Origin of the sequence: Kitasatospora aureofaciens (genome assembly GCF_001188955.3) — a bacterium.
GTDB lineage: Bacteria > Actinomycetota > Actinomycetes > Streptomycetales > Streptomycetaceae > Kitasatospora > Kitasatospora aureofaciens.
The window spans coordinates 1-115343 of record NZ_JPRF03000018.1; the positions used below are offsets into that span (position 1 = coordinate 1).

The window sequence follows — 115343 nt, forward strand, 5'->3', positions numbered from 1 at the left end:
GAGGAGCAGACCGCCGCCGGGCGCGCCCGCCCGCGCGGCCGTGCGCCGCGCCGTCCGAGCGGGCGCGAGCGGCACGACGAGAAGATCACCGTGTACGTGTCCGCCGAGGAGCTCATGGACCTGGAGCACACCCGGCTGGTGCTGCGCGGCGAGCACGGCCTGGCCGTGGACCGCGGGCGGATCGTCCGGGAGGCCATCGCGGTCGTCCTGGCGGACCTGGAGCAGCGCGGCGAGGCCTCGATCCTGGTCCGGCGGCTGCGCGGCCGGTAGGGCGCCCTCGCCGGGCGCCGACGGCGGCGGGCCGGTCGGCGTGTCGCTGGACCGGCGGGTCGGGGGGTCGGCGTGTCGGCGGGACCCGGGGCGGGCCGAGCCGTGCGGACGGGCGAAGATGGACCGTCATGCCGAGCACCGTCGAACCAGCCGCCAGCGCCGTGAACGCCACCGAGGAGGAGTCGCGGGGCGGCTTCCGGGTACGGCTGGACAACTTCGAGGGCCCCTTCGACCTGCTGCTCAGCCTGATCGCCAAGCACAAGCTGGACGTCACCGAGGTGGCGCTGGCCACCGTGACGGACGAGTTCCTGGCGCACATCCGGGCGATGGGCCCGGAATGGGACCTGGACGCGGCGACCGAGTTCCTGGTGGTGGCCGCCACCCTGCTCGACCTCAAGGCCGCCCGGCTGCTGCCGGTGGCCGAGGTCGAGGACGAGGCGGACCTCGCCCTGCTGGAGGCGCGTGACCTGCTGTTCGCGCGGCTGCTGCAGTACCGGGCGTACAAGCGGGCGGCGGCGCTGTTCGGCGAGCGCTGGGCGGCCGAGCTGCTGCGGCGCCCGCGGACCGTCGGGCTGGAGCCCCGGCACGCGGAGCTGCTGCCCGAGGTGGTGATCACCGTCGGGCCGGAGCGGCTCGCCCAGATGGCGGCCAAGGCGATGGAGCCCAAGCCGAAGCCGGTGGTGTACGTGGACCACATCCACACCCCGCCGGTCAGCGTGCGCGAGCAGGCCTCCCTGGTGGTGGACCTGCTGACCGGCCTCGGCGAGGCCTCCTTCCAGCAGCTGGTCGCGGACGCACCGGACACCATGGTGGTGGTCGCCCGCTTCCTGGCACTGCTGGAGCTGTACCGGGAGCGGGTGCTGGCCTTCGAGCAGCCGGAGGCGCTCGGCGAGCTGCGGGTGCGCTGGGTGGCCGAGGAGGGCCGGGGCGCGGTCGAGGTGACCGACGAGTTCGACCGTCCGGCGGGCGAGCCGGAGCGGTCCCGGGAGGAGGACGGGCGGCGATGAGCGGCGGGAACGACGGCGGGCGGCCGGTGCGGCGCCCGCTCGGGCTGCCGGGGCGGCCCCGGGCCGAGGAGTGGCTGGAGCCGGCCTTCGCGCTGCTGCCGGAGCCGGCGGCGGTGCCGGAGCCGGTGGCCGGGCCGGCGGTGGTGCCGCAGCAGGTGGAGGGCGAGCCCGGGGTGGTGCGCCAGAAGTCGGCTCCGTCGACTTCCGATGCGCCCGAGGAGCCCGTCGGTGCTGCCGGGAAGCCCCTCGGGCCGGGGCTGAGGGCCGAGCTGGAGGCGGTCCTGATGGTCGTCGACGAGCCGGTCGGGGAGGAACGGCTGGCCGGGGTGCTGGAGCGGCCGCGGGCCGAGGTGGCGCAGGCCCTGCGCGAGCTGGCCGCCGAGTACGCCGCCCAGGGGCGCGGTTTCGACCTGCGGCTGGTGGCCGGCGGCTGGCGGTTCTACAGCCGGGACACCTGCGCCGCGGCCGTCGACCGCTTCCTGCTGGACGGCCAGCAGGCCCGGCTGACCCAGGCCGCGCTGGAGACCCTGGCGGTGGTCGCCTACCGGCAGCCGGTGTCCAGATCACGGGTTTCCGCCGTCCGCGGTGTGAACTGTGACGGCGTGATGCGTACCCTGGTACAGCGAGGACTGGTGGAAGAGGCCGGATCCGAGCCCGAAACAGGTGCGATCCTGTATCGGACGACGAACTACTTCCTGGAACGGATGGGGCTCCGCGGCTTGGACGAGCTGCCGGAGCTCGCTCCCTTCCTGCCCGAGGTCGACGACGTGGAAGCGGAGTCCCTGGAGGGCACGATGATCGCGGAGGCGGTCGCCGCCGCTGCCGTGCAGGCCGCGGACGGCAGTGGCGAGGCCGGTCGGGCAACGCACGATCGGTAGGGGGAGGTGAGGTCGGCCGAGACGACCGCACATCCCAGACGGAACGACGTACGGACACTTTGATGCGTAGCAGTGGCAACGGCAGGAACGGCAGCGGCGGCGGCAGCGGTCGCGGCGGACAGGGCGGGGGCCGGGGCGGCGGCTCCTACGGCGGCAGCGGCAGCGGTCGCGGCGGCTCGGGGTCGAGTTCGCGCGGCGGTTCGTACGGCGGCGGCAGCGGTCGTGGCGGGTCGTACGGCGGCGGTTCGGGCTCGGGTTCGGGTTCGCGCGGCGGGTCGTACGGGCGGGACGGCGGCCGCCGGGACGACCGGCGCGACGACCGCCGCTACCCGGACCGCCCGCTGCGGCCCGAGGAGCGCAAGTACGACCGCCCCGAGTACGGCGGCGGCCCGAACGCCACCCCGGCGCGCGGCGGCTTCGCCGGCCGTCGCCCGGTCCGGCCCGCGTCCGCGCCGGGAGGGCCAGGGCGCCCCGGGCGACCCGCGTCGCCAGCCGCAGCGCTCGCGCGAGCTGCAGGCCAAGATCGAGGACGCCGTCCTCGCCCGGCACGACAAGCCGGCCGTCAAGCTGCCCAAGACCTTCGGCGAGCCCGAGGGCGAGCGCCTGCAGAAGGTGCTGGCCCGGGCCGGCGTCGGCAGTCGCCGCGCCTGCGAGGAGCTGATCGAGCAGGGCCGGGTCGAGGTCAACGGCAAGCGGGTCACCGAGCAGGGCAAGCGGGTCGACCCGCAGAACGACGAGATCAAGGTGGACGGCCTGACCGTCGCCACCCAGTCCTACCTGTTCTTCGCGCTCAACAAGCCGGCCGGCGTGGTCTCCACCATGGAGGACCCGGACGGGCGCCAGTGCCTGGGCGACTACGTGACCAACCGGGAGACCCGGCTGTTCCACGTCGGCCGGCTGGACACCGAGACCGAGGGCATCATCCTGCTCACCAACCACGGCGAGCTGGCCCACCGCCTCACCCACCCCAAGTACGGCGTGACCAAGACCTACCTGGCCGCCATCCAGGGCCCGATCCCGCGCGACCTGGGCAAGCAGCTGGCCCAGGGCGTGGAGCTGGAGGACGGCTACGCCCGCGCCGACAGCTTCAAGGTCGTCTCCAACGTCGGCAAGAACTACCTGGTCGAGGTGACCCTGCACGAGGGTCGCAAGCACATCGTGCGCCGGATGCTGTCCGAGGTCGGCTTCCCGGTCGAGAAGCTGGTGCGCACCCACTTCGGTCCGATCGCGCTCGGCGACCAGAAGTCGGGCTGGCTGCGCCGCCTGACCAACCCGGAGGTCGGCCAGCTGATGCGCGAGGTCGGCCTGTAACCGGCAGGTTCACCCGGAGTTCTTCGGAGGGTCCCCCGCCCGTGGTGGCGGGGGACCCTCCGGCGTTGTCTGTGAGCCGGGACGCAAGCGCTGGTCACGGCCTTGTCAGCGTCATGATCCGTGGCCGAGGATGGCCACCGGAGCACCGGCCCGCCGAGTGGCGGGACTGCGCCAGCACGGCGTCGGAGGGGGTGTTCCGGGGCGAACAGGGGGAGACGGCGTCGTGTCCGATGCAGCACTGGGGCGGTCCGCCGGGCGAGCGCTCGGCCCGTTGGGACTGGCCGAGCCGGACGGGCAGGTGTACGCGGCGCTGGTGGCCAATCCGCAGTCCACCGCGGAGGAACTGGCCGAGAGCTGCGCCCTGACGTTCCAGCAGTGCGTGCGCGCGCTGGACCGCCTGGCGCAGCAGGGGATGGCCACCCGGGCGCCGGTGGACCGGGAGCGCTACCTGCCGGTCGCCCCGGACGTGGCGATAGGGACCCTGATCGGCCACCGGGAGTCCGAACTTCGGCACGCCCGGGCCGAGATGCACCGGCTGATGGACGCCTTCCGGGAGGCCTCCCGCTACACCGACCCGGCGCACTCGGTGGAGGTGCTGACCGGCGGCGAGGCGATCGCCCAGCGGTTGGAGCACATCACCGGGACCAGCCAGTACCAGGTGCGCGGCTTCGACCGGCCGCCGTACATCCAGGACCCGGTGGCGGCGATGCCGCTGCAGCGGCGGCGGCTGCGGGAGGGGCTGAGGTTCCGGACGATCTACGACCGGGACGCGGTGGCCTGGCCGGGCCGGCTGGAGAAGAACATCATGGTCGGCGTCGCGGACGGCGAGGAGGCGCGGGTACGGCCGACGCTGCCGATGAAGATGATCATCTCGGACGACCGGATGGCGGTCATTCCGATCAGTGTCGGCGACAGCGTGCTGGACGCGGCCTACGTCATCCACCCCTCGGCGCTGCTCCAGGCGCTGGACACGCTGTTCGAGGCGGAGTGGGAGCGGGCCGTGCAGCTCCAGGCCGCGATCGGCACCGGGGAGGCGTCGCCGGAGCCGGACGCCGACCACCGCAAGCTGCTCGGACTGCTCGCCGCCGGACTGACCGACGAGTCGATCGCCCGCTCGCTGGGCTGGAGCGCCCGGACCACCCAGCGGCGGTTGCAGGCCCTGATGCGCTCGCTGGGCGCCACCACCCGCTTCCAGGCCGGGATGGCGGCCCGGGAGCGGGGGTGGCTGTGAGGGGGGTGGCGGTGAGCGGCCGGGGGTTCCTCGGCTCGGGGTTCTTCAGCTGGGGGTTGCTCGGCCGGGGGTTCTTCAGCTCCAGGGGATGAGGGCGGACCAGCTGCCGTCCGGGCCGCGTTCGACCTTCTCCAGGCCGACCACGGCGGTGCGGTTCAGCCGGCCGTAGATGTGCGGGAACAGGACCCCGGGGGTGGCGCCGGGCGGCGGGGCGCCGTGCGGGGCCTCCCACTTGACCATCGGTTCCACCAGTGCCTCCTCGATCAGCAGCACCATCAGCGGGTCCGGGGTGTCGGCGTAGAAGGCGTTGGCCACCGCGAGCGCCGTCTGCTCGTCGGCCGAGCAGTGGATGAACCCGTCGGTGAGCAGCGACGCGGTGGCGTACGGGCGGCCGGGGTCGGCCAGCCAGTCGTCCAGGGGTGCGAGGTGGAGGATCATGTTCCTTTTGTACCCGCTTTCCGGTTTCGATTCCGCTCCTGAGCGGTCGTCACGGGCGGCCCGCCCTCACAGTCCGGCGACCTTGGCCGAGGCGGAGACCTCGTACACCAGGGTGAGGCTGCGGCGGGCGCCCGGGCCGAGCGGGACGTCCCAGCGGACGATGCCCTCGGCGTCGAAGGAGTCCGGTGCCGGTGAGCACTCCTCCTTGCGCAGCCGCACCTCGACGGCGGCCACCTCGGAGACCGGGACCCGTTCGCGCACCGTGACCAGCTGCTCGTCGCGCTCCTCCGGGCCGGAGAAGCGCGACAGGTGCAGCTGGACGGTGCGGGTGGTGGTCTGGCGGCCGCTCAGGGCGGCGGTGGCCTGGCGCTCGTCGGTCTCGCGGACCACCCGGTAGCCGTCCGTGCTGCCGAAGGACAGCTCGGCGTCGGCGCCGGCGGCGGTGAAGCGCAGCTCGCCGCGGCCGGTGAAGCCGCTGCCGCGCACCAGCTCGACCGGGCCGGCCAGCAGCGGGTGCCCGGCCGCGTTGCGGAACCGGACCACCTGGGTCACCAGCGGGGACAGCTCGGGGGCGCAGGCGTACTCGGTCTTCGCCGGGGCGGTGAAGGCGCCCAGCGGGACCCGGTGCGCCCGGCCGTCGGAGGGGACGGTGGCCGGGGCGGGGGCGGGCAGCACCCGTACCTCGCCGCCGTCGTCCAGGCCGGGGACGGCCGCGCCCGGGCCGAGGGTGCTGACCTCCTCCTCGCGCAGCTCGACCTCGACCGTGCGGCGCTCCTCGTCGGTGCGCTCGCGCAGGGTCAGCCGGTCCTCGGTGATCGCGGGCGGATCGGTGGCGAGGGCGGACCGGGCGGTGGAGAAGGTCAGCCGGGCGCCGGTCCAGTCCTCGCCGGTGCGCTGCCAGACCACCGCCTCCGACTCCAGGCGCAGGTCGCCGCCGTCCAGGGTGGCGCGGTAGGACGGGCGCCACAGGGCACAGGGCACCAGGTGGTGGACCGTGAGCCCGGCCGGGCCGGGCCGCTCGGCCTCGACGGTCAGCTCCAGGTGGGCGAGCAGCTCGGCCGGCTCCTCCTCGGCCCGGTCCAGGGCCAGCAGGGCCTCGGAGCGTTCCCGGTCCAGCCGGCGCAGCCGGGAGTGGGTGGCGCGCAGCTCCTCGCCGTAGCGTTCGCGCTCGGCGTCCACCCGGTCCAGCTCGCGGGCCCAGCGGGTGCGCTCGATCTCGCCGACGCCGGCGCCCTCGCCGACCTCGCGCAGCAGGTCCGCGGAGAGCTGGGCGAGCAGGGCCAGGCGGGCCTCCAGCCGGGCGCGGGTCTGTTCCGCGACCCGGTACTCGGCCTCCAGCGCGTGCAGCCGGTGGCGCAGCGCGGAGTCCTCCGGACCGGGCGGCAGCGGGGCGCGCGGGAGCCAGGTGCGCACCAGCCTGGCCTCCAGCACCCGGGTGCCGGGGGCGGCGGACTCGGCCCGCAGGGTGCGGTCGACGGCGAGGGCGGTGAGCGGGCCCAGCCGCAGTCGCTGGACGCCCTCGACGAGCTCGACGGTCACCGCGCGTTCGACCTGGGCGCGGTCCTCCAGGCAGGTGACGGCGGTGACGGGGAGGGGGACGGTCTCTTCGGTCATCTGGTCAGTTCCTCCGGTTTCCGCCGGCGATGGCCTTTCCGGCCGGGATCTTGATCTGGTAGCCGCCGTCCAACTCGGTGCGGCCGCCCGGCGGCAGTTCGATCCGCCAGACCCGGGTGCCGGGTGGGCACTCCGGGGTGGGGACGGCCGGGGCGCGCCAGTCGGCGCGCTCCTCGATCCGGATCTCGGCGTCGGAGGCGAGCGGCACGCGCTCGCGGACCTCGACCGTGACGGCACGGCCGAGCCGGTTCGCCAGCTGGATGTGCACCCGGTGGTCGAGCAGGGTGCTGTTGCCCTTCAGCATGCCCGTGGCGGACTCGTGCAGCTCGGTGCGGCGCGCCACCTCGATGCTCTCGGTGACGCCGATGCCCAGGTGGCGGGTCTCGCCGGGGGCGAGGGTGGGCAGGGCGGCGGTGAGCAGGAACTCGTCGTCCACGGTGACCTCGACCGGGCCCGCCAGCACGGCGCGGTCGGTGCGGTTGGCGAGCATCAGGGTCGCGTACACCTTCTGCTCGACGGCGGGGACGGTGACGTACTCGGGGCTGACGGAGAGCGGGATCTCGTCGACCGTGACGGAGTGCCAGGTGCCGTCGGAGGGGATGTCGGCGGGGGCGGCGGCGTCGAAGCGGTGGTCGAAGGAGCCGGCCGACCGGCGGGGCGGGACGGCGTGGCGGGGGAGCGGGAGGTCGCGCAGCCGGGCGCCGCCGGGGCCGCCGGGGAAGAAGCGTTCCAGCTCGGCGCGCTCGACCCGGGCGGGGTCGGGGCGCAGGGTGCCGCGGCGGTCGGTGGGGTCGTCCGGGCCGGCCAGCCGGAGGCCGGGGTAGTCGAGCAGGACGGTGTCGGGGGCGAGGCCGGTGACCGGGGGCGGGGTGGCGCCGAGGCGGCGGGCCCTTCGCGCCGCCGGGGCGCCGCCGAAGGCCTGGGGCATCGGGGGGCTGCCCGGAGCCGTGGGCATCGGGGGGCCGCCCGCGGCCTGGGGCATCGGGGCGCCGCCGGGGGCCTGGGGCATCGGGGCGGGGGCGGTCGGTGCGGGCGGGGCGCTCGTCGTGGGCGGGGTGCTCGCCGCGGGTGGGGCGCCGTAGCCGGCGAAGCCGGGCGGCGGGGGCATGGGGACCGGCTCCTGGACGCCGAGGGAGCCGCCGCCGTACGGGCCGGTGGGCGCCGCCTGGTCCGGGTACTCGGCGCGGGCGGCGGCAGGGCGGGCGCCACCCGCGCGGGACCTGCGGCGGAGCTCGGCGGGCTCGGGTGCGGCGAGGGCCGCGGCCGGGACCGGGGCGCCGGGGTGGGAGGGGGCGGGGCTGTCGGCGGCGGCCGCGTCGTAGCCGGTGAACAGGTCGGACAGGCCGGCCGGGGGTTCGCGCCAGCCGGAGGGCGGCGGGGCGGGCTGGCTGCGGCCGATCCGCAGCGAGGCCAGCCGGGGCAGGTCGGTGCGGCGCTCCAGGTCGGCGGTGGACAGGGCTAGCCGTACGCCCGTCCAGTCCTCGCCGGTGTGCTGGGCGACGGCGGCGCGCAGGACCAGGTGGGCGGTGGCGGCGCCGGTGCGGTGGCTGAGGCGGTAGGCGGGCACCCAGCGGGCGGCGGGGACGCCGTACTCCAGCTCCAGCTCCACCTGGGGGGCCTGCTCGGTTTGTTCGGCCTGTTCCTCCTGCTCGGTCTGTTCGGGAGCGGTGAGGGTGAGCACGACGGTTTCGGTGGCCTCGACCTGGTCGGTCCGTCCGGCGGTGGACGCGCGCTCCAGTCGGTCGGCGGCCAACTGGCGCTCGTGGTCGGCGAGTTCGATCTCCCGGGTGAGCCGCTCGGCACGCTCCTGGAGGTGGGCAAGCCGCTCGTCGACGAAGTCGGCGAGCTCCAGCCAGGCGTCGGCGGGGGTGCGGCGCAGCGGTTCGTCGCGACGGCGCTGCGGCGGAACGGCGCGCAGTGCGGCGGTCTCGGCGATCGCGTTCCGGATCAGCCGGTGGCGCTCGTTCAGTGCGCCCTGGCGCTCCATGGCCTCGTCCAACTCGCGGCGCAGCTGCGGGAGTTCGTCGACCTCGTGGAGCTCGGCGACGGTCTCCAGGCGGGCCTCGACGACCGCCGTGCCGGCCGGGCCGGCGAGCACCCGGGCGCGCAGCGAGTCGGCGTCCAGCGAGCCGGGCAGGCCGGTCAGCCGGAGTCGTCCGCCGGGCGGAACCGGGACGGTGGCCCGGCGGCGACAGACCGCGCCCTCGGCGTACACCACGACGGAGTCCAGGACCGACGGGTGGGCCGGTACGGCCGGCGGCTTCGACGGCCCGGTGTGACTGCTGTGCTGATCGTCCTGATCGTCCATGCGCAACCCCTTCGTTCGCGTCCGGTGTGCCGCGGCTCGCCCCGCCGTCCCCGGCGGCCAGTGTGCCCCGCTCGGGGCCGGGCGCCGCCGGATTTCCCGGGGCACGGCGTGTGCACCGGGTGAGACGGGGGGCGGGGCGCGGTGGTTGCCCGGGGTTGCCGGAAGTTGGTCGGGGCTGCCGGGGATTGACCGGGTTGCGGGGGCGCTGCCCGGGGCCGCCCGCGGTTGCCGGGGTGGGACGGGACCCGAGGTCGGTGGGGTTGCCGGGGTCCGGGATCGGTGGGGTTGCCGGGGTCCGGGGTTTTCGGGGGCCGTCGGATGGGAGGATGGGCGCGGGTGCTCCCGGCCGACTCCGGCGGTACCGCACCCGTTGGGACCGTGGCACCTGTTGGGACCGTGGCACCTGTTGAGCGCCGCCAGTGAGAACCGTCCAGTCGAGAACCGTGATCGAGGAGAGCCACCCGCCATGCGCACTGCCGTCGTCGTCGGCACCGGACTGATCGGCACCTCCGCAGCCCTGGCCCTGGCCGCACGCGGGCTGACCGTCCATCTGGAGGACGCCGACCCGGACGCCGCCCGCACCGCCGAGTCGCTCGGCGCCGGCACCACCGAACCGGCCGAGGGCCCGGTCGACCTGGCGATCATCGCCGTCCCGCCGGCGCTGGTCGGCAAGGTGCTCGCGGACTGCCAGCGCCGCAACCTGGCGCACTGGTACACCGACGTGGCCAGCGTGAAGTCCGGCCCGGGCAGCGAGATCGCCGCCCTCGGCCTGGACACCGTCCACTACATCGGTAGTCACCCGATGGCCGGCCGCGAGCGCTCCGGGCCGCTGGCCGCCCGCGCCGACCTGTTCGAGGGCCGCCCCTGGGTGCTCACCCCGACCGCCGACACCGACACCGACACGCTCAACGCCGCCCTGGAGCTGGTCGCGCTGTGCGGCGCGATGCCGATCGTGATGGACGCGGACGCGCACGACCGGGCCGTTGCCCTGGTCTCGCACGCCCCGCAGCTGGTCTCCTCGCTGGTCGCGGCCCGGCTCGAGAACGCCGACGAGACGGCCATAAGGCTCTCCGGTCAGGGCGTGCGCGACGTGACCCGGATCGCCGCCTCCAACCCGGCGCTGTGGGTCGACATCCTGTCCGCCAACGCGGGCGCGGTCGCCGACGTGCTGGAGGAGGTCGCCGGTGACCTCGGCGAGACCGTCGTCGCGCTGCGCGCCCTGGCGGCGGAGGAGGAGGGCGAGCGCCGGGCCGGTGCGTTGGGCATCGAGGCGGTCATGCGGCGCGGCAACACCGGGCAGGCCCGCATCCCCGGCAAGCACGGCGCCCCGCCCACCCGGTACGAGACCGTCGCGGTGGTGCTCGGCGACCAGCCGGGCGAGCTGGGCCGGCTGTTCGGCGAGGTCGGCGAGGCCGGGGTCAACATCGAGGACGTCCTCATCGAGCACTCGGACGGCCAGCAGGTCGGCTTCGTTCAGCTGTCGGTGGCGCCGACGTCGGTCAAGCGGCTGACGGCGGCGCTGCGCGCGGGCGGTTGGAGCGTTCGGGACTGACGGCCGTCGGGCGGCGGGCAGCGGGCGCGGGGCGGCGGGCAGCGGGCGCGGAGGGGAGCGGGCGTGATCATCGAATTGCCGCTGGAGGGGACCGGACACGGCTCGGCCGGTGAGCCGGTGGACCTCGGGAACGAGCGGTTCCTGCGGGCGGTGGTGGGCGGGGAGTTCCTGGTCCGCCACCGCAGTGTGACGGCGATGGTCGAGCGGCCCCGGCCCGTCCTGACGGAGGTCCCTGGCCGGGAGCCCGCCGAGCCGGAGCCGACCTGCAGTCTGCTGCTGCGCGCCGCCCACGTGGCCTTCGCGGACCACTTGCCGCTGAGCCTGTCGCCCGATGTGCTCTGGTACGCCGTGGTGCACGAGGTCGCGGTGCACGTACGGATGTATCCGCCGCGTTACCGGGCGCTGTTCGGCGCTGCGAACGGGGCGCGGGTGCTCAGCGTGCGGGACGACACGTTGATCGGCCGGGACGCCGACTGGGCGCGGTCGCTGCGGCTGGTCCGGGAGCCGCTGACGGCGGCGCTGGGAGCGGACGTGGTCCGGCTGTTCCGGCCGGAGTTCTCCACCACGACGCCGGACGACGAGGCCTCGGCGCTGGTGGCGCTGATGGACGTGGTCAGCCCGTACTACGACTTCCGCTGGGAGACCCGCTGCGGCATCCCCAAAGTCCGGCTGGAGGGCACCGCCGAGGACTGGGCGCTGCTGTCGGCGCGGGCGGGCGAGCTGGCGGAACGTTTCGACTGGCTGGCGCCGTGGTTCGCCGAGCTGCGCCCGGTACTGGCGCAGATCGCGGCGACGGCGGCGGGCGGCCCGGTGGACGAGGCCTTCTGGCGCTCGCTGTACAAGTGGCAGTCGGTGTCCGGCGGGCCGCGGGTGACCGGCTGGCTCACCGCCTTCTTCGCCCACACCCAGACCCCCGACGGGCCCCGGTTGCGGCAGACCTTCGGCTGGCGGGAGGCGGCGGAGTGGCCCTATCACCGCGACGCCTTCGCGGTGAACGACTTCCCCTCGCACCTGTCGACGGTGCCGTTCGTGTGGGAGTGCCTGGGTGTCGAGCGGCCGATGGCCTTCGTGGGCGGGGTGCTCGGGATCGAGCGGGACGGCGAGTTCCTGCGGCCCCGGCTCGGGCACGCGGTGCTGGAACGGGCGAGCGGGGCCGGAGGTCAGTGGACCGACGGCCCTGGGGTGATGTCCGCCGGAGGATGTCCCTGAGGTGATGCCCCTGCGGTGACCGGCCCGGGACGGGGTGCGGCGGCGGTCCATTAACCTTGAGGGAGACAATCCCCGGCCGTCCGCCCACGCAGGCGCCGGCCTCCATGCTCAGAGAGAGGTTCGCCCCCGTGGACACTGCCGACCGAGCGCACGCCCCGGTCGTCGTCGCCATCGACGGACCCTCCGGCTCCGGCAAGTCGACCGTCTCGCGGGCGGTCGCTGCCCGGCTGGGCCTGAGCTTCCTGGACACCGGCGCCATGTACCGGGCGATGACCTGGTGGATGCTGGCCAACGACGTCGACGTGACCGACGCGGAGGCGGTGGCCGTCGCGTGCGGCAAGCCCGTCATCGTGTCCGGTACGGACGCCGACGGTCCGACCATCACCGTGGACGGTCAGGACGTCTCCGGCCCGATCCGGGGCCCCGAGGTGACGGCGCAAGTCAGCGCCGTGGCGGCGGTGCCGGCGGTGCGGGCCCGGCTGGTCGAGCTGCAGCGCGGCTGCGCCGAGGTCGCCGAGCGCGGCATCGTCGCCGAGGGCCGGGACATGGGGACCGTGGTGTTCCCGCAGGCCACCGTCAAGGTGTTCCTGACCGCTTCCGAGGCGGCCCGGGCCGAGCGCCGGGCGGCCGAGCTGCGCGCCAAGGGCGTGGACGAGGCGACCATCGTCGCGATGGCCGCCGATCTCGCCCGCCGCGACGCCGCCGACTCCTCGCGCGAGACGGCCCCGCTGGCCCAGGCCGCGGACGCCGTGCTGGTCGACACCAGCGAGCTCACCCTGGAGCAGGTGATCGACCGGATCGCCGCGCTGGTGGAGGAGCGGGCCGGGCTGTCGTCCGTCTGACCAGCCGACTCGGCTGGTCAGACGACCATTGAACGAACCGCGGGCCGTCGAGGCGCCGCGGCGGAAACCATCGCGCTGCCCCCTCGGGGCAGGTACGCACGGCGCGCCCCTGGGAAGGGCCGGGCCGGGAAACGGAACAGACGAACATGACCGCAGAGCACTCCGCCACCGGCCCCGGTGAGCTGGACGCCGCCGACTACGCCGAGTTCATGGCCCTCGCCGCCGAAGAGGGCTTCGACCTCGACGGCTTCGACGGCGCGGACGGCGCCGAGCACGTCCGGCTGCCGGTGCTGGCCGTTGTCGGCCGCCCGAACGTCGGCAAGTCGACCCTGGTGAACCGCATCATCGGCCGCCGCGAGGCCGTCGTCGAGGACAAGCCGGGCGTCACCCGCGACCGGGTCACCTACGAGGCCAGCTGGAACGGCCGGCGCTTCAAGGTGGTCGACACCGGCGGCTGGGAGATCGACGTCCTCGGCATCGACGCCATGGTCGCCGCGCAGGCCGAGCTGGGCATCGAGCAGGCCGACGCGGTCCTGTTCGTCGTGGACGCCACCGTCGGCGCCACCGACACCGACGAGGCCCTGATCAAGATCATCCGCCGGGCGGGCAAGCCGACCGTCCTGTGCGCCAACAAGGTCGACGGCCCGTCCACCGAGGCCGAGGCCGCCTACCTGTGGTCGCTCGGCCTGGGCGAGCCGTACCCCGTCTCCGCCCTGCACGGCCGCGGCTCCGGCGACCTGCTGGACGCCGTCATGGACGCGCTGCCCGAGGCCCCGCCGCAGACCTTCGGCGACGCCGCCCCCGGCGGCCCGCGCCGGATCGCGCTGATCGGTCGGCCCAACGTCGGCAAGTCCAGCCTGCTGAACAAGGTCGCCGGCGAGGAGCGGGTGGTCGTCAACGAGCTGGCCGGCACCACCCGTGACCCGGTCGACGAGATGATCGAACTCGGCGGCAAGACCTGGAAGTTCGTGGACACCGCCGGTATCCGCCGCCGGGTCCACCTGACCGCTGGCGCCGACTTCTACGCGTCGCTGCGCACCTCCGCCGCGCTGGAGAAGGCCGAGGTCGCGGTCGTCCTGATCGACGCCAGCGAGACCCTCGCCGAGCAGGACACCCGGATCATCTCGATGGCCGTCGAGGCCGGGCGCGCCGTCGTCGTCGCCTACAACAAGTGGGACCAGCTCGACGAGGAGCGCCGCTACTACCTGGAGCGCGAGATCGAGCGCGACCTCGTCCAGGTGCAGTGGGCCCCGCGCGTCAACGTCTCGGCCAAGACCGGCCGGCACATGGAGAAGCTCGTCCCGGCGATCGAGACCGCGCTGGAGGGCTGGGAGACCCGCATCCCGACCGCGCGCCTGAACGCCTTCCTCGGCGAGCTGGTGGCCGCCCACCCGCACCCGATCCGGGGCGGCAAGCAGCCGCGCATCCTGTTCGGCACCCAGGCGGGCATCCGGCCGCCGCGCTTCGTGCTGTTCGCCTCGGGCTTCCTGGAGGCGGGCTACCGGCGCTTCATCGAGCGCCGGCTGCGTGAGGAGTTCGGGTTCGTGGGGACGCCGATCTCGATCTCGGTGCGGGTTCGGGAGAAGCGCAAGAAGAAGTAGTGGTCAGTTGGTTGCTGACAGTGGGTAGTTGGTAGCTCGTAGTACGGCTGAGGGCCTCGTCGCCGGTGGTGGCGAGGCCCTCGGGCTCTTCCGGCTCTGTTGTCGGGGACGGTGGCGCGGTCGCCTGCCCCGGGCGTTGCCTGCCTGGGCTGTTGCCCGGTCGGGGCTGTTGCCGCTCGAGGCGGTTGGCGGGCGCGTGGTGGTGGGGCGTGGTCGGCTGCCACTGTCAGTGGTGGTCGCCGGCGCGGCCCGGGGGGAGCGAGAGTAGCTGACGGTGGCGGCCGCCGGGGGACTGGGCGGCGGCGAGGCCGGTGGCCGTGCCCAGCACCGGGGCGGGGGTCGGGGGCGGGGCGGGGGTCGCGTGCGGGAGCGGGCCGAGGTAGCCGGCGGCGACCCAGCCCTGGCCGTTGGTGAACTGGGGCGAGGGGGGCGGGGCGTGGCCGTGGCTCTGGCCGTCGCCGTCGCTGGTAGTGGCGGCGGGCGCCGGTGCGGGCGCCGGTGCGGGGATGTGGCCGGGGTGGCTGGTGGGGTGGGTGGGCTGTGACTGCGCCGGCACGAACTGGGGGAGGCCGGACGGCTGGCCCGCGTAGGTGTGGAAGGCCTGCTGCTGCGGCTGGTGCGGGCGCTGCTCGCCGCGGAGCGGGTAGCCGTCGCGGATCGCGAAGCCGGTGAACCTCAGGTCCTCCTCGCCCGACCGGTCGCCGGGCAGGGCGCGGAACAGCCGTCGGTACTCGGAGTACAGCTCGTCGTAGATCGGGGTCGTCGAGTGCGGGTGCTCCGCGTCGTACGACGGGCGCATGCCCGGGATCGAGCGGGTGGGGGTGGTGGGCCGTCCGGCGGGTGCGGAGACGTCGTAGCTGTACACGTAGGGGCCAACGAGTGAGAGGCGGTGGGGGATGCGGGGGCGTTTGGCCGACGGGGCCGGGGAAGGCCTTTGGCGGCGTGGGATCGGGGGAGGCCTTAGGCGGGGCGGACCGGGGACCGGGCGGCGGGCGTGCGCCGGCCCCTTCGGGCGGTGGCCGCTGACCGGGGTCGGTCAGCGGCCACCGCCCGAAGCGCCGGAGCGGATCAGGTGCCGGCCAGCGGGAGGGAGGCGGCGACCACCTGACCCAGCGCCACCGCCCTTTCCAGCGCCTGGCGCAGCAGGTCCTCGCGGGGCTGGCGACCGACCATGCCGGCCGGGACGGCGTACATGGTCACCTCGGAGAGCTGGCTGGCGGCCATCCGCCAGGCGTCGGTGACCTGGAGCGGCTGGTGCGCCTGCCACCAGCCGGTACTGCCGCCCGCCGCGGCGGGCTGGAGGATCGCGTGCAGCTTGCCCATGGCGACCAGGACCGACCAGCCGGGCAGCTGCTCCGGAGTCTCGTCGAGGTCGCTGACCCGCTGGAAGCCCGCGTCCTGGAGCAGGTCGAGGAACTCGTCCTCGCCGGAGGTGCTGCCGGGGCGGCCGACCGGGCCGGTGGGTTCGACCACCAGTGAGGCGTGGCCCACCTTGCCGTGCAGGACGAGTCCGCAGGTAATGCCGAGGATGGCGGCCTGACCGGGGGCGATCGGCTGGGACGGGGTGCCGGCGGCGTCCTGGGCCGGGAGGGCGAAGTCGTGGTCGGGGACCGTGAAGTCCGGGGCGGGGAGCGTCAGGTTCGGCGCGGGGACCGTCAGGTTCGGCGCGGCGGGCTGGGACTGACTGATGCTGCGGACGGCTCCGGCCAGTTGCTCCTCGGCGACCGGTACGACCTGGGAGGGGATGCAGCGGGCGTGGGCGAAGGCCAGGACGGCGGTTTCGTCACCGATGAACAGCACGGTGCTGGTGGGCTCCGCGTGGGTGTCGCCGGGGGTGCGGCAGGAGGTGCATTCGTAGCTGTCCGGGGCGCGGTCGCCGCCGAGCAGGCGGTCGGCCTCGTCGTCGCCGATCTCGGACCGGACCTCGTCGCTGACGTCGAGCATGCGCGGCACAGGGTCTCCTCGGATGGGGTGCGGTTGGGGTCATTGGGTCGGACTCGGGGAGGTCGCCATGCCCAACGGGCCCCTGTGTCAGGCGTCACGGGTCTCCGGCGAGGCTGACGGGAATTGCCCCGGATCCGATCGCGACACGTGTTCTCGTGGTCGCAATCTGTCGATGTCGGGGGCAGGACTGCCGGAATGAAGCCGTGAGGTGGGTCACGCGATCTCGACCTTTGATCTAGGAATCGATGGCTAAATCCGACATTTCGGACGGAAATGTGAGGTCATTACCGCCGGTAACCCGTTGCTGAGCTGGGCGAACCGTCGGGGTTTTGGTTTCCCCGGTGACCGGCTCGTAGCTTCTTTGGCGGCGCAACGAGCGCCACCCGGGCTCACCCCCGACGCACCGCCCCCCGGTCCCGGCCGGGCGCGGCAGGTGCCGGCCGACGCGATCGCTCGAACAGGTCGCCGGCGAGTGGCTGGGTGGCCGGGGCGGCAGCGGCACGTCCGACACGTGCACGGCCGTCCGACGGACGCGGCAAGCGAATCGCGGCCCTCTCCAGGGTCTGGTTCCGCATGCCCGCCCGGGGCTGTCGAGAGGAACCCCATGACCTTCCGTAACGAGAACGCCGCTGCCACCACCACCGCCGCCACCAAGCGCAACCGCGTTCGGATGGCCGTCGTGGCGGGTGCCGCTGTCGCGGCCCTGCCGGTGGCCGGCCTCGTCACGGCCACCTCGGCCTCCGCCGCGCCCGTCTCCACCTGGGACGCCGTCGCCCAGTGCGAGAGCGGCGGCAACTGGGCCATCAACACCGGCAACGGTTTCTTCGGCGGTCTGCAGTTCACCTCCAGCACCTGGGCCGCGTACGGCGGCACCGCCTACGCCGCGCAGGCCAACCAGGCCACCAAGGCGCAGCAGATCTCCGTCGCCGAGAAGGTCCTCGCCTCGCAGGGCCCCGGCGCCTGGCCGGTCTGCTCCGTCAAGGCGGGCCTGAGCAAGGGCGGCGCCCCGGCCGCCGTCGACACCACGGCCGGCTCCTCCGCCGCCAAGCCGGCGCAGGCCCCCGCGCCGAAGGCCGCCACCCCGAAGGCCGCTGCCGCCCCCAAGGCCGCTGCCGCGCCGAAGGCTGACGCCCCGAAGGCCGCTGCGCCGAAGGCCGACGCCGCGCCGAAGGCCGATGCTGCCAAGTCCTGGACCGGCTCCAACGACGCCAAGCCGGCCAAGGGCAGCTACACCGTCAAGTCCGGTGACACCCTGAGCTCGATCGCCGCCGCGCAGGGCCTGGACTGGCACGACCTGTACAAGAACAACGCCAAGGTCATCGGTGGCAACCCCGACCTGATCTTCCCGGGTCAGACCCTGAGCATCTGAGACCCGATGAGCTGACCGTGGGTCGGCTCGGGCGGTGCCATGGCCGCTCCTCCGCCACGCGGGGGAGCGGCCGTCGGCGTTCCCGGCGTGGCGTGGTGTGGCGTGTCTTGGTCGGGTGGCGGCCCGGCGGGGGTCGGGCTGCCCGGGGTCGGCTGTCGTGCCCTGTGCGAGGACTGGCGGGCGGACATCGGCAACGGCCACTACGGCGGCCTGCGGATCCGGCCGCCCACCTGGGCGCAGTACGGTGTTCGGCACTTCGCCGATCGAGGGGCCGGTGTTTCCCCCGCCCTCGGCTCCTAGGCTTCGATCCCTGACTGGCGGATCGTGACGTTGAGCCGCCCCACCAGCCCGAGCGCCGGGTCCGCCGTTCCCGGCAGCGTCCGCACCACCCCGTGGTAGGCGAACCGGGCCGGGCCACCGAAGACCAGCAGGTCCCCGCTGTGCAGCTCCAGGTCGGTCCACGGGCGGTTCCTGGTCCGGGTGTTCCCGAGCCGGAAGAGGCAGTCGTCGCCCAGCGAGAGCGAGACCACCGGGGCGTTCGCGCGCTCGTCACGGTCCTGGTGCAGGCCCATCTTCGCGCCGTGCGGATAGTGGTTGACGATCGCGGTGTCCGGTTCGTACGCCGCTGCGCCCGCGATCTCCCCGATCCTCTCCCCGTACGCGTCCGCGACCGCCCGCCGGGCCAGCTCACCGAGCAGAGCCGGGAACGGCTTGACGGGGGCGCCGTCCTCGGCGACGCGTGCGTACCCGTACGGGTACCAGTGCCAGCCGAGGCTGACCATCCGCACCGACATGACCCCGCCGGTGGGCATCCGCACACTGTGCAGGCCGGCGGGTGGGCGGGCCCATTCCCGGCAGGCGGCGACCAGCCGGAGCTTCGCGGCCAGGTCCAGCCAGTCGGGCAGCAGGACGGCCCCGGGGGCGGGCTCGGACCGTACCCGCGCGGCCGGGCCCGCGCCGGGCGGGTCGTCGGGTCGGTCGTCGAACAGGTCACCCTGGATCACCTCACCATCTTCCTGCGTCCCGTACCGCCCTGCCCAGCCCCGCCCCGCCTTGCCCTGCCCTGCCCTGCCGTGTGGGGTGGGGGGCTGGGCGCTTCGAGGGTGCGCGGCCGTTCGTCGACCTGTCCACTCGTTTACACGTTCGAGTGAATCGGACGCCCGGGGCCAGTGGGCGGGAATGGCCCGGGTCGCCGGAGAATTCATTCGAGTGAGCTGGAGAGCTCGATCGGAATCTCGAGAACCACGAGAGGGAGCGCGCGCATGGGTACCCCCGTCGACGACCTCGTCGATCTGCTGGACCTGGAGCAGATCGAACTGAACATCTTCCGCGGGCGCAGTCCCGAGGAGGCGCTGCAGCGCACCTTCGGCGGGCAGGTCGCGGGGCAGGCGCTGGTCGCGGCGGGGCGCACGGTCGAGGGCGAGCGCCCCGTCCACTCGCTGCACGCGTACTTCCTGCGCCCCGGGGTGCCCGGGGTGCCGATCGTCTACCAGGTCGACCGGATCCGCGACGGCCGCACCTTCACCACCCGCCGGGTGCTCGCCATCCAGGGCGGCCGGTCGATCTTCTCGCTGACCGCCGACTTCCACAGACCGGAGGAGGGCAGCATCGAGCACCAGTACCCGATGCCGTCGGTCCCGGCGCCCGAGGACCTGCCCAGCGCCCTGGACGAGGTCGGCTCCCGGCTCGGCGAACTGCCCCCGTTCATCAGTCGCCGCCAGCCCTTCGACATCCGCTACGTCGAGCGGTTGCGCTGGAGCAAGGAGGAGCTGGTGGACGTGGAGGCGCGCAGCGGCGTCTGGCTGCGCACCAACGGCCCGCTGCCGGACGATCCGCTGATCCACGTCTGCGCCCTCACCTACGCCAGCGACATGACGTTGCTGGACGCCGTCCGTGCCCCCGTCGAGCCGCTCTGGGGCACCCGGCACTTCGACATGGCCTCGCTGGACCACGCGATGTGGTTCCACCGGCCGTTCCGGACCGACGACTGGCTGCTCTACCAGCAGGAGTCCCCGATCGCCCACGGCGCACGTGGCCTGGCGCGCGGGCAGATCTTCGACCGGAACGGGCAGCTGGTGGTGTCGGTGGTGCAGGAGGGCCTGTTCCGGCCGCTGAAGGGCTGAGGGCGGTGTCCCGGCCGCCGGGTGGACGCCGTGTTGCCGCCGCGTCGCGTCTGCTCGCGGGCGCCTTGCACTGCCGTGCGCTGCCTTTCGGGCGCCTTGCGTCACCTTGCGGTCTCATTGCGAGTCGGCGGCTTGCCGAGGCCGGGGAATGATCCGTACCCGCGCACGGTGTTGTGCAGGATGACCGAGACGGACGGCTCGAACGGCGGGCCGTCCGCGGACCGGACCGGGAGGGTTGACCGATGACGGCGACGGCCGCGGAGGACTGGAAGCACTGGAGTGACCGGCGGGCGGCGTCGGTGAGCGCGCCGCACGGCCAGCTCGCACTCACCGGCACGCACTGGCTGGAGCCCGAACCGGTCGAGATCCCGGGCCTGCCCGGGCGCTGGTGGGCCGACGCCGAGGGCGTCCGGGTACGCGCCGCGGCGGCCGACGGCATCACCGTCGGCGGCGCCGACGGTCCGGTGGACGGCGAGGTGCTGCTGCGCCCCGACACCGACCCGGCCGCCGACACCGCCACCGTGGGCGAGCTGCTGCTCGTCCCCATCGAGCGGGAGGGCGAACTCGCCCTCCGGGTCTTTGACCCGGCCTCGCCCGGCCGGACGGGCTTCGCGGGCATTTCCGCCTACCCGTACGCGCCCGAGTGGGCCGTACCCGCCGTCTACACCCCCTTCGAGGAGGAGGGGCAGTCGGTGCTGGTCCCGAACGCGGACGGAAAGGACCGCCCGCTGGCGGTCACCGGGACGATCGAGTTCACCGTGGCCGGTGAGCACCGCACGCTGACCGTCAGCCGCGCCGGCCAGCGCCTCACCGGCGTCATCGCGGATGCCACCAGCGGGATCGACACCTACCGCTTCCGCTTCATCACCCTGCCGGCGCCCGACGGGGACGGCCGGACCGTCCTCGACTTCAACCGGGCGTACCTGCCGCCCTGCGCCTTCGCGGACCACTTCATCTGCCCGTTCCCGCCGCCCGGCAACCGGCTGGACTTCGCGGTGGAGGCGGGGGAGAAGCAGGTGCTGAGCAGGTAGGGCGCATGAACTGCGTCGTCGGCCGACCGGGCGCGGGGCCCGGTCGGCGACGACGGGTGAACGGGTCAAGCGGACCCGGTGTCGCGTTCGGCGCAGGCCGGAGCAACTATGGACCGTTGTGACGACGAACCAACCCTCTGACGCCCCGCCCGCCGAACCCCTTGCCCCTGCCGCTCCTCCCGTGCCTGCCGCTCCTCTCGTGCCTTCCGCCCCGCAGGAGGCGCCCTGGTACCGGCGGGCCTTCGCCGACCTCAGCCCGCTGCGCGAGCACCCCGATTACCGCCGGGTCTGGTCCGGGCAGGCAGTGTCCTCCGTAGGCCAGCAGATGACCGCCGTGGCCGTCTCCGTCCAGGTCTACGACCTGACCGGCTCCGCCTTCGCGACCGGCCTGGTTGGCCTGTTCTCCCTCGTCCCGCTGGTCGCCTTCGGCCTTTACGGCGGTGCCGTCGCCGACACCGTCGACCGGCGCAAGCTCGGCCTGATCGGCTCGGCCGGCCTCGCCGCCGTCTCCGCCCTGCTCGCCGCCCAGGCCATGGCCGGCCTCGGCATGGTGGCCGTCCTCTACGCGGCCGTCGCTGTCCAGGCCGGGTTCTTCGCACTCAGCTCGCCCGCCCGCTCGGCGATGATCCCCCGGCTGGTCCCCGCCCACCAGCTCCCGGCGGCGAACGCCCTCAACACCGTCAGCATGAACCTCGGCCTCACCGTCGGCCCGATGCTCGGCGGCGTCCTGATCGGCGCCTTCGGCGCCCAGTCCGCCTACCTCGTCGACACCGTCGCCTTCACCGGCACCCTCTACGCCATGTGGCGCCTGCCCGCCATGCGCCCCCAGGGCGACCGCAAGGGCCGCGCCTCCGTCCTCGACGGCCTGCGCTTCCTGCGCGAGCAGCCCAACCTGCGCACCAGCTTCCTCGCCGACCTGGCCGCGATGATCTTCGGCATGCCGCGCGCCCTCTTTCCGGCCATCGCCGTCACCTTCTACGCCGGCGACGCCCGCACCGTGGGCCTGCTCGTCTCCGCCCCGGCCGTCGGCGCCCTGATCGGCGCCCTCTTCTCCGGCTGGGTCGGCCGGATCCACCGCCAGGGCATCGCGATCCTCGCCGCCGTCTCCGCCTGGGGCCTCGCCATCGCCGCCTTCGGCGCCCTCCACAACCTCTGGCTCGGCCTCCTCCTGCTCGCGGTGGCCGGCTGCGCCGACACCGTCAGCATGATCTTCCGCAACACGATGATGCAGGTCGCCGCCCCCGACGAGATGCGCGGCCGCCTCCAGGGCATCTTCATCGTCGTCGTGGCCGGCGGCCCCCGCCTCGGCGACTTCGAGTCCGGCGCCGTCGCCGCCCTCACCAACCCCGCCACCTCCGTCATCACCGGCGGCCTCGCCTGCGTCGCCTGCGTCCTCCTCCTCGCCGCCCGCCGCCCCGCCTTCCTCACCTACGACGCCCGCCACCCCACCCCCTGACCGATCCCACCCCCGAAACCTGGCAGCGAGCACCCCCCGACGTGCTGTATTGTTTTCCACGTCGCCGGGACAACCGGAGACAAGGTCGAGAAGCCGCCCGGCAGAGCCCCCCAGGCCCCGCCGCACGGCACCGAGACCACGGGACGTGGCGCAGCTTGGTAGCGCACTTGACTGGGGGTCAAGGGGTCGCAGGTTCAAATCCTGTCGTCCCGACTGGAGTTCGCTCCATTGTCGCAGGTCAGAGGCCGTTTTCTCGTTCGCGAGGAAGCGGCCTTCGGCGTTCTCCGGGGCCTGCCTCTCACATTCGTCTCAGGGTTTCACGGTCCTGCGCCGGGACCTTATGCTGCTCGGCGTTGTGCGCTGGTAACCATATGCGCGCATTCTTCCTGCATGTCCGATCTGTCTATCACCAAAATGAGATTTATGGTTGCTCATTGTGATCGCCGATTCGGGCTAAGGCGTTTGCACTTGACGCTTCATTCCGTCGATCAAGTACGCGCCGAAGGGCCCAGCGGCTGCCCAAGCGTTGGATTAGGGCAAGGAGATGTGACTGTGGGCGCCTTTGCCGAAGGCGTGGCGCGATCTTCCTCCGGAGTTCCCGCTTGATCCCCGACAGCGGATTTCTGTGCGCGGGGTGAAGTCGCGCTTCAGTCTGACCCGAGTCTCGAGCGGGGGCGTGAGTTGCGCAGGCCACCTTGGACAGGACCGTTGCAAAGTCCCGTGATCTTGGAATAGTGCTGGTCACATGATGCCCAGCAGGTCGAGCGGGCGGATGAATGGCTCGTAGGAGGCGTGCCGGATGCCGGTGGTGATGTTGCGGCGCCTGGCGGCGCGGAGGGTGTTGATCGCCAGGTTGCGCAAGGTCGCCATGTTGTCGGGGCCGTGACCGGTGCGGGTCTTTGAGGCGTCCTCGGCGGAGTGGTGTCGCGGACGAAGTGGAGTCTGTTCTCGATGGTCCACTGCGACCTGGCAAGTTGGCCCAGGTGCTGAGGCGATGCCTGATGTAAAGACAGATCGTTCATCGCGTAGATCGTCTGGCGGCTGACGGTGCCGGTTTTGAGGTCGGTGCAGTGGCGCAGGATGCGGACGGCCTGGGCGACGTGGGGGAAGTCCAAGCCGAGATCGGTGACGGTGAGGGCCCTGGTCGCGCGGGTCTCCCCCTGCGGCCGTGGCCCCTCTCGCGGTCGTAGCGGCGTGCGGTGACGTCCTTCCACGGCAGCGACCTCAGTCGGCGGTGGAGTGCGGGCTGGTTGGCCTTGACCACCAGCAGGTAGTGGGAATTCTTCGCCTCGACCAGAATGTGCGCGTGGGTGCGCTGGGTGTGCAGGGCGTCGGCGGTGATGGTGACCCCGGTCAGGTTGAAGGGCTCCAACAGCGCGGCGAAACACGTGATCTCGTTGGTCTTGTCGGGAACCCTCAGCTGGGTGACGGTCAGGGCGTCGCTGGTCATCGCGGCCAGCAGATGGGCGGTGGGCAATTCGCCGCGCCGGGAGCAGCGGGCGGCCTTGCCGTCCACGGCGATTGAGTCCGAGCCGGAGGGATCAGCGCCGGTCAGGTCGGCCAGGCCACCTGGGCAGACCTGGCTGACGACCTGCCGGATCGTGGCGGCGCTTGGCCAGCCACCACGCCAGCTCGGGCCAGGCCCTGCTCTGGCTCGGCCGGCTGCTGCGCGCCGGGGGCGTCCCGCTGGACCAGCGCTTGCCAGGGCCGCGCCCTGGCAGCGCTGACTGACAACGCCAGCTTCCACCCGGCGTGCTTCCAGCTCAACCACGGCACGCCCCTGCGCGCTCAGCAGCGGACCGGACCCCGCATCACCAGCGCGGCCGTGGCCCGCACCGCTCGCTGGCCGGTCTTGCCCGGGAGCCCGCGGCCGGGAGCCGAACCGTGCAGGGCGGTGCTGGTCCGGAGCCGAATGCCCGCTGACCGACGGGTGCCGCCCCTGGTGACCAGCTCCTTCTACAAGGAGTGGAACAGTCGCCCGCTCCAGGCTCCGACATACTGCGGCAAGGGCGTTGACCACTGTTGGCGAACGCGGGGCATGGCCCGAAGCGACCGAGGCAGCCGTGCGGCCACCAGTGAGATAATGACGGCGTGATCGATCCCGCAAGCATTGAACTGGCTGACTTCCTGGCTACCTGGTACGGCCCCCCGGCCAGGAACGCAGAAGATCTTCCCGATTCCTGCAACTGGCTGCCCACTCCTCTGAAGAAGTGGCACATGCTGACCTCGCGCTGGGACAAACGCATCAATTTCACGACAAAGATGCTCGCGCCTGAGCGGATCCGTCTCGCTGGCGACGGAACGGCCATCTTCATGATCGACAGCACGGGCGACTGGCGCTGGTGCTTCGACCCGGTCAACCCGGACACTGTATTCGAGGCCGGACTACATGAGCCATGGGAGAAGATGACGGAACGAATGTCGCAGTTCCTTGTCCATGGCACGGTAAGAGAAGCCGTCTACGGTGCAGGTTTTGGAATGCACGCACTGTCTGTGCCTGATGATATTCTGCGCGCAATTATTGCCCCTATGGAGCAGGTTGGATTTGATGAATGGAACTGGCCAGAGCCGGGCTATCGAATCCTCATGGGGGAAGGCACTCTTGCCATCGTGGCCGAATCGGTGCCTGGTCAGCCCGGATGGGATGTCGAGATAGGCGCTTTTGAGCCTTCCGCCCTATCGAAGTTCGAAGATGTTTCTGGGGTTGATTGGCGAAGATAGCAATGTCGCCCAGAAAATGGTAGGGCCGGACCCGCAGTTAAGCGGGTCCGGCCCTGCTGTGTTTAGCACTAACGAGCGTTGCCCTTATATGGCTCCGTTCGCTCGATGCTCCCGTCTTCCCGCCTGAAAACCACCGTCAATTCGGAATCCTTCGGAAGCATATCGCTCAAGGTTGTGTCACAAGCCCAGCAGACCTCCCGTGCAGCCTCCTCGTTCCAGAAATGAATGTACAGGGTTGCCTTTTTGATGCTCAAATCTTGCCGCATGAGCGCCGCAACCTGAGCTTCGAGGTGATGCCTGTAGGCCCGCTTGGTTCCGGGCGCAAAGTTTCCATCCACCTCGGGGTGAATGTTGTCGAAGCCGGAGGAAAGTGGAGTGTCATACCATCCGCGCCCCTCTACATACATGGCCCCAGTCACACCGCCAGGCTTCTTGCCAGGCCCCTGAAAGTGGCCAGCTGCTCGCTTAGCCAGTTCCAGCCCCGTCTCGTCCTTGCACGCGTTGTGCACGAGCACCGGTGTGGCGCCGGCGAGCACGTAGTACGTGTGGAGGTCGGCGACGGTGAGGTTGTACATGGCCTGCTGGCCGGCCACCTCGTGGACGGACACAATAGTGGTGTCCTGTCCGTCTTCCGTCTTGAGGGTGTGGCCCGGTCGCAGGTCGGCCGCGGGGATCCACTTCTGGGCGGTGGTGTCCCAGAAGGGGTGCTCGGCGGTGGTGTGGATGGTCTCTTCGTCGTCGCCTGTCTTGATGGTGACGTCGATGAGGTCGCTGTCGTCGTGCTTCCAGGTGTCGGTGACGGTATGGCCGTCGTTCTCCCCGGTTTGCGGGTCGGCCGCCTGGACTTGGTCGCCCGGTTTGACGTCGCTGATTTCCCGGGTGCTTCCGTCGGCCATGAGGACCGGCGTCGATGCCGCGAAGCTGCACGGGCCGGCCTTCGGCCGGACCTTCGACGCAATTTTGCTGAAGAGCTTCCGCACCATGCCGGGGTGCTTCGCGACGAACTCCTCGCCGTGGATTGCGGCCCCGGCCGCCCAGCCGCCTGGGGAGACGATGGGCAGGGGCGGGCCGAATATCTGGACGAGTTTCCGGCCCCATTGGTACCAACTGCTGTGGGTTTGCGGTCCGTCCAGTGGGCCGCCGGCTTCGGAGATGATCGTGGTGAGGTTGAGCGGGGAGTCGGGGTTCTCCCGCTGGTTGCGGAAGTTGTCGGCCGTCTTGTCGTCGCCGATGAGCCTGGCTGCGCCCTCGGCTATCTCGTTGTACTCCTTGACCGTTTCGTGCCAGGCGCCGCTTGCCAGCGACTTGCCCTTGTCGACTATGTCGTCGCAGGTCTTGCAGTCGAACCCGAGGAACAGCCCGCTCGGGTCGCTGGCGTTGATGGGGTCGTTGTTGCTGTAGGCGTAGGCGTTCCACTGCTGCGGATTGGCCTGGTCGAGGATGGGGTCGGGACTGATGAAGCGTCCGCGGACGGGGTCGTACTGGCGTGCTCCAAGGTTGGTGAGGCCGGTGGCGTCGTCCTTGCTGCCGCCGACGAATCCCTTGCTGCCAGCCCACTGGCCGGCAGTGGGCTGGTTGCCGCGGGGATTGCCGAACGGATCGGTGGGGCGGCGGGCGACGGTCATGTTGGCGTCGGTGCTGATCTGGACGCCGTTGGTGCCGTGCGGATCGGCGGCCTGGATGACGACGTTGCCGCCGCCGATGGCCGAGGTGACCCGGGTGTAGGTGAGTCCGCCTCCCGCGGTTATGGACCGGACGTTGCTCAGGGTGCCGGTGGTGGTGTCGAGGGTGAGCTCGTCGGTGGGCAGGTTGAGCGTGGTCTTGCCGGGGTTGCGGCGGATGAGCTGGTTGCCGTCCGCGTCGTAGAGGTAGCTCGTGGTCCCGGCCGCTCCGGTCGAGCTGAGGGAGTTGAGCTTGCCCTCTCCGTTCCAGGCGAGCGTTGTGGTACCGCTGGTGTCGGTGATGGCGGTGGGATTGCCCGCGGCGTCGTACTGGTAGCCGACGGTTTTGGTGCCTGCGGATCCACTGGTAGTGGACGTGAGCAGGGCGTGGGGCCCACCGGTTCCGCCGCCGGTGTTGGGAGCGCTGGTGGGGGTGTTGCGGGTCTTGGCCGCTCCGAAGGTCTGGGTGGTGGTGGTGTCCTTGAGGCTGTTGCCGGTGATGTCGTGCTGGACGAGGCCGGTGCGGTTGCCGGTGGTGTCGTAGGTGTAGGTGTTCCAGTACGGTGTCGGGCCGCCCACCGTTCGGCCACCGGGGCTCACGGCGGCGGGGCCGCTCGTGTTGTTGCAGCCGCCGGTGCCGGGGACGGTGGTGGAGCTTCCCGTGCCGTGCTTCGTCCCGCTGGAGTCGGTCCAGTCCGCGATGGTGGAGGTGCCACCGGTATCGGTCCAGGCGCCTGTCAGCCGGCCCAGGTAGTCATAGGTGAAGCACTGGGTGTCGGTTGCCGCGGCGTCCTGGATGTCGGTGACCGAGGTGATCCGTCCGGACGGTGCGTAGGTGTAGCTCGTCTGGCTGGCGGAGACCGTGTTGACCTGCCGGTCGATGAAGGAGTTGATGACCCTTCCGGTGGCCGGGTCGTACTGCTGGGTCGAGACGACCTGGGTGCCGTAGTCGCCGACGGTTGTCCGTATGGGCCGCGCGAGGGCGTCGTAGTCAACCTGCTGGACGATGGCCTGGTCGAGGCTGGCGGCGGCGAACAGCAGGCCCGTGATGGTGTGGGCGTAGGTGATCGACTCGGCCGGGAGCCCGCCTGCGGCGGGGATGTCGCTCCTGGTCAGAGCACCGAGTACCGGGCTGTAGGTGTTGGTGGTGGTGTAGGTGCCGGCGAGTTCCTTCTCCACCGCCGGGATGGTGATGGAGGTGCCGAGCGGCCGATAGGCGGTGTCATAGCCGGTCACGGCCGTGGTGTAGGCCGCACCCCCGCTGCCTCCGACGTAGCGCGTGGACGAGGTGGGCAGGCCCTTGGCGAGGCTGTCGTACGTCCATGCCGCCAGCTGGTTCGCCGGCGTCACGCTGCCGCTGTACGTGCCGGTCTTCCGGCCGAGCAGGTCGTAGGTGTAGGCAATGGTGGTGCCCTTGGCGTCGACGGTGTGGTCAACACGCGAGTTGACGTCGTAGAACGTCTGGGTCACACCGGTGTCTGGGTCGGACGCCGAGACTTGCCGTCCGCGCAGGTCGTAGGTGTAGTTCCAGGTGTTGCCGCTGCTGTCGGTGTGGGAAGCGGTCTGACCGGTCGGAGTGTAGGCGTAGGTGGTGACGTCCGCGTCGGTGCTGTTGCCCGTCGCGGTCGGCGTGCGGTACTGCCAGACGGCGGCGGTGCGTCCTCGTGCGTCGGTCACGGTCGAGCTCGGCATGCCACCACTGGGTGGGGTGACGTCGATTCGGTCCGCGCCCGGGTAGGCCGTGGTGGTTGCCCATTGCAGGTTGCCGTTCGAGCGGAACTCCGCGCGCACCACGCGGCCGCTGCCGTCGTAGGTGTTCCAGGTCTGGCCCGGAACCTGACCATCGGCCGTGGGAATGAAGATCGATTCGGTGGGGAAGGAACTCTTCTCGTAATACGAGGAAGAGGTCTTGATCACCCAGCCGTGCGTGTCGTAGAGCCGGTCGGTGATCAGGCGACCGTTCGGGCGGGCGTCGCTGGTGCGCTGGCTCTGACGGGCACGGCCCAGACCGTCGTAGATGTCGATGTTGACCGCGTACGTGGTCGCGTCGTCGTTGAGCGACTCCGTCTTGACGGTGGACGGCCCTGCGGTTCCCTTGAGCCCGTAGGTGAACTTCCGGCTCGGCAGCTGCGTTGTCGGACGGTCGGGTGCCCAGACGGCGGTGAGCCGGCCGAGAGCGTCGTACTGCCCGGTGATGACGCGGCCGTTGGCATCGGTGCTGGTCAGTGCCGAGCCACGGGCCGGGTCCAGCGTGCCCGTTGTGGTCCAGCCGGTGCCCATGGGACCTGTGGTCCGAACCTGGGTCGGGAGGGCGCCGGAAGCCGGAGTGAGATCGACCTTGGTGACTGCGGGAGTGACCGACGGGCCGCTGACTTGTGCACCAGCGCCGTTGTAGGTGGAGCCGTCGGTGGTCGCCGTCGTCAGACTTCGCCCGTAGGCGTCGAAGGTCGCACTGCCGGCGTGGGCGTAGACGGCGTTGCCGCCCTGGTCGAAGTGGTCGAGGACATGGTTGCCGGTCGGATCGCCGGTCGTGCCTGCCCGTCCGAACGCCTTGCCGTCGTAGAGCGTGCGACCACTGGACAGGGTGTTGGCGGCAGTGGCCGTGCCAGTACAGGACCCCTGGAAACTGGTCTGCTCCGCGACGAGCGTGAGCAACTGCGGGTTGTCACTGGCTGCATAGCCGGTCGTGGTGCAGATCTCCGGGGTGGCAGCGGTGCCGTCGCCCTTGTCGTCGACCTTGATGACGCGGTTGCCGTTGGCAGGCTCCGTAATCGTGGTCGAGGTCGTGGTGCGCCAGGTTCCGTCGGCGAGCAGCGCCTTCGTTATCGCAGTGGTCTCGGAGTCGGGCCTCCACGCGTAGACCTGCGGTGCGCCGGCGCTCTGGGCGTGCGTCGCGGACTTCTGCTGTCCGTTGTAGGCGGTTCCGGAGATCGTTGTGACCGTACCGTCCTTGCCGGCCTGGTCGAACGTCTCGGCGGCAACGACGCGACCGCTCAGCTGTGCGTTGTCGGGGACGGTGCCCCCGAGGGGATTGGGAACCTCCGGGACGGTGCGCAAGGTCTTGCCGTCGGCGAGGTAGTCGCCGACCATGCCGCGCAGGTAGGTGACGCGCTGCTGGGTCTTGGGTGCCTCGCCGGGATTGGCGTTTCCCGTGGTTGTGGTCACCGTCTGGTAGCCGCGGAAGTCGTCCCAGGTGCGGGTCCTGGCGTCGATGAGCTCGGCGTCGTTGCGGTGCCAGGCGGCGCCACCGCCGTAGCTGTACTCGGTGGTTTTGGCGATGGCGGGGGTGCTGACGAGGTCCTGCTCGACGACGGTCTTGACCAGGGGTTTGTCGAACCAGTCGTTGACCGGGTCCTTAGAGGACTGGCCGGGCAGATACCACTTGACGGGTATGCAGGCCATCGAGTTGTTGTCCTCGGAGGCAGGCATGCGGTTGTTGAGCCGGGAGCACTCTGGGTCGCTGTAGATGACGTCGATGCGCCCGCCCATTTCGGTGGTGATGCTCTGAATGCGCGGGCGCATGAACATCGGCGAGGCCGGGACAAGTCCATCGACGCGGTTGGCCCGCATCTTGTACTGGAACTGCACCGGCGGCAGGTTCTTGATCTCCGCCTGTCCATTGCTCGGGACGCGCTGAATGGAGTCGAGCTGCAGGAGACGCTTGGTGCCGTCTCCGGGGTCGGCGAGCTGCTGGTTGAGGTTCCAGGTGTCGACGGTGCGGTACGCGCTGTTCACCCAGACCTGGGTACTGATCGCGGTCAGACGCTTGGTCGTGAAGAACGTCGGCGCGGAGTTGAGACAGGTGCTGTCGGTGCAGATCTGATCGACCGGCGTATCCGGCCACGCGTTGGCGTTGCCCGCGCGCTTGCCCTCGGAGCAGTCGTTCGTGGCGTCGGGTATGCAGCGTTCGGCCACGGTGAAGAGGACCTTGGCAGCGGGGTTGGCACCGCCCTTGGCCGCCTTCTGGTCGTCCAGACGCTGACCGTAGCCGATCTCCTTGAGGAAGCCGGAGCGCTGATAGTCGGTGAGGGTGCCATTTCCACCGCTCTGAACGGCGCCGCGCTGGTACTTGTTGCCCTCGGCTGCGTACTTGTAGGTGACCAGGTTGCCGTGCGAGTCGACTACATAGTCGAGCTGCCACCGCCAGGCCATCTGACACCACGAGCTGTTCCCGCTGGTCTGGTTGTAACAGGGATCCCCGCTCTTAGGCGAATACACCGGCATGGTGAGGACGGACCCCGCAGCCGGATCCGAACCGTCGCCGCCGGGCAGATGGTTGCGACCGAAGTAGTACTGGACCCCGTCCGGGGTGCTGATGCGCCAGTACTCCATGTCCCGGTAGTCGATGTCACCTGCGGCCTTCGGCGCGCCGGTGAGCTGTTCGACCTTGGCGCCGTCATCGCTCGAAAGGTGCCAGGTTCCGGTGGCGTCGTCGCGCACGATCGCGCCGGAGCGACCACCCAGGGAAAGGGTGGCGTTCTGCCCGCCCCAGCACTTGTCGGGCGAGCCGGTGATGCCGGCCTGGTCGCAGCTCTTGTAGGAGCGCTCGATGAAGCCGGGCTCGTATCCCCAGCCGTCGCCGATCCACGAGGGCTGGGCGTTGGTCGAGGACGTTTTCCCGTCCACCGCGGCCGAGTTGTAGCCGAGCGCCACGGTCGGAGCCGCGCCCCCTAGCGCGGGCGGCACCTGGATCGGGTAACTGTACGTGAAGTTCCCCGCGTTGGATCCCGCAGTCCAGGCCGCCGACGGCGACAGGGACGACGCCGTGTAGTTGCCCATGGCGCCGGACGGCGAAGGTGAAGCGGAGAGCACCACAGAGCCGCCACTGCCACCCGTGTCAGCGACAGCCTCAGTCCGTACGGGTGCTGTGGTCGTGCTGAAAGAGGCCTTCACAGCGCCGTTCTGCCGCTGCTGGGCAGGCACTGAGGGGGGAAGGACGACGTCGGCGGTGATTTTGCCGTGCCCGTCGACCTTCGCCGCAACCGGAGTCTGGGTACGGCACTCAGACAGGCCCGGTGTGGTCAGCGCGCAGGATGGCAGTGCGACAAGGGAGGCCCGGTCGGACCACCCGGCCGCCTGCAGTGCCTTCAGGTCCAGGGTGACGCTCGCCGCACGTCCGTTACTGCTCGTGGGAGCCTCGGCATCGGTCAGGGCGATGAGCGGCCCAGTGACGCCGACGGCTTTCCCTTGGTCCTGCCCAGTCACCTGAACCGTGACCGTATGCGCGCTCTCGCCCTTGCCGGTGCCCGGGGCGACCTGGACGGCCAGAGGCCCAGCCTGGGAACCGGTCGCGCCGCCGGAGGCTGGCGATGCGCCACCGGTCGCGGCACGCGCGGCCTGCGCCTCCGGACTGTCGGGCCCCACCGTCACTGTCGCGGTACCCGTCACCAGTGGCTGCGCAGGCTCGGGCTTCCAGGCAGGCGCCGGGGCCACGGGCTTCGGCGTCGACGTCTGTACGTCCTGACCCGGCACCGAGACGGTCTCGTCCCCCAGCGGCGTGTGCGGGGGTGTCCAGATCTTCCCCTTCGGCGTGGGGTACGTCCATGCCGCCGCAGGGGGAACGGACACCCCGGTCAGTGTCAGGGCGACCATCGCCGCCACCGCAGGCGACCGCCATCGGCCCCCTGCTGGTCTCCCGGCCCGTTTACGGGCAGGCCAAACCATCGTCACATCTCCTCATTGATTGTCAACTTGGCACCACATGGACACAGCTATGCCATGATCAACATGACGATATGTGCGAGCTCCGACACATCACAGGAAGATCGATCCCGGCGTATGAGATGTTTATAAAGTCTTGACATTGCGGCCTGTGCGTATCGGGACATGTCCACGCAAGGCGGCAACGGGTTTGACCGATCTGCAGGTCAGGCCACATCGTTCCCATCCGAACGCAGATGCACCAGCGTCTGCCTAGCGGGAGGGGACTCACAGAAGAGCCATGTCCACCACGCCACGGACAACTACGAACACGCAACCACCATCGATACGCACGCGCCCCAGCCGCATGACCGCGCTCGGAACGGGGTGCCTCGTGAGCCTAGGCCTGCTCACCGCGCCCTCAGCAGTGGCTGCCGATTCCCCGCCCGCACCCACCCACGGGCCAGTCGGCGGAGTCGCGCCCCTGGTTTCGTCCACACCTGCCCCGGCCCGCACGCCTCTGCAGCAGGCCATGCTGGACGCGATCGCCAAGGCGAAGTCCACCGGCAAGCCGGTCGTCATCGACGCTCTGACCGACGTCGCGTCCAAGACCGTCGCCAACCCGAACGGCACGCTGACCACCACGGCCAATGCCCAGCCCGTCCGCGTGAAGCAGGGCAGCGGCTGGGCCGATCTCGACCCCACGCTCCGCCAGAACCCCGACGGCACCGTCAGTCCCGCCGTCGCAAGCACGGCGCTGGCCCTGTCCGGCGGGGGGAGCGGCCCGATGGCCACCCTCAAGACCACCGACGGCAAACAGCTGTCTGTCGGTGCCCCCTTCTCGCTGCCCAAGCCGGCTCTGAACGGCGATACGGCCACGTACGCAAACGTGCTGCCCGACGTCGACCTCCAGGTCACCGCCCTGCCAGTCGGCGGCTGGCGCGACGTCATCGTCGTACGGACGGCGAAGGCAGCGGCGAACCCGGCGCTGAAGACCCTGCGCTTCCCGATCACTTCCCAAGGGCTGACCGTCTCCTCCGACGCCAACGGTAGTATCAACGTCAAGGACGACAAGGGCAGCCTGCGCTTCCGGTCCCCGGCCCCACTGCAGTGGGACTCCTCCAATCCCTCAGCGGTTCCGGCCAGCGCCAGCGCCGGGGTCAAGCTGGCGTCCTTCTCCGCGGCGGCACCGGCCTCCGACGCAACTCCGTCGCCGCCTGCGGCTGGGACCCCGTCAACAGCTGAGGCACCCGGTGACGGCGCGAACGTCGCCAGGATCGGCAGCACCATCACGGCAGGGGCGATCGAGCTGACACCCGATCCCCAGGCCCTTGGTTCCGGAACCGGCCCGTGGTACCTCGACCCGTCCCTGGTCGCCGCCACCAGCTCAACCCAGGGCTCGGTGGAGGTCCAGGAGAACTACAAGACGGCGGAGAACTTCAACAAGAAGAACAACCTGGCCACCGGCTACTGCGGCTACCACAGCAGCGACCCCAACCTCGACTGTGGCAGTGAGGGCCGCCAGCGCGCCTACTTCCAGTTCGGCATCAACCCGGCGCTCTACACCAAGCCCAGTGGCGCCGAAAGCCCGCCAACCATCTTCAACTCCACCCTCAACGCCCAGGTTACCGGTGCCTCCAGCCCCGGAACGGACACGCCGTTCGAGGTGTACTCGGCTCCCAAGCCCATCTACGAGCACACCAGCTGGAACGACCAGCCCTGCGGCACTGACGGCAGAGTTGCCATGCAGAACTGCCCGGAGGTCAACGGTCAGAGACTCACGGGTACCGGCCCGCTGGCCATCGACGTCACCGACATCATGAAGCAGGCGATCGCCGGCCAGTGGCCGTGGTGGACGGCCGCCATCGCCCCGCAGGGCAACGAATGGGACAAGACGTACCGGCACCAGATCGCCAACAACCCGTACATCACCACCACCTACGACATCACACCGACCGTCTGGTGGGCTCGCACCACGCCCACCCCGGGATTCGCGGGCAACAACAGCACGGCCGCGTGCACCAGCGGCGGCGCCCACCCGTGGGACAACCCCGGCTGGGTCGGCAACAACCAAGAGATCTACCTCACCGCCAACAGCTGGTCACCGGCCGGACAGCCGCTCTACACCGGCTACCACATGTGGGACGACAACGACCCCAACTTCAGCGCCGTCCCGGGAGCATGGGGCGGAAGCTACAACGACCCCGGCCCGACCGTGAGTGTGGGATCGCTGTCGGACGGCCACCAGTACGGCTGGACCGCCCGCGCCACCGACAACACCCTCACCTCACCCATGACTGGGTGGTGCTACTTCCGCGTCGACAAGACCAACCCCCGCGTCAGCATCAGCTCCACCGACTTCCCGCCCTCGGGAACCCCCAACCCCAGCCCGGCCAAGTACATGAACGACCAGGGCACCTTCACCATCAACGCCGACGACCCGTCCCCGGGTTCGGGCCTGCAGGCCTCCGGCGTCGCGTGTGTGCGGGTGAGCACCGACCCGACTCCGGTCGTCGGCTGGAAGTGCGGCCAGGACGGCACACAGGCACCGGGCACGCCGTACACCTACCAGCCACGCCGTTGGGGCACCAACGCCCTCTACGCCTGGGCCATGGACAACGCCGGCAACTACAGCCAACCTGCCATCTACAACTTCTACGTCCCCTGGAAGCCTGGCACCCAGCCGCTGTTCGGAGACGTCACCAACGACCAACAGCCGGACATCGTCATCGCCGACAAGAACGGCGACCTGAGGATCACCGGCGGCACCACCGATCCCGCCACCTCCTTGGTCGCTCCCGCGTCTGCCGCGCCCGGCAATGGCCAGTACGGGGCCACCTGGGCCGACTACCAGATCAGCCACCACGGCTCCCTCACAGCCGGGCAGCCGGTCGACCAACTCGTCGTCCACTACATCGGTACCGCAGCGGAGCTGAAGAAGGTCCTCTACGTCATTCCCAATGACGGAACCGGACGCTTCGACCAGAACACCCCCATGGCCCCGAGCCGCCCCACCAGCTGCAAGGTCTACGGCACCGGCGCAGCGTGCGACGGGTACAACAGCGCCGACTGGAGCAACGTCACCCAGGTCATCGCCTTCGGCACACCCAAGGGCGAGGCCGTGGGCCCCAAGCCGGGCGACCCGACGAAAACGGTCTTCACCACCCAGACGTCCATCATGACGCTGGAGAACAACAACCTCTACCTTTTCACCCCTGTCGGTAACCTCCTGGGCAGCGCAACGCTCATCCCCACCGCCTCCGGCAGCTGGAACGATTACGAACTCATCAACCCCGGTGCGGCAAACGGACCCACGACCAACCCCATCACCAAGGCGACCACGAACCAGCCCACGCTCTGGGCACGCAACCGCACCAACGGAAACATCTACGCCTACCCCCTCGGCTGGAACGCCGACGGCACCGTCGACTACTCCGCCCTCACCAAGCCCGACACGGGCACAGCCATCCTGACCGGTGCCAACTGGACCACGGCGGCACAACCGAAGATTGGCGCCGCAGACCTGAACAACGACGGCTACCCTGACCTGTGGGCCATCAACACCAGCAACGCCATCACCGTCTTCCTCGGCAAGAGCAGCACCGGCACCAAGAACAAGGTCGACGGTTTCGACAACTGGCAGTTCCTCGGCTACGCCGACGCCAGTACCTCGATCCACCCCAACCTGGTCTCCTGGCAATGCATTGATGCCGAGGGAGGCCCCCGGGACGGCGCCCCGCTGGCTATCTACTCGTGCTGGAACACGCGTAACCAGCGGTTCAACCTCAGCACAGACGGCACCATTCGGGCCGGCGCCTACTGTCTCTCCACCGCTGGCGACGCCAACACCAACGGCACCCAACTCACCCTCACCAACTGCGACGGCAGGCCCACCCAGAAGTGGTCCGTCCGACCGGACGGCCGCATCATCAACCAGACCACCATCACCGGGGCCGACCCCAACACCGGCCGCTGCATCGAGCTGAACAACTCGCACACCGAACAGGGCACCCGGCTCGATATCTGGGACTGCCCAGGCCTTTTCGACAACAGCCGATGGACCCTCCAGCCCGAACGGACTCCGTGACCTGTCGGCCGTCCCACGACGTGAACTGACATGACCTTCGCAGGGCGAGGCTCCGGAATATCCCGGAGCCTCGCCTCTTCGTTCTCCACGGTGAGTAATCGGCCGGGTACCAGCGGGCGGCAGGTGGCGAGCGTCGTTCCGCCACCTGCCGACCGGGTGAGGGACTGTTCAGCCACTGCCACTGAGCCACTACGTCGAGGAACGGAGTGTGGCCCGGCGTGGTGGACCTTGTTCCCGAAGACTTCCGGTCGTTGAGGAACCCGCGCTCAACATCGATGCCGTACCGAGGATGGCAGTTGGCCGGAGGAGGGCTGATGAGAGTTGACAGGCGGGGAAGATCAAGTTACCAGAGGGCCATGCCGACCCCGACGGGACCGACTGGCTGGAGGCGTACGCGAGATTCGCCGTCAATTACTCCGAGCTGCCAGTCGACCTGGGCGCCGTCCGGCATATCTGTGATCTGAGGCCGTTGACCGATGACGTGGTCCCAAGGCCGAGCGCGCCCTCGCGGACCTTACTGAGGACATTGCCGAGATCGGTTACCCCACGACGGGGTGTGTCCAGCCAACGGTGTAACTCAGGTTGATTTGTACTACCGGCGGCCGATGGAGAGTCGGCCGTCGAAGGTGATCTCGAAGGCGTTCAGTGCGGCCTTCCAGCGGGTGGTCCAGCGTTTGCGGCCGGCTCCGGTCGGGTCGAGCGCCATGATGGCCATGTAGACGCACTTCAACGCGGCCTGCTCGTTGGGGAAGTGGCCGCGGGCTCGGACGGCCTTGCGGATGCGGGCGTTGACCGACTCGATCGCGTTGGTGGTGCAGACGACCCGGCGGATCTCGGTGTCGAACTGGAGGAAGGGGACGAACTCGGCCCAGGCGTCCGACCACATCTTCACGATCGCCGGATACTTGTCGCCCCAGGCCTCCTGGAACTCCAGGAACCGGTCCTCGGCCGCTTTCGCGGTCGGGGCGGTGTAGACGGGCTTGAGTGCCTTCGAGATCTTGTCCCAGTCCTGGCGAGCTGCGTATCGAAAGGACGCGCGCATCAGGTGGACCACGCAGGTCTGGGTGATGGCCTGCGGCCAGACGGTCTCGATGGCGTCGGGCAGGCCCTTGAGGCCGTCGCAGACGACCATGCACACATCGCCGACGCCGCGATTCTTGATCTCGGTGAGGACGTGGAGCCAGTACTTGGCGCCCTCGCCGCCGTCGCCGGCCCACAGACCGAGGATCTCGCGGGTGCCCTCGACGGTGACCGCGAGCGCGACGTAGATCGGGCGGTTCGCCACCTGACCATCGCGGATCTTCACGTGGACGCAGTCGATGAAGATCACTGGGTAGACCGGGTCCAGGGGCCGGTTCTGCCACTCGGCCATCCCGTCGATCACCTTGTCGGTGATGGTGGAGATGGTCTGCTTGGACACGTTCGCGCCGTAGACCTCGGCCAGGTGGGCGGAGATCTCACCGTGTGTCAGGCCCCGGGCGGACAGGGACAGGACCATGTCGTCCACGCCGGTCAGCCGGCGCTGGCGCTTGCGCACGATCTGCGGCTCGAAGCTGCCCTCCCGATCGCGGGGCACGTCGATCTCGACCGGCCCTACGTCGGTGACCACGGTCTTCGAGCGGGTGCCGTTGCGGGAGTTCCCCGAGCCGGCGCCGGCCGGGTCGTGCTTCTCGTAGCCGAGGTGGTCGGTGATCTCGCCCTCCAGGGCGGCCTCCAGGACGCGTTTGGTGAGCTGCTGCAGGAGCCCGCCCTCGCCGGTCAGTTTGACGCCTCCGGCGCGGGCCCGGTCGACCAACTGCCCGATCAACTGCTCGTCCAGTACGTCCGGCGCGAGCTCGACCGGCCGGACTTCCTCAACCGCCTCCGCGGAGACGATCACGTCGCTCATCAGGTGTTCTCTCTTGATCGGGAGTTACACCGAAGACCGTACAGACCCACTGCTGAAGGCGGGAATCGAGCCGAGCATGGGAAGCGTGGGGGACTCGTTCGACAACGCCCTCGCCGAGAACTTCTGGAGCGTGCTGAAGACCGAGTGCGTGCGTCGCACGACCTTCGAGACCCGCACTGACGCCGACCTGGCCCTGTTCGCCTACATCGACGGCTGGTACAACACCCGCCGCATCCAGAAGCGCCTGGGCTGGCTCAGCCCCGACGAGTACGAGGCGAAGTTCTACGCCGACCAGGCGACGGCCGAACCGGTGACCGTCGAACCACCCACACCCGTCCTGACCAGGTAATCAACGCCTCCCGTGCAGCGGGGGAAGCTCAGCCGTCAGCAGACGGTGAACCCCCGCCCTCACGCCGTACCCACATGCACATGAAAAGTGCCTCTGACCTGGGACGATCCCTTGTCGTGGCGACAAGGGTGGGCGCGGGCTCGTGGTTCGCACAGACGTCGTCGTGGCCGATACCGCGTTTGCTTGCGGAAGTGGTTCGGGACGCGCTCGGCGCGGTGGTGCGTGATGGGGACGCGAGGAATCGCAAGCGTGACCGCATCAGGCGCGCTCATTTGCGGCGGGAAAATGCGCTGGGGCATCCGGGAGCCGGACGGTAGCGTGCGGGGACGATCTCTGGGGGTGGGCTGGTGGGGCCGATGCTGTTGGTGGACGTGGACGGGCCGCTGAATCCGTACGCGGCGAAGCCGTACCGGCGTCCCGAGGGCTATGGGACGCACCGGCTGATGACACCGCGCTGGCGGGCGGCCGAACGCGGCCGGCTCAAGGAGTGGGGCCTTCCCCACAAGGCGGTGAAGCCGCTGCGGGTCTGGCTCAACCCGGCTCACGGGCCTGCGCTCGCCGTTCTGCCCTATGACCTGGTGTGGGCAACGACGTGGGAGGAAGAGGCCAATACCTTCCTCTCGCCTCTCCTGGGGCTGCCTGAGCTGCCGTTCATCGCTTGGCCCAATCCGCGGACCGAGCCCGAGGGCGGAGTGTTCTGGAAGACACCGGAGATCGTGGCCTGGGCGCACAGCCGCCCGTTCGCCTGGGCCGACGACCAGATCACCGACGCGGACCGCGCCTGGGTCCGCGCCCACTACCGCGGTCCGGCGCTCCTCCACCACGTCGATCCGAAAACCGGCCTGACAGCAGACGACTTCGCACGTCTGACGCATTTCGCGACCCTGATTGCCTGACAGGCCGTCCCGGCGGCGGCGAAACTGCTGACATGCTCGTGAGGGCCGCTTCGTCAGCCCTGCGGGAGGCTGGTCTCGCCTAGCATCCAGCCGTAGAAGCTGCGAGCGTCGGGGAAGTCGGTGTCTGGGGTGAGGTCGACCAACCAGACGGCTGCCATGTCCATCTCGCCGAATGAGCCGAATTCCTCGCCCTGGGCCACGATCAGGGCTCGGGTTCCGATACGCCAGCCCGCGAAGTTCCACGGCCGGGGTCCGGGGGAGCAACTCAGTGTGGTCTCGGGCGCGCCGAGCTCGGTGGCGACGGTTGCGCAGGCCGCGGACCAGGCGTGATCGAAGGCGGCTGGTTCGCCGTCGAGGCTGTCCCAGTCGTCGGACTCGAACTCTTCGCCGAGCGGGCCGGCCTCGGCGTCTTCGCTCGGGTCGAAGAAGCGGAAGGGCAGGTGGAAGCGCGACTGGCCGGCGGCGCCGGTGCGTCCGTCCCGGCCCTGGCCGGCCGATGAGCGCCTCGGGCAGTACTTCCCCGGCGGTAGCGCCGGAGCCCCTGGTGCCGGGGCGGACAGCGCAGGTCACCCCGAGGCTCGGGGTCAGATGATGTGGACGCGTTCCAGGTTGCCGTCCTTGTCGCGGAGCATCAGGGCCTTGCCGTCCTTGAGCTCTTCGGCGAGGAAGGCGTAGGCCTGGAGCGCTCGGTTCACGGCGTCGGGGCGTGGGAGATTGTCGGTGGCCATGATCTTGGTCAGGGCCTGCTGGCCAAGGGGGGTCAGGGTGAGACTGAAGCGCTCACTGGCGGGTCGCTCCTCGGGCACGTCGAACCCTCCTTCCTGCGTGGTTGTGGACTGTCCAGGAAATAGTTTATACCAAATCTGCTGCATCGGCGCATCACATGCGATGCAGATCTGATGCATCTGTCGCTCCCGGGCTATATGCTGGCGATCGATTCGGCCACCAGAGAGGTCGCATCGCCCACGGGCCGCACCAGCGCAGCCCACCGTTTCAGAAGGAGCCCTTGTGTTCGATACGTCCCACCACCTCGCGATTGGCAGGCCTTGTCCAAGTTCGGTGCGCAGGGCTTCCGCGCCCTAGCGGCGCCCTGACGCACCGGGCTTGGCCTGACCGATCGACATCACCTCGGGTGGGTCGGATCGCTCGCCAAGCCGCCAGAGGACGGTCCTCTGGCGGCTCCGACAAGGAGCACCATGAACCACACCCAGCAGATCAGCACCGACATCAAGTCGGACACCACGACCATCCCGACGCAGGAACAGGAGTCCGAGGCCGAACCCCTCGAGGTCGCCACCAAGGACACCTTCTTCGTCAAGACCCCGGAGAGCGCGGAGGCATCGTTCACGCTCAGTCACACTGGGGCCGAAGGTAAGGTCAAGGTGCCCGAAGCCAGCGCCGACAAGCTGATCAACGGCATGGGTGAGCTCGCCACGCTGGCCGCAACCCCGGTCGGCATCCTCGCCATCATCAAGTACGCGAAGGGAAGCGGTATGCCGGCCGGCATCCTCTCGGCCGCCGTGCTCGTCCTCGCGAGTGCGCTGGCCACCATCGTCGTCGCCCGCACGCTGCGCCGCACGACGCGCTAACCGCCGACTCATCCGTATCTTCTAGGAACAGCGCAACAAGAGCGCGAGCCCGCAGATCCGAACAGTCTGCGGGCTCCCGCTCGTGGTTGGGCCAGCTCCACGGGGACGTCCCCAAGGAGCTCAGTGCCTTACGGCAGTTTCGAACGACGCCCACCGGGCCGGCCGGAACGCCTGGTCCTCGCCGGCCGGGGTCAGCCGGCGTGCTGCCGGACGGGGCGTCAGTCAAAGGCACTGCTGCGCTGGACGTCGGGGAGGGTCGGCGTGGCCTCGCTCAGCGTCGCTGCCACGGCCTCTCTGGACAGCTGGCGCAAGTCCTCTGTGGCGGTGGGCAGCTCCCGCAGCAGGATGGTTCCGGCCGTGAGGGATGCGCGCGCCGTGGCGGACTGGCCGGCTTGCGCTGCCGCACCTGCGATGTGGAAGTGCTCCCCGGTGACTCGCAGGCCGAGGCCCAGTGCGCGCCACCTGAAGGTGGGATGCTCGGGTTTCGGGAGGCCGAGGTCGAGCGCCGGCTGGTCCGTGGCCGGCGGAGGGGGAGGGCCATCGAGGACGCTGACGGCGCGCTGCAGGGAGCGCCAGGCCGCTTCGATGGCGCCTGCGCGCCGCTGCAGCGAGGCGAGATCGGCCAGGGCCAAACCCTGATGCAACGGGTCGTCCTGGAGAGATGCATACAGGTGCCGGGCCCGGGCGGCCTGGGCGAAGTCCCCGAGCTGCGTGAGCTCATGGGCGAGGAGTCCCAGCAGGCCCGCGTCACGCGGTCCGGCGTCGTCGAGTAGGCGCAGCAGTATGCATCGGGCGAGTTCGGCGCGGCCCTGACGGCGGGCCAGGCCGGCCCAGGTGAGTTCGTCCTCGTGCTCTGGGTTCTCACCATGGTTGGACTCGTCGAGCTCTGTCGCCCAACGGCTCATCTCCCTTGCCGAATCGGGGAATCCCCCGAGCAGGTAGTGAGCATCGACGTTCTCCTGGCGCACCGACTTCAGCAACCGGTGGTCCTCGGCCTGGCCGTGCAGGCCTACCAACGCTGCGGCCAGGCGCAGTTCCTCCGTGGCACCGCCGTACCGGGCCTCGTGCTGGAGCAGGACACGCAGGAACGGCAGATCCGCCCCTCGCCGGTCGTACTGGGCTGCGCGCAGCGCGGTCACCCGCCGCGCCGGATCTTTAGCCACCGCAGGCCAGTTGGCGCGATCGGTGCGCAGCAGTACAAGGTCGGCCTGCCCTGGAGCGAGGACGGTCTGCCACAGCGGAGGGCGCGGCAGCCGGTCCAGCAGTGTGTGGGCGCAGCCCTCGTCGGCGTTTAGGAGTAGATAGTCAGGCTCGGTGCGCAGCAGGGTCTGGTGCAGGCGTCGGAGCAACTCCGGCTGTGGGATAAGACGCAGTTCGAGCTCGGTTATCAGCGTGCTGCGTTCGGCATCCAGTTCAGGTGCGTAGGAGTCGCGGATGTCGGCTTCGGTCCCGGCGACGGCCGCCGCCAACGCGGTGTCGTCGGCGTGCGGGTCGAGGCCGGTGTAGTTCCGCCAGCCCGGTAGACCGATCAGCATTTCCAGTGCCTCGTCCACGCTGCCGGCGATCAGCCCAGCTTCGCCCTCGGAGCTGGCGTACAGCACCGCGCCGTCCGCGCACACGAAGTACGTCCCGCCAGTGTCGTCCCCCGCCACCGCTTCGAGCGCCGCTCCAGATGCCAGGCGTACCGCTTCGCCGTGCTCGTCCCGTTCCAGGTCGAAGTCGAAAGGGAACGCCGCAAGCCGAGCCAGGTCGGAGCGTCCGCGTAGAAGACGAAGGGCACGATCGGAGCGGGTCATGGCGGGACGTTAGCAGCCGGCCCTGTCTCGTGCCGCGCTCCCCTCGATTCGTGCGGCGGAGGCTTCGCGGCCAGATTCGACGACTGCCTGACAGCTCACTGGGTCGCGGGTCGACGCCTGCAGAACCTGGAGAACCAAGCCCGCCGGTCCCGGGGGAGACGAGGGAGAGTGCCATGGCCAAGTGACCATGCGTCAGGCAGGAGCGTCGTCCTTGCCGTGCATGTCGTCAGCGACGCCGCAGCCATGTATCGCGCCGTGCGGCGGTGGGCCGATGCCGGTCAGGGCAGGCTCGTGGCTCGAGGCCTCGATGACCTGCCGCATGGAGAGGCAGATGCGGCGGCGTGCGAAGTCGGCCTCATCGATGAGCATGACGAGGACATCGTCGCCCTCGCGGACGACCTCCTCGGGCGCGCCCACAGCGTGCATGCTGAGCTCCGAGAGGTGGACCAAGCCCTCGATGCCCGGCTCGATGCGGACGAACGCGCCGAACGGCACCAGTTTGGTGACCGTGCCGGGAACGGTGTCACCGACCCGGTGGGTGTCGAAGTAGCGCCGCCACGGGTCTTCTTGGGTGGCCTTGAGCGACAGCGCGACCTGTTCGCGCTCCAGGTCCACGGCCAGGACCTCGAAGCGGATCTCCTGCCCGACCTGCACGACGTCGGTGATGGCGTCGAAATGCGTCCAGGACAGTTCGGGGATGTTGATGAAGCCGGTTGCTCGCCCCAGGTCATCGTCCAGGTCGACGAAGACACCGAACCGAGGCGTCGCGGCCACCCTTCCGGTGCGGATCTCGCCCTTCCGTATCGTGCGGAGGAAGTTGCGACGCCGGTCTGCCCGGGTGGGGTTGGTCCGCCAGCGGGCACGCAGGACACCGTCCTCGTCGGGAAGGACGGCAGCCATCAGCGGGTTGCGCTCGGCCGGTAGTAGCGGGACCAGCGCGAGTAGGTCGGACCTGCGGGAATAGCCGTAGGCATCCGTACGGGATGCCATCCACGGGTCTGCGATCCGCGTGTAGATCCGGCCGTCCGGCTGCTGCACGACAAGGAGTTCGAGTCTGCCGGGCCGGCTCATCGCGTCGAGGACCGGATCGATGTCGTCGGTGAGGTCCGGCCAGACGGCCAGCCGGGCGCGCGGCGTCAGCGCGGCGCGTACGGCGTCGAGGCCGGCGGGCGTCAGGCGGTGCCAGTGCGATCCGTTGCGGACGTAGGTCTCCTCAAGGAGCACGCCGCCGCGCTCGGCGACCAGTGCCGCGAGTCCGGCCCAGAACGCGTCGTTGGCCGGAGGCAGCACCTCTGTCCGGTCGGACGCCGGGTCGAAAGGGGAGGTCGCGATCTGCTCGGCGAGCAGCCCGAGTTCGCGGCAGCGGGCGATCGCGCCGTCGCAGCGGGTCCTGCTGCCGACGTACAGCTGGTGGTCCTCGCCGACGTGGACGAAGAACCGTTCTCCGTCCTGCAGCCGGCACCAGATGCCGTCGCGGCGGAGCGTGGCCCGCACCAGGCCGAGGCCGGTGGATCGGGGAATGCGTGCGCCGTCGTGGTAGCCGTTGTGGTCGGGCGGGAAGAGCCCGGTGAGCCCAAAGTCCGCCGTCCCCCGGTGGCCCGAGTAGTGGAAGAACCCGTCGAGCATCGGGTTGTCGATCGTCAGGCGCTCTACGCCGCTGTCGCGGGCGAACGCGTCAACCGCGGCTACGAGGGCGGCCACGACGCGGTTCGGGTCGTCGGAGTGCGCCTCAGGCCGGCAGCCGTCCTGGGGGCGGTCCGTGGAGTTATGAGGGGTGATGAGGTGGATGAAAGGCGGCATGTCAGCGCCCCGCAGGGCTCGACGTTGCCCTGGCGGCCGGTCGTGGACGGGCAGGGGAGGTGATCACATGCCGAGGGTACGGGCCCGACGCTCGGAAGCCAACGCGCCGTTGGGGGTGCCGGTGGGCGTTGTGAGTGCCGCTGTGGCCGTAGAAGACCTGGAAGCCGACACCGTCATGAATCTGTTGCGCCGAGCAGCCGGATCCCGTAGGCCTCAAATGTCTGACCCTGCTGCAAGGGTGGCTGGTCATGGACATCGACGGGTTCTGGAATGTGATCGGGGCAGCGCGGGCCGAAAGTAGCGGTCCGCACGGCAAGGCGTTCGCTGAGGCGCTGGTGGACCAGTTGGCGAGGCTCTCGCAGGAGGAGATCGTCGCCTATCAGGAGCGTTTCGACGAGGTGCACGGCGCCGTGTACCGCTGGGACGTGTGGGCCGCCGCGTATCTCATCGGGGGAGGCTGCTCGGATGACAGCTTCATGGACTTCCGGGCCGGCCTGATCGCCCTCGGGCGGGACTGGTACGAGCTGGCAGCCGCTCACCCGGACGTTCTGGCGGACCACCCCGCAGTGATCGAGGCCGCCGCCCGGGGCGACGACTACGTGATCTTCGACGAGGACGTCAACTACGCGGCCAACCGCGCGTTCGAACGCCTCACGGGGGACCCTGATGCCTTGCACGAGGCGTGGAAGCGCCATCGGGCCGGGCAGGACCTGGATACGGCGATTGAGTCCGATATGGGCGAGGACTTCGACTTCGACGACGCTGACGAGATGCACCGTCGCCTTCCCTGCCTGGCTGCCCTCTACCTCGGGGCACCCGCTGGCTGAGACGTGCCACTGCGTCGAAGGGCGTCGCTACCTGAGGTTCCCCCGACGTGCGGAAGGTTGCCGGAGATGGCCTGATTGGCCATGAGAAGGGAGCCTCTGCCATGGCCGCACCGATGAAGTACCCGCCCGAGTTGCGACGGCGTGCGGTGGAGATGTACCGCACCGCCGACCCGAAGCCCGTGATCCGCAAGATGGCCCGCGACCTGGGCGTGCACCACGAAGCGCTGCGCAACTGGATCCGCCAGGACGAGGCGGACCGGGGCGAGCGGGACGACCGGCTGACCACCGCGGAGAAGGAGGAGCTGGCCGCTCTGCGGAAGGAGAACGCCGAGCTCCGCCGGTCCTGCGAGATCCTCAAGGCCGCCTCGGCTTTTTTCGCCCAGGAGCTCGACCCGACCCGGCGACGGTCCTGAAGCTCATCGACGAGCACCAGGACCGCTTCGGGGCCGAGCCCGTCCTCCGGGAACTGCACATCCCCGCCTCCACCTACTACCGCTGGCGCCGCGACGTGGCGGAGCCGTGCGAGCGCAAGCGCCACGACGCCGAGCTCACCGAGCACATCCGCCGCATCCACGCGGACTCCGGCGAAACCTACGGCTCCCCGCGCGTCCACGCCGTGCTGCGGCGCGAGGGCACCCGGGTCGGCCGAAAGCGGGTCGAACGCCTCATGCGCCAGGCCGGCATCCAGGGCGTCAGCCCGCGCCGGCCCCGCTCCTTCACCCGCCGCGACCCGGCGGCGGATCTCGCCCCGGACCTGGTCCAGCGCGACTTCACCGCCGTCGCGCCGAACCGGCTGTGGGTCGCCGACATCTCGCTGATCCCGACCCGCGAGGGACCGTGGTGGCTGGCCACGATCCGCGACGCCTTCTCCCGCCGGATCGTGGGCTGGCACACCTCCGAGCGGGCGGACGCCGACCTCGTGCTCACCGCGCTGGAGTACGCCCTGCACGGTCGGCCCGTCGAACCCGGCCAACTGGTCCACCACAGCGACCACGGGTGTCAACCCAGTCTCAACCGGTCGTCGCAACACCAGCTTCTTGGAGCAACAGTAGACGCTCGTTGAGTGCTTCGGCGGGGGTCTTCCAGCCGAGCGTCTTGCGTGGCCTGCCGTTGAGTGTGCGGGCGACGGCTTCGAGTTCGTCGGCGTTCCACCGGGAGAGGTCGGTGCCCTTCGGGAAGTACTGCCGCAGCAGGCCGTTCGTGTTCTCATTGGTGCCCCGCTGCCAGGGACTGTGCGGATCGGCGAAGTAGACGGCCATGCCGGTGTCGATCTTCAACTGGGCGTGTTGGGCGAGTTCCTTGCCGCGGTCCCAGGTGAGCGACCTGCGCAGCTGCTCGGGCAGGGTGGTGATCGTGGCTGCGATCGCGTCCTTGACAGCCTCGGCTCCAAGGCCGGCTAGGGCAGGGCCGTTCTTCGTCCTCGCTTCGACGCCGAAGCCTTCCATCCGAGGTAGGTGCAGCAACATCGTGAACCTGGTCGTGCGCTCGACGAGCGTGCCGATCGCGGACTTGCCGGTGCCGATGATGAGGTCGCCCTCCCAGTGACCGGGGATTGCCCGGTCTTCTGCGTCGGCAGGCCGTTGGCTGATCATCACCTCGGGGGTGACATGCCCGGCGGCCCGTTGACGGGAACGAGTCCGCGGGACCCTGAGCGCCCGCCCGGTGCGCAGGCAGGTGACCAGGTCGCGCTTCAGGGCGCCGCGGCCCTGGATGAACAGGGCCTGGTAGATCGCCTCGTGGGAGATGCGCATGGAGTCATCATCGGGGAAGTCGACCGGCAGCCGGTTCGCGATCTGCTGCGGGCTCCAGCATGTCGCCCACCTGCGGTCCTGCCGTCGCGGCTTGTTGCGCCCCTTCCACTCCTGTGTCCGCGGCCCCTCGACCGGTCGGCCGTCGCGTGCGTGGATCACTCCCGCCAGCCGGTCCTGAACGTAGTTGCGCAGTCGCTCGTGTTCCGCCAGCTTCGCCGGCTTCGGGCGCTTGGCCGCCAGCTCGGCCTTCCACTGGGCGTTCGAGGCCCGGTAGTCCAGCTGGCCGCAGCGTGTGGCGGCGTTGCGCCGCAGCTCCCGCGAGATGGTCGACGGCGCCCGGCCGAGCAGGCGGGCGATCTCACGCACTCCGGTGTCCCGGGCCTTTAGCAACGCGATCTCCTCCCGCTCGGCGAAGGACAGGTACCGGCCCGAGAGCGGGCTGAGCTGGATCGAAGGCATGCCGCCACGCTGGCGGAACCACCGCGAGCCGACCGGTCCCGACACACCACAGGCGATGGCCGCGTCCTCGCTGGTCAGCCCCTCGGCAATCTTCCTCCAGAACGCGCGCTCCACATCCCGCCGGACCGGCGGCCTGCCCGGCGACCGCATCGCCGGACGTCCCGTCACCGTCGTTGTCCACCCCACCGGCCGACCCATCCCACACCTCCACCATCGAGGTGTTGCGACCACCGGTTGAATCCACCCAATACACGTCCATCAAGCTCACAACTCGACTGCTGAAGGCGGGAATCGAGCCGAGCATGGGAAGCGTGGGGGACTCGTTCGACAACGCCCTCGCCGAGAACTTCTGGAGCGTGCTGAAGACCGAGTGCGTGCGTCGCACGACCTTCGAGACCCGCACTGACGCCGACCTGGCCCTGTTCGCCTACATCGACGGCTGGTACAACACCCGCCGCATCCAGAAGCGCCTGGGCTGGCTCAGCCCCGACGAGTACGAGGCGAAGTTCTACGCCGACCAGGCGACGGCCGAACCGGTGACCGTCGAACCACCCACACCCGTCCTGACCAGGTAATCAACGCCTCCCGTGCAGCGGGGGAAGCTCAACCCGGGATAGGGCCGCTGTCCTGCTTGGTTGCGACATCACCTGTGCGGCAGCCTGGCGGGCGACCGCGCTGGTTGTCACTGGGGTCCGCTTGGATGGTTGGCATGACCGTCAACGATGTCGCCCGTTCTCTGCCCGATCCCGAGACCTTGCGGGACCACTGCAGGGCGTTGGCGATGATGGATGCGATCCTCAGTCCCGATTGGTCCTCGCGCTACTACTCCTTCGACGCGCGGTGGTCGCCGACGGAGGAGTTGGCGTCGATGCGCAACGGTTCGGGGGATGAGTACTCGGTCATCTTCGCTCCGGCCGGTGTGTACGTCCGGGGCTTCGACCATGAGTCGCCGATGAGCCCCTACGCGGAGGACGGGGTGTGGCCAGGGGTGGTGGACTCTGTTCCCGCGGAGTTCCGGCCGTGCGTTGAGGAACCCGCGTTCAGAGACGAAGGCATTCCGAGGGTGACCGCCTGCCTGTGGCGCAGAACGACGGACGAGCAATGGCAGACGGGGGAGATCGACTTCCCGGGGGGCCATGTCGACCCCGACGGGGCCGACTGGTTGTTCCGGCTTCTCGTCGACCGATCTCCGGAGGCGTACGCGAGCTTCGCCGGCGACTACTACGAGGTCCCAGTTGGCCTGGATGCCGTCCGGCACGTCTGTGCTCTGCGGCCGCTCACCGATGAGGTGGTCCGTGCCCTCAACGCCGAGCTGAGCCTCGCGGACCTTGCCGAGGACATCGCCGAGATCGGCTACCCCCCGACGTAGGAACCGGGGGCAGCCGCAGGTGGGCTGTCGGTGCCCACCCGCGGCCAACTGTCCTCGCGTCGGCACTTCGGCATCAGAATGCTTTGATCCGTGGGTGCTCGTATGGACTGGTGCGGGCTACTTACGATCGTCGGCCGGTGATCGGATCAGGGCTCAGTGTGTGCGTGGTCAGCCGCTGATGAGGGAGAAGCCGATGACCACTCCTGCTGAGACGCTGATCTTGCCGGGGGTGAGGTCACCGTCCCCGTTGCCGTCGCCGCTGGAACGGTGACTGCGGTAGCTGTTCTGCAGATGGTCGGAGTCGATGTCCTTGATGTGGATGACAGGGCCGAGTCGGGCTCCGGCTGCCTCCGCGTAGAGCGCTGCCTTCTCCCGTGCGGCTGCGACGGCGGCCGCGCGGGCCATGGCTCGCAGCTCCTTCTTGGCCTGAACGTCGAAGGTGACCCCGTCGACCTGGTTGGCTCCGGCGTCGACCACGTCCACCAGGACCGTCTCCAGCCTGTCCAGCTCCCGGAGCTCGATCACGAACGAGGCAGTGCACTCGTAGCCGAGGAACTTGCGCTCGCCGCCGTACGTCCAGGAGGACTTCAGGTCCAACTGGGACGTGGAGACCGCGGAGTCGGGGACGTTGTGGTTCCGCAGGGCCTCGCGGACCTGGTTGACCGCTGCCCGGGTGACCTCGAAGGCCTCACCGGGCTTCTGCCGTGTCTGGTTGATTGCGACCCGCAGCCGAGCGAGGTCCGGTGCGGCGTCCACGCTTGCCGCGCCGAAGACGGACATGCCCCAGGGGTTCTCTATGGATTGAGTGCCGTTCATGGCATGAATCCAACCAGCCGGGTGTGCCTTTCGGCAGGTGGATTTCCGTGGCAAGAGGGCTGGGCTGCCGGCGCTGGCTGGAGGACGACGCAGATGAGTGGGTCGCTTGCGGGGAGGCCCTGACCTCAGCGGCCTGCCGGTCGATAGCGTGTCCGACATGGTGACCTTGCTGAGCGATGATGAGCTGGAGCGCTCGCCGGTGGTGGCGAATCGGGCGATGAACCGCGAACGGGCCCTGACCGGCGTCAACAGCTACGCGCGTGAACTCGGCCTCGACCCGGCCCAATGGCTGCTCGACCGGCCCGAGCTCGGGTCGTGGCTGGACCTGTGCAGCGGTGAGGGACTGGCCTTGACGGCGGCGGCAGGTCGACTGCCGGCCGCCACGGTTCTCACCGGGGTCGACCTGGTGGGCCCAATTGGCCTGCGGCGTGTTGCACCAAACGTCCGGCTGATCGTGGCCTCGCTCGCTGACTGGGCGCCCCGGCAACCGTATGACCTGATCACCTGTGTGCACGGGCTGCACTACATCGGCGACAAGCTTGGTCTGCTCGGCCGAGCTGCCGGTTGGCTCAGCCCCGACGGACTGTTTCTCGCCCAGCTCGACCCGGCCTCACTACGCCGTGTCGACGGTCGGAGTCTGGCGAGGCCGGGGCTCGCGGCGCTGCGGGCGGCCGGGTTCGAGTATCAGCCGCGGCGGCATTTGCTGACGCTGCGAGGTCGGCGGAGCGTCAGGCTCCCGTTCGACTATCTCGGTGCAGATACGACTGCCGGACCCACCTACACGGGTCAGCCCGCAGTGGCGTCCTACTACGGCTGAGCCAACTTCACTGCCGCGCGCATCTCCTCCGCCCAGATACGCCGTGGATCGAGGTGCAGTTCGTTCTGCATGAGGCAGTCCGCCACGAGAGTGCCTACCGGATTGCCGCACGCGCACAGCTGGTTCGGGCCGTACATGCCGCTCGGTCCGCAGCAGCCGATCCACCGCTCCCGCCCTGTGTGATAGTGGAGCCCGATGGCGTCGTCGGGGTGGAGGACCACGGTGTCCTTCGGACCCGCCGACTTGAGGAAGGCACCGTCCCGGTGCACGGTCATTCCTGCCATCGCGGCGACGGGCTCCTGCGGGTCGTCGTTCGGGACGAACGGAGCACCGAACGGCTCCGGGTCGATGGCAAAGCAGCCGCGCGACACCGTGGACGGCGCGATCTCCTGCTCCACTGGCTTGGGCCGCTCGGGGAACGCTGTGAGGCGCTTCAGCGGTGCGGTGAGCGGCTGGTTGCATCGGACGCAGCGGAAGACTGTCATGAGTTTGTTTCCATCTTCGACTGCCGTTCGCAGGCGGGCGGCGTGGGCCAACCCCGGTCACAGGCACAGTCGAGGCCAGGAAATCCGCACCACACCCCGTCGGCGATCTCCTGGTCGAGGACTGCGTTCTTCGCTTCCCGAGCGGAGTGAAGCACCTCATGCCAGTGACTCGGGTCTCGGTCCGGAGGTGAGACGACCCGGCCGTCCTCTGCGATGTCGAGGCTTAGCGGGAGGCCGAGGGGCTCGAACTCGTCGATCTGCGCCGTCAGGCCGCAGATCTGGCAGAAGTAGGAGTGCGATACGAACACACGCGCGCGCTCAGTGTCATCGTAGTGCTGGGGAAGGTTGTGGCCGAGGAGCATTCCGCTGTGTCCCTTGGCCGGGCAGGGCGCACTTCGCCCGGACGTGCCAGGACCGAGTAACCCCTGCTGGCTCCAAAGGAGCGGCAGCATCGCGACTGTGACAGGTTCTCCGAAGCGTGGGTCCTGGCCTCCGAACTGCTCCTGGAAGCGTGCCCGTGCTCGCGCGAGGCGTGCCTGCAAACGGCGGGTGGCCTCGTCCAAGTACGCCTTGCCGAGGGTGTCGCGCATGCTGATCCATGTGCCCCAGTACTCCTCACGCGAACGCCCGAGTGAGTCGAGGAGGGCGTCGACGATGTCGAAGCACGTCACCATGTGCTCTTCGGCCGTGGTCGGGTCGGCGAGGCCGACGTGCGCCACACCGTTGCGGGCGCTGACGGCGGCCGTCCACCGCTGGTTGCTGACGCGGTCGAGTAGCTTGGTGAATTCGCGAGCCGTATCGAAGGCCTCGCGCGCGGTGATCGACGCACCTGCCTCCAGTGGCCGCTGGGCGGCGTGCTCGGTGCGGTCTCGGAGGGCTCCGGTCGCGTGCATGAGCATGGTGGCATTGGCTGCGATCAGCGCCGGATGCTTGTCGGCGATGAAGCCCTTGAGCAGATGCTCGGCCGCGACCTGGGCGTGATGGACGGCCAGGTCCTGCGCGGGCGGTTCGGCGGCAGCGTGCCTCATCGCCTCGTGCATCCAGCGCCGCGACGAGGCAAGCAACTTGGCGAGCGTGAAGTGCTTCGTGGTGTCGTCCACGGGCTGATGGTAGTGGGCGGCGCGTAGGGTAATCGCACCATTTTCCGCGTAACAGTCGCGGACATTCCGTTGCGCCCCTGACGGTGACGGGGCCTTACCCGGAGTACCGCAGGCGCGCATGCCGGCAATCCCCTGCCGAGGGCGACCCGACGATAGTAGTGTGTCGGTGGTGTCGATTCTCAGGGCATTGAGCGATGCCCGCGTCCGCCTCGCCGCGGAGTGTGAGCGCTGTGGCGCGGTCTAGGTTCGGGTCGGCCAGGGGAGTTACTCCAGCGCGAGCTGCGCGAGTGCCGCTGTAGCGGCCTCGGTAAGGCGCTCGTCGGCGCGCAGTTCTTCGTCCTCGTCGCCGATGTACATTCCGATCCTGGTCCGGCGGTGGACGATGGCTTCCAGGGCAGCGACGGCGGGCTGGGCCAGTGTCCCCATCTCGGTGAGCAGTGTGCAGGCTGGCGGGCCGTACAGATCGTCCGTTAGGTAGGCGGGGAGCGTTTCGAGGAGGAGGTCGGCGGCATCCGAGCCCTGATGCCGCCACAGCAGGCGCAGGGCACGTGGATGGATACGGCGTCGGCGTTGCAGCATGGCGTTCAGTCGTGCTGCGTGGCGGTCGGCGAGTCCGCCGTGGTCGGTGAGCCACTCCATCAGGTCCAGGTCCGCCCCTGCGGTTCGTACGGTGTTGGGGAACTGGTCGAGATAGCTCTCGGCGTGCGCGCGGTCGCCGGTGATCGCTGCGAGTGCCAGGACGGCGGCGCCGGGGAACTCCGTCCCGGACGCGTGGCGTTCCAGGCCCGGCACAGCCGCGGCTGCAGCAGGACCGATCGCGGCAAGCGCCGTAACCGCGCGGCGCCGTGCCCAGCTGCGGCAGCTGGTGGGGAGCGGGGCCGGCTTCGAGAGCAGGTCCAGCAGGTCCGGCACGATAGGGGCGGCGGCCGGGCCCAGGGAGATGACGACGTTGAATGCCCCGGCCAGGGGGCACGCGCGTCGGGCGAGGGAGTCCGTCGGGCAGCTGTCGGGGGCCGTGGCGAGCGCCTCGGAGGCGGCCGCAATCCACGGGCTGGGGTCCGGGCAGTGACGGGCGAGTGACTCCGCGGCTTCGGTGACGCCCGGGGAAGTGCAGGCCTCGCGGACCAGGCCGAACATGGTTTCAGCGGCCCGCTGGTCACCGATCCGGCCGAGCGCGAGTGCGGCGTCGGTCCGTAGATTCGGGTCGTCCACCAGCGAGGCCAGGCGGTCCGCGCATCGGCGGGTGGTTTCCAGGCTGGCGGCGATCACCTGGACCGCTAACGCACGAATGGCCATGTGGGCGTCGTCGAGTGCGGCCTCAAGTACCCCGGCCAGGTGGCCGGGCGAGGACCGCCACTGCCGCAGTGCGCCCCGGGCCACGTCGAGACCGGCGAGCCGGACGACGGGGGGAGTGATGCGCCAGGAGCCGGGCCGCCCAGGCGTACGCCGGGTGCTCGCGCTCCTGGCGCACCATCGCGACGGACCATAGCCAGCCCGCGCGCGCTCTCAGCCAGTTGCCGGAGCGTCCCAGTCGTGTGCCCGCGATCGGCAGGTACCGCAGGGCCAGCGACTCCCACCCAGGCCACTGTTCCTCGGGCGCGATACGCAGCGCGGCCAATGCCGCACGCAGCCGGACCGCCGGGTCCGGGTCGTCGCGAAGGCGCTCGGCCAGTGCCAACCACCCGGCCGCCGTGATCGGTCTCGTCCAACTGAACACGGCTTCCACCACCGCGAGTCGAGCCTGGTGTGGGCTCCGGGCCAGGCGGCTTCGACCGCGCGCCGCAGCAGGATCTGCGGCACTGAGGCCGGTGCCCAGAGGCGGATGCGCAGTCCGTCGGCGGTGAACCGGTATTCGAAGGCGAGGTGTGGCTGGCCCTTGCCGACCCTCCGCCACCACGGCCGCAGCAGGCCGACGAGGTGGCTCCACAGCGCCTCGGCCGCAGTCGGCTCGACGGTCGGCGGGACCAGGATCGCCAGCACGGTGCCCCCGGCGGTCAGCCGGCTCTGCCGCGCACGGTGGGCCCGCACTCTGGTCGTCTGCCAGGTCACGGCTGCCGCTGCCGCCGTCACGGCGAGCAACGGCCAGCTGGTGGCGATGGTGGACCAGACCGCCTCGGTGGCGTCGTGCCACCAGCTGGACGGATCGATGAGAAACGGGGCCAGTGGGCCGCCCGGTTGCTGGCCGCTCATCGCTGTTCCTGAGGGCCGTGGGCCTGGTGAGGGTCGGGGATTTCGGCGGGGTTGGTGGTGATCAGCCTGTGCTCGGTTGAGGAGGCCGTGGTGGTGAAGGCGGCGCGCTGGCCGGGGCCGGCGCAGAGCAGGGCTTGGCCTTGGAGTGCGGCGAGGAGGTAGGCGGCCTCGCCGGCGGACAGGCGGAAGGCTTCGGCGACCGCGTCGATGGCCTGCGGGGCTTGGCGGAGCAGGATCTGTGTGGCGGCGTTCGCCACGATCGCCTTTCCCAGGTCGGTGGCCAGCAGATCGGCGGTGTCCTGGGTGATGACGGACAGGCCTGCCCAGCGCTTGCGCGAGGATTTGGCCATGCGGTAGAGGAACTGGGCGCCGTGCTCGTCGCGCATCAGCAGCCAGGCCTCGTCGACGATGATCAGCCTCGGCCGTCGATCGCCCGGATCTGTGACGACCCGCCAGATGGCGTCGAGCGTGAGCATGGTGGCTGCGGCTTTCAGCTCGTCGGGAACGTCCCGCAGCGAGTACACGGTCAGATGGCTGCGACCGGTGTGCGTGGTGGGGCCGTCGAAGAGCTGGCGGTGGCTGCCCGTCGCGTACGGCGCGAGGCGCTCGGCGAGCCGCTTCGCCGCCGGATCGGCCGTGTCGGCGAGGGCCTGGGCGAGGTCGGACAGCAGCGGTGCCAGGCGCGTGTGCGTTCGCGGATCCGACGTGATCCCAGCGCGGCGATATGTCGTGAGGATCGCCGTGTCCATCAGCGCTTTGTCTGCGCTGTCGAGTGCCTCGCCGAGCAGGACGGCGAGGAAGCTGTGCAGGAACAGTGCTCGGCGCGTCAGGCCGTCACCCGTGCCGGGATCCCCGTCTGCGAGCTCGAGTGGGTTGATCCGCACGCTGTCGGCACCGAGGCGGACTGTCGTGCCGCCGACGGCTTCGGCGAGGCGCGTGTACTCGTCCTCCGGGTCGATGACGAAGACCTGTACGCCTTGGTAGAGCAGCCGCAGTGCTTCGAGCTTGGCGAGATAGGACTTGCCGGCCCCGGACCGCGCGAGCGTCACCGAGTTGTGGTTGTCCTGCGCGAACCGGTCCCACAGCACCAGACCGGACGCGGCGGCGTTCAGCCCGAACAGAACCGGTCCGACCTCCGACCCCGCAGCCGAGCTGGTCCCGCCGGAGGGAAGATCGGGTGAGGTGAAGGGGAAGCACGCAGCGAGGGCCGCCGTGTCGAACGTCCGCTTCACATTGAGCTGGTCCACGCAGAGCGGCAGGCAGGTCGTCCAGCCCTCAAGCGCTCGCCAGGTCGCGGTGTGGCAGCGCAGCAGCATCGACTCGGCGATCGCCCGCACCGCGGACAACTCGTCCGCGAGCTGCTCCCGGGTGGCGGCGTAGATCGTGAGGTAGAGGCCGAGGCGGAAGAGCTTGCCTTCGCCCCGCGCAACGCGCCAGGCGAGCTCGGCGGCATCCTGCGCAGCGGCCTCCGTCTCCGGGTCCTCCAGGCGTCCCCGCTGGTAGCCGGTCCGGCGCTCGGCCTCCAGCCGGGCGCGCTGCTTGCGCAGCCGCTGGCCCGCGATCGCCGGAGGCAAGGGCTCGATGTGCAGGCTGACGTCGAGTCGGCCCGGGTAGGCCAGCAGGGGTTCCAGCCAGCCCGGTCCGACCTCGGCCGGGTAGCCGGTGACGATGAGCGTGCTGGCGAGCAGGTCGCCGACCGCCAGGACGCGGGGCTCGATCTGGATGCTGTCCGGTCCCAGGCCGAGTCCGGTCGGCTCGTCGGCGCGGAGGTCATGTCGGCGCTTCACCAGGCACCCCCTTCTTCGGCATAGGTGATGGGCCTGTCAGGGAGTGCGGGGTTCGGGTGGAGCGGGGTGTCCGGCGCAGCGGCGGCGGCCAGCTGCGCGAACGCCTCGTTCCCGGTCAGCACCCGTACCGGGATCTCCGCTGCGGCCAGCAGGCCGGCTGTCTCCTCGGCGCGGCGCAAGGACCGCAGGGCTGCCGCGCGGTCGAGGCCCGTCTCGCGATGTGCGAGCAGCACCTGACGGGACAGCAGTTCTTGCTCGGTGGCCAGGTCTGCGAGGAATGCAGCGTGCTCAAGGCACGCAAGCTCCAGGAGTGGGTGCGGAAGTTCCGGGGCGGAACGTTCCAGAGCCGCCACAGCTGCTCCGGTCTCCAGCCGCTGGGTACGGACCAGGATCTGAGCTGGCCCGGTGAGCGCGTTCAGCCAGTGGGCGAACGCGGACAAGAGGACCTGCTGCTCGCCGCCCGTCCGCAGAGCGAAGTTGACGGTGCCTGCCCGGCTGAGCGCAACACGCCCGGCGCTGGAAACGTCCAGCACCCCGTTCTCGCCGACCGCAGCGACCGGCAGGGCGAGTTTGGCGGCGCGTGCCGGAGCCTGCTCGCTCAATACGAGGTCCTGCCAGGGCATCGACGCGGCCTCTGGAGCGGCGTGAGGGGCGAGCAGGTGAGGCGATCGGCGGTGGCGCCACGCTGCCAGCAGCCACCGGTCCAGCGGAAGGTGGTCGCGCCGCATGAGGACGGCGAGCGTTGCAGCTGTCGCGACGGGCAGGGCGCCGGCGAGGTAGAAGACGGGTGGCAGCACGTGCCTGAACGCTCGGTAGCCGAGCCACAGCACGATCGCGACTACGGCCAGCTGAAGGGCCTGGCGCGCGGTGAGCGGGCCGAGGACGGTGTCCTCTCTGTCTACGTCGGCGGGGATCTTGACGAGCGAGGGCCAATCGTCTTCGTCGCGGGAGTACTTGCTCACTCTTGGGGTTCAGCTCCTTCCCGGGCGGCGGCTGTTGCCGCTGTTGTCGTCGAGCGGTGGGCGAAGCGGTGCCGGGCGGGGGATCGGCGGCGGGAGATTGGCTCGGGCGGGGCGCAGGTTGGCCGCCGACCGGGACCGGTGAGTGGGCGGAGGGGTGCTGGGGCCCGGAGGACTGGGTGAGGCGCCGGACGGTTTGCCGTGTGGGCCGCCGGATCCCTTTGGCGCGTTGCCTCCACCCGTTCTGCCGGTCCCGCCGCTGAGCGCCTGGGGTGCCTGAGCCGGCCCGTTCGCGGCCCCTATGGTGCCGGACTGCGCGGTGTTCGGCGGGCGGGTCGCCGTCTTGTAGGGGGTGCCCCACTGGTACTGCGGGACCGAGCCCGAGCTGCCGCTGGCTCCGCCGGTCGGCGAGGAGCCGGGAGTAGAGGGCCCAGGGCCTGACCCTGGCGACGAAGGGCCGCCCCCGCCCGGGGTACGTCCGGCGGTGCGACTGCCGGGTCCTGCCCCGGGGCGTCCACCGCTCGGTCCGCCGGGGCGACGAGGACCGGTGGGTCCCGTCGGACCGCTGGGTGGCCGGCCTCCTGCCGGGCCGCCGCCTGCGCCTCCTGCCCGGGAGCGGCCCGTGCGGGGGACGCTGCGGGCCGTGGAAGAGCCTGCCCTGGTGGCGCTTCGAGCAGTGCGGAGCTTGCCGGCGAGCTGGGCGCCGAACGCGTACGGACCCATGGGCATCCCGAGGGCGCCAAGAGCGATCTTGCGCACCGTACGCAGGCCCCCGATCCTCATGCCGCCTCCACCCGTGACCGTTCGCGCCGGTGTGGTGACGATGCGACGGATCCAACTGGGGACCTTGATCAGGAGGTAGAGCGTGCAGCACAGCAGCATCAGGTTGATCAGCGCGGCTGAATCCGGGACGGGGATGAGCCCGTAGTTGCCCGGGTCCAGGAGGGCCTTGACACAGACGAGGAAGACGATCGCCTGCGCGATCTCGGTGCCGAGGCAGCCGAGGTAGGCACGCCACCACAGCCGGGCGATGCCGTCGCTGAGCGGGTGAGCGTGGCAGGCGAGCATCAGCGGGGCCGCGACCGTCAGCACGATCGTGGCGGCGGTGCGCACCAGTGCGGTGATCAGCAGCGCCGAGCCGAGTACGGCGACGGCGAGTGTGAACACCAGCAGGTACAGCGGCGCGGCCGGAGAAGAGATCTGGGCGAGGAGCAGCCCGATGAGGGTGCCTGCGACGTCCTCGGCTGTGATGCCTTCGCCGAAGATGGCCGCCGCGACCGCGTTCGCCACGCTGAGGGTGGTGGAGCAGATCGTCAGTGACAGGTTCGAGGCAGCGATGCCCAGCAGCAGTCGCGGGATGACGTCCTGCGCTCCCCAGCGCTGCTGGACACTGCCGTGGGTCATGGTGGTGATCCCGGTGGCGAGGACGAACAGCCCGTACACGCCGAGTGAGATCAGTCGCATGGTCTCCCACAGCTCGCGCACCCGTGGTTGCTCGGCCGGGTTGGGCGTGGTGAGCAGGGCTCGGACCAGGGAATTGATCAGCGGGGTGACGAACGGCCGGATCAGGTCGGCCAACCAGTGCGTGATCGCCTGGCGGATCTGGCCAGGGATGTCCCAGAACGACACTGATTCCCCGCCTCCGCTGCCGTGCTCGGGCGGAGGCGTGGGCGAGGGCCCTGGCGACGGAGCCGGTGTCGGCATCGGCCGCGGCGGCACCTTGGCCGGGGGAGAAGGCATGAGACCGGCGTCCTGGCCCGACGTCCCCGGGTCCGCCTTCGGCGGCGAGGGGGAAGGCGCGGACGGCCCGGCGCCGGGAGCTGGACTCGGGTCGGCGTGCGCCCGCGGCGACATGACCAGGACGACGGAGAGCATCCCGATCGTGGCGACGGACATCCCGATCCATGGCCACCACCGCCAGCCCGGCGTCTGAAGCGATGTCACGTCGCTCCGACCAGACCCTTGAGGATGTCGAGGATCACCGGGGCCAGGATGGCGATCATGTAGCCGATCCCGGCGGACTGCAGGGCAGTCTTCGCCTTTTGGACCTCACCCGGATCGCCTCCGGCCAGCAGATATCGCAGGCCCCCGATGGTCAGGAAGGTGGTGGCGACCGCCGCGATGATCCCGGTGATCCACGTGGTGATGTTGCCGAGTACCTGGTCGAGCGTTGGTGGCTTGGCCGGCGGTTCGGCGAAGGCTGATCCGGCGACCAGGATCACCAGCAGCGCGGCGAGGGCGAGCACGGCGGGCAGAGCGTAGGGCGAGGCGGGTGGACGGTGCGGTTGGGGCGGACGAGCGGACACGGGGACTCCCGAATGGGTGCGAACATCGGGCAGAAAGGCGAACTGGCTGGGCTGCGGAGAGAGGGGATGCGGTCGGTCGGGCACCTGGCCGGGGGGCTCCATCAGGCCGTCACCTCCCCTCGCGGGTCGGGTGGCGGGTGGCAGCGGTGTCAGCGTCTGCGGCGGAGTCCTCGGGACTGACGGATGCCGGCCCCGCCTGTGGACTGCCGGGGCCGCATCCCCTTCTCACCTGGTCAAAACGCCATCAACTGATGGTTTCTAACGCTCGGTCATCAGATCGACCGTGGCCGTGCAGTCGAGTCTGCCGCTGCGGATGGCCTCGGCGAGCTTCACCTCCGCCCGGCGCCGCTTCATCCCCAGTGACTCCGGCGTGCATCCCCGCTGCTCGGCCAGCACCCGGACCGGCATGCCCTCCAGACGGGTGCGGGCGATCAGCTCGGCAGTGTCCCGCGACAGCACACCCTGGCCGATTGCCAGCTCCAGTACGGCCTCCGGGTTCGGAGCCGCGGCCTGCTGCGTCTCCTGCTCGCCGAGCTCAGCCGTCCTGCGGATGTGGCCCGTCTCCTGGTTCCGGAACGTGCGCGCCGCCCGGTCCGCAGCCCAGCACAGAGAAGCCGGGATCGTGCCCGGCGCTGTCATCGCGTGCGCCCGCTCCCGCAGCGAGGTGAGCGCCTCCCAGAAACCGGCCAGCATCACCTGCTGCACCTCCACCGCCAGCTCCGGCACCTCCCGGCGCATCCGGCCGGCGATCCGCCACAGCCCCGGCAGCGCCATCGCGCACGTCGCCGCCCGCCAGTCTTCACCGGCTTGACCGCCGGCGCGGGTCAGGTGCAGCAGCCGCACCCACACCGCCCCGCGCGCCTGGAACCCGACGGACGGGTGCAGCAGCAGCGTCCGCAGCGCCGCCATGTCCAGCCAGCTGTCCGGCAGGCCCTCGCCCAGGTCGCCGACGTACAAGGCCAGCGGCACCGGCCGCTCCACCAGGCGCTGCATCTCCAGCTCCACGAGCTGCAGCGGCTCGACCGGCCGGTCCGAGATCGTACGGAAGTTCATGCTGGTGCTCCTTCGATCCGTGGTCGTCGGCGGTGATCGCCGAGTGGACCGAGTGCGCCAAGGCTCGTGGAGCCGATCCGGAGCAGACCTCCAGGCGGCCCAGAGCAGGCATGGCGCCAGCACGGAGCGCGCATGGAGGTGGCGCGGAGGCGGTAGTCCTCCACCTCACCTCCGTTATCGATCTGACCTGCGAAAACACCATCCGCGACCGCGGAGGAATCTCCCAGGCGACGGCGCAGGAAATTCCTCGAAGAAATCTCTCCAGGCCTCTTCCCAAGCACCATGCGGCGGGGCTGGGCAGCGTCAGGCAGCGGAAAAGTGCGGGCGGGCGTTAGAAAGCCGCCCGCTGCCGCGTTTCTCTGGATGTCAGCGTCCTGCGGCGGCCATCAGGCCGAGACACCCATGAACCACCCCGCACCTGAAGCTGCCACCAGCTCCCAGCAGTCCAAGATCCCCTCCAGCAAGGCGAACAAGGCCGTGCCGCTGTCGGTCTGGCTCACCGAACCGCTCGCCGGCTGCTGCCCGACCTGCGAGAACCCCACCGGCGCGGCGTGCGCCCAGCGGATCCCGCCCGGCCTCGCCAGGCAGATCACTGAGGCGTTCTCGGCCCGCGGTGATCTCGTCTTCATCCCCGATGCCGGCAACGCCGCCGTCCTCGCCGCCGCCGTCCAGGCGGGCCGAAGGGTCCTCGCCCTCGCCTCCAGCCACCAGAGCGCGCACCTCGCCTATGACACCTTGCACATCACCGCCCCCACCGTGGCATCCCTCGCCGTTCTTCGACGCGGCACCCCAGGGCATCCCTCCGGCAGGGCGGACAGCCAACAGGGGCGCGCCCGCCTCGCGATCGCCGCACCCCACGACTCGGCGACTCCCGTACAACTCACCGCGCTCGCCGAGACCTGCACGCGCGCACTCCGGCCGGACGGCGTCCTTGTTATCTGCACGCGCCAGACCAGCGGCCAGGAGACCGCCGGCCACGTTGTTGCCCACGCCCGCGCCTCAGGCCTCGTCTACCTGCAGCACATCGCCGCCGTCGAAGCCACCGCCGGTGACGCTGGCCTTGTGCCCCGAGCCCCCGTCCGCACCCAGCACCACCCGGGCTGTGCCTGCCACCACCCCCGGCCCGGATCGGGGCGGCACGCTCTGATCCACAGCGACCTCCTGGTCTTCACCAAGCCGTGAAACCGGCCAGCCCGCCGCCCGTCCGAAGCCCACGAGGAGCGCCCGTATGACCACCAGCCCCGACACGAAGCCCGCCGTCACCCCGCCCCGGTCCCCGTCGGCCGCGCCCGGCGCGGTGACGCTGGCTCAGCTGCCCACCTCGGTTTGGGTCACCGCACAGAAGGACGCCCGCAACCAGCGCCGTGGCCGCTACAGCCCCGCCTCCGCCGCCCACCCCGCCAAGATGCTTCCAGCCATCGCCGCCCATGCCGTCGCCACCTACACCGCGCCCGGCCAGCTCGTCCTCGACCCGATGTGCGGCATCGGCACCACCCTCGTTGAGGCCGTGCATCTCGGCCGAAACGGCCTTGGCGTCGAACTCGAAGCCCGCTGGGCCGCCGTCGCCCGCGGAAACCTCAACCAAGCCCGCGCCCAGGGTGCCGTCGGCCACGCCTGCGTCAAGACCGGCGACGCCCGTCGTACCCATGCCCTCCTCGGCCCCGACCAGTACGGCCGGGTGCAGCTCCTGCTCACCTCACCGCCCTACGGCGCCTCCCTGCACGGCCAGGTCGTCTCCAGCCGTGAGAGCGGCCAGCCCGGAATCGCCAAGTTCGACGGCACCTACGGCGACAACCCCGCCAACCTCGCCCACGCCGCCACCGACGAGCTCCTGGAGGCCTTCACCACCATCCTCACCAGCTGCCTGCCGCTGCTCGCCAACGGCGCGTACGTCGCCGTGACCGCCCGCCCCTGGCGCCACCACGGCGAACTCGTCGACCTGCCCGCCGCCGTCATCGCCGCCGGTCAAGCCGCAGGCCTCAGCCCCGTCGAGCGCTGCGTCGCCCTCCTTGCCGGCGTCCGAGACGGACAGCTGGTGGCCCGTCCCTCTTTCTTCCAGCTCAAGAACATCCGCGCTGCCCGCGCGGCCGGCGTGCCGATGCACCTGATCGTCCACGAGGACGTCCTCGTCTTCCAGAAGCCCAAGCACCGTCCAGCCCCGGTCCGCCCGGACTGGCCGGACGCGGCAGCCTGGCAGGCGTCGTGACCCGCCGCCTGTTCCCGTCCGCACAGGATGCCTCCGACCGGTCATCTCCGTGCCCTGGGCAGCAGTCCCAGCCGACCACTGACATCGGGACTGCCGGGCAGCCCAAGGACTACAACGCCTCGCAGGCCCCGGAAGCGGCAGAGCAGGGCAGCAGCCTCGCCGAACTTCTCGGTCTCCCGCCAGCCACCGCTGACACTGGCCATCCCGCACCCCGGGACCGGCAGCACCCCAGGCGTCGCAGGACACCTGGCAAGTCCGGCGACCTGTCCGACGCTGCCCGGCTTGACACCGTGCGCGCTGCAGGGGATCGCCTCCTGCATACTCCGGAGCAGGCCGCGGCCCTCCTCCAGGTCCCTGCCTCCTGGCTGCGAAAGAAGGCCGCCTCCGGAGCCGTCCCCTCAACCCGCGTCGGCCGACACCTCCGCTTCAGCCGCCAAGACCTTGACGACATCATCAGAGTCGGCGCGCGGTCCCCGAGTCCCAGGAAATGACCACCTCGGACATGGCCTGACCAGCGCAGATCTGCTCACGGCGAACATCCGCCGACGGTCTTGCCCTCATCGCCGCCTCCGAGCGTCCATCGTCGTCGCCGGCCCGTGGAAACGCGGGCCGGCGGCAAACCCTGCCGACCCCGATCTGACAGGAGGCACCCGTGGCCTGGATCGAGAAGCACGGACGCGGCTGGCGCGTCCGCTACTGGAACAGCGACGGCACCGCAGCAACCGTCCCCGGCACCTTCCCCACTGAAGAAGAAGCCCGCGCCCACGCCGCCACCCTGGGCGGGATCCCCGGCCCGCCGCCTGCGGTCTTCCTCGCCCCGCAGCCCCAGACCCCGCCACCTGCCATCCCGGCGGACACGCCTGCCGTCCAAGCACAGCCTGCACACCCGGCCGAGGCAGCCCCGACCACCGTTGCGCAGTGGATCGAGGAGTGGTGGGACACCATCGACATCGGCGACAACACCCTCGCCCAGTACCGCAGCATCACCAAGAACCACATCCTGCCCCGCTGGGGCGCGACACCGATCGCCGATATCACTGCGACCGAGGTCGCCAAGTGGACCAAGCAGCTCCGCGAGAACTACAAGCCGAGCACCGTCACCGCCATCCGCAAGCTCTTTTCCTTGATCATGGCGGACGCCGCCGACAACGGTCTGCGCGACGGCAATCCGGTCCGGCGCCACCGCGGCCGCGGGCACACACACCCCCGCACCGAGCGCGTCTGGGCCACCGAGCAGGAGGTCAACGAGATCGCCCGCCGCATCCTCACCCTCGCCGGACCCAACCAGGCCCTCCTCATCATCACCGCCGCGTACACAGGGATGCGCTGGGGAGAGCTTGCGGGGCTCCGGCGGGAGCGCTGCCACACCGGGGCCCTCAACCCGCGGATCGTCATCGACCCCGAGGTGGGTGCCCTTCACGAGATCAACGGCCAGCTCTCGTACGGCCAGCCGAAGACCGCGAGAAGTGCCCGGACCGTCACGCTCCCGCCGTTCCTCGCGGCACTCCTCGCCGCCGAACTCATCCGCACCCGAGCCAAGCCCGTCTTCACCACCATTACCGGCAAGCACCTGCGCCGGTCTGGCTTCCAGCGCCGGCTGTGGGCCCCGGCCGTCAACGGCACCACCTTCCCCGACGGCACCATCTGGAAGCCGATCAAGCCCGGGCTCACCTTCCATGGCCTTCGTCACTCCCACAAGACCTGGATGATCGAGGACGGCATTCCCGATGTCGCCCAGGCCCGCCGACTCGGCCACCGCCTCCAGGACAGGATCGACGACGTCTACTCACACGTCGCTGCCAGTGTCGAGCAGCGCCTCCTCGGCGCCCTGGAAACGCGCTGGCAGCGCGCCCTGGACGGCGATGCCAGCACCGAGAGCACTCCGGAGGACGGCGAGTGACCCCCGCAGTTGTTGCCGCTGCACGCTTCCGATCCGGGAGCCACTCACGGCAGATGTGGCAGATGGGGCGCCGCGCGTGTCCCGCTGCGCGGCTCCGCGTTGTACAGGGGCGGACAGCCACCATGAGTCGGCCCCATCCGGCCGGAATGTCCGAGTCCGCAATTAGACTGGCCCCTTCATGTAGCCCGACCGCACACGGCACTCCGCCGGCCAGGCATTGGACCAGCAGGGGCTGTAGTGGCAAGGTCGTACCCCGAAGGGAGGTCGCTAACTTGTTCGATAGTGTGTTCGCACTCTGCTCGTCAGTGGGCGCCCTCCGCTACGCAGGCTCGGCGCGCGCTGTACGGAGGAAGAATGTCTGCCCTTGAGGTTGTCGAGATCTGCGCAGGAGCGGGCGGGCAGGCCTTCGGCCTCGAACAGGCAGGATTCGAGCACCGGCTCGCCGTCGAGCTTGATCCGAACGCATGCGACACGCTCAGGCTCAACCGCCCGGACTGGCAGGTCGCGGAGGGCGACGTCGCGGACGAGTCGGTCTGGAACCCTGACGACCACAAGGGAGTCGACCTGCTTGCGGGAGGTGTGCCCTGCCCGCCGTTCACCATCGCGGGGAAGCAGCTCGGTGCCACTGACGAGCGTGACCTGTTCGCCTGGGCAGTTCAGCTGGCAGGCCGCATGAAGCCCAAGGCCCTCATGCTGGAGAACGTGCGAGGCCTCAGTGCCAACCGCTTCTCGGCCTACCGGCAGCATGTTCTTGATACGCTCCGTGATTTCGGCTACGTGGGCGAATGGCGGCTGCTCCAGGCCTCCGACTTCGGAGTGCCGCAGCTTCGTCCGAGGTTCGTTCTGGTCGCGCTCCGGGATGAGTTCGCCGACTACTTCCACTGGCCCGAGCCCCACGAAGAACCTGCGCCTACGGTCGGCGAGACGCTGAAGGACCTCATGGCGGCCAACGGCTGGCCAGAGGTCGAGGCATGGGTTGCCAGGGCCAACGACATCGCCCCCACGATCGTCGGTGGCTCGAAGAAGCACGGCGGGGCTGACCTCGGCCCGTCGCGGGCTAAGGCAGCCTGGGAGGCCATGGGGGTCGACGCCTGGGGCATCGCCAACGAGGCGCCGGGGCCGGACTTCAAGCCGGCAGTGAGCAAGAAGGGCGAAGTCCGGGGTGGCCCGAAGCTGACGAGCGAGATGGCGGCGCGGATCCAGGGCTTCAGCGACGACTGGAAGTTCGCGGGCGGAAAGACCACCGGTTACCGTCAGATCGGCAACGCCTTCCCGCCGCCTGTCGCCAAGGCTGTCGGGCTCTCCATCGCCCGGGCCCTTCGGCAGGAGGGAACCCCTCGTGAGCGGGTCGAGACCACCCACGATCCGGTGTACCGACTCCTGCGCGGCAAGAGCGAAGCCCTCACCGCAGCGCAGATCGTCACTGAACTCAGCAAGATCGACGTCGTCATGGGCATGCACGATGTAGAGCGCCGCCTCTCCCACCTCGGCCGCGACTTCCACATCGAGGAGACCGAGGCCGGTCAGGACGGCGCCATGGCGTACCTGCTCCGCGACTTCAAGGCGTTCGTCGGACAAGAGGGCCATGAGCGGCACGAGCGGTTCAAGGCCAACAAGGCCAAGATCAGCTGAGCCCGATCGGCTGCCACCGCCCGCGGGCATCAGCCCGCGGGCGGTTCTCGGCGCAGAGGGCTCTCGTTTGCTGACTGCCGCCCGACAGCGCTCACGTTCTCCGTGTAGCCTCCGCGCGGCGCTGGCGGACAGCGTCGACGACCAGAGCTGCGCACTCGGCTGGCGGCTCGTGCTCCCAGAAACGGAGCACGAGCCAGCCAGCCTCGGCCAGCTTCGTGTCGGTGTCACGGTCCCGGCGGACGTTCCGGTCGATCTTCTCGTTCCAGTAGCTCGGGTTGGTCTTCGGCCGCACGAAATGCTCGGGGCATGCGTGCCAGAAGCACCCGTCGACGAATACAGCCACCCGGGTGGGACGGAACAGGAGATCAGCCGTTCGCCGCATGCCAGGTAGCGGCTTTGCTCCCACCCGGTACCGAAGTCCCGCCGCGTGGACCAGGGAACGCAGCGCGAGCTCGGGGGAGGTGTCCCGGCTCCGGATCGCCTGCATGTTGCGACGCCTGCCAGCCGACGAGGCCCACGACCCTTCCGGCGCAACCCATGTGGCAGCGTCCATGCCTACCGTTCCGGCAGCAGCGGTGCCTCGACGGCGGGGTCGTTTTCCCGTGCCACCACCCACTTGATGCCCTCCAGTTCCACCCACTGTGCATCCACATGCTCTGGAGTCCAGGGTGCCAGGCGGACGCTCACGGATTCACCGACACCTGGCACCGGCAACCCCAGGGCCCTGGCTACCGCCTGGTGGTTCTTGTACTGGCCAAGGATGACGATTCCCTCAGGGCGAAGGGCCTCGCGGGACCCTCTGTTGTACCGGACACGCTTCATGAAGTCGTCCTGCTGTGCCACTGTGGCGACCACACCGCGCGAAACGATACGGCCTTGGGTACGCCGAAACAGCTCGTGTACCCGCTGGGTGCCGTACCGCGACGCGAAGATCGCGGCGATGTCCTCCTCGGGCAAGCGCAACAGGATGTTCTCGGGGAGCGGCGCGTCCTCGAAGAGCCAGTGCACCGCGGTCTTGCGGGCAGCGGAGGTCAGAGACCGCTTGCCGTCCCGGTTCCCGTCCTTCTTCGTAAGCACCTCGTCGGTGACCCGGAACAGCCCCGCCGACCAGAGCCCAGCGTTGTCGTTGGCCCACACCCCGAGGCATAGATGCCCCATCGCCTCGGGCGGGATCATCCAGCGGCCCAGGTCCTGGGAGTACTTGCAGTCCACGTCGATGCCGTCGATCGAGTAGTCCATCTTGTCGCCGTCAGCGAATTCGAAGGCGCGCTGGAGGTTGATCTCTACGAGGGTGCCGGCGTGTGTCTTCTCGGTCTTGTGGAGATCCTCCCAGCGGAACCTGCCCGTGTGCTGGCCGTCGAGGAGCATGTCGAAGGTGCGGCGCAGTGACGCGGCGAAGATCTCGCCTTGCGGGTCAGCCGCCAGTATTGCGGCGCGGACGCGGACCAGCTCCGCATCAAGGGGCAGGGCAGGGGAGACAGCGAACAAGGCGTCGGCTGGCGTCATATCAACTCACTTTCCGTCTGGATGCAAGGCCAGGGCGGCTGAGCGGTCTCGCGCCCTATGGGAGCCCTGTTCCTAAAAAGCTAGCTACCGGAGTTGCAGGTGATTGTGAATGGATTCAGCGATCGCTGAACCCAGTCCTACCGGAACCGCGTTACCGATCTGGCGAGCGATTTCGAGCTTGGTTCCGTACCACTGGTAGTCCTCGGGGAATCCCTGGATCAGCGCGGCCTCGTAGTGGGTGATTGGCCGGTTTTCGAACGGATGGAGGTAGCGCCCTTTCTCAGGTTTGAAGAATTCTGTCCTGATGGTTACGGAGGGCCGGTCGATGCGAAGCCGTCCCATGACGTCGGCTGATCCGCTGTTGTGGTTATCCCAAGAGGCCGTGGAGAGCGCGAGCTCACGCCCATCGATGAGGGCCGTCTTTCCGCGGAGGTCGTAGCGGTTTCCCCCCGGAGGGATGGCTGCGTACCTGGCGAGTGAGAGCGGCTTGGGGTTCCTGCCGACGTGGAGATCGGCGGTCCGGTAGGCGCCGGGCACCACGATGCCTGGTAGCACTTCTGCCTGGCGGGACGGCAGCTCGGTGCCTTGTATCTTCTTGCGCGAGGACCGGTGAAATACGCTCTCGACCGTCTCCCACGGCTTCAGCCCGGCACCGGTCGAGGTGCTGAACAGCGCTGGATCAGCCCGCTTGCCGAGAAGCCTCCGGCTCTTGGTGTGTGAGGGACGCGGGAGATCGACCAGTGTAAGGTCTTTGTGCGTGCCGATGACTATGGTGCGGCGCCGCGACTGAGGGACCCCGTAGTCCGCTGAATTTAGAACACCGAAAGCCAGTGAATATTCGCCCAGTGGCTGTCCTCGCTCGGTGGCTGCCAGAAACTCTTCGAACTCGTCAGACTTAATGAAGCGGTCCACATTTTCCAGCACAAAGACTTTTGGCTTAATGGTAGTGACGAACCGGAGGTAGTCCTCCCATAGGCGATTCCGCGGGTCCCCAGCGTGGCCGGACCCGAGCTGGGAGAACCCTTGGCAGGGCGGTCCCCCAACCACGACATCTACAGCTCCGGAAAGCGGCCAGGCATCGAACCCTTCGATATCGCCGACGTGCACATGCGCGGAGCTGAAGTTGGCTGCGTACGTGCTAGCAGCAGCGCGGTCGAATTCTACCGCCGCAACCGGAATGAACTCTGCTGCGCCAGGATTTCCCCGGGAGAACGAGCGGAACCCTGCTGCGAAGCCTCCGCCTCCGGAGAACAGATCTAGGATGCGGATCTGGTCGCGCGATGAGCTGTGGAATCCTGGCATTACGTATGAACACCTGCCGAATTGCGATTAGAGAGGGATGGTGCATGACCCCGGTCCCGGTCGACCGGGAAGGATGGCTATTCCTGCGTCGGACTGGGGAACTGGTGAATTAGCCAGGATAGGACTGCGTCCGATGTCGTATATCCGTGCTGCCGAAGGAGTTCCACGATGTCCCGTCCGCAGACGAGGATGATTGGGTGGCCGTCGTTGCGGACCTCTTCCTGGAACTGGCCGTTGAAATGCGACGTGGTGACCAGGACACCGAAGTTGCGGTGGCGGAGGCGTGAGATCAGACGGCTCCCCTCGCGGATGCCGACCGAGTTGCTCGGCTTGTAGAGCTTCGCCTCGAGTGCGAAGTCGATGGCGATCCGGTCGGCGGGCGGGCCAAGGTGGTACTTGCCGATCGCGTCCCGGCCGCCGTCGCGGCTGCGCCTGGTGATGTCGACCTGGCCCGTAGCCGGGGCAAGCAGCCGCCACAAGGCGACGGCGCACGCCTCAAAGTCGTGCTCCCTTCCCCGGAAGTGTTCCCGGATGGCCTCGAGGACGGCCTGCCCTTCCCGGTCGGCCGGTAACTGGTCGGCCTGGCTGCGGATGAGCGTGGTGACCGGTGCGGTGAGCGGCGAGTAGGAACGCGTGTGCACCCAAGTGCGCCACGCTGACGGACAGCCGCCGCTCAGGGGGTCACCGCCGGATCGGAGGTGGTCGATCCAGCCGCGCGAGACTACGGCCTGATTGAGGACGGTAAAACGGGCGCGATAGTTCTGAAACCGCCGACCGGCTGTGGTCCGCCACACGGCCGCGAGCTCATCGTCCGAGGTAAGTGCAGGCCCTCCTGGCGCGAGCAAACCGCGGAAGCGAACGTCTCGGCCCTTGGCCGCAGCCTTCTCGAAGAGGAGGAACGGCGGGATCCTGCGACGCTGCTCAGGCGTCTCGTGGGAAGCGGCAAAGATGTCCCGCAGCAGGAGGTTCCCCTTGCGGCTGGTGCCGTGAAGCTCATGGCCAGGTGTGCGGTTGTCGCCGTAGTAGGTGAACGCCCCGGTCTGCGGATCGAGTGCATCTGGCCAGTCGGGCTGGTCTCCAGTCGTATAGAGGACTACGAGGCGGACGTCGCCCCGAAGCGGGGATCCCACGTACCGGAAGCCGCCCTGGTTGCCCACTCCGCGAAGGAGCTTGGCAATTGGATCATCCCCGGTGTTGCCGTTCGTGCCGCCTAGGTACAGTGCATCGACCTGGAGGTCAGCATCCTGTAAGTGGGTGAATCCCACCGCAGGCTTCCCTGGCACAGCGACCGGAGCGTTCGGCGCGGGCACGTGGTTCTCCACAGCGTGTCAGGAGGTTCAGAGATCCTCGGCGTGATCGGTTCAGGCCTCAGTGTGCCCGACCCCACTGACAAACCCTCCGGCAGGGCAAGTTGCCTTCGATCGGCCCGGCCAGGGCGGAGTGGCTGTCGGTCATGAACACTCCGGTTGAGGTTCCCCCGACGTGCGGAAGGTTGCCGGAGATGGCCTGATTGGCCATGAGAAGGGAGCCTCTGCCATGGCCGCACCGATGAAGTACCCGCCCGAGTTGCGACGGCGTGCGGTGGAGATGTACCGCACCGCCGACCCGAAGCCCGTGATCCGCAAGATGGCCCGCGACCTGGGCGTGCACCACGAAGCGCTGCGCAACTGGATCCGCCAGGACGAGGCGGACCGGGGCGAGCGGGACGACCGGCTGACCACCGCGGAGAAGGAGGAGCTGGCCGCTCTGCGGAAGGAGAACGCCGAGCTCCGCCGGTCCTGCGAGATCCTCAAGGCCGCCTCGGCTTTTTTCGCCCAGGAGCTCGACCCGACCCGGCGACGGTCCTGAAGCTCATCGACGAGCACCAGGACCGCTTCGGGGCCGAGCCCGTCCTCCGGGAACTGCACATCCCCGCCTCCACCTACTACCGCTGGCGCCACGACGTGGCGGAGCCGTGCGAGCGCAAGCGCCACGACGCCGAGCTCACCGAGCACATCCGCCGCATCCACGCGGACTCCGGCGAAACCTACGGCTCCCCGCGCGTCCACGCCGTCCTGCGGCGCGAGGGCACCCGGGTCGGCCGAAAGCGGGTCGAACGCCTCATGCGCCAGGCCGGCATCCAGGGCGTCAGCCCGCGCCGGCCCCGCTCCTTCACCCGCCGCGACCCGGCGGCGGATCTCGCCCCGGACCTGGTCCAGCGCGACTTCACCGCCGTCGCGCCGAACCGGCTGTGGGTCGCCGACATCTCGCTGATCCCGACCCGCGAGGGACCGTGGTGGCTGGCCACGATCCGCGACGCCTTCTCCCGCCGGATCGTGGGCTGGCACACCTCCGAGCGGGCGGACGCCGACCTCGTGCTCACCGCGCTGGAGTACGCCCTGCACGGTCGGCCCGTCGAACCCGGCCAACTGGTCCACCACAGCGACCACGGGTGTCAATACACGTCCATCAAGCTCACAACTCGACTGCTGAAGGCGGGAATCGAGCCGAGCATGGGAAGCGTGGGGGACTCGTTCGACAACGCCCTCGCCGAGAACTTCTGGAGCGTGCTGAAGACCGAGTGCGTGCGTCGCACGACCTTCGAGACCCGCACTGACGCCGACCTGGCCCTGTTCGCCTACATCGACGGCTGGTACAACACCCGCCGCATCCAGAAGCGCCTGGGCTGGCTCAGCCCCGACGAGTACGAGGCGAAGTTCTACGCCGACCAGGCGACGGCCGAACCGGTGACCGTCGAACCACCCACACCCGTCCTGACCAGGTAATCAACGCCTCCCGTGCAGCGGGGGAAGCTCAGGTCGGTACCTCTGGCTTCTCCCCCGCCAGGCGGACATGCCGAGTACGTCCTCCTTCCGCACAACCCTCGTGCTGCCAAGCTTCTGGGCGGCCTTCGGCGGGACATGAAAGACGACAGCCCACACGTAGACCTCGGCAGCCCGCAGGTGCGCGTTGCCACCGGACGCCGCTATGTGGCTTGTCCAGAGCAGGCAGCTCCGTCGAGCCGCCGGTTCCTACGCGTCGGCGGCTACCTTCAAGAGACGTAGTGAAGTTGACGCAGCAATGTCAGGATGAGACGTACAGGTTCGGGGTCGGATGTGCGGACAAATTCCCGTTCGACAGATGCCTGGGCTGGTTTGTCGGTTTGGTGCTCAGAATGATTGTGTGTCCGCTAACATCAGGCGCCGGAGTCGACGTGAACAGTGTGGTCAGGAGCCATGCGCCGCAAGAGAATCCCATGACTGGCGCGCCGAGTCTGCCTGGAGCGCCGGAGGCGGCCGCCTTGCTTTGGACTGAGCTGGATGGCCCGCGCCGCTCTCCGCTTGGACGTCGTGGCATCGTGCGCCCCGGCGAGCAGCCGATAGAGCGTCAGCAGCATGCTGGTGCGGACATGGCAGGGGTGCCGGATGGGCGCGTTGTACGGGCAGTGGCAGCAGATTCTCGCTGCCGAGTACTTCGGCCCGGACAGCGCCGAGCAGAGTATTGCGTTCTACGTGGACGACGAAGTTGGTCAGGAACTTGCCCAGCGCCCGGATGTAACTGGAAGCCTGCCGGAGGCCGTAAGGGAGGAGCTCGACTGGGCTCGTCCCGAGCATCTCATGTGGCGGCTGATGGAGCGCTGCCGCCGTTGGGAGTCGCGGGGGCGCCTGGGGGCGCCGCCAAGTCTCCCAGTGCTTGCCTGTTCCGTGCTTGCAGCGACGAAGATGGCGTCCTCCGACGGGATGCGCCGCAGCAACTACTACGGCCGGTGGGCCCAGCTGTTCGGTGAGCGGCCCGGGAGCCCGCGCGCAGAACGGCTTGAAGGGGCATTCGAAGAGGTCGTGTCGATGTGGCAGGAGCTCGACCGGTGGCTTGAGGACGCGGCAGGGCTGTATGGCGCTAGCACAATCAGCACTGACGGCTTCTACCGGAAGATCGGCTACCCGCTCTCGCAGGCTCTCATCCGCGCGTCCGACCGCGAGGCACTGACTAGGTTCTTCTCGGCGAGCGGTGTGCTTGCCGGCAACCCGGTCGGCGTCCCTGGCCGTGAGCTGCTGAGGCGGCTGCGCCTGTGGGTGGCAGGCCGGGACCGGAACCTTTCGCCTCGCCTACTGGAGGAGGTAGAGCTTGCAACGGGTCTCGCCGACAACTCGGTGCCGCTGCTCGCGGAGATTCTCTTTAGGCTTGCATCCCAGTGGGACGGCACGCTCCATGAGCCGGGGCGGGAACGGCGGCGGAAGGCTGCGCCGCTTCGTTTGGTACTCGCCGGACGGGGAGAACGGCTGGAGTGGACGGCAGATGTGGCGCCGGGGCTCAACACCGTGCAAGTCGGGTTCCCTGAGGGTCGCTCCTTCCTGCTTAAGGCTGTCTACGGAGGGGTGTACTCCGGATTGGAATCGGTCTTTCCCAGCGATGTGCAGCTTCGCCAGGGCGTGCACCTGACGGGCGACGAGCTGGTGCTCGACTGGTCCGGCCGTGAGGTCATCCTCCTACGGATGCACGAGCGCCTGGGCGAGTGGGTCAGCACGGAGTACTTCGAACCCGGCGCGCAGCATCTGATTCTGGCAGCGCCAGCCGCTACGGCTGAGGTCCGCGCGATGGCGCTCGGCCTTCAGTCGAGACCTGCGCGTGAGGTTCCTGCCCCAGTTCCGGGCTGGAAGTTGTTCAAGGGCGTCAGGGCGTTCGACGGCGCCGCATTCGGCAGAACCCTGGCGCGCGGCGGGGAGCACATCCACGTCCTGGAGCCGCCGGTCAGAGAGCAGGCCGAGCTCATCGGCGGACTGCGGATCCTTCGCGAGTACCGGGCCGGAGGACGGTTGGTCGGACACTACCTGCGGGGCGGTGAGCCGGACCTACTGCTGCCCACGAGCACCGCCGAGGACGGTCGCGTCACCGTTGTACTGAACGATCGGACAGAGCGGCTTGCCGCTGACTCGCGAGTGCCATTTCCACTTCGAGTTCTGCGGCTGGAGGAAGGGGAGTACACCGTAGGGACCCCGGACGCCGTGCGGACGTTCACTGTCTCCGGCGGTATCAGCGAGGGAGTCCCAGCCGGAACTGGATCGCTTGCCTGCGTGCGCACGGAGAACGCAGGCCCTGTGATGCGCAACTTTGAAGGGCAGCCGGACGCCGTCCGCGGCGCTGCGGCGCCGGCAGTTGGTCCGATTGCGAAGCGGACCATGGTGCCGTACAGCGCCTCGGAGGCATACCTGCTGGGTGTTCACGGCAGCATCCAGGAAGTTCGGATCCCAGGGCGACCGGACTGGATCGCGAGTCGGCTCGCAGCCAGACTTGAGGACCATGCGTTCGAAGTACCAGTCCCGGACGGATACGTGTGGCTGTTGGTCCGCGAACAGCAACGCTGGAGTACCGCGCCTCTGCTCCCTTACGCCGTACTTCCCCCACCCACGCCCCCGCCAGATGACTATCAGTGGGCTTGGGCTGTGCTGAATGCTGCCGACTGTATATCAACTCCCATCTGGGAGGCTTACGTCCGGGCGGCACGGGAGATCAGCGGAAGGGGGGACAGGCCGTGAGTGGGACGGGAGACGTACTGCTCCGCTGGGCCAGCGAGGAGGGTGCCGGTGATCTCCCAGCTCTCAAACAAGGCATTTGGTGGCTGGCGGCGAAGTCGACGGAGGATCTCGAGCCGGGTGCGGCGGGTCGCTGGCTGCGGGACATGGTGGCGCTCGGATACCTGGACATCGATTGGCGCAACCGCCGTTGGTGTGCGGCACCGGCTGTGGTGACGCGACTTCCGGGAGGCATTGGCCTGGCAGTGCTCACCGGCAGCCGGACAGCCGATATTGAGCATCGCGTCGAGGACACCAGCGACTTTGGCCTCATCGTGCACCGCGTCGCCTCAACCACGTCCGAGCAGGACATCCCGTTGCCGCATTCCCTGCTGATCCAGTACCGAGACCTGGACGACCTGGCGGAGTGGGCGGCGGAGAACCAGCTCCAGTTCGTCCCGTGTTTCGCGCTGCAGGCTGCGATTATGCTCAGCCGGCTGCCGCTCGGCGAGCGGACAGCAGGACCCGTGTCTGGTGAACCGCTTGAACAGTACGACCTGCGTCGCCGCCAGTACGTGCCGGTCCAGCGAGCCCGGAGTGACGGACTGTTCCGGTTCAGGCGCCGCGACAGCAAGGACGTATGCCAGCTGCAGCGCGGTGGCCAGTGGTACGAGATCGCGCACGAGTACGGCGTCTACCAGGAGTTGCAGCGGGTCAGCATCGACGGCCAAGGCGGGGACGTCATGCGCTGGTTCCCGGAGAAGGCGCCGGGCCGCGAGGCCTTCGGACGGCTCCACGTGGACTGGGGCTTCCCGCTGCCGGACCTCCAGCGCAAGATCGCTGTCCTTTGCAGCGGGCTGGCCCCGCAGATCCATGCGAAGGCGCAGAACATCGCCTACGACAACGTCCCCCGTGCGGTCGCCCGGATGATCGCGGATTCCCTCGGACAGTGCCTCGGAGACACCGAATGACTGATACCAACACCACGGGCAGCGGCCCGGATCAGCGCTCCCTCGACATCCTGAGAACCTTCGACGAACTCAAGACCGCTCTGTTCCGCTACTACAACACCCCCTTCGGTCTGGCCAATCGCCGCCTGGAGCTGGAGCGGGAGGCCCTGTTCAACACCCCGGGCGGAGCCTGGCAGCGACCACTGCTGGAGGTCCGCCCGCGCTACCGGTCGGCCGGGGTTGACTTGGCGGGGTCAGTCTCCGATGCGGACGCGCCGCCCGAACTGGCCAAGCTGATCGGACTCGGCCTGGTCAAGGGGATTCCCGCACTCTACGAGCACCAGCACCACGCCCTTATCGCGGCCTTCAGGGATCAGAAGGACGTAGTCGTCACAGCCGGCACCGGCTCAGGCAAGACTGAGTCGTTCATGCTGCCGATCCTCGCCGACCTGGTGCGTGAGTCAGCCTCCTGGAAGCCCGCCAGGCTTCCGGTCAACCGATGGTGGAACATTCCGAATGGCCCATACCAGGGCCAGCGCGAGGGCGAGCAGGGACGCCACCAAGCCGTTCGCGCAATGGTGCTGTACCCCATGAACGCCCTGGTCGATGACCAGATGATGCGCCTGCGCAAAGCGCTGGACAGCGATGAGGTCCGGGCCTGGTTTGCGCAGAACCGTCCTGGGCATCGTTTCTACTTCGGCCGCTATACAGGCGCCACCCCCGTGCCCGGCGATGTACGCTCACCGAGCGGGCAGAAGATCTTGCGGCGCGAATTCACCGAGACCGAGAAGCGCGCCCGGCAGGCCCAGCAGGCGGGAGATGACAAGAGGTTCTTCGTTCCGCGCCTCGACGGTGCGGAGATGCGCAGCCGCTGGGACATGATCGAGACTCCGCCGGACATCATGATCACGAACTACAGCATGCTGAACGTGATGATGCTCCGGCCGCGCGAGTCCGGGATCTTCGACAAGACCCGGCAGTGGCTGGAAGAGGTTCCCGGCGCGCGGTTCACGCTTGTCGTCGACGAGCTTCACATGTACAGGGGCACCTCGGGAACCGAAGTCGCCTACTTGATCAGGAACCTGCGCCACAGGCTCGGTCTGGACCGGCATCCGGAGAGGTTCCGCGTCCTGGCTGCCTCGGCATCACTGGAGGCCCCGCGCGACCTCGGCTTCCTCGAGGAGTTCTTTGGCCTCAGTAGGGACCGGTTCGAAGTCCTCGGCGGAGAACTGGTGCTTCCCGTCGGCACTGGGAGGGACCTGTCCGCGCATGCACCCGCACTCGCATCGCTGGGCACTGATCCGGAGCCTGCCCAGGCGGACGAAGTGCTTGCTGCCACGGGCGCAGCGGATGCCCTCGTGAACGCGCTGCGCGACGGCACACGCCTGATGAGCCGTTCCGATACTGACGTCGAGGACCTCTTGTTCCCCGCGGTCGCGGAGGACGGGCGGAAGAGTGCATTGCAGGGACTGCTCGGTGCGCTGCGCACTACCACGCTCGCCGGAATGCCCACCCTGCGCGGCCACTTGTTCTTCAGGAACATCCCCGGCGTATGGGCATGCTCGGATCCGCAGTGCTCCGGCGTTGCACCGGAAGCAGCAGAAGACCGGACGGTTGGCCGTCTCTACCCGCGCCCTGCCTCGCGCTGCGACAGCTGCGAAGCCAGAGTGCTCGAACTGCTGTACTGCCAGAACTGTGGCGATGTATTCCTCGGCGGCTACGCGCCCGAGAAGGCGGTATACGAAAGCCAGGGCAAGCAGTTCGATGCAGGCCTCCTCGCCGACCTGCCCGATCTCGACCAGCTCCCCGACCGCGCCGCGACCGGCCAGTCTGCTGCGAATTACGTGGTCTACTGGCCGCGTACCCAGGACCCGGTGGTCGACCGCCTTGAGTGGACCGCTACGGCGAACAAGGGTACTGAGAGCGCTGAGTTCGCTTTCAAGCGAAGCGCTTACAACCCGCGGACGGGTCGGCTGACGAACAGCCGGAACCACACCGGCTGGTCATTCCATACCGACGTCCCCCGCTCCCCGCGCGGAAGGCAGCGACTGTGCCTGGAAAGCCTTCCCGCCGCGCCGACCAAGTGCCCTGCCTGCGGTGACGACTGGGAACTGCTCCAGATCGGTCGGGACCGGCTCCCCCTCAGCGACCAGCGGCGGATGCGCTCGCCGATCCGGGCCATGCGAACTGGTTTCGAGAAGGTCAACCAGGTCATCACCACTGCGATGCTTTCTGGGCTTCCTGAGAAGAAGGCTGTCCTCTTCTCCGATAGCCGTCAGGACGCCGCGAAGCTTGCTGCCGGTCTCGGTCTGCGGCACTACCAGGACCTTCTGCGTCTTCTGCTCGCCCAGGAAGTCACCGACCAGGGCGATCCTGCGGCTGATCTGGCCGCCGTAAGCGCCTACTACAAGGGTGAGGAGACGGGTCCAGAGGCCAAGCGGTTGGCCACCGAAGCAAGGAGCCGTCTCAAGCCACGTGCCCCGGAAACCTTTGCGGCTTGGGAAAAGCTCCAGAAGCCGCCAACACCTGGCGGCCTTGACGACCTCGAAGACGAGGACCCACGGCCCGAGGAAGAGCTGTACGCCGAGCTCAGCCGTGTCCCCAGCCTGGAGAGCCACGTCGCCGAGATCCACGAGAGGCTCGCAGCCCTGGGCGCCAACCCGGGCGGTCCCAAAGCGTCCCTCCAGCGCACCCGGTACCGGACAGGCCAACCCACGTCCAGCTGGAGCTCCCTATTCGACTGGCGAAGCCAACGCCCGCGCGAGGTCTCCGATCGGCTGCTCAACGACAGCCAGCGGGACCTTCGCGAGGAGATGGGTGAATCGATCAGCGCTGAGCTGCTCATGGGTCTGTTCGGTAGCGCAGGGCGCGACTTCGAGTCCCTCGGCCTGGGCTGGCTGTGCACTGCCACAGACCAAGCGCCGCTTGAAGCCGATCCTGCATCGGACACTGCACTCGTCCGAGCCAGCCTTCGCGTGCTCGGCCACCTGCGGCGCTTTGCCGGTATGCGCACTGGACAGGACGAGCCCCCGAAGAAGCTCGCGCTCTTCTGGGCCAAGGCCGCTGAGCGCCTCGCCATAACCCCGGAGGATGTCCGCTTCAGGGTCGAGCGCACCTGGGGAGAGGCCGTCGTCAAGTACGTCATCCAGCCCGCGCACACGGCCATCAGGCACGGCACAGCCCAGTCCTGGACCTGCGAGCGCTGCCAGCGCCGCCACCTCCACCCCGGCATCGGCATCTGCACCAAGTGTGGCCAGGACCTGCCCAAGACCCCGGAGCCGTATGACGGCGCCGCCGAGGACTACTATGCGTGGATGGCCCGTGAGCGTGTGGGCCGATTCCGCCTCAACTGCGCTGAGTTGACCGGTCAGACGGATCGCATCGAAGCACAGTCTAGGCAGGCTCGCTTCCAGGGCGTCTTCCTTGACGACACCGAGCACGACCTTCCTGACGGCCTGGACGTACTGTCCGTGACAACCACTATGGAAGCAGGCGTGGACATCGGTCCACTGTCGGTCGTGCTGATGGCCAATATGCCGCCTACCCGCTTCAACTACCAGCAGCGCGTGGGACGTGCCGGGCGCCGGAACGCCCCCGTCGCTATTGCCCTGACGGTATGTCGAGGCCGGAGTCACGACGAGTACTACTTCCAGAACCCAGCTCGGATCACCAACGATCCGACCCCGCGCCCGTACCTGTCCACTGAGATGCCCGACATCTACCAGCGAGTGTTTGCCGCCGAGATCCTGCGCCGTGCTTTCGCAGCGGCGGCCGACAACGGAGACATCGGCGCAGACCCGACCCGCAACGTCCACGGCCAATTCGGTCTGAGTACAGACTGGCCTGATATCCGCGCTACCGTTCAGCGCTGGATCGCCGGGCACGGAGCTGATGTCGAAGCTGTTGCCGAAGCGCTCTCCCTCAGCACCCGTGGCGGGCGGGCCGCTGCCGAGTGGCGACAGTGGTCCGAGACCTTTCTGGTTGCGGTTGTCGACGAGATCGCCGCTCGATCTCACGGTCACCGTGATCTGAGCCAGCGCCTGGCCGAGGCAGGCCTGCTTCCAATGTTCGGATTCCCGACCTCGGTCCGATACCTATACACCCGCAAGCCCCAGGAGGCCTACCCATGGCCGCCTGCGGATGTCGTGGACCGCGCGCTGCCGATCGCAGTCTCCCAATTCGCCCCAGGTGCCGAGACCGTTAAGGACGGCAGCGTTCACACCGCCGTGGGCGTGGTCGCCTACGAGCCGTCAGGCCCAGCCCAAGTGCGCCCAGTCGCTGATCCGTTGGGACCGGCACGGCTGATCGGTCTTTGCCGTGCCTGCGGTCACATTGAAGAAGACGCGATCCCATCACAGGCCACGGTGTCCACCCAGCCCGTGGACTTCCCCTGCCGTGCCTGCGGAGCAGCGGACGGCTCCTATCAGGCTGTCGAACTGCGCGAGCCCGCCGGCTTCTACGCGTCGGGCAAGCGCGACTTCGACGGTAACTTCGCCTGGCGAGCTAGGTCCCTCGCTCCGCGCACTGCCGCCAACCTCGAAACCGACGCGCCCCAGCAGCCTCTCCCTGTACCCATGGCGGTGCATGCGGGTAAGGGCCGCCGCTTTGCAGTCAACGACAATGGCGGTCGGCTCTTTGAGTTCCACGCGCTCAAACCGACCGCGCGGATCTGGAACGGCGCATTCGTTGAACAAGGTGCCGTTGACCAGTTTCCTTATCTCAAGGACGACATCGCAGGCCTCGAGCCCGTCACCGCAGCTATCGGTGCCGTCCAGGTCACGGACCTGTTCCTGCTCGGCCCCATCCGCGCTGAACTGCCCGGTCCGGGGCTGCGACTCAACCTTGCTTCCCCGGCCCAGACGAGTGGATTTCCGGACGACCGTTCAGGACGCAAGGCGGCCTGGTACTCACTCGCTGCGCTGCTCCGCTCAGCGGCGGGTGCCCTCCTGCAGATTCAGCCGAACGAGATAGCGGCCGGTATCCACGGCGCTGTAGTCCCTGGAAAGCAAGCTCGGGTCTTCGCTTTCCTGTCCGACACTCTCGATAACGGAGCCGGCTACTGCACACGGCTCGCGGACCCGGAGGAGTTCACGGCGCTCATTGCAAAGGCCGCTGAGATGGCCACCGGCTTCGCCGCTGGCAGCCACGGGGCTGAATGCCGCGGCTCGTGCTACCAGTGCCTGCGCGACTACTCCAACATGGCGTACCACACCTTGCTGGACTGGCGCCTGGCCGCTGACCTCCTCGCGGTACTCAACGGCGACGGCCTCGACGCCACCACACTCTTTGCCCGGTCCGGGAAGCTGCTGCGGAACTGGGCCGAGGACCCGGGCCACACGGACGCGGAATTTGTCTCCGATCTCGGAGGCGCCGGACCTGCGGTGCTGTTTGAAGATCGGTTGTGGGTCGCTGCGAAACATCCGTTCGAGGCGGCCGATGCGCGACTGGAGGGTGCCCGGCTGGCTGCTGTGCGCGCCGCCGCTCGGGAGGAGACCCCTCACGCTCCCGACGTCGTGTTTATCGACGACTTCCTACTCGACAAGGTCCCCGGCAAAGTAACCACCCTGCTCGGGACGTTCGACCTGAAGTGAAGCTGGTAGTCCGTCCCCGCGGCGAGGGCATCGGGGACGGCTGCCAAAATGTCCGGGGGCTCAAGATGACCGGCGGTCGCAGGGGAATGCTTGGACTGAAGGGGTTTGCAGGTCACCGTCGCTTGGGCTCGTGTGGGCTCCATCCGCCCAGGTACGGGCGAAGCTCTTCGGGACTGGCCCTTGGGACGGGCGGGATTCTGGGGTGCATGGGCAGCGGATCGATCCGGTCGGCGTAGCTGCGTGCCCAGGTGATCCACTCGTGTACAGCGCAGGTGTCTGCCTCTCCGGCAGGGGCATCGACGAGGTGTTGTTCGAGGGCATCGCAGTAGGCACGGACACGGACGGCTTCGTGCCATTTCTCGACCTGGTCACGTAGTACATCGCGGCGATTCGCGTCGAGGAGCTTCTGCCGTGCCTGGTCCATGGCTGCATGCCAGTCGAGCCGGGTCTGTTCTTCTTGACGTTCCCGGGCGAGCTGTCGCTCGCGATCGAGCTGAGCGCGCTGTTCGATCTCGCGGAGGATCTGGGGGAGTGTGTCTTCGAGCCTCCATCGCTGCCGGTCTCCCCAACGGTATCGACGGCCCCGGTGCGCCCAGGCGGACTCGATGCTGAGTTCCAGTTGGTGGGAGGGCTGTGTGGTCCGGGCGGTCACGCGCTGCCAGGAGTACTGCACGCTGTCGACATCAAGGACCTCGATGGATCCCTCCGCTAGGAACAGGGGGAAGGCTGTGCCATGGGCGGTGATCGCCAGGCTGGCACGGGACTCCTGTTTGGCGGGGCCGACGGTGAAGCCCCGTTGCTCAGCGGCGGTGGAAAGTGCGTGAAGAATGAGGCGGGCGCGGTCCCGGCATTCGGTGCAGACCGGCACCTGGGCATCGCGGACCGTCGGGGGGAGCTCTTCGGCGGCCAGACCGACGGTGACAGGTACCGGGTTGATGTGTGCTTCGGTGTGGGCAGGGTGTTCGCCGACAGGCATGCGGATGACAAGATCGCCCTTGTCGCGCCCGGTGTAGGAAAGAAAGTGCCCCTCCGGCACCAACTGCAGGGCCCTCGCCGCGTGCAGAGCTCGGCGAACACGGAGGCGTTCGGCGGCCGACGGATCGATAATGCGTAAAACGCCTCCCGCGCGCTCAATGTCCGCGATCAACTCGGCCGCTTCCTCGGACTGCTTACTGGGCTCTTCGGCGCCTGCTGCAGCTTCGCCGTCACGCTCAGTTGCTCCCGTGCCCGGAGTTGACGAAGCGGCTGACGCGTCGAGTTCGGCGAGGTAGCGGTTTCCGGCCGACGTGGGCTTGGCCGTCCACTGGCTGTCAGCCCACGCTGTGGTGACGAGCCCTCGGCTCCGCAGTGCATAGACGGTGGTGGCCAGAGCCCAGTCTGCTGAGGTGACTAGGTTCTGACCCTCGCAGATGCGGCGGAGCACAGTGAGTTGGCGGTCATTGAGAACCTTGTGCGGCACAGTTCAGGACGCCTCTCAGAGAGCAGGGGCGGGCATTGTCAGTTTCTGACAGCCGAAGCGTTGCGGAGGAGTTCCAGCGGCACTCCGAGCTGCCGTTCGAAGTGGTCCGCGGCCCGGACCTGGCCGGCGTCGCGCAGCGACCGGATGGCTTCCTCCATGAGCTTTCCGACGCGGACCACCTCAGTGCGAAGCGCCTTGAGCTCGGCGAAGCTGTCCACTGCCTCGGTGCCGCACCAGTTCCGGACGAGGTCACGGGCGGGTTTGTACTTACGATCCACCTCCGCGCAGGTCTCCGCGCTGATGTATGTGCCCCCGCTCTTGCCGCGTCCCCCGAGGTACTGGCCATAGACCGCCTCACGCTGCGACTGTTCCTCCCGCTGAGCGAGAACAGCGACCAGCTGTTCGGCGTGGGCTTTGGCGATCAGGGGGGTGACGGCGAGTGTGGTGGGCCACGGCGCTGTAAGGGTGCCTGCGCCGTCGGTGAAGCTGCGTGGATCAGACGCGAACATGTCCTCGGACACCTGCAGCATCGCTGCGAGAGCGGTGGCGTCGTGGACGTAGAGCACGCCGCGTTCGCGGTAGTTCCAGCCCATCGACACCGTCTCGTCCATGGGGCATTCTTCGAAGACGATGCTTGCGGCGACGAACTCGACTACCTCGTCGTTCAACGGCCCGTCACTGGTCAGCGCATCCCAGCGATTCTGTCTCGAAAGCCACACGTCCTTCTGATCCCAGGGCACTCGCAAGCTGGCCGGCGGTACCCACTCCTCGCGGCCCTCCGCCTCCTCAGCTACGAAGCGCACTCTCACGCGCAGCGGCCGTTGGGTGCCAACTTTGAGGACTTCCACCTCGCTGACCGTGCCGTCATATGGCGCCGCCCGATGCGCCCATCTCTCACCCGGTTGCACGCAGGATTCCCTTCCCACTACTTCGTTTCTCTGGAGCACTTCCTCGATACCAACATCGGAGCATGCTCAGTCCCCGGCCCGCGATAAGCGTCGGTATGTCGCAGATCCAGGGGTCGCCGCCCGCGCAGCCCGCGCGCCGCATCGCGAAGGAGGGTCGCGGGACGGACGTCCGCTCCCTGTCCGGCATTCCACTTGTTCGGGCGGTCGGACGGGGCGGGCTTGTCGGCGGCGTGTATCCGTTCCCCGGGCCGCAGCCGGCGGCCTGCCCTGGGCGGCCACGATGCATGACCGGTCACTGCTCGGTGGTTCCGTCGAGGTGCTCGCGGAGGAGGTCAGCGTGGCCGTTGTGCCGTGCGTACTCCTCGACCATGTGGGTGAGGATGTAGCGGAGCGAGAAGACGTCGTCCTGGTACCGCCCGGTGACGTCGAGGGACTTGGCGGCATCCACGATGTCGCGGGATCGGGCGCACTCCTCGTGCCAGATGTCGAACGCCTCGGCCGGGTCCGCGGTGTCGACATCGAAAGCGCCGCCATTGCTTCGGGGCCAGTGAGCATGGCTGTTCTCGCCGTTCATCACGTTCCGGAACCAGGTCCGCTCGACGTCAGCCATGTGCCGGACAAGCCCGAGCAGTGACAAGCCCGAGGGTTGCACGGCCTTTTTCCTGAGCTGCTCGGCAGTGAGCCCCGCACATGCCATGGCGAGCGTGTCACGCTGGCGCTGCAGGAAGCCGGTCAGTGTGGTGCGCTCATCGGCCACCCGCGGAGGTTTGGCCCTCTTCTGGTTGCCCACGGGACCATCATGACAGCGAGGGGCTCGCGACAGTCGGATCTCTGTAGTTGACTTGCGCCGGCCGCCGCTCGGCGGTTCGGCACGAGCCTTCGGAGTGTTGAGGCCTCCCTTGGCATGTGTTCGGGGCTCCGCCCGGATCGCGGTGCCGCAGGCGCCGTAGCGGTGGTGAAAGTTGCCTGAGTCGGTCCGGCTGGGGGTCAAGGGGTCGCAGGTTCAAATCCTGTCGTCCCGACTGTGAAGTCGCTTGTGAGGGCGGGCACTTGGGAAACCGGGTACCCGCCCTCACTCGTTTCTGCAGGGCGTGTGGTCGCAGGGTGGTCGCAGCCAACGCTGTGACCTGGCAGTTTGCGGGTGGGGTGAGTGCGGGGTGATCGCGCTGTCTGACAGTACGTCAGTTGATCTTGCGGGGGAGGTCTGCGTGGTCGAGAGCGTCGGCGAGGGCGGTGACGGCTTCGCGGGCGGCTTGGGGGAGCAGGTGGCCGTAGATGTTGACGGTGGTGGCCAGGGTGGAGTGCCGCAGGGTCTTGGAGACGACGGCGAGGGGCACCTGAGAGCTGATCATGATGGTGGCGGCGGTGTGCCTGAGGTCGTGAAGGCCGATCTTGGGCAGGCCAATCTCGGCTGAGCGTTGGCGCAGGGTGTGCAGGAGGCGCTCGGGGTTGATGGGTTTGCCGTCGGGGCGGGTGAAGACCATGCCCTGCAGGCGGGGTTGGTCGGGGTGTGTGCTGCGGCGGCGGGCTGCCTGGCGGCGTAGTGCGGCGGTGACGCGAGGGGAGAGGCTGACCCAGTTGCGGCTGGCGCGGGTCTTGGGCGCCTGAAGGTGCAGACGGGCGTTGTTCACCGACGCCAGCGTCCAGCGCACGAACAGGACGCGTCGCTGGAAGTGGATGTCGGGCCAGTGCAGGCCCAGAACCTCGCCGCGGCGCATGCCGGTGCCGAGGATGACCTCGAAGATGTCGGCGTAGACGTCGTTGTAGGTCTCGGCGTTGTGGTGCAGGAAGGCGGAGGCCTGTTGCGGGGTCCAGCACAGCCGCTCGGGTGCGGCGGGGCGCTTCATCGCCGCGTTGCGGGCAGGGTTGCGGGCCAGCAGGTCGGCGCTGACGGCGGCGTTCATGGCGCTGGAGAGGATGCTGCAGCAGCGGTGGACGGTGGGGCGGCCTCGGCCTGCGGCCAGCTGCCGACGGGACCAGGTGGTGACATGCCGGTCGCGCAGGTCGGCCAGGGGCAGAGGGCCGAAAGCCGGTATGAGGTCGTGGCGGACGTGTCGCTCGTAGCCGGCGTAGGTGGTGGCCTTGAGGATCTCCTGCTTGGAGAGCAGCCACTCCCTCAGGTAGTCGGCGACGGTCAGGGCCTCGTCCACCGCGATGCCGGTGCGCTCGGCCAGCAGGAAGTTCTGTAGGGCGGTAAGGGCGGCGCTCTGGTCGGAGAAGCCGCTGCGGCGCCGGGTCTCTCGCTTGCCGGTGGTGGAGGGAAGGTCCACGGCGTAGGCCCAACTGCCATGTCCGAGATCGGCGTTCAGCTTCGGGCAGCGGGTGCCGTACTGTCGACCGGCAACGTCGCGGCAGCCGCAGCGCCGGTAGACGCGTCCGCGCTGAGGATCGGTCAGGTTCACGGGAATCGACTCCTTGTGTGATCGGGACGGGCCCAGCTTCACGGTGGAGCGGCCTGGCGCGGCAGGGGGCGGAGCATGGCGCCGGGGAAGCGAACCGGGCGACCACGTGGCCGGTGATCTGCGGCGATCCCCTTGGAAAGCGGACAAGGGGGAGCTACGGGCCATTCGGCGGCGATTACCGGAAGTGCGGAGACTCGATTCTGGGATGGCGTCGAAGGAAAACAGCGAGGCCGAACGCGGTTGTCTGAAGCCCCAATTCTCTCTGTCTCGAGGCGTTGCGGCTGCAGAGACCTGCAGCGGCGGCTGGAGTTGTCCGAGTGCCGCATGCACGGTTCGGGACGGGGTCGCCGATTGTCACTGACGGTGACTTCAGGGCCGGGGCTTCTCGGTGTTCGAGTTGGCCGCCGGAGTCTCCCCGGTGTCGGTCGTGCAGCGGTCTGCTCGGGCATCTGGGGTGCCCGGCCTGGAGGAGCCGGCCGTGGTGGCGGGCGGCGGTCTCGCGGACGAGCTGGGCGAAGCGTGGTCCTGGTGCTGTTCGGCCTGTTCGTCGTCCGGGTCCTCGCCGGCGGTTCCGAGGTCGTCCTCTTCGTCGAGGTCGTCGTATTTGGTGTGGAGGAGCCAGCAGCTGTGGACGCTGGCGAGGAGGTCTTCGAGGAGGTCGAGGACGGGGCGCTTGGGGTCGAGGGGGGAGGAGGTGCGGGCCGGTGTCCTCGGGGTCCTCCTCCTCGTCGTCGGGGTCCTCGAGCTGCTCGCGCAGGCGGGTGGGGTCGGGGAGGAGGCCGTCGGCGATGGGGAGGGGCCTGGCGCACCATGCCGGTGACGGCGTCATGCGGGCTGGCGCCGGCGTCGATGAGTCCGAGGACGAGGGTGGAAGTGGCTACGCGTGCTGCAGGGAGTAGACCCGGGTGGCGGTGCGGCGGAAGACGGCGTCCTTCTCGTCCGGGCTGAGCGCGTCCGTGAGCCGGCCGGTGATGCGGACGGCCTCGGGGTAGCCGGCTTCGAGGTGGACACCGGCCAGTCGGAGCCGAATATGAGTCGGTGGGGACCGAAGGCGTCCAGAACCGTGTCGACGAAGGGGCGGAGGTCGTTGATGTGCCAGTTCCCGGGGGCGGCCTCCGTGAGCAGGCCGGAGAGCTTGGCTACGGTGTTGGGCAGCGCGGCCAGCCGGCGAAAGTCGGTGGTCCAGGACTGCGTCGAACCTTCGGCGATCGGGGGGTTTGCCGAGGTGGTCGAGGACAAAGGACAACCCCGTCGAGCCCCCGCGGCCGCGATGATCGCGGCGGCCGGCAGCGCCTCCTCGGCGATGCCGGAGGCGTACGAGGCACCGCCGCCGTGGACGTGCAGGTCCACGAGGCCGGGGACGACGGTGTGCACGGTCAGGCCGCCGCCGTCGACGACGCCGCCGGGCAGGACCAGCCGGGTCCGGCCAGTACGGTTCGACCGACGGCCCTGCGGGGCCCTCTTGGTTGCCGGGTCAGTGGGATGCGGCGGCGCGGAGCCGCTCGGCGGCGGCCTCGGGGCTCACGTCGGTGACGAAGGCGTCGAGTCCGGATTCCACTCCCGCCAGGTACTTGAGCTTGCCGGGCGCGCGCCGGATGGTGAACAGCTCCAGGTGCAGGGCGAGTTCGTCGCCGCCGTCCTTCGGGGCCTGGTGCCAGGCGGAGATGTACGGGGTGCGGTTCGGGGCGGCGCCGTCGGGCGCGGGGAACAGCCGGTCGAAGCGGCGCAGCAGGTCGAGGTAGAGGCCGGGGAACTCGTCGCGCTCGGCCTCGTCGAGCGCGGTGAGGTCGCGCACCCGGCGGTTGGGGTAGAGGTGGACCTCGTACGGCCAGCGGGCGGCGAACGGCACGAAGGCGGTCCAGTGCTCGCCTTGGAGCACCAGCCGTTCGGGGGTGGCGCGTTCGGCGGCGAGCAGGTCCTCGAAGAGGTTGCGTCCGGTGTTCGCCCGGTGCGCTTGGGCTCGGTTGATCATCCGGGCGGTGCGGGAGGGGACGAAGGGGAAGGCGTAGATCTGGCCGTGCGGGTGGGCCAGGGTGACGCCGATCTCCTCGCCGCGGTTCTCGAAGCAGTACACCTGCCGGACGTCGGGCAGGGCTGACAGTTCGGCCGTGCGGTCGGTCCAGGCGTCCAGCACCAGGCGCGCCCCGGGCTCGTCCAGGTCGGCGAAGGAGGCGTCGTGGTCGGGGGCGAAGCAGACCACCTCGCAGCGGCCGTTGCCCGGCCGGAGGGTGCGCAGGGGGTCGTCGTCGTGGGCCGCGACGTGCGCAGCCGAGTCCGGGGCGAGCGAGGGGAAGCGGTTCTCGAACACCACGACCTCGTAGTCGGCCGCCGGGACCTCGCTCAGGCGTCCCTCCCGGGACGGGCAGAGCGGGCACTCGCCGGCCGGCGGGTGGTAGGTCCGCTGCTGGCGGTGGGCGGCGACCGTCACCCACTCGCCGAGCACCGGGTCGAGCCGGATCTCGGAGAGGCTCGCGGCGGGTTCCAGCGGGCGTTCGTCCACGGTGTCGTCGCGGACCGCCGTCGGCTCCTGGTCGTAGTAGAAGAGCTCACGGCCGTCGGCCAGCTTGGTCGCGGTCTTGTGCACCGCCGTACTCCTTCACACGGGGATCTCGGCCACCTGCGCCGATCATCAACAGATTCAAACACATCCGATCGATTTTCAACAGTCCGAGGGGCTTTGCGGGGCGCCACCCGGGACCCCATCTCGCAGAGAAAGCCGCAGGTGTTGACGGTCGACGTCAATCGTGTTTGATTATGTCGGAATTAGCCGCCGCTCATCGATGAAAGCCCGAAGTGGGAGCCGGCGCGCGCACGACGCACGGGAGCTGAACAGATGACCGACCAGGCCGCCATCGACTTCGAGGCCGTCCACGGCGCCCGGCCGAGCGGCGTGTGGGCCGCGCCCGGCCGGGTGAACCTGATCGGTGAGCACACCGACTACAACGACGGCTTCGTCCTGCCGATCGCCCTCCCGCACACCGTCAAGGTCACCGCCCGCCGCCGTGAGGACGCCCGGGTGCGGCTCTACAGCGCCCAGGGCGACGGCACGATCACCGAGCTCGCGCTCGACGGCCTGGCGCCCGGCGTGGTCACCAGCTGGGCTGCCTACCCGGCCGGCGTGTTCTGGGCCCTCGCCGAGGCCGGACACGCCGTCGGCGGGGCCGACCTGTTCTTCGACAGCGACGTGCCGACCGGGGCCGGGCTCTCCTCCTCCGCCGCCCTGGAATGCGCGACGGCCGCCGCCCTGAACGACCTGTACGGGCTCGGTCTCTCCGCGCCGGAGCTCGCCCTGCTCGCCCAGCGGGCCGAGAACGCCTTCGTCGGCGTGCCCTGCGGCGTGATGGACCAGATGGCCTCCGCCTGCTGCACGGACGGCACCGCGCTGTTCCTGGACACCCGGACGCTGGAGCAGCGGCACGTCCCGCTCGACCTGGAGGCGGCCGGGTTCCGGCTGCTGGTGATCGACACCCGGGTCAAGCACGACCTCGGCGACGGCGCCTACGCCGCCCTGCGGGCCGGCTGCGAGCAGGCCGCCGAGCTGCTGGGCCTGGACGCGCTGCGCGACCTGCCGCCTGCCGACCTCACCGCCGCCCTGGAGCGCCTTCCCGACGACCTCGCCCGTCTGGTGCGGCACGTGGTCACCGAGAACCGGCGGGTGGCCGAGACGATCGAGCACCTGGACGGCGGCCGGATCGCCGAGCTGGGGCCGATCCTGACGGCCGGACACGCCTCGCTGCGCGACGACTTCCGGGTCTCCTGCCCCGAGACGGACCTCGCGGTCGAGGCCGCCGTGGCCGCCGGCGCGCTGGGCGCCCGGATGACGGGCGGCGGCTTCGGCGGCTCCGTCATCGCCCTGGTGGCCACGGCCGACGTGGAAGCGGTCTTGGACGCGGTGCGGTCGGCCTTCGGGAGCGCGGGGTTCGCCGCACCCGTCGCCTTCACCGCCGTTCCCTCGGCAGGGGCGCGGCGGCTGGCCTGACCGGGCGCGGCACGCAGCCGCCCGGTCAGCTGGCGGCCGGCACGACGACGAGCTCGCCGACCGTATCGGCGAGCGCAGTGCGGGCCGCCGCCGGAAGGGCGTCGTCGGTGATGAAGCAGTCGACCTCCGTCAGGGGCGCGAAGCTGCTCAGGCCCACGACGCCCCACTTCGTGTGGTCGGCGACCACGACGGTACGGCGGGCGGAGGCGATGAGGGCCCGGTTGGTCTGCGCCTCGGCCAGGTTGGGCGTGGTGAGGCCGGCCTGCTCACTCACCCCGTGCACGCCGAGGATGAGCAGGTCCACGTGGAGGGTGCGGATCAGCTGATCGGCGAGGGCTCCCACCAGGGCCGCGGAGCGGGTCGGTGACCCTCCGGTCAGCAGGAGCGACGGGACGGTCTCCCTCCCGTCGCTCTCCGCTGCCCAGAGCAGGTCGGCGATCCGCAGGGAGTTGGTGACGACCGTGAGCTGCGGGACCTCCAGCAGCCGGGAGGCGACCGCGTAGGTGGTGGTGCCGGCGGACAGAGCCACCACGCTGCCCGGTTCCACGAGCCTTGCCGCCGCGTCCGCCAGCGCGGCCTTGGTTCCCTCCTCCAGCTCGGACTTGGCGGTGAAGCCGGGCTCGAAGCTGCTGGCGCTCCCGGCGGCGACGGCTCCGCCGTGCACCTTCTGCACGGCGCCCTGCCGGGTGAGCGCCTCCAGGTCGCGGCGGACCGTCATGTCGGAGACGCCGAACTCGGTGACCAGGTCGGCGACGCGGACGGCGCCGGTGCGGCGGATCTCTTCGAGGATCAGCGCGCGGCGCTGGGCGGCGAACAGGGTCTGGTCAGCCACGGAGGTCCTTCCGGTCGGCCGGGCACGCGGGGGTCTCGTCGGCGACCGGGAACACGGCCGGGTCGGCCGGGACCATTATCACCGTCCCCCGGCGCACGACTTCATCGCCGTCGACGGTCCGGCAGGGTGCGGGGATCGGGCGCATGCCCACGGGCCGGGTGGCCCGTGGGGCGTTCCACGGGCCACCCGGCCGCGCTCTCGACGCTCCGGCTACTCCTCGGTCGGGCCGAGGTCCGGCTGCTCGCGGAGCTCCACCGTGCGGGCGAAGTGGCCGGCGTGCAGTTCCAGCACGACGATCTCGTTCGGCCCGGGGCGCAGGACCGGGCCGGGAACGTACAGCGACCGCTGGGGGCCGCGGGACCAGTGGCGGCCGAGGTGGAAGCCGTTGACCCAGACGTTGCCCTTGGTCCAGCCGGGCAGGTGGACGAAGGTGTCGGCAGGCTCCTCGACCCGGAAGGTGCCCCGGTGGAAGACCGGGCCGACGGCGGGCCCGCCGGTCGGGGCGAAGGCGAGCCCGCCGAGGTCGCTCAGGGGCAGTGGCCGGTTGGTCCAGCCGGTGAGCTCGACGCCGTCGAGCAGGACGCGGCCGGGCAGGCCCTTGCGGTCGTGCATCTCCTGGCCGTAGTTGACCCGGCCCTGGTTCTCCACCAGCAGCCGCAGCACGCTGCCCGCGCGGGGCACGGTGAAGGCGATCGCCCGCTCGTGGCTCTCGCGCTCCAGCACACCCACCGGCTGCCCGTCGACGAACACCTGGGCGCGGTCGCGGACGTCGTCCAGCTCCAGCAGCACGGGGCCGGCGGTCGGCAGGATCGCCTTGTAGAGGACGTAGCCGAAGTCCTGCCGCAACTGCTCCATGGTGAGCGGGCGTTCGGAGGTCACCGCGGTGCCGAGCGCCGGCAGGTTGGCGAACAGCGGGGCGCTGTCGGTGAGCGTCACCGTGGTCGCGGGGAGCTTCGGGGCGGGGCCCGGCACCGGCTCGGCCGGGACCGGGGCGTACTTGGCGATGACCTCGCGGAAGGCGTGGTACTTCGCGGTGGGTTCACCGGCCTCGTCGAGCGGGGCGTCGTAGTCGTACGAGCCGACGGTGGGGCGGTAGGTGTGCTTGTCGTTGGCGCCGTTGGTGAAGCCGAAGCTGGTGCCGCCGTGGAACATGTAGAGGTTGACCGAGGCGCCGGTGGACAGCAGGTCGTCCAGCTCCTGCGCCGCCTGGGCCGGGTCGCGCACGACGTGGTGGCCGCCCCAGCGGTCGAACCAGCCGATCCAGAACTCGGTGCACATCAGCGGCCCGGTCGGCTGGTGCGCGCGCAGGGCGGCGATCCCCTCCCGGGAGCGGCTGCCGAAGTTGGCGGTGGCGAGCACGCCGGGCAGCGCACCGCGGGCCAGGTCGGCGGGCTGGTCGCAGGTGAACAGCGGGACGTCCACGCCCAGTCGGCGCAGCAGGTCGGCGAGGTGGGCGAGATGGGTGGTCTCGTCGCTGTAGGCGCCGAACTCGTTCTCCACCTGCACGGCCAGGACCGGGCCGCCCCGGGTGGCCAGCCGGTCGAGCAGCGGGGGGAGGAGCTGCTCGAAGTACGCCTCGACGGCGCGCAGGTACGCCGGGTCCTGGCTGCGCAGTCGGATGTCCGGTTCGGCGAGGAGCCAGGACGGCAGGCCGCCGCCCTCCCACTCGGCGCAGATGTACGGGCCGGGGCGCAGCAGGACGTGGAGCCCTTCGGCGGCCGCCAGGTCGAGGAAGGCCGGGAGGTCCAGCTCCGCGTCCAGCCGGAAGACGTCCGGGCGGGGCTGGTGGAGGTTCCAGGGGACGTACGTCTCGACGGTGTTCAGGCCCATCAGGCGGGCCTTGCGCAGGCGGTCGGCCCACTGGTCCGGGTGGACGCGGAAGTAGTGCAGGCCGCCGGAGATGATGCGGAACGGCTCGCCGTCGAGGGTGAAGTCGTCGCCGTCGATCTGGAGGACGGACATGGTGGTGCTCCTGGGGGGATGGTGGCTGAGGTGCGGGCCGGTGCCCGTGCGCAGGGGTCCGGACGGGCGCCGGCCGGTGCTCACGGTGCGGTGACCTTGAAGCCCTGCTGGTTGCCGTAGTCGGCGATGCGCTTTTGCCAGGCGGTCAGACCGGCGCCGAGGTCACCGGTCAGGCCCTGACCGACGGTGTCCTTGAAGACCGAGTTGGCGTAGACCTGGTAGGGCAGGTACTGCCAGCCCTGGCCGACGGCGGCGGAGGAGGAGGCGAAGACCTGGTTGGCCTGCTGACCGCCGAGGGAGGCGAGCGGCTTGTCGAGGAAGGCCTGGTCCTTGAGCAGCTCGCTGCTCGCGGGGAAGAGGCCGTTCTCGTTGAGCGAGCGGACCGCCTGCGGGTCGGAGTCGAGCCAGATCGCGAAGGCGGCCGCGGCGGCCTTGTTCTTGCTGGTGGACGGCACGGCGACGGCGGAACCGCCCTGTTCGGCCGAGACGTTCTCGCCGGCACTCCACTGCGGCATCGGAGCGGCCCGCCAGTCCTTGGCGCTGTCGGGGAGGGTGGAGGCGATGTTGCCCGGGGCCCACGCGCCGGTCAGCCACATCGCGTACTGGCCGCTGCCCATGGCCTGCCACCACTCGTTGGTCCAGCCGGGGGCGGCGTCGACGAGCTTGCGCGAGAGCAGTGAGGACCAGAGGTCGGAGACCTTCTTGGCGCCCGGGTCCTGGAGGTTGACCGCGACCGAGGTGGCGTCCTTCTGCTGGAAGGGGCGGCTGCCGGCCTGCCACATCAGGCTGTCCATGCCGCCGGCGTCGCCCGGGTCGATCGAGGTGATGAACCGCTTCGGGTCCGACTCCTTGATCTTGACCGCGGCCGCCTCGAACTCGGCCCAGGTCTTCGGCGGTTGGAGGCCCAGCTCGTCGAGGATCCTCTTGTTGTAGAACATCGCCATCGGGCCGGTGTCCTGGGGGACGGCGTAGACGCCGCCGCCGACGGACACCTGCGACCAGGCGGACGGCGTGAACTTCGACTCCAGGCCCGCCGCGCCGAAGTCCTTGAGGTTCACCAGCCGCTTGGAGAGGGCGAGTTCGGGCAGCGCGAAGTACTCGACCTGGACCACGTCCGGGCCGCCGCTGCCGGCCTTGACCGCGGTCTGCAGCTTGGTGTACTCGGTGGCCGACTGGCCGGCGTTGACGATGTTGACCTTGATCTTGGGGTACTTCTGCTCGAACAGGGCGACGGTCTTGTCGAGGTTCGGCGCCCAGGTCCAGAAGGTGATCGTGGCCGGGGTGTCCAGGGCGGCGGCCGGGTCGGCGGAACCGCCGCCGGAGCCGGAACCCCCGCCGGAGCCGCAGGCGGTGAGGGCGAGGGCGAGGGCGGCGGCCGGGACGAGGGCGAGCAGTCTGCGGCGCGAACGGGTGCGCACGGGGGGCATGGATGGCTCCTTGCTGTGAGGGTGGGTTGAGCCGGGGGGTGGGGGAACGGTCAGGGGGCGGTCATTCCTTGACGCTGCCCGCGGCCAGGCCGGACTGCCAGAACCTCTGGAGGAAGAGGAAGGCGACGACGAGCGGGACGATCGCGAGCAGGCTCCCGGTGATGACCAGCGGGTAGAAGTTGGTGGTGGTGGCGCCGCTGCCCGCGGCGCCGGTGGCCAGGGAGTTCCACTGGTTGAGGCCGACGGTGAGCGGGAACCACTTCGGGTTGCTGAGCACGATCAGCGGCAGGAAGTAGTTGTTCCAGGTCGCGACCAGCGCGAACAGCAGCACGGTGACGAAGCCGGGCGCGAGCAGCCGCAGCGAGATCGTGAAGAAGGTGCGCACCTCGCCCGAGCCGTCGATCCGGGCGGCCTCCAGCATCGAGTCCGGTACGGCCTCGGCGGCGTAGACCCGCATCAGGTAGACGCCGAACGGGCTGACCAGCGAGGGCAGCAGGACGGCCCACGGGGTGTCCACGATGCCGACCTTGCTGAACAGCAGGTACGTCGGGACGGCCAGCGCGGTGCCGGGGATGGCGATGGCGCCGAGCACCACCGCGGAGAGCGCGGTGCGGCCGCGGAAGCGGTACTTGGCGAGCCCGTAGCCGGCGGCGGTGGAGAGGAACGCGGCTCCGCCGGCACCCACGACCGCGTAGAGCAGGGTGTTGCCGAACCAGCGCAGGTAGATCCCGTCGTCGTAGGACAGGACGTCCCCGATGTTGTCGAAGAGGTGGAAGCCGTGGCCGAACCAGAGGCCGAATCCGCTGGTCAGCGAGGCGCTGTCCTTGGTGCTGGACATGAACAGCCAGATCAGCGGGAGCAGCGCGTACAGGAGCATCAGTCCCATGGCGATGGTGAGCGCGTTGCTGGCGCGCCGGGGGCGTCGGCGGGCGGGGGTGTTGACGCTCACTTGCCCTGTTCCTTCCGCATCGACCGGATCTGGACGGCGTACGCGACGATGGCGGTCACGCCTCCGAGGACCACGGCGACGGCTGCCGAGTAGTTGAACTGCTGGCCGTTGAACGCCAGGTTGTAGGCGTACATGTTGGGGGTGTAGCTGGTGGAGATCACGCCCGGTGCGAGCGACTGCATCACGTTGGGCTCGTTGAAGAGCTGGAACGTGCCGATGATCGAGAACACCGTCGCCAGCACCAGCGCGGAGCGCACTGCCGGGAGCTTGATGCTCCACGCCTTGCGGAACTCGCCGGCGCCGTCCATCTCGGCCGCCTCGTAGAGCTCGTGCGGCACGGTGCGCAGGGCGGCGTAGAGGATCAGCATGTTGTAGCCGACGTACTCCCAGGTCACCACGTTGCCGATGGAGGCGAGCATCCAGGAGGAGCCGAGGAAGTCGGGCATGTCGACGTGCAGCAGGTCGCCGATCTGTCCGACCAGCCCGAAGCGGTCGCCGTACAGGTAGCCCCACATCAGTGAGGCCACCACGGCGGGCACGGCGTACGGGACGAAGATGCCGATCCGGAACAGGCCGGGCTTGCGCAGGCGTCCGCTGTCGACGGCCAGGGCGGCGACGAGGGCGAGGCCGAGCATCACCGGCACCTGGACCAGCAGGAAGAGCAGCACCCGCCACAGGCCGGCGCGGAAGAGTTCGTCGCCCAGCGCGCGCCGGTAGTTGTCGAACCCCACGAAGACGTTTCCGCCGATCATCCGGTCCTGAAAGAAGCTCAGGTACGCGGCGTAGCCGAGCGGCGCGGCGATGCCGATCACGAACACCACCAGGAACGGTGCGAAGAAGGCGAAGCCGACTGCCCCATGGCGGGACCGGTCGGCCCGTGCTGCCGGACGTGGCCGGGACCGTGACCGGCTCTGACTGGATGTCGTGGAGGTGTGCGACGTGCTCACGCGTTCGTGCCCTTCGGCGGATGTTTACGCCAACATGGCGTCGGCGTTGAGTGTTACCGCGCGCACTGAACGCGTCAAGCTGTCGTGCTGGTGTGATGCGCCTTCGTAACCGGACATCCGGGCGCGGGGGCGTGTCGTCCCGGTTCGACTCGGAGGGGAAATACCTGGTCAGATGGGATGCGACAGGGCGTCGACCGCGGGCTTCCGGGGGCTGTGTCGGCCCGGCGAGGCACGCTACTTTCCGGTATCGGTCCTGCGGATCAGGCGGTTTCGGGGGCGGGTCCGCAGCATCTGCTTGTTGTATTGCGTTCGGATGTGTTTATTCTTGTGTCATCCAGAGGTTGGCGGGGTCGGTCCCGGCCCGGCCGCCTCTCGGTCCACCGGCCCCGAATCCCTGTGTCGGAACCGGATTTCGGCCGCCCGCGCCGGACGTATCCCCTGCGCGCCCGGCGCGGGCGCCACCCCATCCCAGCTCGCCGCCGGCTCGTCCGGCCGGTGATCAGCACGTCCGCCCTTCCCGATCGAGCCGCTCGACGGGCCACTCCGCCGGAGTGGTGGCCCCGGATCGCCGGGGGGCGGACGGGCGCCCGGCCGCCGAGGGTCGGCCGCGGTCGCCGCAGCCGCCGTTCCCCTGCCCGCACGCAGGCGGAGCGGCGGCCCTTTCGCATGCCCGGATCTGCGGGCTCCCGCCGATCATGGTCCGGCGCTACCATGTTTACGCTGACATCGCGAAAGGACCGGTATGGACCAGAGTGAGACGCCCGGCACCGCCCGGGGCAGGTCGCGGCCGCCCTCGCAGGCGGACGTCGCGGCCCTCGCCGGGGTGTCCTCGCAGACCGTGTCCCGGGTCGCCAACAACCGCAGCAACGTGGAGCCGGAGACCCGGGAGCGGGTGCTGTCCGCGATGAGGATCCTCGGCTACCAGCGCAACAGCGCGGCCCGCGCGCTCACCCTCGGGCGGTTCCACGTCCTCGGGGTGGTCACCTTCGACGTCGCCGCGCACGGCAACGCCCGTACCCTCGCCGCGATCTCCCGCGCCGCCCAGCGCGCCGGCTACTCACTGAACGTGGTCTGCGTCGAGGACCGGACCGAGGAAGCCGTGCAGCAGGCCGTCCGCCAGCTCACCGAGCAGGCCGTGGACGGACTGATCGTGATCGAGGCTCAGATCCTCGACCGCCCGGGCCTCGACCTCCACTCCGGCGTACCGGTCGTCGTCGCCGACGGCGACCCGGAACGCCGCTTCCCGTCGGTGGACACCGACCAGGCGGCCGGGGCCACCGCGGCGACCCGCCACCTGCTCGACCTCGGACACCGCACCGTCTGGCACGTCGGCGGACCGCAGGACTCCTACGCCGCCCGCCGCCGCGCCGCCGCCTGGCACGCCGCGCTGAAGGCGGCCGGAGCCCCCGTCCCGCCGCTGCGCTACGGCGACTGGACGGCCGCCTCCGGGTACGAGATCGGCCTGGAGCTGGCCGCCCGCCCGGACGTCACAGCGGTCTTCGCCGCCAACGACCAGCTGGCCCTGGGGCTCGTCCGGGCCCTCCACGAGGCGGGCCGCCGGGTGCCGCAGGACGTCAGCGTCGTCGGCTTCGACGACCTGCCCGAAGCGGCCTACTACCTGCCGCCGCTCACCACGATCCGTCAGGACTTCGAGGAGGTCGGACGGCAGTGCGTCGCCCAGCTCCTCGCCCAGATCGACCGGGCGTCCGACACACCGGCCGCCGAGCGGATCGTCACCGTCACCCCGGACCTGGTCGTCCGCGCCAGCACCGCACGGGCACCCGAAGGATCCGCCGGACGATGAACGGAGCGGGTGCCGCCCCGACCGGGCGGCACCCGCTCCGTTCATGCGGCCGTGCTCAGCCGATCCGGAACTGCTGGTTCGGGCTCCCGCTGCACGTCCACTGCTCCACCGCGGCTCCGTCGGCCGTCGAAACGTTCGCCACGTCCAGGCACTTGCCGCTGTGCCGGGCCACCAGCGTGACGTAGCCGCCGCCCATGTCGCGCACCGACCACTGCTGGTTGTCGGCGCCGCCGCACGGGTACTGGTCGGCCAGTGCGCCGTCGGCGGTCGAGACGCCCGCGACGTCCAGGCACTGCCCGCTGCTGCGCGATACCACGGTCACGTAGCCGGGGCTGGCGGGTCGCAGCGACCACTGCTGGTTGTCGGCGCTGCCGCAGGTGTACTGCACCACCGGCGCCGCAGGAGTGGTGGAGGCGCCCGACACGCCGGCGCACTTGCTGCTGTGACGCGCCGTCAGTGCCGTCCAGGAATCCGGGGCGGCGCTGGGAATGGTCCAGGACTGGTTCGCTGCCCCGGTCGGCTGCCAGGCGTCGGCCGGCGCCCCGTCGCTCTTCGAGGCGCCCGAGACGTCCAGCAGTAGCCCGGTGGCCTTGTTGATCAGGGTCACGTGGCCGTTGCCGGTGGTGGAGAGCATCCACTGCTGCGCGGTCGAACCGTCCGGTGCGGCGAGGCTCACGGTGGTGGCGGCCGCCGAGAGGGCCTGGCCGGTCCTGGCATTGGTGATGCCGTACGTCGCCGTGCTGTCCCAGCCGCCGGTGGCCTTGGTGAAGGTCCACTGCTGGGCCGGGTCGGCCGGGTTGGCGACGTGCTGGACCGGGCTGCTCTGGGCGGCGTCGGCCGCGAGGGCCATGCCGCTGTTGTCGCTGACCAGTTGGCGGGCCGTACCGGTCGGCGCGGTCGCGGCCGTGGCGCTGACGCCGGTGGCGCCGGGCAGGACGAAGGTGGTCACCGAGCCCGGGCCGACCTGCGCGGTGAGCGTCTTCGCGGCGGTGGCGGTGAGGTCCGCGCCGCGCTCGACGTTCCGGTCCGCGTCGGTGGTGTACTGCTGCACCGGTACGGAGGTGTCGACGTTCTGGAACCCCGCCAGGTCGAGCGTGACGGTTTGGGCGGCGCCGGTGGAGTTGGTGTACACCGCCACCGCGCCGGTGCCGCCGGGCCGCAGCGCGGCGAGCGTGTTCGTGGAGTCGGTGCCGATGACCCGGGCGCCGGGCCGGATGAATCGGCTGTAATTGGCCATCGCCCAGTACTTCTTGTTCTTGCGGATCGGCTCGTTGGCCGGGTCGGCGGACGTCAGGGCGACCTGGATCAGGCCCCAGTTGGAGTTCTCGTGGGCGGGCGTCATGTTCGCGTAGTCCTCGACGGCCTGCCACATGACCCAGGAATCGGGCTCCAGGTACCGGAAGCCGTCGTTGATCAGTCCGGAGAAGCTCAGCGCCGGCCGCATGTCGGCGAAGTTCTGCGGCACGTAGCCGCCGGTGTCGACCTCGGACATCCACAGCGGCTTGCCGGCGCCCTTGGCGACGTCGCGGGCCGCGCCCCAGTTGCTGCCGCCGTAGGTGTGGGTGTTCAGCCTGGTCACGGCCGCCCGGGTGGCGGCCGGGTAGGTGGACCAGTCGTGGCTCATTCCATCCGGAGTGCCCTCGTCCATCGCGGCGATCGGGGTGTTCAGGCCGGCCTTGACGAGCGCGTCGTGCAGGCTGTTCACGATGTGCGCCTGGGAGGCGGTGGACCAGCTCGAACCCTCCTGTCCGTTGCCGGCCAGCCAGCCCGTGGAGGTGGGCTCGTTCACCGGTTCGACGGAGCTGAAGGTGACGCCGGTTCCGGCCTGGGCCAGCTTCAGCGAGCCGGCCAGGTAGGCGGCGAAGCGGTCGTACTGGTCGGAGCGGAGGTTGTCGTCCCAGGCGCCCGTCGATGCCCCGGAGACCAGCCCGCTGTTGGTCATGAAGTAGGGCGCGGAGTTGGAGAAGGCCTCGAAGGTGTCGGCGCCGCGCGCTTTCGCCGCCGCCAGCCACCAGCGCTGGTTGGCGTCGGCCTGGGGGTTCCAGTGGTCCGGGTTGTTCGGGTCCCACCAGTTCGCGGGCTCGGTCCAGCCGGCCGTGCCGCTCGCCGGCGGCCCGAACTGGGCCGGCCGGTTCCAGTAGCCGGGCACGGCGGCGCCGGGCCGCATGTACGGCTTGGTCTCGGGGCTGTCCCCGCCGCCGATGTCGTAGCGGGCGACGGTGAAGCCCAGGCCGTCGGCGCCGTACAGGGCGTCGGCGAGCTGATCGCGCTCGCTGTCGGGCCAGCCGCCGGTGACGTTGGCGAACCAGGCGAGTGAGGTGCCCCAGCCCTGGAACGGCTGCTGCTGGTAGCTGGGGTCCAGCCGGACGGTGACGTGCGCGGCCGCCTCGGCCGTGGTGGCTCCGGCCGGCGGGGCGGCCAGGCCACCCAGGGCGAGGGTCGCCGCGGCGACGAGGGCCGCGCCGAGCCTGTGGCGGGAGCGCCGTCTGACGGCCGGTCGGTGATGTGGGGGCATCGGTCCTCCGTGAGGGGCGGGGGAAGAGGGCAGGCAGAGGCACGGCACGCCCCCCGGAGACCGGAGGACGTGCCGCGCGCGTGGGGTGTGCGACGACGGATCGGGGCCGGCCGCCTGCCGTTCCCATCCGCGATGTTGACGCAAACAACTTGTGTGGGAGAGTGTCGGAGTCCTGTTCGTTCGTGTCAAGGGCGCACTTCGGCGTGTGGCCGGTCGGCGCGTCCTCGGGCGCCCGCCGTACGGGCGGAGGTGGCGGGACGTCAACATCCAGGCATCGAGGGCTGTCGTTGCAGCAGCTCATGGTGGGTGGACCCGATACGTCGGCGAGGGAGTGCGACCGATGGCGAACGGCAATCCGCCGGATTCGACGGTAAGAGAACCCTCATGACCGAACGCGAACACGCAAATTCCCACAATGCGGGAAAGGGGCCGCCGGTGCCGCGGCAGTACCTGCGGCCCCCGTCCGCACGACGGGCATCGTCCCGGTTTCCGCGCCCCTTTCCACACACTGCCGAACGGAGAGCAGCCCCGTGTCCAGAGACGTAGTCGTCTCCTCCGGTGACCTGATGGTGGCTCAGGAGGTCGCCGCGGCCGTGCCGGACGGCCGGCCGATCACCCGCTGGACGTTCGGCTCCCGGGCAGGGGTGACGGCGGAGGTGCTCAGCCTGGGCGCCCGCCTCCAGGCCCTGCACGCGCCGGACCGGGACGGACGACGGGCCAACGTGGTCCTGGGCGGCGGCAGCGTCGAGGACCTGCTCGGGGACGCCGCCTACCTCGGTGCGACGGTCGGCCGCTACGCCAACCGGATCGCCGACGGCGTGCTGCCCCTCGAGGGCACGACGTACCGGCTGGCGACCCAGCCCACCGGTCACACCCTGCACGGCGGCCCGGACGGTTTCGCCACCCGCCTCTGGGACGGCGTACCGGTACGGGAAGACCGGCAGGTCGGCGTCCGTCTCCGCCTGCGCAGCCCCGCCGGGGACCAGGGGTTCCCGGGAACCGTCACCGCCGAGGTGACGTACCTGCTCGATCCCGACGGCGGGCTCTCGATCACCTACCAGGCGGTCACGGACGCCCCGACGGTCGTCAACCTCACCAACCACGCCTACTTCAACCTGGCCGGCGAAGGCCGCGGAACGGTGCTCGACCACCTGCTCCACGTCGACGCGGCCGGCTATCTCCCGGTCGACGGGAACCTGATCCCGCTCGGCCCGGTCGAGCCGGTCGCCGGCACCCCGTTCGACCTCCGCCACGCCCGCAGGATCGGCACCTGCATCACCGGCGAGCACCCCCAGATCCTGGCGGCCGGACGAGGGTTCGACCACAACTGGGTGCTCGACGGCACCGGCCTGCGGCGGGCCGCCCTGCTCAGCCACCCGGCGAGCGGCCGGCACGTCGAGTGCCTGACCACGGAGCCGGGACTCCAGGTCTACACCGGGAACCACTTCGACGGCTCCCTGATCAGTCCTTCCGGCCGCCGATACACCAAACACGCGGGCATCGCGCTGGAGACTCAGCACTTCCCGGACTCACCCAACCGGCCCGACTACCCCTCCACCCTGCTGCGCCCGGGGGAGAAGTACCGGTCGAGGACGGTGTACCGCTTCTCGGCCGAGTAGCGGCGCTCCGCCGAGGACGGACGGGGACGATCCCCGCACTCGCGAGTGGCCCTGGAGCCAGCCGCGCAGCAGCGGGGACCGCCTGGGACAGTCACGGCCGTTGCACTCGACTCACCGCGGACGCCCGGTCGGCGCCGTATCGGGACGCCGCACCCTCCGGTGAAGAGGTGGTTTCGGGGCTGTCAACGGTCATTGCCAGACCCCAAAACCACCCAGAGGGCTGCTGTTTCAGGTGCTCCACGGCGCACTCGACGGCGCGGACCCCAGCGTCCAGTGGGCGACGCTGGCGTCATCGTGGATCTTGAAGCGGGGCCACTGCCGTCCGAGTGGGTCGCGACGCTCGGCGGCTCGGACCAGCTGAATGAGGTGCGCGGGGCCGGTCTTGTCGAGGATGTCGACGACTCCCGGCCAGGTTGACAGCCGATAGGCGTCCACGAGGTCGGCGGCTCCGTCGCTGAACAGCGATACGGACCGCAGAACAGGGATCGGTGCGGCCCCGGTAATGGCTTCGGCCGCGCTCGCCAGGTCAGCCCCGGCCACCCAGTAGCCACCCGGTGTATTCCGGTAGCCCAGCTCTGCGGCGATGTACGCGCGTCGGGCGGCGGCGTGGTCGTCAGAGCCCACCGGGACCTGGCTCATGTCGTGCCACAGCCCACGAAGTTCAGGGATCTCCTGAACGCGGCGGTCGCTCACCGTCCGGCAGCCGTCGGGCCCGGTGAGGACGATCGTGGAGTCGTGCAGGGACAGGTACTCGATGAGGTTCTCCCGGCGACGGGCCACCACCACCGTAGACGACGGAGTGCCGGGATTGCGTAGATCGCAGCTGGCGCGGTGGCCGGCCGCGACCTGGTCGATCGCGCCGGCCAATACCTCGGCGATCGGCTCGGGTGTGGTGAGCAGGCCGTTGAGGAGGCGACTGCCCAACTGGCGGACGTACCAGGGGACACCGTGGATGCAGCCGCCGCCGTCCTCGCTGGGACCACCGGCGCCGTCCAGGAGGAGGACCAGGTCCGGACCGGTGATGATCAGGTCCTGGTTCGCCGTGTCGTGGCGGGCCGGCTCGGTCGCCGTCTCCATCCTCACGGCCGTGCCTCCCCCGACTGCTTGGAGCGCTCGAGGAAGTGCCTGACAGCGTCGACCGCGAAGTAGTGGTCGTCGCGCTGGTCCAGGCCGGAGGCGGCGATCGTTCCGATCACACCGGTGCCGGCGAGGGTGATCGGGAAGGCTCCGCCGTGCGCGGCGTGCTGAGCGGGGTCCACCTGGTACATCTCCTCGACAGTGGTTCCCTTGCTGGCCGCGAGGTTGCGCAGGTAGTAGGAGCTGTGGCCGAGGCGGTCGACCAGGCGGCTCTTGCGATCGAGCCATGAGTCGTTGTCGGGTCCGGTTCCCGGCAGTGCGGCCTGGAAGATGCGCTGCCCGTTGCGGCGGATCAGGATTGCGACGGGGAGGCCGGCGGTGGCGGCCAGGTCCAGGGCGACCTGGCCGAGGGCGAAGGCCGTCGTGTTGTCGAAAGCGGCGAACTGCAGAGCCTTCTCCTCGGCGAGGAGCTGCGCCAGGTAATCGGGGCTGGGTGTGTTCATGATCTGTCTCCCAGGACGGGTCTCGATGGAAGTCGGGTGCCGCGCGCGGTGGTCACGTGGCTTGCTGGGCCGGTTCGGCGACCGCGACTCGCCCGGCGGTCAGGGACGGTCCGGCGGCCAGTGCGCAGCCGAGGGCACCAATGGCCATGAGCGCGCCGACCCAGCCGGGGGCGGTGTAGCCGAGGTCTGCGGTGATGGCGGCGCCTCCGAGGGCGGCGCCGAGGGCGTTGCCGAGGTTGAACGCCGAGTGGATGGAGGCGGACGCCAGCGTCGCGGCCTCGCCTCCCTCGTCCATGACCCACGTCTGCAGGGAGGGCACGGCGGCGGAGGAGGCCGCACCGATGAGCAGGACGGTCGCGGCTGCTGGGACGAGCCAGTGGGCGGTGACGCTGAGGGCGAACAGGGCCACGGTCAGGACGGCGAGGGCACCGCCGAGTGCCGTGCGCCGGTTGCGGTCGGCGAGTCGGCCGCCAAGGTAGTTCCCGGCGGTCATGCCGATGCCGAAGAGGCACAGGACGACGGCCACCGCCCCGGTACCGGAGCCGGTGAGGTTGGTGATCATCGGTGAGACGTAGCTGTATGCGGCGAAGACACCGCCGTACCCGAGCGCGGTTGTAGCCAACGCGAGCCACAGCTGGCGGCGGCGGAAGGCGCGCAGCTCACTCCTGAACGAGACCGCCTTCGGGCGGCCCTGGGCCGGGATCGTGACCGCGATGCCCAGCAGACAGAGCAGTCCGATGACGGACAGAAGCCAGAAGGTGGAGCGCCAGCCGAGGTGGTCGGCGAGGAGCGGGCTGAGCGGCACGCCGACGATGTTGGCGACCGTGAGGCCGGAGAACATCATGGAGACCGCACGGGCCCGCTGCTGGGCGGGCACCAGGGTCGCGGCGACGATGGCACCGACCCCGAAGAAGGCACCGTGCTGAAGGGCCGTCAGGAAGCGGGTGGCCAGCAGCAGGGCGAAGTCGGACGAGAAGGCGCTCAGGGCGTGTCCGACGGCGAAGAGGGCCATCATGACCAGCAGTGCGCTGCGGTATGAGAGCCGGAGCAGCAGGCCGGCCAGCAGCGGTGCACCGACCACCACGCCGAGAGCGTAGGCCGATATCAGGTAGCCGGCCGTGGGGATGGAGGTGTGGAAGTCGGCCGCGATGTCGGGGAGCAGGCCCATCATCGCGAACTCGGTGGTGCCGATGCCGAACGCGCCGGCGGCCAGGGCGAGCAAGGGGATTCTCATGTGGTCCCATCAGGTGTGCGGGATGCTTGCGGGGCCGGCCGCCCGCGACGGCCGGCCTGCCGTCTGGTCAGCTTCGGACAGCGAGCACCTCGTCGGCTCCGGTCCGGCGCCGCTCCCGCGCTTCCCGTGACCCGGCCAGGTGATGTGCAGCCTTGAGAGCCATGGCCACGCTGGTCAGCGTGGGGTTGCAGGCCGTACCGGTGGGGATCACGCCGTTGCCGCCGAGGTAGAGGTTCTCCAGTCCCCAGACCCGGGAATCGGTGTCCACCACGCTGGACTGCGGATCGTCGCCCATGCGGATCGTCCCGGCGATATGCAGCGGCAGACCGGGTGCCGTGAACCTGGGCTCGGATCCCGGCAGGAAGCCGCCAAGTGCCGTTGCCGCGCGCATCATCTCCGCCATCATCGCGTGCTGACGCTCGGCGTCCTGCGGGCTGAGTGCGTACTCGAAGGTCGGTTGCGGCATTCCCATCACGTCCGTCCGCGTGTCGGAGAACGTCACACGGTTGTCCGGTCGGGGCTCAACGATGCCGAACCATCGGAGATCGACGATCAGCCGACCGTCGACGTGCGGCGGCACGTCCCCGTAGTGGAAGGCGTCCCGGGTGATCTGCGCGTGCCAGGGCCGTCCTTCCGAGACCGGGATCCACACGTTGGGCTCCGGATCGTCCACCGGAATCGGCAGATCGTCGTCGGGGAACAGCGTCGTGTGTCGGGCGACCTGGCCTCCGAACCGCTGATCGGTCCGGGCCTGCTCCACCAGGTCCTTCAACAGGATGACCTGGCAGAAGGCCATCGGATGCTCGGTCAGGTAGCGGCCGAGAGCCGCAGGTCGGATACCCGACGCGTGGAGCAGCTGAGGGGCGAGCACGGCGCCGGCCGCCACCACGTAGTTGTCCGCGACAACCCGCACCGTCTCCGACCGGTTGAGATCGCGGACCTCCGCGTAGGCGATCCGGGTGCCGTCCCGGTCGAGGACCAACCGGGTGCACAGGTGCTGCGGCAGGAGCGAGAAGAGCGGGTGGCCGTCGGCCAGGTCCCCCAGGACGGTGTCCACCCCGGTCCAGTGAACCATCCGCGGGTTGTCCCGGCGCCGCCGCGCCGCCAACGGCAGGCTCTGCACCTGGTAGCCGTCCGGCAGTTCGGAGAACTCCCGACGCAGCGCCTCCGTGACCAAATGCTGCCGTATCGAGAAGTCGAACTCCCGGGCACTCACCCGCAGCAGGCGCTCCGCCTCTCCGTACAGCCCGTCCCACTCCTGGTCGGAGATCCCGTCGTAACGCTCCAGCACTGGGTGGTGCCGAGGCGTGGCACCCGTCCAGTGGGTACCCATGCCACCCACCGCGTAGCAGGCCGCCGCCGCCGAAAGATTGCGGTACGGATCCTGGTCCGGGTTCTCCGCGTTGCGGGCGCTGCTGCGGTTGGAGCCGAGCTCGGCCATCGCGGCGGGATCGACCGCCAGCTCTGCGCGGGCGCTGGTGGGTACTGACAGCAGGTGTAGATGGCCCCGGATGATCGAGGCGAACAGGTTGGTGTTGTGCTGGTAGATGTACGCGTTCTTCAAGTGTTCACCCGGGCGCGGCGACAACTGCGCACCTGCGTCCACCATGAGCACCTCCCGCCCCGACTCGACCAGAGTCCGGGCGAAGGTCGCCCCCACCGGGCCGGACCCCACAACGAGGGTGTCCGTATAGCGAGTAATCATCGGCAAAGTCCCCCAACTCGGCGCCGCTGACACATCACTGGACCGAGCCGTTCGCGGCGCCGAGGGCCCAAGTGATGGAGTGCGGTTGAACCTGTGCAAAATTGTTGATCTACGGGCTATCAATGTAACCATCGTGAGAAAACGGACAAGATATTCGGCTATGAGAGCTCGCCGTCCCCCGCAAGTCAACTAAATCAAACATAACCAAACGCCGTCAACGCGCTTCTCGGTGAGGTGCCCAGGTCCTGTGCAGCGCAGGAGACCAGCCTGCGGCTTCGTCGATGGTCGCTCCCCCTCATGCTCTGGCAGCCCGGCTTCCTCCCCGCAGAACCGGTCCCGGACGCCCCGCCCCGGCCCGAGGGGCCCCACGCGTCGGCGGTGAGCCTGGCCCTGCGTCACCTCGTCTCGCAGTACGGCGATCTGGACTCAGAGGATCGATCAGGGCTGTGACCTAGGGTCCGTTTCGGAGCGAGCGACCGCGCCTTCCTGGCAGCACTGCTCCAGGGCCTGCCGACGCAGGTGCTGCGTCGGATGCGGTTGCTGGTGCGGCCGGACACCGTGCTGCGCTGGCACCGCGACCTGGTCGCCCGCCGCCACGCCGCCCGGTCCTGGCCCAAGCGCCCAGGCCGACCGCGCACCGTGCGCTCCATCCGCGCCCTGGTCCTGCGCCTGGCCGCCGAGAATCCGGCATGGGGCTACCGGCGCCTGCACAGCGAACTGCTCGTCCTCGGCGTCAAGGTGGCCGCGTCCACGGTCTGGGAGATCCTGAAGGAGGCCGGGATCCCCCCGGCACCCGAGCGCACCTCCAGCACCTGGGCCAACTGCCTGCGCTCCCAGGCCGACGCACTCCTCGCCTGCGACTTCTTCGAAACGGTCACCCTGTCCGGAGCCCGGCTGCACGTGCTCGCGGTCATCGAACACACAAACCGCCGGATCCGGATCCTCGGCGCCACCGCACACCCGACCGCGTCCTGGGTGACGCAGGCGGCGAAGAACCTCGCCATGGACCTCGAGGACGCTGGCCGCCGAGCGCGCTACATGATCCGGGACCGGGACGGGAAGTTCTCCGAACTGTTCGACGCCGTCCTCAAGGACGCGGAGATCCAGGTCGTGTTCGGCGGCGTCCGGATCCCCCGCATGAACTCCCTCATGGAGAGATGGATACAGACCTGCCGCCGCGAGCTACTGGACCGCACGCTCATCTGGGACCAGCGCCACCTCCTGCACGCGCTACGCGAGTTCGAGAAGTTCTACAACGACCACAGGCCACACCAGGGCATCGCGAACGCCCGCCCCCTCTGCGCGCTTCCTCGGCCGATCGACAATCCGAAGCAAATCGCTCGCCTCGACATACGTCGAACCGACCGACTCGGCGGTCTCCTCCACGGATATCAACATGTCGCCTGAGCAGGGCGAATGACATTTCCGGCAAGAGCAAGGCGCGCCTTCGGAAGCGGCGCTGACGATGGCGGATCGAGGAGAGGAACTGATCGATGCCGTCATCGGACTTCTCGATACCGCTGAGCGGGCGCTTCAGCAGGAGGGCCTGCCGGCCGATCCGGCGACGTGGTCGCCGAAACGCGTCCACCGCCCGCAGCAGCGTGTAGCGGTCCAACAATTCGGACCGATCGGGCCTGAGGCAGAGATAGCGGCCACGACCCGGTTGGACGGGCCGCGGACGGGGGCGGCGACGAGGTGGCGCCGGGCTCGCGTTCGCCGATGGACTGGGCCCAGCCGCGGCGCCGCACGCCGCTGAGCGCGGTGGCGGTGAAGCGGGCGCCCTGCAGAGCACGGTGGAGGCGCTCGGCCTCCTCCCAGGCGAGCAGGATCTGCGCGGCAGCGTCGGCTCTCATGGGCAGGGTCGTGCCGACGGGGACAACGCCGCGAAGGCCGGAGAGGCGCTCGGCGGCGGCCACGCAGATGCGATTCCCGCCCTGGAGGCCGGCCAGGCTGGCGGGGCCGGCCTTCAGGGCGCCGAGGATCGAGGTGGCCTTGTCGAGCACGCCGACGCCGCTCGTGTTCTCCATGATTGGGTATTCCAGTCTCAAGTCCCGCGAGCGACAGACGGGTTGCGCTCGCGGAGGCTCCGGGCGGGAGGGGGGACGGTCAGCGGGAACAGGCCGACAGAAACACAGGAGTCCCCGGACGACCCGCCGCCCCGAAGGCCCGTTCAGAGCAGCGTGGGCGCGTGGAAGGTGCCGAGGGCGCCGGAGGCGAGGTCCCGGTCCAGCCAGTAGCGGCGCGGTTCGGCGAGCATCACGTAGACGCTGACCGCCAGGATGCCCGGGATCTCGGCGAGCTCCTCGTCGATGAAGGCCGCCAGGGCGGAGCGGTCGGTGACCAGGCCGGTACAGAGAACGGACAGGTCGCTGGCGACGTGGACGGCGAGGCGGGTCTGGGGCAGCTGGTCGAGGCGCTGCATGACCTCGGGGGTCTCGCCGGGGGCGACCCGCAGGCGGAGCATGAACGGGGTCCGGAAGCCGAGCCATTCCGACACGATCTCCAGACGCGGTTTGACCCAGCGCTCGTCCAGGACCCGGCGCACCACCCGGTGTGCGGTGGAGGTGGGCAGGGCGGCGGAGCGGGCGATGCTCGCGGCGGAGGCCCGGCCGTCCTGGATCAGTTGCGTGACGACGCTGCGCTCGGCATCACTGAGGGGCTTGGCGGGCGGGTTGGCCGTCGCGGTGCCCTCCGGGCTGACCCCGGCGAGTTCCAGCAGGCCGGCGCGCTCGGCGTCGGTGAGGAACCGCGGGTCCCAGGTGGCGCCCCGGCGCAGGGTGCTGAGCGCGGGCAGGGCGTTGACGCGGCGGACACCGGGGATCGAGAAGAGCCGGTCGATCGCCTCGCTGGTGGCCGCCTCGGAAGGGGCGTGGATCACGGCGTAGAGGGGGTAGTCGCCGGAGATCTGCGCCAGCCGCTGGACGTGGGGAAGGTCACGCAGCCGCTCCAGGACCGCCAGCGGGGTCTCGCCGGTGGTGTCCAGGAAGACGTGGACCGGCATCGCCGTGGAGTGCAGGCCCCAGTCGGCCTGACCGACCACGCGCACCATGCGGGCCTTGTGCAGCCGGTCGTAGCGGCGTTTGAGGGTGCCCGCGTCGGCGGACAGGATCGCGCCGATGTCGTCCCAGGTGGCCCGGGGGGCTACGTGCAGCGCCCCGATCAGGCGCCGGTCGAGCTCGTCGAGGAGAGGCCCAGTCATGTTTCCGTACCTTAGACTGCCAGTTGATCCCATCGTGACATGGAAGATCTAGCAAATCTCTCACTTGGATGCCATCGTGTGCGAAAACATCCCTCAGTAGTGCCGAAAGGGTAGCCATGACTGCCACCGTGACCGAGTCGCGGGAGACCGAGCCCGGCTCGCCATCCATGCGCGCCATGAACCGCGCGATGACGGCGATCGAGAAGGCCGGCAACCGGCTGCCCGACCCGTTCTGGCTGTTCTGGGGCCTCGCGGCGGTCGTCGCCGTACTCAGCGCCGTACTGGCCGCTGAGCACGTCAGCGCCGTGCTCCCGGGGACGCACAAGACCATCGAGGTGCAGAGCCTGCTCAGCAAGGACGGGTTCAACCTCGTCGTCGGGCACGCCGTCGAGAACTTCGCGAACTTCCCGCCGCTGTCGACGGTCCTGATCGTGATGTTCGGCATCGTCGTCGCCGAGAAGAGCGGGCTGTTCGAGACGCTTCTGCGGCGCCTGGTCGCGCGGGTGTCGGGCCGGTACCTGACCTTCGCGCTGGCGCTGACCGCCATGGTCAGCCACGTCGCCGGCGACGCCGCGTACGTGACCCTGATCCCGCTGGGCGCGGCGCTCTACCGGGCCGCCGGCCGCAGTCCGGTCCTCGGCTGCGTCGTCGCTTACGTGTCGGTCTCCGCGGGCTTCAACGCCTCCCCGGTCCTCACCACGACCGATGTGCTGCTGTCGTCGATGTCCACGGCCGCGACCCACGTCATCGACCCGCACGCGGTGGTGACCCCGGTGTCGAACTACTGGTTCGGACTCGCGTCGTCCGTCCTCATGGCGTTCGTGATCACGGTCGTCGTCGAGACGGTCCTCGCGCGGCGCTCCGACTTGGAGCCCGACGAGCCGGTGGCCGCCGCGCCGATCGCTGAGAAGGCGCAGGCGCAGGCGCAGGCGATGGAGGCGACCGCGCGGCAGCGCAGCGCGCTGCGCGGGGCCGCACTGGTCGCGCTGGGCCTCGCCGGGCTCCTGGTGGTGGCGATGATCCCGACGCACTCGCCGCTGCGCGGCGACCACGGCGGCATCGTCAACTCGCCGGTGTTCAGCGGCATGGCGGTGGTTCTCGGGGTGTTCTTCGCCGTGATCGGCTGGGTCTACGGCCGACTCGCGGGCACCTTCCGCGGCGCTCCCGACGTGATGGCCGCGATGGCCGACGGCACCAGGTCGATGGCACCGACCATCGTCCTGTTCTTCGCGATGTCCCAGTTCCTCGCCTACTTCAAGTGGACGAAGCTGGGTGACATCCTCGCCGTCAAGGGCGCCGAGACCCTGCGCGACCTGCATCTCAGCGGCTGGGTGGTGCTGCTCGGTGTGGCCGTGCTGATCGCCGTGATGAACCTGCTCGTCACCAGCGGCTCCGCCCTGTGGGCGCTGGTCGCCCCGGTCCTGGTGCCCATGCTGATGCTCGTCGGCATCCACCCGGAGGCCACCCAGGCCATGTACCGGGTCGCCGACTCGGTCACCAAGTGCATCACGCCGATGAGCCCGTTCTTCATGATGGCCGTCGCCTACCTCCGCCAGTACCGCAGGAACCCCGGCATCGGCACCCTCGCCTCCTTCACCCTCCCGGTGGCCGCCGTCGCCTGGGTCGCCTGGGTCGCCTTCTTCCTCGCCTGGTACCTGCTCGGCATCCCCTTCGGCATCGGCTGAGCCGCCCGTCCACCGTTTCGACCCGATCCGTCCGCACGAGAAAGTCGATCATGAACCCCGCCACAGTTGCCCTCACCGACCGTGCCCACGAGGTCTCCTCGGAGATCGTCGACGACATCATGACCCTCGTCGGCCAGGAGACCAGCAGCTACGACCTGGCCGGCCTGGCGGCCGGTCGGGACCTCCTGCACGATCTGGCCGTCCACCGGCTCGGGCAGCCCGGCGAGGAGCACCGCCACCGCGGTGGCGAGCGCGGTGACACCCTCACCCTGACCTACCCCGGCACCGCCCCCGGGCACGTCGCGCTGGTCGGCCACTACGACACCGTGTGGCCCACCGGCACCCTCGCCGGCTGGGCGCCGCCCCAGGCGGACGGTCGGGAGAAGCTCAGCGGGCCGGGCATCTTCGACATGAAGACCGGCCTGGCCCAGGGCATCTGGGCCCTCAAGCTCGCCCGCGAGTACGGCGTCCCGGTGCCCACGGTCACCTTCGTCTTCAACGGCGACGAGGAGGTCGGTTCCCGGTCCTCGCGCCCGGTGATCGAGGAGGTCGCCCACCACGCCGACGTGACGCTGGTGCTGGAGCCGAGCGCGCACGGCGCGGTCAAGACCGCCCGCAAGGGCAACGGGACCTTCCGCGTCACCGCCAGCGGCGTCGAGGCGCACGCCGGGCTCGCACCCGAGGACGGGGCCAGCGCCATCACCGCGCTGTCCGAGTTCGTGGTCGCCGCCGCGGCCGTCGCCGCCCCCGAGTTGGGCACCACGATCAACCCCGGGCTCATCACGGGCGGCTCCGCCGCCAACGTCGTCGCTGGGCTGGCCACCGCGAGCGTCGACATCCGGGTCAGCAGCGAGGCCGAACGGGAGCGCGTGGACGCGGAGTTGGAGGCCATCAAGGTCAGCGACCCGAGGGTCCGGATCGACATCGACCACGCCTGGAACCGGCCGCCGATGACCCTCAACGCGGCCTCCGCGCCGCTTCTGGGCCTCGCCCGCGAAGTCGCCCGCGAGCAGGGCCGCGACGGACTGCCGGCTGCCGCCGTCGGCGGCGCCAGCGACGCCAACTTCGTCGCCGCCCTCGGCCTGCCGGTGCTGTGCGGCATGGGCGCGGTCGGCGACGGCGCCCATGCCCAGGGCGAATTCATCTACCCCGACACCGTGCCCACCCAGACGGCCCTGGTCGCGGGCCTGCTCGGACGACTGGCCGAACCCCTGCACGGCTGAGCAGCCATCTCCCCCGTTACCTAATGGGGACCGAAGCCGGTGGATCGCTACCCGTTACCCGGTCCGACGGGGCCTCGAAAAAGGGCGCGGCCACCGGCTTCACCTCGCGGCGATCAGCTGACGCACGGTGAGCCATGACCTACCCCCGGGGCCATCGGACAAGAGTTGGCCGCTGGCATCAGCCGACCGCCGCCGGGGAGCACGGCCGTGTGGGTGCCGGGCGCCAGGTCACGTCTAAAAGAACCCAGAGGCTCGACCTCTTGAGGGAGACTCTGGGGACCCTGGTGTCCGGCACCCACACGGCCACTTCTTCGTGGCCCCGCAATGGGGGTTCCCGGCCTCCGGTCCGGCATGTCTGTTCCCCCTGTGGTTCGCATGATCCGGGGGGTGGTGTCACCGGGCCGGAGGCATCGGTCGACCGCTGATAGAGGCAGGACCACCAGCGTGCTCGGAGGATCTTCGTAACGTGGATGCCGGCGACTGGTGCCACGCCAACGAGGCCAGGACAGCACGACCTCGTAAGGGATCAACGTGATCGACACCGGCGATGTGGACGTCTTCCTCGGCCTGGACGTCGGCAAGGGCGAGCACCACGGAACCGCCGTTAGCCGGGCCGGCAAGCGGGTCTTCGACAAGCGGCTGCCGAACAGCGAACCCAGGATGCGGGCCGTTCTGGACAAGCTCATCGCCAAGCACGGCACCGTCCTGGTCGTGATCGACCAGCCCGCCTCGACGGCGGACGGCGACCACGGGTCATCAGACGGGCAGGACCCAGATCTGGTTGGCCTGGTTGGCCTCGCTCGCGCCGCAGCCGTCGACGATGATCGGGGTGGCGTCCGTGGTGTCGGACGCGTAGTCGTCCACGCACAGGTGCAAGCCGGTGTTCTGCAGGTAGCCGTTGCGCTGGTAGGCCCATTGCTCGCTGGCCCTTCCATCGCAGGGGTTCAGCACGGCCCAGTAGCCCACATGGCGGCTGTCGTTGCTCCGGTAGGCGGCGTCGAGGCAGGCTCCGAGGGTGCGGACGGTGCCGTCGCCCGGCATCGTCCAGCGCTGGTTGGCGCCGCCGTGGCAGCTGTAGAGGGTGACGGGGTTGTTCGGGTCCGTGCCTGCGTACGCGTCGTCCAGGCACTTTCCACCGATGCCGGCGATCTGTCCGGTGGGCTGCTGGCCGACGCAGCCCGCACCGGGGGTCACGCGGAAGATCGCCGTGCCGTGCGCGGGGATCGAGGTGCTGATCGTGCCGGTGCTGGAGAACCTCGTCCCGGTCCACAGGTCCTTGACGCCGGCCGAGCACCCGCCGCCCTGGAAGCCGACGGCATCGAGCGTGGTGCCGGCGGTGATGGTGCCGGTGCCGCGGTTGAGCAGGGCGACGGCCCGGTCCCCGTTGGCCAGCGGGCGGGAGAGGACGTCGACGGTGCCGTTCCGGGAGACGATGCCCGCCTGCTTGCCGAGCGGGTCCTGGTCGATGGCGATGATGTCCGTGTTGGACAGCGTCGCCAGTGACGCGGCGGAGAGGTTGGGGATGTCGGTGCTGAGGATCAGTGGCGAGGCCATCATCGACCACAGCGCGAACTGGCTGCGCCGCCACCGGCCTCGCGCGCGACCGCGCCGGCGTCGACCACGCCCTCACCCTGCCCTGGCACAACGGCCGTACCGAGGGCGTCAACAACAAGATCAAGCTGCTCAAACGGCAGACCTATGGCCGCGCCGGACACCGCCTTCTACGCCAGCGCATCCTGCTCAGCTGACCCAGAGCCGAGGGCGATCACCGACTACGAAAATCTTGTAAGAGCCGTTCGCTGGACAGACCCTCGCGCTACTACTCCTTCGACTCGCGGTGGTCACCGACGGAGGAGATGGCGTCGATGCGCAACGGTTCGGGGGATGAGTACTCGATCGTCTTCGCTCCAGCCGGTGTGTACCTCCGGGGCTTCGACCATGAGTCGCCGATGAGCCCCTACGCCGAGGACGGAGTGTGGCCGGGCGTGGTGGACTCCGTTCACGAAGAGTCCGGTCGTGCGTCGAGGAACCCGCGTTCAACGACGACGGCGTACCGACGGTGACGGCCTGCCTGTGGCGTAGGACGACTGATGAGAGTTGGCAGACGGGGGAGATCGACTTCCCGGAGGGCCATGTCGACCCCGACGGGGCCGACTGGTTGTTCCGGCTCCTCGCCGACCGATCTCCGGAGGCGTACGCGAGCTTCGCCGTCGACTACTACGAGGTCCCAGTTGGCCTGGATGCCGTCCGGCACATCTGTGCACTGCGGCCACTCACCGATGACGTGGTCCGTGCCCTCAACGCCGAGCTGACCCTCCCGGGCCTCGCCGAGGACATCGCCGAGATCGGCTACCCCACAACGTAGGAACCGGGGACAGCCACAGGTGGGCTGTCGGTGCCCACCCGCGGCCAACTGTCCTCGCGTCGGCGGCTCGGCATCAGAATGCGGTGATCCGTGGGTGCTCGTATGGACCGGTGTGGGCTACCTACGATCGTCGGCCGGTGATCGGATCAGGGCTCAGTGTGTGCGTGGTCAGCCGCTGATGAGGGAGAAGCCGATGACCACTCCTGCTGAGATGCTGATCTTGCCGGGGGTGAGGTCACCGTCCCCGCTGCCGTCGCCGCTGGAACGGTGACTGCGGTAGCTGTTCTGCAGATGGTCGGAGTCGATGTCCTTGATGTGGATGACAGGGCCGAGTCGGGCTCCGGCTGCCTCCGCGTAGAGCGCTGCCTTCTCCCGTGCGGCTGCGACGGCGGCCGCGCGGGCCATGGCTCGCAGCTCCTTCTTGGCCTGAACGTCGAAGGTGA

Annotated in this window: 87 protein-coding genes, 1 tRNA gene and 5 pseudogenes (1 of these 93 running past the window's edge); 47 read left to right on the plus strand and 46 right to left on the minus strand. The window is 69.8% G+C overall.

What is annotated here, in order from left to right; all coding sequences use genetic code 11:
- The 5 genes and pseudogenes from HS99_RS10625 to HS99_RS10645 all read left to right on the plus strand — a co-directional run.
- Positions 1 to 270 (plus strand): annotated as a pseudogene (locus HS99_RS10625) (hypothetical protein); the annotation flags it as partial.
- Between the two features lie 128 nt (positions 271 to 398).
- A complete protein-coding gene (locus HS99_RS10630; RefSeq protein ID WP_072654479.1) occupies positions 399 to 1277 on the plus strand; it encodes a segregation and condensation protein A in 879 nt (292 codons plus the stop codon).
- 284 nt (positions 1278 to 1561) lie between these two features.
- The gene (gene scpB / locus HS99_RS10635) at positions 1562 to 2155 is read left to right on the plus strand and encodes an SMC-Scp complex subunit ScpB (RefSeq protein WP_232543328.1); all 594 of its coding nucleotides are present in this window, start codon (positions 1562 to 1564) and stop codon (positions 2153 to 2155) included.
- 222 nt (positions 2156 to 2377) lie between these two features.
- On the plus strand, positions 2378 to 3466 hold the full coding sequence (locus HS99_RS10640; protein WP_244915987.1) for a pseudouridine synthase: 1089 nt from the start codon (positions 2378 to 2380) through the stop codon (positions 3464 to 3466).
- A 223-nt stretch (positions 3467 to 3689) separates the two neighbouring features.
- On the plus strand, positions 3690 to 4697 hold the full coding sequence (locus tag HS99_RS10645) for a helix-turn-helix domain-containing protein (protein ID WP_157846643.1): 1008 nt from the start codon (positions 3690 to 3692) through the stop codon (positions 4695 to 4697).
- 75 nt (positions 4698 to 4772) lie between these two features.
- Here HS99_RS10645 and HS99_RS10650 read toward each other — a convergent pair whose 3' ends face one another.
- From HS99_RS10650 to HS99_RS10660, 3 genes are all read right to left on the minus strand, one after another.
- The gene (locus tag HS99_RS10650; protein ID WP_030558204.1) at positions 4773 to 5135 is read right to left on the minus strand and encodes a DUF952 domain-containing protein; all 363 of its coding nucleotides are present in this window, start codon (positions 5133 to 5135) and stop codon (positions 4773 to 4775) included.
- 66 nt (positions 5136 to 5201) lie between these two features.
- Complete coding sequence (locus tag HS99_RS10655) at positions 5202 to 6749, minus strand: mucoidy inhibitor MuiA family protein (RefSeq protein ID WP_030290152.1); 1548 nt, start codon at positions 6747 to 6749, stop codon at positions 5202 to 5204.
- A 4-nt stretch (positions 6750 to 6753) separates the two neighbouring features.
- A complete protein-coding gene (locus HS99_RS10660; protein ID WP_078958718.1) occupies positions 6754 to 9057 on the minus strand; it encodes a mucoidy inhibitor MuiA family protein in 2304 nt (767 codons plus the stop codon).
- 466 nt (positions 9058 to 9523) lie between these two features.
- On the opposite strand from HS99_RS10660, the gene HS99_RS10665 reads away from it, so the two are divergent.
- The 4 genes from HS99_RS10665 (at position 9524) to der (ending at position 14261) form a co-directional block, all read left to right on the plus strand.
- The gene (locus tag HS99_RS10665; protein ID WP_030290150.1) at positions 9524 to 10609 is read left to right on the plus strand and encodes a prephenate dehydrogenase; all 1086 of its coding nucleotides are present in this window, start codon (positions 9524 to 9526) and stop codon (positions 10607 to 10609) included.
- A 63-nt stretch (positions 10610 to 10672) separates the two neighbouring features.
- Positions 10673 to 11818 carry a DUF4419 domain-containing protein gene (locus HS99_RS10670; protein WP_050366514.1) on the plus strand — a complete coding sequence of 382 codons (1146 nt, stop codon included), beginning with the start codon at positions 10673 to 10675 and terminating at the stop codon, positions 11816 to 11818.
- A 128-nt stretch (positions 11819 to 11946) separates the two neighbouring features.
- Entirely contained in the window at positions 11947 to 12660 is a 714-nt protein-coding gene (gene cmk / locus HS99_RS10675; protein WP_030290148.1) for a (d)CMP kinase, read from the plus strand.
- A gap of 146 nt (positions 12661 to 12806) precedes the next feature.
- Positions 12807 to 14261, plus strand: a complete 1455-nt coding sequence (gene der, locus HS99_RS10680; protein ID WP_030290147.1) for a ribosome biogenesis GTPase Der — start codon at positions 12807 to 12809, stop codon at positions 14259 to 14261.
- Between the two features lie 226 nt (positions 14262 to 14487).
- On the opposite strand, the gene HS99_RS42400 is transcribed toward der, so the two are convergent.
- Together HS99_RS42400 and HS99_RS10690 are read right to left on the minus strand one after the other, a co-directional pair.
- Positions 14488 to 15126 (minus strand): hypothetical protein, encoded by a 639-nt coding sequence (locus HS99_RS42400; RefSeq protein ID WP_050366513.1) that lies wholly within the window; start codon positions 15124 to 15126, stop codon positions 14488 to 14490.
- A 203-nt stretch (positions 15127 to 15329) separates the two neighbouring features.
- Entirely contained in the window at positions 15330 to 16214 is an 885-nt protein-coding gene (locus HS99_RS10690; RefSeq protein WP_030290145.1) for a DUF8842 C-terminal domain-containing protein, read from the minus strand.
- A 595-nt stretch (positions 16215 to 16809) separates the two neighbouring features.
- Here HS99_RS10690 and HS99_RS10695 point away from each other — a divergent pair.
- Together HS99_RS10695 and HS99_RS40935 are read left to right on the plus strand one after the other, a co-directional pair.
- Entirely contained in the window at positions 16810 to 17574 is a 765-nt protein-coding gene (locus HS99_RS10695; protein ID WP_078938967.1) for a LysM peptidoglycan-binding domain-containing protein, read from the plus strand.
- 102 nt (positions 17575 to 17676) lie between these two features.
- Positions 17677 to 17874 (plus strand): transglycosylase family protein, encoded by a 198-nt coding sequence (locus HS99_RS40935; protein WP_072654475.1) that lies wholly within the window; start codon positions 17677 to 17679, stop codon positions 17872 to 17874.
- Here the strand turns inward: HS99_RS40935 and HS99_RS10700 are convergent.
- A complete protein-coding gene (locus HS99_RS10700) occupies positions 17871 to 18575 on the minus strand; it encodes an alpha-ketoglutarate-dependent dioxygenase AlkB family protein (protein WP_232543327.1) in 705 nt (234 codons plus the stop codon). The two genes, HS99_RS40935 and HS99_RS10700, sit on opposite strands and share 4 nt — an antisense overlap.
- A gap of 261 nt (positions 18576 to 18836) precedes the next feature.
- On the opposite strand from HS99_RS10700, the gene HS99_RS10705 reads away from it, so the two are divergent.
- The 4 genes from HS99_RS10705 to HS99_RS10720 all read left to right on the plus strand — a co-directional run bounded on the left by HS99_RS10705 (position 18837) and on the right by HS99_RS10720 (position 22397).
- Positions 18837 to 19697, plus strand: a complete 861-nt coding sequence (locus tag HS99_RS10705; RefSeq protein WP_030290141.1) for an acyl-CoA thioesterase — start codon at positions 18837 to 18839, stop codon at positions 19695 to 19697.
- A gap of 242 nt (positions 19698 to 19939) precedes the next feature.
- On the plus strand, positions 19940 to 20728 hold the full coding sequence (locus tag HS99_RS10710; RefSeq protein ID WP_030558025.1) for a DUF1684 domain-containing protein: 789 nt from the start codon (positions 19940 to 19942) through the stop codon (positions 20726 to 20728).
- 199 nt (positions 20729 to 20927) lie between these two features.
- A complete protein-coding gene (locus HS99_RS10715) occupies positions 20928 to 22184 on the plus strand; it encodes an MFS transporter (RefSeq protein WP_043389582.1) in 1257 nt (418 codons plus the stop codon).
- 139 nt (positions 22185 to 22323) lie between these two features.
- Positions 22324 to 22397, plus strand: a tRNA-Pro gene (locus HS99_RS10720).
- Between the two features lie 805 nt (positions 22398 to 23202).
- Here HS99_RS10720 and HS99_RS43210 read toward each other — a convergent pair.
- On the minus strand, positions 23203 to 24204 hold the full coding sequence (locus HS99_RS43210) for an ISAs1 family transposase (RefSeq protein ID WP_305953107.1): 1002 nt from the start codon (positions 24202 to 24204) through the stop codon (positions 23203 to 23205).
- Between the two features lie 71 nt (positions 24205 to 24275).
- Here HS99_RS43210 and HS99_RS43970 point away from each other — a divergent pair, with 71 nt between their 5' ends.
- A complete protein-coding gene (locus tag HS99_RS43970; RefSeq protein WP_141763688.1) occupies positions 24276 to 24905 on the plus strand; it encodes a hypothetical protein in 630 nt (209 codons plus the stop codon).
- Between the two features lie 68 nt (positions 24906 to 24973).
- Here HS99_RS43970 and HS99_RS10730 read toward each other — a convergent pair whose 3' ends face one another.
- A complete protein-coding gene (locus HS99_RS10730; RefSeq protein WP_141763689.1) occupies positions 24974 to 32158 on the minus strand; it encodes a polymorphic toxin-type HINT domain-containing protein in 7185 nt (2394 codons plus the stop codon).
- 580 nt (positions 32159 to 32738) lie between these two features.
- On the opposite strand from HS99_RS10730, the gene HS99_RS47725 reads away from it, so the two are divergent.
- Positions 32739 to 36293 carry a ricin-type beta-trefoil lectin domain protein gene (locus tag HS99_RS47725; RefSeq protein ID WP_046387049.1) on the plus strand — a complete coding sequence of 1185 codons (3555 nt, stop codon included), beginning with the start codon at positions 32739 to 32741 and terminating at the stop codon, positions 36291 to 36293.
- Between the two features lie 592 nt (positions 36294 to 36885).
- Here HS99_RS47725 and HS99_RS10740 read toward each other — a convergent pair.
- Positions 36886 to 38172, minus strand: a complete 1287-nt coding sequence (locus HS99_RS10740) for an IS256 family transposase (RefSeq protein WP_370863245.1) — start codon at positions 38170 to 38172, stop codon at positions 36886 to 36888.
- A 22-nt stretch (positions 38173 to 38194) separates the two neighbouring features.
- On the opposite strand from HS99_RS10740, the gene HS99_RS10745 reads away from it, so the two are divergent.
- From HS99_RS10745 to HS99_RS44755, 3 genes are all read left to right on the plus strand, one after another.
- Complete coding sequence (locus HS99_RS10745) at positions 38195 to 38530, plus strand: IS3 family transposase (RefSeq protein WP_272868918.1); 336 nt, start codon at positions 38195 to 38197, stop codon at positions 38528 to 38530.
- 356 nt (positions 38531 to 38886) lie between these two features.
- Entirely contained in the window at positions 38887 to 39426 is a 540-nt protein-coding gene (locus HS99_RS10750) for a hypothetical protein (RefSeq protein WP_030558321.1), read from the plus strand.
- Between the two features lie 326 nt (positions 39427 to 39752).
- A complete protein-coding gene (locus HS99_RS44755; RefSeq protein WP_157846667.1) occupies positions 39753 to 39926 on the plus strand; it encodes a hypothetical protein in 174 nt (57 codons plus the stop codon).
- 84 nt (positions 39927 to 40010) lie between these two features.
- On the opposite strand, the gene HS99_RS10755 is transcribed toward HS99_RS44755, so the two are convergent.
- Positions 40011 to 40232 carry a hypothetical protein gene (locus tag HS99_RS10755; RefSeq protein ID WP_030558320.1) on the minus strand — a complete coding sequence of 74 codons (222 nt, stop codon included), beginning with the start codon at positions 40230 to 40232 and terminating at the stop codon, positions 40011 to 40013.
- Between the two features lie 390 nt (positions 40233 to 40622).
- Between HS99_RS10755 and HS99_RS10760 the strand changes: the two genes are divergently transcribed.
- Positions 40623 to 41015: a hypothetical protein gene (locus HS99_RS10760; protein WP_030558319.1), complete on the plus strand. Its 393-nt coding sequence runs from the start codon at positions 40623 to 40625 to the stop codon at positions 41013 to 41015.
- A 218-nt stretch (positions 41016 to 41233) separates the two neighbouring features.
- Here the strand turns inward: HS99_RS10760 and HS99_RS10765 are convergent, their stop codons facing one another.
- Both HS99_RS10765 and HS99_RS10770 read right to left on the minus strand, forming a co-directional pair.
- On the minus strand, positions 41234 to 42811 hold the full coding sequence (locus HS99_RS10765) for a hypothetical protein (RefSeq protein ID WP_050366511.1): 1578 nt from the start codon (positions 42809 to 42811) through the stop codon (positions 41234 to 41236).
- Between the two features lie 192 nt (positions 42812 to 43003).
- Entirely contained in the window at positions 43004 to 44611 is a 1608-nt protein-coding gene (locus HS99_RS10770; RefSeq protein WP_078938414.1) for a S1 RNA-binding domain-containing protein, read from the minus strand.
- A gap of 248 nt (positions 44612 to 44859) precedes the next feature.
- On the opposite strand from HS99_RS10770, the gene HS99_RS10775 reads away from it, so the two are divergent.
- The 3 genes from HS99_RS10775 (at position 44860) to HS99_RS10785 (ending at position 46501) form a co-directional block, all read left to right on the plus strand.
- Positions 44860 to 45438 carry a DUF4240 domain-containing protein gene (locus HS99_RS10775; RefSeq protein WP_030558315.1) on the plus strand — a complete coding sequence of 193 codons (579 nt, stop codon included), beginning with the start codon at positions 44860 to 44862 and terminating at the stop codon, positions 45436 to 45438.
- A gap of 101 nt (positions 45439 to 45539) precedes the next feature.
- The gene (locus tag HS99_RS10780) at positions 45540 to 45851 is read left to right on the plus strand and encodes a transposase (protein ID WP_050366506.1); all 312 of its coding nucleotides are present in this window, start codon (positions 45540 to 45542) and stop codon (positions 45849 to 45851) included.
- Positions 45852 to 45856: 5 nt separating this feature from the next.
- Positions 45857 to 46501, plus strand: a complete 645-nt coding sequence (locus HS99_RS10785) for an IS3 family transposase (RefSeq protein WP_240520917.1) — start codon at positions 45857 to 45859, stop codon at positions 46499 to 46501.
- On the opposite strand, the gene HS99_RS10790 is transcribed toward HS99_RS10785, so the two are convergent.
- Entirely contained in the window at positions 46449 to 47846 is a 1398-nt protein-coding gene (locus HS99_RS10790; RefSeq protein ID WP_030599454.1) for an IS30 family transposase, read from the minus strand. The two genes, HS99_RS10785 and HS99_RS10790, sit on opposite strands and share 53 nt — an antisense overlap.
- Before the next feature lie 20 nt (positions 47847 to 47866).
- Between HS99_RS10790 and HS99_RS10795 the strand changes: the two genes are divergently transcribed.
- On the plus strand, positions 47867 to 48223 hold the full coding sequence (locus HS99_RS10795; protein WP_272868917.1) for an IS3 family transposase: 357 nt from the start codon (positions 47867 to 47869) through the stop codon (positions 48221 to 48223).
- Between the two features lie 134 nt (positions 48224 to 48357).
- The gene (locus tag HS99_RS10800) at positions 48358 to 49017 is read left to right on the plus strand and encodes a hypothetical protein (protein WP_030558468.1); all 660 of its coding nucleotides are present in this window, start codon (positions 48358 to 48360) and stop codon (positions 49015 to 49017) included.
- Positions 49018 to 49185: 168 nt separating this feature from the next.
- Here the strand turns inward: HS99_RS10800 and HS99_RS10805 are convergent, their stop codons facing one another.
- The gene (locus HS99_RS10805) at positions 49186 to 49833 is read right to left on the minus strand and encodes an SIMPL domain-containing protein (RefSeq protein WP_050366509.1); all 648 of its coding nucleotides are present in this window, start codon (positions 49831 to 49833) and stop codon (positions 49186 to 49188) included.
- 157 nt (positions 49834 to 49990) lie between these two features.
- Between HS99_RS10805 and HS99_RS10810 the strand changes: the two genes are divergently transcribed.
- Positions 49991 to 50650, plus strand: a complete 660-nt coding sequence (locus tag HS99_RS10810; RefSeq protein WP_030558442.1) for a class I SAM-dependent methyltransferase — start codon at positions 49991 to 49993, stop codon at positions 50648 to 50650.
- On the opposite strand, the gene HS99_RS45800 is transcribed toward HS99_RS10810, so the two are convergent.
- The 6 genes from HS99_RS45800 to HS99_RS10840 all read right to left on the minus strand — a co-directional run bounded on the left by HS99_RS45800 (position 50641) and on the right by HS99_RS10840 (position 58800).
- On the minus strand, positions 50641 to 51135 hold the full coding sequence (locus HS99_RS45800) for a hypothetical protein (protein WP_050366508.1): 495 nt from the start codon (positions 51133 to 51135) through the stop codon (positions 50641 to 50643). The genes HS99_RS10810 and HS99_RS45800 overlap by 10 nt on opposite strands.
- On the minus strand, positions 51132 to 52235 hold the full coding sequence (locus HS99_RS10820) for a hypothetical protein (protein WP_030558070.1): 1104 nt from the start codon (positions 52233 to 52235) through the stop codon (positions 51132 to 51134). Before HS99_RS10820 ends, HS99_RS45800 begins: the two co-directional genes overlap by 4 nt.
- A gap of 264 nt (positions 52236 to 52499) precedes the next feature.
- Entirely contained in the window at positions 52500 to 53531 is a 1032-nt protein-coding gene (locus tag HS99_RS10825) for a hypothetical protein (protein WP_141763690.1), read from the minus strand.
- An 890-nt stretch (positions 53532 to 54421) separates the two neighbouring features.
- Positions 54422 to 56212, minus strand: a complete 1791-nt coding sequence (locus HS99_RS10830) for a VirB4 family type IV secretion system protein (RefSeq protein ID WP_063737830.1) — start codon at positions 56210 to 56212, stop codon at positions 54422 to 54424.
- The gene (locus HS99_RS10835; protein WP_050366507.1) at positions 56209 to 57174 is read right to left on the minus strand and encodes a PrgI family protein; all 966 of its coding nucleotides are present in this window, start codon (positions 57172 to 57174) and stop codon (positions 56209 to 56211) included. The genes HS99_RS10830 and HS99_RS10835 overlap by 4 nt, the downstream gene beginning before the upstream one ends.
- 9 nt (positions 57175 to 57183) lie before the next feature.
- The gene (locus HS99_RS10840; protein ID WP_030558076.1) at positions 57184 to 58800 is read right to left on the minus strand and encodes a TrbL/VirB6 family protein; all 1617 of its coding nucleotides are present in this window, start codon (positions 58798 to 58800) and stop codon (positions 57184 to 57186) included.
- A 109-nt stretch (positions 58801 to 58909) separates the two neighbouring features.
- Here HS99_RS10840 and HS99_RS45805 point away from each other — a divergent pair, with 109 nt between their 5' ends.
- Entirely contained in the window at positions 58910 to 59104 is a 195-nt protein-coding gene (locus HS99_RS45805) for a hypothetical protein (protein WP_030558077.1), read from the plus strand.
- Between the two features lie 7 nt (positions 59105 to 59111).
- Here HS99_RS45805 and HS99_RS10850 read toward each other — a convergent pair whose 3' ends face one another.
- Complete coding sequence (locus HS99_RS10850) at positions 59112 to 59477, minus strand: pilin (RefSeq protein ID WP_234344566.1); 366 nt, start codon at positions 59475 to 59477, stop codon at positions 59112 to 59114.
- Positions 59478 to 59735: 258 nt separating this feature from the next.
- Positions 59736 to 60530 carry a sigma-70 RNA polymerase sigma factor region 4 domain-containing protein gene (locus HS99_RS10855; RefSeq protein ID WP_030558080.1) on the minus strand — a complete coding sequence of 265 codons (795 nt, stop codon included), beginning with the start codon at positions 60528 to 60530 and terminating at the stop codon, positions 59736 to 59738.
- Positions 60531 to 60932: 402 nt separating this feature from the next.
- Here HS99_RS10855 and HS99_RS10860 point away from each other — a divergent pair, with 402 nt between their 5' ends.
- The 5 genes from HS99_RS10860 to HS99_RS10875 all read left to right on the plus strand — a co-directional run bounded on the left by HS99_RS10860 (position 60933) and on the right by HS99_RS10875 (position 66268).
- Positions 60933 to 61712, plus strand: a complete 780-nt coding sequence (locus tag HS99_RS10860) for a hypothetical protein (RefSeq protein WP_141763691.1) — start codon at positions 60933 to 60935, stop codon at positions 61710 to 61712.
- 46 nt (positions 61713 to 61758) lie between these two features.
- Positions 61759 to 62736, plus strand: a complete 978-nt coding sequence (locus HS99_RS10865; RefSeq protein ID WP_063737831.1) for a TRM11 family SAM-dependent methyltransferase — start codon at positions 61759 to 61761, stop codon at positions 62734 to 62736.
- A 290-nt stretch (positions 62737 to 63026) separates the two neighbouring features.
- Complete coding sequence (locus HS99_RS48380; RefSeq protein ID WP_043389774.1) at positions 63027 to 63227, plus strand: helix-turn-helix domain-containing protein; 201 nt, start codon at positions 63027 to 63029, stop codon at positions 63225 to 63227.
- 161 nt (positions 63228 to 63388) lie between these two features.
- Positions 63389 to 64636 (plus strand): tyrosine-type recombinase/integrase, encoded by a 1248-nt coding sequence (locus tag HS99_RS10870; protein ID WP_043389767.1) that lies wholly within the window; start codon positions 63389 to 63391, stop codon positions 64634 to 64636.
- A gap of 354 nt (positions 64637 to 64990) precedes the next feature.
- Positions 64991 to 66268, plus strand: coding sequence for a DNA cytosine methyltransferase (locus HS99_RS10875; protein ID WP_030558086.1), 1278 nt, complete (start codon positions 64991 to 64993; stop codon positions 66266 to 66268).
- Between the two features lie 91 nt (positions 66269 to 66359).
- Here HS99_RS10875 and HS99_RS10880 read toward each other — a convergent pair whose 3' ends face one another.
- The 4 genes from HS99_RS10880 to HS99_RS10895 form a co-directional block, all read right to left on the minus strand.
- Positions 66360 to 66821, minus strand: a complete 462-nt coding sequence (locus HS99_RS10880; protein ID WP_030558087.1) for a very short patch repair endonuclease — start codon at positions 66819 to 66821, stop codon at positions 66360 to 66362.
- A 2-nt stretch (positions 66822 to 66823) separates the two neighbouring features.
- The gene (locus tag HS99_RS10885) at positions 66824 to 67774 is read right to left on the minus strand and encodes a NaeI family type II restriction endonuclease (protein ID WP_030558089.1); all 951 of its coding nucleotides are present in this window, start codon (positions 67772 to 67774) and stop codon (positions 66824 to 66826) included.
- An 84-nt stretch (positions 67775 to 67858) separates the two neighbouring features.
- Positions 67859 to 69076 carry a DNA cytosine methyltransferase gene (locus HS99_RS10890; protein ID WP_030558090.1) on the minus strand — a complete coding sequence of 406 codons (1218 nt, stop codon included), beginning with the start codon at positions 69074 to 69076 and terminating at the stop codon, positions 67859 to 67861.
- 77 nt (positions 69077 to 69153) lie between these two features.
- Positions 69154 to 70341: a restriction endonuclease gene (locus HS99_RS10895; RefSeq protein ID WP_232543341.1), complete on the minus strand. Its 1188-nt coding sequence runs from the start codon at positions 70339 to 70341 to the stop codon at positions 69154 to 69156.
- 271 nt (positions 70342 to 70612) lie between these two features.
- Here HS99_RS10895 and HS99_RS10900 point away from each other — a divergent pair, with 271 nt between their 5' ends.
- From HS99_RS10900 to HS99_RS10920, 5 genes are all read left to right on the plus strand, one after another.
- Positions 70613 to 70924: a transposase gene (locus HS99_RS10900; RefSeq protein ID WP_050366506.1), complete on the plus strand. Its 312-nt coding sequence runs from the start codon at positions 70613 to 70615 to the stop codon at positions 70922 to 70924.
- 5 nt (positions 70925 to 70929) lie between these two features.
- Entirely contained in the window at positions 70930 to 71841 is a 912-nt protein-coding gene (locus tag HS99_RS10905) for an IS3 family transposase (protein ID WP_240520915.1), read from the plus strand.
- Between the two features lie 639 nt (positions 71842 to 72480).
- Positions 72481 to 74589, plus strand: coding sequence for a hypothetical protein (locus HS99_RS10910; RefSeq protein WP_030598824.1), 2109 nt, complete (start codon positions 72481 to 72483; stop codon positions 74587 to 74589).
- Positions 74586 to 75536: a hypothetical protein gene (locus HS99_RS10915; protein WP_141763692.1), complete on the plus strand. Its 951-nt coding sequence runs from the start codon at positions 74586 to 74588 to the stop codon at positions 75534 to 75536. Before HS99_RS10910 ends, HS99_RS10915 begins: the two co-directional genes overlap by 4 nt.
- Positions 75533 to 81106 carry a DEAD/DEAH box helicase family protein gene (locus HS99_RS10920; protein WP_030557081.1) on the plus strand — a complete coding sequence of 1858 codons (5574 nt, stop codon included), beginning with the start codon at positions 75533 to 75535 and terminating at the stop codon, positions 81104 to 81106. Before HS99_RS10915 ends, HS99_RS10920 begins: the two co-directional genes overlap by 4 nt.
- Positions 81107 to 81218: 112 nt before the next feature.
- Here HS99_RS10920 and HS99_RS43975 read toward each other — a convergent pair whose 3' ends face one another.
- The 6 genes from HS99_RS43975 to galT all read right to left on the minus strand — a co-directional run bounded on the left by HS99_RS43975 (position 81219) and on the right by galT (position 88459).
- Positions 81219 to 82565: a hypothetical protein gene (locus tag HS99_RS43975; RefSeq protein WP_141763693.1), complete on the minus strand. Its 1347-nt coding sequence runs from the start codon at positions 82563 to 82565 to the stop codon at positions 81219 to 81221.
- A gap of 38 nt (positions 82566 to 82603) precedes the next feature.
- Entirely contained in the window at positions 82604 to 83413 is an 810-nt protein-coding gene (locus tag HS99_RS10935; protein ID WP_141763694.1) for a hypothetical protein, read from the minus strand.
- A 352-nt stretch (positions 83414 to 83765) separates the two neighbouring features.
- Complete coding sequence (locus tag HS99_RS10940) at positions 83766 to 84263, minus strand: DinB family protein (protein WP_030557075.1); 498 nt, start codon at positions 84261 to 84263, stop codon at positions 83766 to 83768.
- Between the two features lie 391 nt (positions 84264 to 84654).
- Positions 84655 to 85875 carry a tyrosine-type recombinase/integrase gene (locus HS99_RS10945; protein ID WP_030557074.1) on the minus strand — a complete coding sequence of 407 codons (1221 nt, stop codon included), beginning with the start codon at positions 85873 to 85875 and terminating at the stop codon, positions 84655 to 84657.
- 825 nt (positions 85876 to 86700) lie between these two features.
- Complete coding sequence (locus HS99_RS48115) at positions 86701 to 87249, minus strand: amidohydrolase family protein (protein ID WP_305953108.1); 549 nt, start codon at positions 87247 to 87249, stop codon at positions 86701 to 86703.
- Between the two features lie 100 nt (positions 87250 to 87349).
- Positions 87350 to 88459 (minus strand): galactose-1-phosphate uridylyltransferase, encoded by a 1110-nt coding sequence (galT, locus tag HS99_RS10955; protein WP_030557071.1) that lies wholly within the window; start codon positions 88457 to 88459, stop codon positions 87350 to 87352.
- A gap of 249 nt (positions 88460 to 88708) precedes the next feature.
- Here galT and galK point away from each other — a divergent pair, with 249 nt between their 5' ends.
- Positions 88709 to 89854, plus strand: a complete 1146-nt coding sequence (gene galK / locus HS99_RS10960) for a galactokinase (protein ID WP_030557069.1) — start codon at positions 88709 to 88711, stop codon at positions 89852 to 89854.
- Positions 89855 to 89879: 25 nt separating this feature from the next.
- Here the strand turns inward: galK and HS99_RS10965 are convergent, their stop codons facing one another.
- The 5 genes from HS99_RS10965 to HS99_RS10985 all read right to left on the minus strand — a co-directional run bounded on the left by HS99_RS10965 (position 89880) and on the right by HS99_RS10985 (position 95845).
- Positions 89880 to 90686: a DeoR/GlpR family DNA-binding transcription regulator gene (locus tag HS99_RS10965; protein WP_030557067.1), complete on the minus strand. Its 807-nt coding sequence runs from the start codon at positions 90684 to 90686 to the stop codon at positions 89880 to 89882.
- Between the two features lie 210 nt (positions 90687 to 90896).
- The gene (locus HS99_RS10970; RefSeq protein WP_030557064.1) at positions 90897 to 92648 is read right to left on the minus strand and encodes a glycoside hydrolase family 35 protein; all 1752 of its coding nucleotides are present in this window, start codon (positions 92646 to 92648) and stop codon (positions 90897 to 90899) included.
- An 80-nt stretch (positions 92649 to 92728) separates the two neighbouring features.
- Positions 92729 to 94075 (minus strand): ABC transporter substrate-binding protein, encoded by a 1347-nt coding sequence (locus tag HS99_RS10975; RefSeq protein ID WP_030557062.1) that lies wholly within the window; start codon positions 94073 to 94075, stop codon positions 92729 to 92731.
- Positions 94076 to 94136: 61 nt separating this feature from the next.
- On the minus strand, positions 94137 to 95024 hold the full coding sequence (locus HS99_RS10980; RefSeq protein ID WP_030557060.1) for a carbohydrate ABC transporter permease: 888 nt from the start codon (positions 95022 to 95024) through the stop codon (positions 94137 to 94139).
- Positions 95021 to 95845, minus strand: a complete 825-nt coding sequence (locus HS99_RS10985) for a carbohydrate ABC transporter permease (protein WP_370863242.1) — start codon at positions 95843 to 95845, stop codon at positions 95021 to 95023. The genes HS99_RS10980 and HS99_RS10985 overlap by 4 nt, the downstream gene beginning before the upstream one ends.
- A gap of 868 nt (positions 95846 to 96713) precedes the next feature.
- Here HS99_RS10985 and HS99_RS10990 point away from each other — a divergent pair.
- Positions 96714 to 97775 carry a LacI family DNA-binding transcriptional regulator gene (locus tag HS99_RS10990; RefSeq protein ID WP_030557057.1) on the plus strand — a complete coding sequence of 354 codons (1062 nt, stop codon included), beginning with the start codon at positions 96714 to 96716 and terminating at the stop codon, positions 97773 to 97775.
- Positions 97776 to 97830: 55 nt separating this feature from the next.
- On the opposite strand, the gene HS99_RS10995 is transcribed toward HS99_RS10990, so the two are convergent.
- Entirely contained in the window at positions 97831 to 100290 is a 2460-nt protein-coding gene (locus HS99_RS10995; RefSeq protein WP_043389545.1) for an RICIN domain-containing protein, read from the minus strand.
- A gap of 566 nt (positions 100291 to 100856) precedes the next feature.
- Between HS99_RS10995 and HS99_RS11000 the strand changes: the two genes are divergently transcribed.
- A complete protein-coding gene (locus HS99_RS11000) occupies positions 100857 to 101909 on the plus strand; it encodes an aldose epimerase family protein (protein WP_030557054.1) in 1053 nt (350 codons plus the stop codon).
- A gap of 228 nt (positions 101910 to 102137) precedes the next feature.
- On the opposite strand, the gene HS99_RS11005 is transcribed toward HS99_RS11000, so the two are convergent.
- The 4 genes from HS99_RS11005 to HS99_RS11020 form a co-directional block, all read right to left on the minus strand.
- Entirely contained in the window at positions 102138 to 102992 is an 855-nt protein-coding gene (locus HS99_RS11005) for a hypothetical protein (protein WP_043389541.1), read from the minus strand.
- On the minus strand, positions 102989 to 103489 hold the full coding sequence (locus tag HS99_RS11010; protein WP_030557051.1) for a heme-degrading domain-containing protein: 501 nt from the start codon (positions 103487 to 103489) through the stop codon (positions 102989 to 102991). Before HS99_RS11010 ends, HS99_RS11005 begins: the two co-directional genes overlap by 4 nt.
- 52 nt (positions 103490 to 103541) lie before the next feature.
- A complete protein-coding gene (locus HS99_RS11015) occupies positions 103542 to 104723 on the minus strand; it encodes an MFS transporter (RefSeq protein ID WP_030557050.1) in 1182 nt (393 codons plus the stop codon).
- A gap of 67 nt (positions 104724 to 104790) precedes the next feature.
- Positions 104791 to 106461, minus strand: coding sequence for a pyranose oxidase (locus HS99_RS11020; protein WP_244915988.1), 1671 nt, complete (start codon positions 106459 to 106461; stop codon positions 104791 to 104793).
- Positions 106462 to 106959: 498 nt separating this feature from the next.
- Here HS99_RS11020 and HS99_RS11025 point away from each other — a divergent pair, with 498 nt between their 5' ends.
- Positions 106960 to 107835 carry an integrase core domain-containing protein gene (locus HS99_RS11025; protein ID WP_063737833.1) on the plus strand — a complete coding sequence of 292 codons (876 nt, stop codon included), beginning with the start codon at positions 106960 to 106962 and terminating at the stop codon, positions 107833 to 107835.
- Positions 107836 to 108054: 219 nt separating this feature from the next.
- Here HS99_RS11025 and HS99_RS11030 read toward each other — a convergent pair.
- Positions 108055 to 108455, minus strand: a pseudogene (locus HS99_RS11030) (IclR family transcriptional regulator domain-containing protein); the annotation flags it as partial.
- 143 nt (positions 108456 to 108598) lie between these two features.
- On the minus strand, positions 108599 to 109627 hold the full coding sequence (locus HS99_RS11035) for an Lrp/AsnC family transcriptional regulator (RefSeq protein WP_030557045.1): 1029 nt from the start codon (positions 109625 to 109627) through the stop codon (positions 108599 to 108601).
- 116 nt (positions 109628 to 109743) lie between these two features.
- Here HS99_RS11035 and HS99_RS11040 point away from each other — a divergent pair, with 116 nt between their 5' ends.
- From HS99_RS11040 to HS99_RS40960, 3 genes and pseudogenes are all read left to right on the plus strand, one after another.
- The gene (locus tag HS99_RS11040) at positions 109744 to 111312 is read left to right on the plus strand and encodes an AbgT family transporter (RefSeq protein ID WP_030557043.1); all 1569 of its coding nucleotides are present in this window, start codon (positions 109744 to 109746) and stop codon (positions 111310 to 111312) included.
- A gap of 50 nt (positions 111313 to 111362) precedes the next feature.
- Positions 111363 to 112535: a M20 family metallopeptidase gene (locus HS99_RS11045; RefSeq protein WP_030557042.1), complete on the plus strand. Its 1173-nt coding sequence runs from the start codon at positions 111363 to 111365 to the stop codon at positions 112533 to 112535.
- 531 nt (positions 112536 to 113066) lie between these two features.
- Positions 113067 to 113267 (plus strand): annotated as a pseudogene (locus tag HS99_RS40960) (IS110 family transposase); the annotation flags it as partial.
- A 24-nt stretch (positions 113268 to 113291) separates the two neighbouring features.
- Here the strand turns inward: HS99_RS40960 and HS99_RS11050 are convergent.
- Positions 113292 to 114092 carry a ricin-type beta-trefoil lectin domain protein gene (locus HS99_RS11050; RefSeq protein ID WP_078938644.1) on the minus strand — a complete coding sequence of 267 codons (801 nt, stop codon included), beginning with the start codon at positions 114090 to 114092 and terminating at the stop codon, positions 113292 to 113294.
- Between the two features lie 32 nt (positions 114093 to 114124).
- On the opposite strand from HS99_RS11050, the pseudogene HS99_RS11055 reads away from it, so the two are divergent.
- Both HS99_RS11055 and HS99_RS11060 read left to right on the plus strand, forming a co-directional pair.
- Positions 114125 to 114283, plus strand: a pseudogene (locus HS99_RS11055) (transposase); the annotation flags it as partial.
- A 51-nt stretch (positions 114284 to 114334) separates the two neighbouring features.
- Positions 114335 to 114900, plus strand: a pseudogene (locus HS99_RS11060) (hypothetical protein).
- A 168-nt stretch (positions 114901 to 115068) separates the two neighbouring features.
- On the opposite strand, the gene HS99_RS11065 reads toward HS99_RS11060, so the two are convergent.
- On the minus strand, positions 115069 to 115343 hold the end of the coding sequence (locus HS99_RS11065; protein WP_046385853.1) for an SIMPL domain-containing protein. 373 nt of this gene lie beyond the right edge of the window; 275 of the gene's 648 nt are visible here — the last part of the coding sequence; the start codon falls outside the window, past its right edge; the stop codon is at positions 115069 to 115071.

Bases quoted from the DNA above. Each gene is read 5' to 3' on its own strand.
- HS99_RS10630 (WP_072654479.1), top strand. From the start codon at position 399: ATGCCGAGCACCGTCGAACCAGCCGCCAGCGCCGTGAACGCCACCGAG.
- scpB (WP_232543328.1), top strand. From the start codon at position 1,562: ATGGTCGTCGACGAGCCGGTCGGGGAGGAACGGCTGGCCGGGGTGCTG.
- HS99_RS10650 (WP_030558204.1), bottom strand. From the start codon at position 5,135: ATGATCCTCCACCTCGCACCCCTGGACGACTGGCTGGCCGACCCCGGC.
- HS99_RS10655 (WP_030290152.1), bottom strand. From the start codon at position 6,749: ATGACCGAAGAGACCGTCCCCCTCCCCGTCACCGCCGTCACCTGCCTG.
- HS99_RS10660 (WP_078958718.1), bottom strand. From the start codon at position 9,057: ATGGACGATCAGGACGATCAGCACAGCAGTCACACCGGGCCGTCGAAG.
- HS99_RS10665 (WP_030290150.1), top strand. From the start codon at position 9,524: ATGCGCACTGCCGTCGTCGTCGGCACCGGACTGATCGGCACCTCCGCA.
- der (WP_030290147.1), top strand. From the start codon at position 12,807: ATGACCGCAGAGCACTCCGCCACCGGCCCCGGTGAGCTGGACGCCGCC.
- HS99_RS10695 (WP_078938967.1), top strand. From the start codon at position 16,810: ATGACCTTCCGTAACGAGAACGCCGCTGCCACCACCACCGCCGCCACC.
- HS99_RS10705 (WP_030290141.1), top strand. From the start codon at position 18,837: ATGGGTACCCCCGTCGACGACCTCGTCGATCTGCTGGACCTGGAGCAG.
- HS99_RS10710 (WP_030558025.1), top strand. From the start codon at position 19,940: ATGACGGCGACGGCCGCGGAGGACTGGAAGCACTGGAGTGACCGGCGG.
- HS99_RS10730 (WP_141763689.1), bottom strand. From the start codon at position 32,158: ATGGTCGCCCTGACACTGACCGGGGTGTCCGTTCCCCCTGCGGCGGCA.
- HS99_RS47725 (WP_046387049.1), top strand. From the start codon at position 32,739: ATGCTGGACGCGATCGCCAAGGCGAAGTCCACCGGCAAGCCGGTCGTC.
- HS99_RS10750 (WP_030558321.1), top strand. From the start codon at position 38,887: ATGCTGTTGGTGGACGTGGACGGGCCGCTGAATCCGTACGCGGCGAAG.
- HS99_RS10760 (WP_030558319.1), top strand. From the start codon at position 40,623: ATGAACCACACCCAGCAGATCAGCACCGACATCAAGTCGGACACCACG.
- HS99_RS10765 (WP_050366511.1), bottom strand. From the start codon at position 42,811: ATGACCCGCTCCGATCGTGCCCTTCGTCTTCTACGCGGACGCTCCGAC.
- HS99_RS10770 (WP_078938414.1), bottom strand. From the start codon at position 44,611: ATGCCGCCTTTCATCCACCTCATCACCCCTCATAACTCCACGGACCGC.
- HS99_RS10775 (WP_030558315.1), top strand. From the start codon at position 44,860: ATGGACATCGACGGGTTCTGGAATGTGATCGGGGCAGCGCGGGCCGAA.
- HS99_RS10780 (WP_050366506.1), top strand. From the start codon at position 45,540: ATGGCCGCACCGATGAAGTACCCGCCCGAGTTGCGACGGCGTGCGGTG.
- HS99_RS10790 (WP_030599454.1), bottom strand. From the start codon at position 47,846: ATGGGTCGGCCGGTGGGGTGGACAACGACGGTGACGGGACGTCCGGCG.
- HS99_RS10800 (WP_030558468.1), top strand. From the start codon at position 48,358: ATGACCGTCAACGATGTCGCCCGTTCTCTGCCCGATCCCGAGACCTTG.
- HS99_RS10805 (WP_050366509.1), bottom strand. From the start codon at position 49,833: ATGAACGGCACTCAATCCATAGAGAACCCCTGGGGCATGTCCGTCTTC.
- HS99_RS10810 (WP_030558442.1), top strand. From the start codon at position 49,991: ATGGTGACCTTGCTGAGCGATGATGAGCTGGAGCGCTCGCCGGTGGTG.
- HS99_RS45800 (WP_050366508.1), bottom strand. From the start codon at position 51,135: ATGACAGTCTTCCGCTGCGTCCGATGCAACCAGCCGCTCACCGCACCG.
- HS99_RS10825 (WP_141763690.1), bottom strand. From the start codon at position 53,531: ATGGCCATTCGTGCGTTAGCGGTCCAGGTGATCGCCGCCAGCCTGGAA.
- HS99_RS45805 (WP_030558077.1), top strand. From the start codon at position 58,910: ATGAGACCGGCGTCCTGGCCCGACGTCCCCGGGTCCGCCTTCGGCGGC.
- HS99_RS10855 (WP_030558080.1), bottom strand. From the start codon at position 60,530: ATGAACTTCCGTACGATCTCGGACCGGCCGGTCGAGCCGCTGCAGCTC.
- HS99_RS10860 (WP_141763691.1), top strand. From the start codon at position 60,933: ATGAACCACCCCGCACCTGAAGCTGCCACCAGCTCCCAGCAGTCCAAG.
- HS99_RS10865 (WP_063737831.1), top strand. From the start codon at position 61,759: ATGACCACCAGCCCCGACACGAAGCCCGCCGTCACCCCGCCCCGGTCC.
- HS99_RS10875 (WP_030558086.1), top strand. From the start codon at position 64,991: ATGTCTGCCCTTGAGGTTGTCGAGATCTGCGCAGGAGCGGGCGGGCAG.
- HS99_RS10880 (WP_030558087.1), bottom strand. From the start codon at position 66,821: ATGGACGCTGCCACATGGGTTGCGCCGGAAGGGTCGTGGGCCTCGTCG.
- HS99_RS10885 (WP_030558089.1), bottom strand. From the start codon at position 67,774: ATGACGCCAGCCGACGCCTTGTTCGCTGTCTCCCCTGCCCTGCCCCTT.
- HS99_RS10890 (WP_030558090.1), bottom strand. From the start codon at position 69,076: ATGCCAGGATTCCACAGCTCATCGCGCGACCAGATCCGCATCCTAGAT.
- HS99_RS10900 (WP_050366506.1), top strand. From the start codon at position 70,613: ATGGCCGCACCGATGAAGTACCCGCCCGAGTTGCGACGGCGTGCGGTG.
- HS99_RS10910 (WP_030598824.1), top strand. From the start codon at position 72,481: ATGGGCGCGTTGTACGGGCAGTGGCAGCAGATTCTCGCTGCCGAGTAC.
- HS99_RS10920 (WP_030557081.1), top strand. From the start codon at position 75,533: ATGACTGATACCAACACCACGGGCAGCGGCCCGGATCAGCGCTCCCTC.
- galK (WP_030557069.1), top strand. From the start codon at position 88,709: ATGACCGACCAGGCCGCCATCGACTTCGAGGCCGTCCACGGCGCCCGG.
- HS99_RS10970 (WP_030557064.1), bottom strand. From the start codon at position 92,648: ATGTCCGTCCTCCAGATCGACGGCGACGACTTCACCCTCGACGGCGAG.
- HS99_RS10975 (WP_030557062.1), bottom strand. From the start codon at position 94,075: ATGCCCCCCGTGCGCACCCGTTCGCGCCGCAGACTGCTCGCCCTCGTC.
- HS99_RS10990 (WP_030557057.1), top strand. From the start codon at position 96,714: ATGGACCAGAGTGAGACGCCCGGCACCGCCCGGGGCAGGTCGCGGCCG.
- HS99_RS10995 (WP_043389545.1), bottom strand. From the start codon at position 100,290: ATGCCCCCACATCACCGACCGGCCGTCAGACGGCGCTCCCGCCACAGG.
- HS99_RS11000 (WP_030557054.1), top strand. From the start codon at position 100,857: ATGGTGGCTCAGGAGGTCGCCGCGGCCGTGCCGGACGGCCGGCCGATC.
- HS99_RS11010 (WP_030557051.1), bottom strand. From the start codon at position 103,489: ATGAACACACCCAGCCCCGATTACCTGGCGCAGCTCCTCGCCGAGGAG.
- HS99_RS11015 (WP_030557050.1), bottom strand. From the start codon at position 104,723: ATGAGAATCCCCTTGCTCGCCCTGGCCGCCGGCGCGTTCGGCATCGGC.
- HS99_RS11025 (WP_063737833.1), top strand. From the start codon at position 106,960: ATGCGGTTGCTGGTGCGGCCGGACACCGTGCTGCGCTGGCACCGCGAC.
- HS99_RS11035 (WP_030557045.1), bottom strand. From the start codon at position 109,627: ATGACTGGGCCTCTCCTCGACGAGCTCGACCGGCGCCTGATCGGGGCG.
- HS99_RS11040 (WP_030557043.1), top strand. From the start codon at position 109,744: ATGACTGCCACCGTGACCGAGTCGCGGGAGACCGAGCCCGGCTCGCCA.
- HS99_RS11045 (WP_030557042.1), top strand. From the start codon at position 111,363: ATGAACCCCGCCACAGTTGCCCTCACCGACCGTGCCCACGAGGTCTCC.
- HS99_RS11050 (WP_078938644.1), bottom strand. From the start codon at position 114,092: ATGATGGCCTCGCCACTGATCCTCAGCACCGACATCCCCAACCTCTCC.